This window comes from Pantoea phytostimulans (assembly GCF_046118715.1).
In the GTDB taxonomy this organism is placed as follows: domain Bacteria; phylum Pseudomonadota; class Gammaproteobacteria; order Enterobacterales; family Enterobacteriaceae; genus Pantoea; species Pantoea phytostimulans.
In genome coordinates this window covers 3,396,523-3,511,225 of the sequence record NZ_CP173698.1, presented here as the reverse complement: position 1 = coordinate 3,511,225, position 114,703 = coordinate 3,396,523, and the positions used below count along the sequence as shown (strand labels likewise).

General features: G+C 51.7%; 101 protein-coding genes, 1 tRNA gene and 1 pseudogene (1 of these 103 cut by a window edge). 39 read left to right on the top strand and 64 right to left on the bottom strand.

The genetic code is table 11. The features are described from left to right. Positions 1-277: 277 nt before the first annotated feature. The 3 genes from rpsI to zapE all read right to left on the bottom strand — a co-directional run bounded on the left by rpsI (position 278) and on the right by zapE (position 2,470). Positions 278-670 (bottom strand): 30S ribosomal protein S9, encoded by a 393-nt coding sequence (gene rpsI / locus ACF2G4_RS16385; protein ID WP_215847829.1) that lies wholly within the window; start codon positions 668-670, stop codon positions 278-280. A gap of 15 nt (positions 671-685) precedes the next feature. Next, a complete protein-coding gene (gene rplM, locus ACF2G4_RS16380) occupies positions 686-1,114 on the bottom strand; it encodes a 50S ribosomal protein L13 (protein ID WP_067427471.1) in 429 nt (142 codons plus the stop codon). Positions 1,115-1,342: 228 nt separating this feature from the next. Next, complete coding sequence (gene zapE, locus ACF2G4_RS16375; RefSeq protein WP_243078741.1) at positions 1,343-2,470, bottom strand: cell division protein ZapE; 1,128 nt, start codon at positions 2,468-2,470, stop codon at positions 1,343-1,345. A 177-nt stretch (positions 2,471-2,647) separates the two neighbouring features. On the opposite strand from zapE, the gene zapG reads away from it, so the two are divergent. The 3 genes from zapG to degS all read left to right on the top strand — a co-directional run bounded on the left by zapG (position 2,648) and on the right by degS (position 5,739). Further along, positions 2,648-3,049: a Z-ring associated protein ZapG gene (zapG, locus tag ACF2G4_RS16370; RefSeq protein WP_215847830.1), complete on the top strand. Its 402-nt coding sequence runs from the start codon at positions 2,648-2,650 to the stop codon at positions 3,047-3,049. Between the two features lie 111 nt (positions 3,050-3,160). Continuing rightward, entirely contained in the window at positions 3,161-4,534 is a 1,374-nt protein-coding gene (gene degQ / locus ACF2G4_RS16365; RefSeq protein ID WP_215847831.1) for a serine endoprotease DegQ, read from the top strand. A gap of 143 nt (positions 4,535-4,677) precedes the next feature. Next, positions 4,678-5,739 (top strand): outer membrane-stress sensor serine endopeptidase DegS, encoded by a 1,062-nt coding sequence (degS, locus tag ACF2G4_RS16360; protein ID WP_215847832.1) that lies wholly within the window; start codon positions 4,678-4,680, stop codon positions 5,737-5,739. A gap of 148 nt (positions 5,740-5,887) precedes the next feature. On the opposite strand, the gene epmA is transcribed toward degS, so the two are convergent. Continuing rightward, positions 5,888-6,865 carry an elongation factor P--(R)-beta-lysine ligase gene (gene epmA, locus ACF2G4_RS16355; protein WP_409075158.1) on the bottom strand — a complete coding sequence of 326 codons (978 nt, stop codon included), beginning with the start codon at positions 6,863-6,865 and terminating at the stop codon, positions 5,888-5,890. Between the two features lie 134 nt (positions 6,866-6,999). On the opposite strand from epmA, the gene ACF2G4_RS16350 reads away from it, so the two are divergent. After that, positions 7,000-7,527, top strand: coding sequence for a lipocalin family protein (locus tag ACF2G4_RS16350; RefSeq protein WP_215847834.1), 528 nt, complete (start codon positions 7,000-7,002; stop codon positions 7,525-7,527). A gap of 41 nt (positions 7,528-7,568) precedes the next feature. Here the strand turns inward: ACF2G4_RS16350 and ACF2G4_RS16345 are convergent, their stop codons facing one another. From ACF2G4_RS16345 to efp, 3 genes are all read right to left on the bottom strand, one after another. After that, a complete protein-coding gene (locus ACF2G4_RS16345) occupies positions 7,569-7,703 on the bottom strand; it encodes an entericidin A/B family lipoprotein (RefSeq protein ID WP_215847835.1) in 135 nt (44 codons plus the stop codon). A gap of 104 nt (positions 7,704-7,807) precedes the next feature. Next, positions 7,808-7,939, bottom strand: coding sequence for an entericidin A/B family lipoprotein (locus tag ACF2G4_RS16340; RefSeq protein WP_193405234.1), 132 nt, complete (start codon positions 7,937-7,939; stop codon positions 7,808-7,810). A 54-nt stretch (positions 7,940-7,993) separates the two neighbouring features. Then, entirely contained in the window at positions 7,994-8,560 is a 567-nt protein-coding gene (efp, locus tag ACF2G4_RS16335; RefSeq protein ID WP_215847836.1) for an elongation factor P, read from the bottom strand. Positions 8,561-8,603: 43 nt separating this feature from the next. Here efp and epmB point away from each other — a divergent pair, with 43 nt between their 5' ends. Continuing rightward, complete coding sequence (gene epmB / locus ACF2G4_RS16330; RefSeq protein ID WP_243078742.1) at positions 8,604-9,632, top strand: EF-P beta-lysylation protein EpmB; 1,029 nt, start codon at positions 8,604-8,606, stop codon at positions 9,630-9,632. Positions 9,633-9,687: 55 nt separating this feature from the next. Here the strand turns inward: epmB and ACF2G4_RS16325 are convergent, their stop codons facing one another. The 4 genes from ACF2G4_RS16325 to ACF2G4_RS16310 all read right to left on the bottom strand — a co-directional run bounded on the left by ACF2G4_RS16325 (position 9,688) and on the right by ACF2G4_RS16310 (position 12,934). Further along, positions 9,688-10,041: a DUF4156 domain-containing protein gene (locus ACF2G4_RS16325; RefSeq protein WP_215847837.1), complete on the bottom strand. Its 354-nt coding sequence runs from the start codon at positions 10,039-10,041 to the stop codon at positions 9,688-9,690. Between the two features lie 193 nt (positions 10,042-10,234). Further along, complete coding sequence (groL, locus tag ACF2G4_RS16320; protein WP_243078743.1) at positions 10,235-11,884, bottom strand: chaperonin GroEL; 1,650 nt, start codon at positions 11,882-11,884, stop codon at positions 10,235-10,237. Between the two features lie 49 nt (positions 11,885-11,933). Continuing rightward, positions 11,934-12,227: a co-chaperone GroES gene (locus ACF2G4_RS16315; RefSeq protein WP_052898812.1), complete on the bottom strand. Its 294-nt coding sequence runs from the start codon at positions 12,225-12,227 to the stop codon at positions 11,934-11,936. A 245-nt stretch (positions 12,228-12,472) separates the two neighbouring features. Then, positions 12,473-12,934, bottom strand: coding sequence for an FxsA family protein (locus ACF2G4_RS16310; RefSeq protein ID WP_215848352.1), 462 nt, complete (start codon positions 12,932-12,934; stop codon positions 12,473-12,475). Between the two features lie 343 nt (positions 12,935-13,277). Here ACF2G4_RS16310 and aspA point away from each other — a divergent pair, with 343 nt between their 5' ends. From aspA to ACF2G4_RS16280, 6 genes are all read left to right on the top strand, one after another. Further along, a complete protein-coding gene (aspA, locus tag ACF2G4_RS16305; protein ID WP_243078744.1) occupies positions 13,278-14,714 on the top strand; it encodes an aspartate ammonia-lyase in 1,437 nt (478 codons plus the stop codon). 108 nt (positions 14,715-14,822) lie between these two features. Then, a complete protein-coding gene (locus ACF2G4_RS16300; protein WP_215847838.1) occupies positions 14,823-16,124 on the top strand; it encodes an anaerobic C4-dicarboxylate transporter in 1,302 nt (433 codons plus the stop codon). A 75-nt stretch (positions 16,125-16,199) separates the two neighbouring features. Then, on the top strand, positions 16,200-16,514 hold the full coding sequence (gene cutA, locus ACF2G4_RS16295; RefSeq protein WP_215847839.1) for a divalent cation tolerance protein CutA: 315 nt from the start codon (positions 16,200-16,202) through the stop codon (positions 16,512-16,514). Then, on the top strand, positions 16,490-18,190 hold the full coding sequence (locus ACF2G4_RS16290) for a protein-disulfide reductase DsbD (RefSeq protein ID WP_409075157.1): 1,701 nt from the start codon (positions 16,490-16,492) through the stop codon (positions 18,188-18,190). Before cutA ends, ACF2G4_RS16290 begins: the two co-directional genes overlap by 25 nt. A gap of 64 nt (positions 18,191-18,254) precedes the next feature. Next, positions 18,255-18,833 carry a division control transcriptional repressor DicD gene (gene dicD, locus ACF2G4_RS16285; protein ID WP_215847841.1) on the top strand — a complete coding sequence of 193 codons (579 nt, stop codon included), beginning with the start codon at positions 18,255-18,257 and terminating at the stop codon, positions 18,831-18,833. Between the two features lie 107 nt (positions 18,834-18,940). After that, positions 18,941-19,016: transfer RNA gene (locus tag ACF2G4_RS16280), tRNA-Phe, on the top strand. Positions 19,017-19,312: 296 nt separating this feature from the next. On the opposite strand, the gene ACF2G4_RS16275 is transcribed toward ACF2G4_RS16280, so the two are convergent. From ACF2G4_RS16275 to ACF2G4_RS16265, 3 genes are all read right to left on the bottom strand, one after another. Beyond that, positions 19,313-20,482, bottom strand: coding sequence for a Gfo/Idh/MocA family protein (locus tag ACF2G4_RS16275; protein WP_409075156.1), 1,170 nt, complete (start codon positions 20,480-20,482; stop codon positions 19,313-19,315). A 10-nt stretch (positions 20,483-20,492) separates the two neighbouring features. Beyond that, a complete protein-coding gene (locus ACF2G4_RS16270; RefSeq protein ID WP_409075155.1) occupies positions 20,493-21,416 on the bottom strand; it encodes a TIM barrel protein in 924 nt (307 codons plus the stop codon). A gap of 150 nt (positions 21,417-21,566) precedes the next feature. After that, positions 21,567-22,595: a LacI family DNA-binding transcriptional regulator gene (locus ACF2G4_RS16265; RefSeq protein WP_332626583.1), complete on the bottom strand. Its 1,029-nt coding sequence runs from the start codon at positions 22,593-22,595 to the stop codon at positions 21,567-21,569. 353 nt (positions 22,596-22,948) lie between these two features. On the opposite strand from ACF2G4_RS16265, the gene ACF2G4_RS16260 reads away from it, so the two are divergent. The 4 genes from ACF2G4_RS16260 to ACF2G4_RS16245 all read left to right on the top strand — a co-directional run bounded on the left by ACF2G4_RS16260 (position 22,949) and on the right by ACF2G4_RS16245 (position 26,407). After that, positions 22,949-23,983 (top strand): Gfo/Idh/MocA family protein, encoded by a 1,035-nt coding sequence (locus ACF2G4_RS16260; RefSeq protein ID WP_409075154.1) that lies wholly within the window; start codon positions 22,949-22,951, stop codon positions 23,981-23,983. Between the two features lie 38 nt (positions 23,984-24,021). Next, positions 24,022-24,903 carry a sugar phosphate isomerase/epimerase family protein gene (locus tag ACF2G4_RS16255; RefSeq protein ID WP_215847844.1) on the top strand — a complete coding sequence of 294 codons (882 nt, stop codon included), beginning with the start codon at positions 24,022-24,024 and terminating at the stop codon, positions 24,901-24,903. Positions 24,904-25,238: 335 nt separating this feature from the next. Then, on the top strand, positions 25,239-26,102 hold the full coding sequence (gene yghU, locus ACF2G4_RS16250) for a glutathione-dependent disulfide-bond oxidoreductase (RefSeq protein WP_332626582.1): 864 nt from the start codon (positions 25,239-25,241) through the stop codon (positions 26,100-26,102). An 11-nt stretch (positions 26,103-26,113) separates the two neighbouring features. Further along, entirely contained in the window at positions 26,114-26,407 is a 294-nt protein-coding gene (locus ACF2G4_RS16245) for a DUF1330 domain-containing protein (RefSeq protein ID WP_215847845.1), read from the top strand. Between the two features lie 51 nt (positions 26,408-26,458). On the opposite strand, the gene ACF2G4_RS16240 is transcribed toward ACF2G4_RS16245, so the two are convergent. The 3 genes from ACF2G4_RS16240 to ACF2G4_RS16230 all read right to left on the bottom strand — a co-directional run bounded on the left by ACF2G4_RS16240 (position 26,459) and on the right by ACF2G4_RS16230 (position 29,307). Further along, on the bottom strand, positions 26,459-27,553 hold the full coding sequence (locus ACF2G4_RS16240) for a YncE family protein (RefSeq protein ID WP_332626581.1): 1,095 nt from the start codon (positions 27,551-27,553) through the stop codon (positions 26,459-26,461). Positions 27,554-27,884: 331 nt separating this feature from the next. Beyond that, positions 27,885-28,196, bottom strand: coding sequence for a hypothetical protein (locus ACF2G4_RS16235; RefSeq protein WP_243078752.1), 312 nt, complete (start codon positions 28,194-28,196; stop codon positions 27,885-27,887). A 154-nt stretch (positions 28,197-28,350) separates the two neighbouring features. Beyond that, a complete protein-coding gene (locus ACF2G4_RS16230; RefSeq protein WP_409075153.1) occupies positions 28,351-29,307 on the bottom strand; it encodes a LysR family transcriptional regulator in 957 nt (318 codons plus the stop codon). Positions 29,308-29,392: 85 nt separating this feature from the next. Here ACF2G4_RS16230 and ACF2G4_RS16225 point away from each other — a divergent pair, with 85 nt between their 5' ends. After that, entirely contained in the window at positions 29,393-30,463 is a 1,071-nt protein-coding gene (locus ACF2G4_RS16225; protein ID WP_409075152.1) for a tartrate dehydrogenase, read from the top strand. Positions 30,464-30,478: 15 nt separating this feature from the next. On the opposite strand, the gene ACF2G4_RS16220 is transcribed toward ACF2G4_RS16225, so the two are convergent. The 4 genes from ACF2G4_RS16220 to ACF2G4_RS16205 form a co-directional block, all read right to left on the bottom strand. After that, the gene (locus ACF2G4_RS16220) at positions 30,479-31,810 is read right to left on the bottom strand and encodes a glycoside hydrolase family 28 protein (RefSeq protein WP_409075151.1); all 1,332 of its coding nucleotides are present in this window, start codon (positions 31,808-31,810) and stop codon (positions 30,479-30,481) included. A 124-nt stretch (positions 31,811-31,934) separates the two neighbouring features. Then, positions 31,935-32,750 (bottom strand): carbohydrate ABC transporter permease, encoded by an 816-nt coding sequence (locus ACF2G4_RS16215; RefSeq protein WP_215847847.1) that lies wholly within the window; start codon positions 32,748-32,750, stop codon positions 31,935-31,937. After that, the gene (locus tag ACF2G4_RS16210) at positions 32,750-33,622 is read right to left on the bottom strand and encodes a carbohydrate ABC transporter permease (RefSeq protein ID WP_215847848.1); all 873 of its coding nucleotides are present in this window, start codon (positions 33,620-33,622) and stop codon (positions 32,750-32,752) included. Before ACF2G4_RS16210 ends, ACF2G4_RS16215 begins: the two co-directional genes overlap by 1 nt. 57 nt (positions 33,623-33,679) lie before the next feature. After that, on the bottom strand, positions 33,680-35,017 hold the full coding sequence (locus ACF2G4_RS16205) for an ABC transporter substrate-binding protein (protein WP_243078757.1): 1,338 nt from the start codon (positions 35,015-35,017) through the stop codon (positions 33,680-33,682). A 529-nt stretch (positions 35,018-35,546) separates the two neighbouring features. On the opposite strand from ACF2G4_RS16205, the gene ACF2G4_RS16200 reads away from it, so the two are divergent. Further along, a complete protein-coding gene (locus ACF2G4_RS16200) occupies positions 35,547-36,146 on the top strand; it encodes a GNAT family N-acetyltransferase (protein WP_332626770.1) in 600 nt (199 codons plus the stop codon). Between the two features lie 12 nt (positions 36,147-36,158). Then, the gene (locus ACF2G4_RS16195; RefSeq protein WP_332626567.1) at positions 36,159-37,250 is read left to right on the top strand and encodes a sn-glycerol-3-phosphate ABC transporter ATP-binding protein UgpC; all 1,092 of its coding nucleotides are present in this window, start codon (positions 36,159-36,161) and stop codon (positions 37,248-37,250) included. Between the two features lie 60 nt (positions 37,251-37,310). On the opposite strand, the gene ACF2G4_RS16190 is transcribed toward ACF2G4_RS16195, so the two are convergent. Both ACF2G4_RS16190 and ACF2G4_RS16185 read right to left on the bottom strand, forming a co-directional pair. Then, positions 37,311-38,429: an ROK family protein gene (locus ACF2G4_RS16190; RefSeq protein ID WP_409075150.1), complete on the bottom strand. Its 1,119-nt coding sequence runs from the start codon at positions 38,427-38,429 to the stop codon at positions 37,311-37,313. 12 nt (positions 38,430-38,441) lie between these two features. After that, a complete protein-coding gene (locus ACF2G4_RS16185) occupies positions 38,442-39,308 on the bottom strand; it encodes a BadF/BadG/BcrA/BcrD ATPase family protein (protein ID WP_409075149.1) in 867 nt (288 codons plus the stop codon). Between the two features lie 287 nt (positions 39,309-39,595). On the opposite strand from ACF2G4_RS16185, the gene ACF2G4_RS16180 reads away from it, so the two are divergent. Continuing rightward, positions 39,596-40,744 carry a Gfo/Idh/MocA family protein gene (locus ACF2G4_RS16180; protein ID WP_215847853.1) on the top strand — a complete coding sequence of 383 codons (1,149 nt, stop codon included), beginning with the start codon at positions 39,596-39,598 and terminating at the stop codon, positions 40,742-40,744. A 95-nt stretch (positions 40,745-40,839) separates the two neighbouring features. Here ACF2G4_RS16180 and ACF2G4_RS16175 read toward each other — a convergent pair whose 3' ends face one another. Next, a complete protein-coding gene (locus ACF2G4_RS16175; protein WP_332626562.1) occupies positions 40,840-42,078 on the bottom strand; it encodes an MFS transporter in 1,239 nt (412 codons plus the stop codon). Positions 42,079-42,492: 414 nt separating this feature from the next. Between ACF2G4_RS16175 and ACF2G4_RS16170 the strand changes: the two genes are divergently transcribed. Together ACF2G4_RS16170 and ACF2G4_RS16165 are read left to right on the top strand one after the other, a co-directional pair. Beyond that, positions 42,493-43,101 (top strand): hypothetical protein, encoded by a 609-nt coding sequence (locus ACF2G4_RS16170; protein WP_409075148.1) that lies wholly within the window; start codon positions 42,493-42,495, stop codon positions 43,099-43,101. A gap of 272 nt (positions 43,102-43,373) precedes the next feature. Next, a complete protein-coding gene (locus ACF2G4_RS16165) occupies positions 43,374-45,764 on the top strand; it encodes a glucose/quinate/shikimate family membrane-bound PQQ-dependent dehydrogenase (RefSeq protein ID WP_409075147.1) in 2,391 nt (796 codons plus the stop codon). 219 nt (positions 45,765-45,983) lie between these two features. Here ACF2G4_RS16165 and ACF2G4_RS16160 read toward each other — a convergent pair whose 3' ends face one another. From ACF2G4_RS16160 to ACF2G4_RS16150, 3 genes are all read right to left on the bottom strand, one after another. Further along, positions 45,984-47,186, bottom strand: a complete 1,203-nt coding sequence (locus tag ACF2G4_RS16160) for an MFS transporter (protein WP_409075146.1) — start codon at positions 47,184-47,186, stop codon at positions 45,984-45,986. A gap of 110 nt (positions 47,187-47,296) precedes the next feature. Next, entirely contained in the window at positions 47,297-48,193 is an 897-nt protein-coding gene (locus tag ACF2G4_RS16155; RefSeq protein WP_409075145.1) for a LysR family transcriptional regulator, read from the bottom strand. A 741-nt stretch (positions 48,194-48,934) separates the two neighbouring features. Continuing rightward, complete coding sequence (locus tag ACF2G4_RS16150; RefSeq protein ID WP_215847859.1) at positions 48,935-49,303, bottom strand: helix-turn-helix domain-containing protein; 369 nt, start codon at positions 49,301-49,303, stop codon at positions 48,935-48,937. Positions 49,304-49,548: 245 nt separating this feature from the next. Between ACF2G4_RS16150 and ACF2G4_RS16145 the strand changes: the two genes are divergently transcribed. The 3 genes from ACF2G4_RS16145 (at position 49,549) to ACF2G4_RS16135 (ending at position 52,705) form a co-directional block, all read left to right on the top strand. Beyond that, the gene (locus ACF2G4_RS16145; RefSeq protein ID WP_215847860.1) at positions 49,549-50,208 is read left to right on the top strand and encodes a response regulator; all 660 of its coding nucleotides are present in this window, start codon (positions 49,549-49,551) and stop codon (positions 50,206-50,208) included. Continuing rightward, the gene (locus ACF2G4_RS16140; protein WP_243078764.1) at positions 50,205-51,560 is read left to right on the top strand and encodes a HAMP domain-containing sensor histidine kinase; all 1,356 of its coding nucleotides are present in this window, start codon (positions 50,205-50,207) and stop codon (positions 51,558-51,560) included. The genes ACF2G4_RS16145 and ACF2G4_RS16140 overlap by 4 nt, the downstream gene beginning before the upstream one ends. Before the next feature lie 278 nt (positions 51,561-51,838). Continuing rightward, positions 51,839-52,705, top strand: a complete 867-nt coding sequence (locus ACF2G4_RS16135) for a nucleoside-specific channel-forming protein Tsx (protein ID WP_409075144.1) — start codon at positions 51,839-51,841, stop codon at positions 52,703-52,705. 62 nt (positions 52,706-52,767) lie between these two features. Here the strand turns inward: ACF2G4_RS16135 and yjdN are convergent, their stop codons facing one another. Next, entirely contained in the window at positions 52,768-53,205 is a 438-nt protein-coding gene (yjdN, locus tag ACF2G4_RS16130) for a VOC family metalloprotein YjdN (RefSeq protein ID WP_243078766.1), read from the bottom strand. 75 nt (positions 53,206-53,280) lie between these two features. Beyond that, positions 53,281-53,584, bottom strand: a pseudogene (locus ACF2G4_RS16125) (LysR substrate-binding domain-containing protein); the annotation flags it as partial. 271 nt (positions 53,585-53,855) lie between these two features. Between ACF2G4_RS16125 and ACF2G4_RS16120 the strand changes: the two are divergent. Beyond that, positions 53,856-55,268 carry an MFS transporter gene (locus tag ACF2G4_RS16120; protein ID WP_243078770.1) on the top strand — a complete coding sequence of 471 codons (1,413 nt, stop codon included), beginning with the start codon at positions 53,856-53,858 and terminating at the stop codon, positions 55,266-55,268. Positions 55,269-55,537: 269 nt separating this feature from the next. Here the strand turns inward: ACF2G4_RS16120 and ACF2G4_RS16115 are convergent, their stop codons facing one another. The 3 genes from ACF2G4_RS16115 to ACF2G4_RS16105 are packed head-to-tail and all read right to left on the bottom strand — an operon-like array spanning position 55,538 to position 59,384. After that, positions 55,538-56,848 (bottom strand): cytochrome c, encoded by a 1,311-nt coding sequence (locus tag ACF2G4_RS16115; protein ID WP_332626546.1) that lies wholly within the window; start codon positions 56,846-56,848, stop codon positions 55,538-55,540. An 11-nt stretch (positions 56,849-56,859) separates the two neighbouring features. Beyond that, the gene (locus tag ACF2G4_RS16110) at positions 56,860-58,644 is read right to left on the bottom strand and encodes a GMC family oxidoreductase (protein ID WP_215847865.1); all 1,785 of its coding nucleotides are present in this window, start codon (positions 58,642-58,644) and stop codon (positions 56,860-56,862) included. 2 nt (positions 58,645-58,646) lie between these two features. After that, entirely contained in the window at positions 58,647-59,384 is a 738-nt protein-coding gene (locus ACF2G4_RS16105; RefSeq protein ID WP_243078772.1) for a gluconate 2-dehydrogenase subunit 3 family protein, read from the bottom strand. A 275-nt stretch (positions 59,385-59,659) separates the two neighbouring features. Here ACF2G4_RS16105 and sbmA point away from each other — a divergent pair, with 275 nt between their 5' ends. Then, positions 59,660-60,901: a peptide antibiotic transporter SbmA gene (gene sbmA, locus ACF2G4_RS16100; protein ID WP_243078773.1), complete on the top strand. Its 1,242-nt coding sequence runs from the start codon at positions 59,660-59,662 to the stop codon at positions 60,899-60,901. A 233-nt stretch (positions 60,902-61,134) separates the two neighbouring features. On the opposite strand, the gene ACF2G4_RS16095 is transcribed toward sbmA, so the two are convergent. From ACF2G4_RS16095 to ACF2G4_RS16085, 3 genes are all read right to left on the bottom strand, one after another. Next, the gene (locus tag ACF2G4_RS16095; RefSeq protein ID WP_409075143.1) at positions 61,135-62,187 is read right to left on the bottom strand and encodes a YncE family protein; all 1,053 of its coding nucleotides are present in this window, start codon (positions 62,185-62,187) and stop codon (positions 61,135-61,137) included. 333 nt (positions 62,188-62,520) lie between these two features. Beyond that, complete coding sequence (locus ACF2G4_RS16090) at positions 62,521-62,730, bottom strand: DUF1471 domain-containing protein (protein ID WP_215847867.1); 210 nt, start codon at positions 62,728-62,730, stop codon at positions 62,521-62,523. 215 nt (positions 62,731-62,945) lie between these two features. Beyond that, a complete protein-coding gene (locus ACF2G4_RS16085; RefSeq protein ID WP_215847868.1) occupies positions 62,946-64,133 on the bottom strand; it encodes an MFS transporter in 1,188 nt (395 codons plus the stop codon). 105 nt (positions 64,134-64,238) lie between these two features. Here ACF2G4_RS16085 and ACF2G4_RS16080 point away from each other — a divergent pair, with 105 nt between their 5' ends. Next, positions 64,239-65,204, top strand: coding sequence for an AraC family transcriptional regulator (locus ACF2G4_RS16080; RefSeq protein WP_215847869.1), 966 nt, complete (start codon positions 64,239-64,241; stop codon positions 65,202-65,204). On the opposite strand, the gene ACF2G4_RS16075 is transcribed toward ACF2G4_RS16080, so the two are convergent. The 5 genes from ACF2G4_RS16075 to gltP all read right to left on the bottom strand — a co-directional run bounded on the left by ACF2G4_RS16075 (position 65,201) and on the right by gltP (position 77,717). Beyond that, complete coding sequence (locus ACF2G4_RS16075) at positions 65,201-66,745, bottom strand: PAS domain-containing methyl-accepting chemotaxis protein (protein ID WP_215847870.1); 1,545 nt, start codon at positions 66,743-66,745, stop codon at positions 65,201-65,203. The two genes, ACF2G4_RS16080 and ACF2G4_RS16075, sit on opposite strands and share 4 nt — an antisense overlap. 372 nt (positions 66,746-67,117) lie before the next feature. Beyond that, on the bottom strand, positions 67,118-73,198 hold the full coding sequence (locus ACF2G4_RS16070; protein ID WP_409075142.1) for an autotransporter outer membrane beta-barrel domain-containing protein: 6,081 nt from the start codon (positions 73,196-73,198) through the stop codon (positions 67,118-67,120). A gap of 483 nt (positions 73,199-73,681) precedes the next feature. Next, positions 73,682-75,115 (bottom strand): PTS N-acetylmuramic acid transporter subunit IIBC, encoded by a 1,434-nt coding sequence (murP, locus tag ACF2G4_RS16065; protein WP_409075141.1) that lies wholly within the window; start codon positions 75,113-75,115, stop codon positions 73,682-73,684. Then, a complete protein-coding gene (gene murQ, locus ACF2G4_RS16060; RefSeq protein ID WP_409075140.1) occupies positions 75,115-76,026 on the bottom strand; it encodes an N-acetylmuramic acid 6-phosphate etherase in 912 nt (303 codons plus the stop codon). The genes murP and murQ overlap by 1 nt, the downstream gene beginning before the upstream one ends. A 389-nt stretch (positions 76,027-76,415) precedes the next feature. Continuing rightward, positions 76,416-77,717 (bottom strand): glutamate/aspartate:proton symporter GltP, encoded by a 1,302-nt coding sequence (gene gltP, locus ACF2G4_RS16055; protein WP_332626535.1) that lies wholly within the window; start codon positions 77,715-77,717, stop codon positions 76,416-76,418. 586 nt (positions 77,718-78,303) lie between these two features. Here gltP and acs point away from each other — a divergent pair. The 3 genes from acs (at position 78,304) to actP (ending at position 82,374) form a co-directional block, all read left to right on the top strand. Beyond that, on the top strand, positions 78,304-80,259 hold the full coding sequence (gene acs / locus ACF2G4_RS16050; protein WP_409075139.1) for an acetate--CoA ligase: 1,956 nt from the start codon (positions 78,304-78,306) through the stop codon (positions 80,257-80,259). 133 nt (positions 80,260-80,392) lie between these two features. Beyond that, positions 80,393-80,722: a DUF485 domain-containing protein gene (locus tag ACF2G4_RS16045; protein WP_215848356.1), complete on the top strand. Its 330-nt coding sequence runs from the start codon at positions 80,393-80,395 to the stop codon at positions 80,720-80,722. Beyond that, positions 80,719-82,374, top strand: a complete 1,656-nt coding sequence (gene actP / locus ACF2G4_RS16040; protein WP_409075138.1) for a cation/acetate symporter ActP — start codon at positions 80,719-80,721, stop codon at positions 82,372-82,374. The genes ACF2G4_RS16045 and actP overlap by 4 nt, the downstream gene beginning before the upstream one ends. A gap of 45 nt (positions 82,375-82,419) precedes the next feature. On the opposite strand, the gene ACF2G4_RS16035 is transcribed toward actP, so the two are convergent. From ACF2G4_RS16035 to ACF2G4_RS16020, 4 genes are all read right to left on the bottom strand, one after another. After that, positions 82,420-82,965, bottom strand: coding sequence for a YfaZ family outer membrane protein (locus ACF2G4_RS16035; protein WP_215847876.1), 546 nt, complete (start codon positions 82,963-82,965; stop codon positions 82,420-82,422). 141 nt (positions 82,966-83,106) lie between these two features. Beyond that, the gene (locus ACF2G4_RS16030) at positions 83,107-83,379 is read right to left on the bottom strand and encodes a hypothetical protein (RefSeq protein ID WP_409075137.1); all 273 of its coding nucleotides are present in this window, start codon (positions 83,377-83,379) and stop codon (positions 83,107-83,109) included. A gap of 90 nt (positions 83,380-83,469) precedes the next feature. Continuing rightward, the gene (locus ACF2G4_RS16025) at positions 83,470-84,165 is read right to left on the bottom strand and encodes an LrgB family protein (protein WP_215847878.1); all 696 of its coding nucleotides are present in this window, start codon (positions 84,163-84,165) and stop codon (positions 83,470-83,472) included. Continuing rightward, a complete protein-coding gene (locus ACF2G4_RS16020; protein WP_409075136.1) occupies positions 84,158-84,583 on the bottom strand; it encodes a CidA/LrgA family protein in 426 nt (141 codons plus the stop codon). The genes ACF2G4_RS16025 and ACF2G4_RS16020 overlap by 8 nt, the downstream gene beginning before the upstream one ends. Before the next feature lie 105 nt (positions 84,584-84,688). Here ACF2G4_RS16020 and ACF2G4_RS16015 point away from each other — a divergent pair, with 105 nt between their 5' ends. Further along, positions 84,689-85,591 (top strand): LysR family transcriptional regulator, encoded by a 903-nt coding sequence (locus tag ACF2G4_RS16015; RefSeq protein ID WP_215847880.1) that lies wholly within the window; start codon positions 84,689-84,691, stop codon positions 85,589-85,591. A gap of 138 nt (positions 85,592-85,729) precedes the next feature. Here ACF2G4_RS16015 and ACF2G4_RS16010 read toward each other — a convergent pair whose 3' ends face one another. The 4 genes from ACF2G4_RS16010 to soxR form a co-directional block, all read right to left on the bottom strand. Further along, positions 85,730-87,379: a Na+/H+ antiporter gene (locus tag ACF2G4_RS16010; RefSeq protein WP_243078782.1), complete on the bottom strand. Its 1,650-nt coding sequence runs from the start codon at positions 87,377-87,379 to the stop codon at positions 85,730-85,732. A 150-nt stretch (positions 87,380-87,529) separates the two neighbouring features. After that, on the bottom strand, positions 87,530-88,879 hold the full coding sequence (locus ACF2G4_RS16005) for an NCS2 family permease (protein WP_409075135.1): 1,350 nt from the start codon (positions 88,877-88,879) through the stop codon (positions 87,530-87,532). A gap of 350 nt (positions 88,880-89,229) precedes the next feature. Further along, positions 89,230-89,895 (bottom strand): glutathione S-transferase, encoded by a 666-nt coding sequence (locus tag ACF2G4_RS16000; protein WP_409075134.1) that lies wholly within the window; start codon positions 89,893-89,895, stop codon positions 89,230-89,232. 40 nt (positions 89,896-89,935) lie between these two features. After that, the gene (gene soxR / locus ACF2G4_RS15995; RefSeq protein WP_215847882.1) at positions 89,936-90,421 is read right to left on the bottom strand and encodes a redox-sensitive transcriptional activator SoxR; all 486 of its coding nucleotides are present in this window, start codon (positions 90,419-90,421) and stop codon (positions 89,936-89,938) included. Positions 90,422-90,521: 100 nt separating this feature from the next. Between soxR and soxS the strand changes: the two genes are divergently transcribed. Together soxS and ACF2G4_RS15985 are read left to right on the top strand one after the other, a co-directional pair. After that, the gene (gene soxS, locus ACF2G4_RS15990; RefSeq protein ID WP_215847883.1) at positions 90,522-90,947 is read left to right on the top strand and encodes a superoxide response transcriptional regulator SoxS; all 426 of its coding nucleotides are present in this window, start codon (positions 90,522-90,524) and stop codon (positions 90,945-90,947) included. Positions 90,948-91,228: 281 nt separating this feature from the next. Beyond that, positions 91,229-91,510, top strand: a complete 282-nt coding sequence (locus ACF2G4_RS15985) for a YjcB family protein (RefSeq protein ID WP_215847884.1) — start codon at positions 91,229-91,231, stop codon at positions 91,508-91,510. Between the two features lie 54 nt (positions 91,511-91,564). On the opposite strand, the gene ACF2G4_RS15980 is transcribed toward ACF2G4_RS15985, so the two are convergent. Then, positions 91,565-92,515 carry an ATP-grasp fold amidoligase family protein gene (locus ACF2G4_RS15980; RefSeq protein WP_215847885.1) on the bottom strand — a complete coding sequence of 317 codons (951 nt, stop codon included), beginning with the start codon at positions 92,513-92,515 and terminating at the stop codon, positions 91,565-91,567. 8 nt (positions 92,516-92,523) lie between these two features. Further along, positions 92,524-93,780: a polysaccharide biosynthesis C-terminal domain-containing protein gene (locus tag ACF2G4_RS15975; RefSeq protein WP_215847886.1), complete on the bottom strand. Its 1,257-nt coding sequence runs from the start codon at positions 93,778-93,780 to the stop codon at positions 92,524-92,526. Positions 93,781-94,307: 527 nt separating this feature from the next. Here ACF2G4_RS15975 and ACF2G4_RS15970 point away from each other — a divergent pair. Beyond that, the gene (locus ACF2G4_RS15970) at positions 94,308-94,703 is read left to right on the top strand and encodes a transposase (protein ID WP_215847887.1); all 396 of its coding nucleotides are present in this window, start codon (positions 94,308-94,310) and stop codon (positions 94,701-94,703) included. A 933-nt stretch (positions 94,704-95,636) separates the two neighbouring features. Here ACF2G4_RS15970 and ACF2G4_RS15965 read toward each other — a convergent pair. Further along, positions 95,637-96,596: a DMT family transporter gene (locus tag ACF2G4_RS15965; RefSeq protein ID WP_215847888.1), complete on the bottom strand. Its 960-nt coding sequence runs from the start codon at positions 96,594-96,596 to the stop codon at positions 95,637-95,639. A gap of 78 nt (positions 96,597-96,674) precedes the next feature. Beyond that, positions 96,675-97,502 carry an AraC family transcriptional regulator gene (locus tag ACF2G4_RS15960; protein WP_243078787.1) on the bottom strand — a complete coding sequence of 276 codons (828 nt, stop codon included), beginning with the start codon at positions 97,500-97,502 and terminating at the stop codon, positions 96,675-96,677. A 128-nt stretch (positions 97,503-97,630) separates the two neighbouring features. Here ACF2G4_RS15960 and ACF2G4_RS15955 point away from each other — a divergent pair, with 128 nt between their 5' ends. Further along, positions 97,631-98,152 (top strand): isochorismatase family protein, encoded by a 522-nt coding sequence (locus tag ACF2G4_RS15955; RefSeq protein ID WP_409075133.1) that lies wholly within the window; start codon positions 97,631-97,633, stop codon positions 98,150-98,152. Between the two features lie 74 nt (positions 98,153-98,226). Here ACF2G4_RS15955 and ssb1 read toward each other — a convergent pair whose 3' ends face one another. Beyond that, positions 98,227-98,775 (bottom strand): single-stranded DNA-binding protein SSB1, encoded by a 549-nt coding sequence (gene ssb1, locus ACF2G4_RS15950; RefSeq protein WP_243078789.1) that lies wholly within the window; start codon positions 98,773-98,775, stop codon positions 98,227-98,229. A 224-nt stretch (positions 98,776-98,999) separates the two neighbouring features. Between ssb1 and uvrA the strand changes: the two genes are divergently transcribed. Further along, entirely contained in the window at positions 99,000-101,828 is a 2,829-nt protein-coding gene (uvrA, locus tag ACF2G4_RS15945) for an excinuclease ABC subunit UvrA (RefSeq protein ID WP_332626511.1), read from the top strand. 232 nt (positions 101,829-102,060) lie between these two features. Next, positions 102,061-103,125 (top strand): NAD(P)-dependent alcohol dehydrogenase, encoded by a 1,065-nt coding sequence (locus tag ACF2G4_RS15940; protein ID WP_215847893.1) that lies wholly within the window; start codon positions 102,061-102,063, stop codon positions 103,123-103,125. Positions 103,126-103,188: 63 nt separating this feature from the next. Here ACF2G4_RS15940 and ACF2G4_RS15935 read toward each other — a convergent pair whose 3' ends face one another. The 6 genes from ACF2G4_RS15935 to dnaB form a co-directional block, all read right to left on the bottom strand. Further along, positions 103,189-103,512: an MmcQ/YjbR family DNA-binding protein gene (locus tag ACF2G4_RS15935; protein WP_215847894.1), complete on the bottom strand. Its 324-nt coding sequence runs from the start codon at positions 103,510-103,512 to the stop codon at positions 103,189-103,191. A 2-nt stretch (positions 103,513-103,514) separates the two neighbouring features. Beyond that, entirely contained in the window at positions 103,515-103,931 is a 417-nt protein-coding gene (locus ACF2G4_RS15930) for a secondary thiamine-phosphate synthase enzyme YjbQ (RefSeq protein ID WP_215847895.1), read from the bottom strand. A gap of 290 nt (positions 103,932-104,221) precedes the next feature. Then, positions 104,222-105,415: an amino acid aminotransferase gene (locus ACF2G4_RS15925; protein ID WP_215847896.1), complete on the bottom strand. Its 1,194-nt coding sequence runs from the start codon at positions 105,413-105,415 to the stop codon at positions 104,222-104,224. 60 nt (positions 105,416-105,475) lie between these two features. After that, on the bottom strand, positions 105,476-106,090 hold the full coding sequence (locus ACF2G4_RS15920; protein WP_215847897.1) for a YitT family protein: 615 nt from the start codon (positions 106,088-106,090) through the stop codon (positions 105,476-105,478). A gap of 239 nt (positions 106,091-106,329) precedes the next feature. After that, positions 106,330-106,809, bottom strand: a complete 480-nt coding sequence (locus ACF2G4_RS15915; protein WP_215847898.1) for an Lrp/AsnC family transcriptional regulator — start codon at positions 106,807-106,809, stop codon at positions 106,330-106,332. A gap of 128 nt (positions 106,810-106,937) precedes the next feature. Further along, positions 106,938-108,344, bottom strand: coding sequence for a replicative DNA helicase (gene dnaB / locus ACF2G4_RS15910; RefSeq protein ID WP_215847899.1), 1,407 nt, complete (start codon positions 108,342-108,344; stop codon positions 106,938-106,940). Between the two features lie 95 nt (positions 108,345-108,439). On the opposite strand from dnaB, the gene ACF2G4_RS15905 reads away from it, so the two are divergent. Then, complete coding sequence (locus ACF2G4_RS15905) at positions 108,440-109,423, top strand: quinone oxidoreductase (protein WP_409075132.1); 984 nt, start codon at positions 108,440-108,442, stop codon at positions 109,421-109,423. A gap of 185 nt (positions 109,424-109,608) precedes the next feature. Here ACF2G4_RS15905 and pspG read toward each other — a convergent pair whose 3' ends face one another. The 3 genes from pspG to ACF2G4_RS15890 all read right to left on the bottom strand — a co-directional run bounded on the left by pspG (position 109,609) and on the right by ACF2G4_RS15890 (position 112,402). Beyond that, positions 109,609-109,875: an envelope stress response protein PspG gene (gene pspG / locus ACF2G4_RS15900; RefSeq protein WP_243078791.1), complete on the bottom strand. Its 267-nt coding sequence runs from the start codon at positions 109,873-109,875 to the stop codon at positions 109,609-109,611. A 176-nt stretch (positions 109,876-110,051) separates the two neighbouring features. Next, positions 110,052-111,047 carry a tRNA dihydrouridine(20/20a) synthase DusA gene (gene dusA, locus ACF2G4_RS15895; protein WP_243078792.1) on the bottom strand — a complete coding sequence of 332 codons (996 nt, stop codon included), beginning with the start codon at positions 111,045-111,047 and terminating at the stop codon, positions 110,052-110,054. A 104-nt stretch (positions 111,048-111,151) separates the two neighbouring features. After that, positions 111,152-112,402 (bottom strand): conjugal transfer protein TraF, encoded by a 1,251-nt coding sequence (locus ACF2G4_RS15890; protein WP_409075131.1) that lies wholly within the window; start codon positions 112,400-112,402, stop codon positions 111,152-111,154. A gap of 440 nt (positions 112,403-112,842) precedes the next feature. Between ACF2G4_RS15890 and zur the strand changes: the two genes are divergently transcribed. Next, on the top strand, positions 112,843-113,364 hold the full coding sequence (zur, locus tag ACF2G4_RS15885) for a zinc uptake transcriptional repressor Zur (RefSeq protein ID WP_409075130.1): 522 nt from the start codon (positions 112,843-112,845) through the stop codon (positions 113,362-113,364). A 71-nt stretch (positions 113,365-113,435) separates the two neighbouring features. On the opposite strand, the gene ACF2G4_RS15880 is transcribed toward zur, so the two are convergent. Then, entirely contained in the window at positions 113,436-113,648 is a 213-nt protein-coding gene (locus ACF2G4_RS15880; RefSeq protein ID WP_215847905.1) for a CsbD family protein, read from the bottom strand. 173 nt (positions 113,649-113,821) lie between these two features. Next, on the bottom strand, positions 113,822-114,703 hold the 3' portion of the coding sequence (gene dinF / locus ACF2G4_RS15875; RefSeq protein ID WP_409075129.1) for an MATE family efflux transporter DinF. It continues 441 nt past the right edge of the window; the window shows 882 of its 1,323 coding nt (coding positions 442-1,323); the start codon falls outside the window, past its right edge; its stop codon occupies positions 113,822-113,824.

Genomic DNA, 114,703 nt, shown 5'->3' with positions numbered 1-114,703 from the left:
GACTCACCTGCTTATAGATCTCGCACGCAGCCCGCGTTAGCAGCGTCGACTGACGTCCCGACCGAGGGGAAAGCGCATAACGCGCCGGCTCAGCGGGCGCAAAGTGACACAGAGTTTACCAGATTTTAGGCAGCTTGTGGGCGAGGAATGAATTTTTGAGGGTATTTTGCGAGCAGCGTGGGCGTTTTAGACACTATTTGATGAAAAAAGCCCAAAAATAAAAAACCCGCCGAAGCGGGTTTTTTGAGCCAATTGACGTTGCCGAAGCAACAAACAATTAACGCTTGGAGAACTGTGGACGACGGCGTGCTTTACGCAGACCGACTTTCTTACGTTCAACCTGACGCGCATCACGGGTAACAAAGCCCGCTTTACGCAGTTCAGCACGCAGAGAATCGTCGTATTCCATCAGAGCGCGGGTGATACCATGACGGATCGCACCTGCCTGACCAGAAATACCACCACCTTTAACAGTGATGTACAGATCGAATTTACCAACCATATCAACCAGCTCCAGCGGCTGACGCACAACCATGCGTGCAGTTTCGCGGCCGAAGTATTGCTCCAAAGAGCGTTGGTTAATTACGATGTTACCGCTACCCGGCTTGATGAAGACGCGTGCGGATGAGCTTTTGCGGCGACCAGTGCCGTAGTTTTGAGTTTCAGCCATTGCCTTTAATCCCGATTAAATGTCAAGAACTTGCGGTTGCTGTGCCGCATGGTTGTGCTCGTTGCCTGCGTAAACTTTCAGTTTACGGTACATAGCACGACCCAACGGGCCCTTCGGCAGCATGCCTTTAACCGCGATCTCAATCACACGCTCAGGACGGCGAGCAATCATCTCTTCAAAGGTCGCCTGTTTGATACCACCGATGTGACCAGTGTGGTGATAGTAGATCTTGTCAGAACGCTTGTTGCCGGTTACAGCAACTTTTTCTGCGTTCAGAACAATGATGTAATCACCGGTATCAACGTGCGGAGTGTATTCCGCTTTATGCTTACCACGTAGACGGCTGGCCAGTTCAGTCGCCAGGCGACCCAAAGTTTTGCCAGTTGCGTCAACAACATACCAGTCACGTTGGACGGTTTCTGGTTTAGCTGTAAAAGTTTTCATCGAAAAGCTTACCCAAATTAAGTTACACGTTGGTGAAATCCCAAACGCTTAAGTAAACGATTGAGGCTCACACGACCATTTTGACCAGCAAGCCACCCCTTCGGATAGAGTTACTGGAACACAGAGGATTTGGGAAAAAAATCCTTTGCTGTAACGTGGGGTCGCAAGATTATAGAGAAGTCGATTACAAAAATCGAACCCTATTTCACCATTTCCCCACTTTATTGCTCAAGGCAGATGCTTAAGGCGAAGATATTCCTCGCTCTGCATTTCCTGCAATCGCGACAGGCAACGCTGATACTCAAACTTCAGACGTGAACCTTGGTAGATTTCAAACAGCGAGGCTTCTGCCGCAACCACTAATTTGACATGGCGCTCATAAAATTCATCGACCAGCGCCAGAAAGCGGCGCGCCTGATCTTCGGTTTTATAGATCATCACCGGCACATCATACAGCAACACACTGTGAAAACGGCGCGACAACTCAATGTAGTCATGTTGGCTACGCCCTTCGCCACATAGCGTCAGGAAATCGATAGCTAATACGCCTTCGCTAACGCCCAACGTTGCCATACTGCGATGGTTGATTTCCAGGACCGGCGCCGCTTCCCGTTTGCTGCCCGACAACGCCAGAAACATCTGTTCCATCTCTTTGTGGGTTTGGTCATTCAAGGGGAACTTCCACAAATGCGCAGACGTTAAGGTGCGCAAGCGATAATCGATACCCGCATCCACATTCATCACGTCGCAATGCTTTTTGATCTGCTCAATAGCGGGCAGGAAACGGGCACGTTGCAGGCCATTACGATACAGATTGTCAGGCGGGATGTTAGAGGTGGCAACCAATGCAATGCCGCGCTCAAACAGCGCTTCCATCAACGTACCCAGCAGCATGGCATCGGTAATATCGGAAACAAAAAACTCGTCGAAGCAGAGGATATCGGTTTCAGCTTTGAAACGATCGGCGATGATAAGTAACGGATCGCTCTGGCCTTGCAGGGCCGTTAATTCTTCATGTACCCGCAACATAAATCGGTGGAAGTGCAAACGCAGTTTGCGATCGCCAGGAATAGACTGAAAAAACAAATCCATGACCCAGGTTTTACCGCGCCCCACGCCGCCCCACATATACAGACCTCGTACCGGCGGTTGCACTTCACTTTTCTCTTTACCTATCAGTTTTGACAGGCGGCCAAATAGGCCCTGAGCAGATGGCGCAGCGCTATTCTTACGTGCTATTAATCCTTGCTGGAGCACGTCTAATCGGGTGATAGCGTCGCGTTGGACATCATCGGGCTTAAACTCGCCTTGCGATAACGCTTGCTCATAGCGTGCAAGCGGAGATGAAGTTTGCATTGTTCTCTCACAGTCCCTGAAATTTGTCTTATTCACACAGCAGTTGTCGAAAAAAAGGCCACTCTACACTAAGCGATGCCGCTCCAGAGTTCCACATCCATAAGATTAACGGGTATAGTGACTATTATGGAAAGGTGCAATGCCCTACGGAACAACGGAAATTACACGGGAGTCATTATGACCTGGGAATACGGGCTAATTGGTTTAGTGGTAGGCATTATTGTCGGCGCGGTTGCAATGCGTTTTGGCAACAAAAAATTGCGTGAGCAACGCAGCATGCAGTACGAACTGGAAAAGACCAAAGCGGAGCTTTCGGACTACCGCGAAGAGCTAACCAACCACTTCGCTCAAAGCGCGGAGTTACTGGATAATATGGCGCGCGATTACCGCCAGCTGTATCAACACATGGCAAAAGGCTCCAATGACCTGCTGCCAAATCTGCCAGGCGAGAAAAACCCTTTTGCTTATCAGCTGACTGAAGCGGAAGCCGATAATGATCAAGCGCCTGTTCAGATGCCGCGTGATTATTCGGAAGGTGCTTCCGGCCTGTTGCGTGGCGAACGAGCAGCACGCGATTAATCATTTTGGGGCGCAGCGAGTCTGCGCCCTTTGTTTTTACGAACCCTGGCCTCAAACGACTGTCACACTCTTTTATTCCCCCCCACTTTTTGCAGCGAGAGCGTTGTAGCAATGAAAAAACAAGCACGACTGTTTAGCGCATTAGCCTTGAGTATTGGGATGAGTCTTGCCGCCGCGCCTGGCGCGATGGCGACGCTGCCAGCACAAATCCAAGGTCAGCCGCTTCCAAGCCTGGCCCCGATGCTGGAAAAAGTGTTGCCTGCTGTGGTTAGCGTTCATGTTGAAGGCACTGAATCTGCTGCACAAACGCAGGAGATTCCCGAACCGTTAAAACGTTTCTTTGGCCAGATGCCGGGTGGCAATAATCAGCCGCAGCCGTTTGAAGGACTGGGTTCGGGTGTGATTATTGATGCCGCAAAAGGCTACGTGCTAACGAACAATCACGTGGTGAATGGCGCAGACAAAATCAATGTCCAACTGGGCGATGGCAGCGAATATGACGCCAAGCTGATCGGCCATGATGAGCAGACTGATATTGCACTCATCCAGATCGAAGGCGCAAAAAATCTGACGCAGGTGAAAATTGCCGACTCAGATCAGCTCAAAGTGGGTGATTTTGCCGTGGCCATTGGCAACCCGTTTGGCCTTGGTCAAACCGCAACCTCCGGGATTATTTCTGCGCTGGGCCGTAGCGGCTTAAACCTTGAAGGGCTGGAGAACTTTATCCAAACCGATGCAGCCATTAACCGCGGCAACTCTGGCGGCGCGCTGGTCAATCTCAATGGTGAACTGATCGGTATCAACACCGCTATTTTGGCATCAAGCGGTGGCAATATCGGTATTGGTTTCGCGATTCCAAGCGACATGGCGATGAATCTGGCGCAGCAGCTGATCAAATTCGGTGAAGTGAAGCGCGGCCAGTTAGGCATCAAAGGCACGGAAATGACCGCCGATATGGCGAAAGCATTTAACGTTGATGCACAACGCGGTGCCTTTGTTTCTGAAGTGCTGCCGCAGTCAGCAGCGCAGAAAGCGGGGCTTAAATCTGGGGATATCATCACTTCAGTGAATGATAAACCGATTACCAGCTTCGCTGAATTACGCGTCAAAATTGGCACCACTGCACCGGGCGAACAGGTGAAGTTAGGACTGCTGCGTGAAGGCAAGCCAATTACGGTTAACGTAACGCTTGAGCAAAGCGCGCAGAGTACCGCCAGCGCACAACTGATGTCGCCAGCCTTACAAGGCGCTACGTTGAGCGACGGCCAGACCAAAACCGGTGATAAAGGCGTTAAAGTCGATACCATCGAAAAAGGTACGCCTGCCGAGCAGGTTGGCCTGCAGAAAGAGGATGTGATTGTTGGCGTTAACCGCAATCGCACGCAATCTATCGCAGAAATGCGCAAGGTACTGGAAGGTAAACCGCCAGTACTGGCTCTGAATGTGGTACGTGGCGATGAAAATATCTATCTGCTTTTAAGATAAGCGGCTTTTAAGGTAAGTCGCTTTTAAGACAAACCGGCCTGTCGAGATAGATAAACCCTCTACTGCGGCGGACACAAGCACGTGTGTGTCCGCCGCACTCATGTTATTCTCCCCAGCGATCTCCCCTGGCGTGATTTAACACCATGTTTCTTAAACTTTTGCGTTCGGTTGTGTTGGGCCTGATTGTTGCGGGTATTTTACTTGCGGCCTTGCCTGCACTGCGCATGGGCAGCGAAGCCCTGCACATCCAAGATAACAGCAATGACGAAACACCCTTTAGTTTCAATCAAGGGGTGCGCCGCGCCGTGCCTGCGGTAGTGAATGTTTATAACCGCAGCGCGCACGGTAATAACAATCGTGGCATTACTACGCTGGGTTCTGGCGTAATCATGAACGCAAAAGGCTACATCCTCACCAATAAACACGTTATCAATAACGCGGATCAAATTATTGTCGCGTTACAAGATGGCCGTTTTTTCGAAGCCACCTTGGTAGGTTCCGATGCAATGACCGATTTAGCGGTGCTAAAAATTACCGCTTCCGGCCTGCCGGTAATTCCAATTAATTCGCAACGTATTGCGCACATTGGCGACGTAGTGATGGCGATTGGTAACCCCTACAATCTCGGTCAAACCGTGACCCAAGGCATTATCAGCGCAACCGGCCGCGTGGGCTTGAGTTCATCCGGGCGGCAAAACTTTCTGCAAACGGATGCCTCAATCAACCAAGGTAACTCCGGCGGCGCACTGATTAATTCGCTGGGCGAGTTAATGGGTATCAATACCTTAACGTTCGACAAAAGTAACGATGGTGAAACGCCGGAAGGGATTGGTTTCGCCATTCCCACCGCGTTGGCGTCAAAAATCATGGATAAACTGATCCGCGATGGTCGTGTGATTCGTGGTTATATCGGGATTACAGGCCGTGAATTGCCGCCGCTACATGGTCAGGGCAGTAATCTGGATCGCGTACAAGGCATTATTGTCAGCGTGGTGACGCCAGATGGGCCGGCAGACAAAGGCGGCATTCAGGTCAATGATGTGTTGTTGAGTGTGAATAATAAACCGGCCATTTCCGCACAGGAAACCATGGATCAGGTGGCGGAGATTCGCCCGGGTTCAGTAATAGACGTGCAGGTTTTACGTAACGATCAGAAATTAACGCTGCCGGTGACCATTCAGGAATTCCCAGACAACAGCCAGTAACGTTGTTATCTGTCGCTCCCAATTCAATGATAAGTCAGGGATGACATATCAAATCACCTACATCCTTGTAGGAGCCGCGTTTTTACCTGCCTTTTTCAGTGCGCATCGCATCGGGAACAGCTGCGCACTGCCGCATGAGATAAAGCCTTTAGCAACGATCGACTGGAAAAGCGATCACTTCATTCAGCGACTGCGCTTTCAGAGCCAGCATAATTAATCGATCAACACCCAGTGCAACGCCAGAGCAAGCAGGCATACCATGCGCCAACGCGTCTAACAAATTGGTATCGATAGGATGTTGCGGTAAGCCTCGCGCGGCACGGCGGCGGTTATCTTGTTCGAAGCGCTGACGCTGCTCACGGCTGTCGGTCAGCTCACGGAAACCGTTCGCCAGCTCAATGCCTTTGTAATAAACCTCGAAGCGATCTGCTACACGGTGATCTTCCGTGCTGATTTCTGCTAATGCTGCCTGGCTGGCAGGGAAGTGATAAACAAAGCAGGGTTTATCCTGTCCGATTTTTGGCTCAACGCCCAGCATAAACAGCAGCATCAGCAGCGTATCGCGATCGTCTTCTGCACGCGCTAATTCGCCCTCGCCCAGCTTCTCTGCAACTTCACGCAGTTGCGCTTTATCGGCTGAAAGCGGATCGATTTCAAGATGACGAATAAACGCCTGCTGATAAGAAAGTGATTCAGCGCTGTCGCACTCCAGCACTTGCTGCATCAGGTCGTCAACTTCATTCATCAGCCGGTACATATCATAGTGTGGGCGATACCACTCCAGCATGGTGAATTCTGGATTGTGATGGCGTCCCGCTTCTTCATTACGAAAGCTGCGGCTCATTTGGTAGATCGGACCGCTTCCCGCTGCCAGCAGGCGTTTCATATGATATTCCGGGCTGGTCATCAACCAAAGATCGCGCCCTTGCGCCGCGCCGGGCCCGACAAATCGTGTCTGGAAAGGCACCAGATGGATATCGGTAATCGTGGCTTGGCTCATGGCAGGCGTATCAACTTCTAATACGCCGCGATCGGCAAAGAAACGCCGTATTTCCGCTAAGATAGCGGCGCGTTTCAACAAATTGGCAATGGATGCGCTAGGTTGCCAGCTTGCCGTTTCGCTCATGGTGATGACTCCTGATACAAATAAGGGAGGGAAGTCTACCCGCATTGCCTGCGGCAAACAATCTCATGCCGAAGCGGGAAAAAATATCGGCAGCTCTTCTATACTTAAGCAGTTAAATCACAAAGGAATCGCACATGTCACCATGGAAAACTCTCGTCGCCAGCCTCAGCGCTTTTCTCTCTGTAGCCTGCAGCACCACGCCGCCGAAGAATGTTACCGTTATCGAAAACTTTGATAGTCAGCGTTATCTCGGTAAATGGTATGAGATCGCCAGATTAGATCATCGGTTCGAGCGTGGGCTTGAGCAGGTCACAGCAAACTACAGCCCGCGAGAAGATGGCGGCTTGAAGGTCGTAAACCGCGGCTTTAACGCCCAGAAACAGCGCTGGCAGGAAAGTGTAGGTAAAGCCTACTTTACTGGCGACAAGCAGCGAGCCGCGCTGAAAGTCTCTTTCTTTGGCCCGTTCTATGGCGGATATAACGTTATCGCGCTTGACCCGGAATACCGTTATGCGCTGATATGCGGCCCGAATCGTCACTATTTATGGATTTTGTCTCGAACGCCTCAGCTTGAGCCAGCCGTTAAACAGAAATTGGTTGAGCAGGCGCGTCAGGCGGGTTTCCCGGTAGAGGAATTGATCTGGGTGAAACAAGGTAGCTAAGAAAATCCGGTACGAAACGCGCTGTTTCGCACCGGTTAGAATTACTTCGTGCTGTTTTGAATAGCCTGGCCGCCTGCTTCTACATCTTCACCAACGCCACGCGTGGTATTGCATGCCGAAAGCAATGAAGAGAGCAGCAATACAGAGAAGATTGTGACAATACTTTTCTTTAACATACTAATTTCCTTTTTTTGGTTGCAGTAAAAGTACAGCGATTTAAGCATAGCCGGAATTCAGCGGGTTGCTGCTGTCAGTACCACAAAAGAAAACAGTCGGGAAATTAGTTTGCTGCGCGCGAAATCGCTCCGCCTAAATGGGAAACGTCTTCACCAAAACCGTGGAAAGTGTTGCAGGCGCTCAGCGCAGAGGAGACCAGCAACGCGAATGCGATAAATTTTGCCAGCTTTTTCATTTTCTCAACTCACACAAGAAAAAGGCGCATCGATGGATGCGCCTGATTATGTACTTATTTAACGCGTGACACGTATTCGCCAGAGCGGGTGTCAACTTTAACCACTTCACCTTCTTGAACGAACAATGGCACTTTCACCACTGCGCCAGTAGAAAGCTTAGCTGGCTTGCCGCCGGTACCTGCGGTGTCACCTTTCAGGCCCGGATCGGTTTCGATAACTTCTGCTTCGATAAAGTTCGGCGGCTGAACAGCGATCGGACGACCGTTCCACAGCGTAACGATACATTCAGCATTGTCTTGCAGCCATTTCGCTGCTTCAGCAACGGTCTTCTCTTCAACCTGGAACTGCTCAAAGCTTTCCGGGTGCATGAAGTGATAAAACTCACCGTCGTTGTACAAATAGTTCAGGTTGGTATCCACTACGTCTGCGCCTTCAGCGGAGTCGGTGGATTTGAAAGTTTTCTCAACGCGAGAACCCGTCAGCAGGCGACGCATTTTAACGCGTGCGAATGCCTGACCTTTACCCGGTTTAACGAACTCACTGGATTCGATGGCATATGGCTCGCCTTCGAACATGATTTTAAGACCGGGACGGAAATCGTTGCTAGAATAAGTCGCCATGAAGGCCCTCTACGAAAATTGATACTGGTACTTAGCCAAAAAAATGGCACACATTGTAACCCTAAATACACCTTCCAGAGAAGATTGGTTGCAGCAACTTGCTGATGTTGTCACTGAACCTAATGAATTACTGCAAATTTTAGCCCTGGATCAGCATGCAGAGCTGGCGCAAGGTGCAGATGCACGTCGCCTCTTCGCCCTGCGCGTGCCCCGCGCGTTCATTGCCCGTATGAAAAAAGGCGATGAACAGGATCCGCTGCTGTTGCAGGTACTGACCAGTCGTCAGGAATTCATTGATGCGCCAGGTTATAGCACCGATCCGCTGGATGAACAAAATAACGTTGTGCCCGGTTTACTGCATAAGTATAAAAACCGCGCACTTTTATTGGTAAAAGGCGGCTGCGCAGTCAACTGTCGCTACTGCTTTCGCCGTCATTTTCCCTATCAGGATAACCAAGGCAACAAGCGCAACTGGCAAGCGGCGCTGGAGTATATCGCGGACCACCCGGAACTGGATGAAATCATTTTCTCCGGCGGCGATCCGTTGATGGCAAAAGATCATGAATTGGCATGGCTCATTGCCGAGCTGGAAAAAATTCCGCATCTCAGACGTTTGCGTATTCACAGCCGCTTGCCGGTGGTGATTCCGGCGCGCATCACTGACGTATTATGCCAGCTGCTGGGCGAAACACGGTTACAGGTGCTGCTGGTAACGCACATCAACCATGCGCAGGAAATTGACGATGCGCTGCGTGATGCGATGCACAAGCTGAAGCGCGCAGGCGTCACGCTGCTGAATCAGAGCGTGTTGCTGCGCGGCGTGAATGACAATGCGCAAACGCTGGCAACCTTAAGCAATGCGCTGTTCGACGCCGGTATTCTGCCCTATTACCTGCACGTACTGGACAAAGTACAGGGCGCGGCGCATTTCTTCGTTTCTGATGAAGAAGCGCGTGCGCTGGTGCGCAATCTCTTACCGTTGGTATCGGGGTATTTGGTGCCGAAGCTGGCACGTGAAATCGGTGGCGAGCCGAGCAAAACGCCGCTGGATCTGCAACTCAAGCAGGAATAAAAATGGCCGGAGTCAAATCCGGCCAGTAGAAAAATCTTTTCGCATCAAACGCGGTTTAGCTTTGCGAGCACTTATAGACTTGACCACTCATTTTGCTGTCGAGCGGTGCAAAGGCAGACAAGATATTTTGTGTTGGGCTGGTTGCACCGTAAATAACGTTGCCACCCATTTCTGCTGCGCGATTACGCAAATCATTGGCTGCTCCACGCAGTGCGCTGGTTTCGCCACCCGCACCGGTCAGCCAGTTGCTTTGTGAGCCGGTAAGGTTACCCAGAAGCTGACACTCGTTGCCGGGCTGTTGATCGGTAAATGTTACACGTTGGCCGCCAGAAGAGAGTTGAGTTGAGCTGCTGCAGCCCGCCAGCAGTAACGCGCCAGCCGCCAGTCCGAGCAAGAGGTTAATCCGCATTGTAATCCCCATTTATTATCATCAGAGTCGGGTGGCAGCGTAGCAGAAAAGCGCACTTTTTTTCTGAACATTCATTGCCCTAATCCCGTTAAGCCCAACTATTGCGCCACTACTTATACTATTTTCCATACAAAAAGAAAAACCCCCGACCGTTTCCGATCGAGGGCTTCGTGACTTAAGCAGTCAACGGCAATTACATCATGCCGCCCATACCGCCCATGCCACCCATACCGCCAGCGCCACCACCTAAATCAGGGGTATCGCCTTTAGGCGCATCAGTGATCATACATTCGGTGGTGATCATCAGGCCCGCAACAGAAGCCGCGTACTGCAGAGCAGAACGGGTTACTTTGGTTGGGTCCAGGATACCGAAGTCGATCATGTTGCCATATTCTTCAGTCTGCGCGTTGTAACCGTAGTTACCGTCGCCTGCTTTAACGTTGTTAGCGACGACAGAAGGCTCTTCACCGGCGTTAGAAACGATCTGACGCAGTGGAGATTCCATTGCGCGCAGCGCAACTTTGATACCTACGTTCTGGTCTTCGTTCTGACCACGCAGATCAGCCAGCTGTGCTGCAACGCGAACCAGCGCTACACCACCACCAGCAACCACGCCTTCTTCTACCGCAGCACGGGTTGCATGCAGGGCATCTTCAACGCGCGCTTTCTTCTCTTTCATTTCAACTTCAGTCGCTGCGCCCACTTTCAGTACGGCCACGCCGCCTGCCAGTTTCGCTACGCGCTCCTGCAGTTTTTCTTTGTCGTAGTCAGACGTTGCTTCTTCGATCTGCTGACGAATCTGAGTTACGCGGTTCTGAATGGTCGCTTCTTCACCCACGCCATCGATGATGGTGGTGGTGTCTTTGTTGATCACAACACGTTTTGCCTGACCCAGATCTTCCAGAGCTGTTTTTTCCAGCTCCATGCCGATCTCTTCAGAAATCACGGTACCGCCGGTCAGGATAGCAATATCCTGCAGCATGGCTTTACGACGATCGCCGAAGCCAGGTGCTTTAACCGCAGCCACTTTAACGATGCCGCGCATGGTGTTCACCACCAGCGTTGCCAATGCTTCACCTTCAACATCTTCAGCGATGATCAGCAGTGGTTTGCCTGCTTTCGCAACGGCTTCCAGCACAGGCAGCATTTCGCGGATGTTAGAGATTTTCTTATCAGCCAACAGGATGAACGGGGTTTCCAGCTCAATGGCGCCTGTTTCTGGCTTGTTGATGAAGTACGGAGAGAGGTAACCGCGGTCAAACTGCATACCTTCAACCACGTCCAGCTCGTCTTGCAGACCGGTGCCTTCTTCAACGGTGATAACGCCTTCTTTACCCACTTTTTCCATCGCCTGAGCGATCAGGGTGCCAACGGTTTCATCAGAGTTAGCAGAAATGGTACCAACCTGTGCGATAGCTTTTGAATCAGAGCAAGGAACAGACAGTTCTTTCAGCTTCTCAACTGCAGCGATAACCGCTTTGTCGATGCCGCGCTTCAGATCCATTGGGTTCATGCCCGCAGCCACAGCTTTCAAGCCTTCGTTAACGATAGACTGAGCCAGAACGGTTGCGGTGGTGGTGCCGTCGCCTGCAGCGTCGTTCGCTTTAGAGGCCACTTCTTTCACCATCTGCGCGCCCATGTTTTCGAACTTGTCTTCCAGTTCGATTTCACGTGCGACAGAAACACCATCTTTAGTGATGGTAGGTGCACCAAAAGATTTATCCAGAACTACGTTACGGCCTTTTGGACCCAAGGTAACTTTTACTGCATCTGCCAGTACGTTTACGCCACGCAGCATTTTTACGCGTGCGTCATTACCGAATTTTACGTCTTTAGCTGCCATTTCAAATATCCCTTAAATTCGTTTCGTTCAGTGAATTACGCGTAAAAAATTACGCTTCAACAATTGCCAGAATGTCGCTTTCAGAAATGATTAGCACTTCTTCATTGTCGATTTTTTCCGTTTTCGCGCCGTAACCTTCGCTGAAGATCACTACATCGCCAACTTTCACGTCCAGCGGCTTAACGTCGCCACTTTCAAGGATGCGGCCGTTGCCGACAGCCAGCACTTCACCACGAGTGGATTTAGCGGCTGCAGAACCGGTCAGCACGATGCCGCCAGCTGATTTGGATTCAACTTCTTTACGCTTGACGATAACGCGATCGTGCAATGGACGAATTTTCATTTGATAGCTCTCCTTTGAGAAGTCCAATCATTCATTTTTGGGTTGAACGCCGGTCTGTTTGGCTTCCGGCCTCGTGACCAGAGAAGTAGGGGCGGGCTCTTGTGCTTTCAAGGGGCTGGACAACAATTTTTTTACTTGAATGTGATAACCGACCACTTTTTGACCGATCAATGCGTCTTTGAAGCAGGAATGTGAACGGATAAATAAAAAACGCGACTTTCGTCGCGTTTTATCAGCTGCTTATATTAACGATCCTTGGGATCGTCTTTATGCTCAATGCGATCGCCCTCTTTGCGTTCGAATTCACCATCCATCGTGTAACCGCTGTCTGGGCCTGCTCCCGGCCCACGCCAGACGCGCAGATGCGGCATCAACTTCAATGTCAGGTGTTTTTGCACCGGTGGCAACAGCAGCAGCAAACCGAGGAAGTCGGTGAAAAAACCCGGCAGCAGCAGCAAAAAACCGGCGATAATCAACGAAACGCTTTTGATCATTTCGTTAGCCGGACTTTCATTACGTGCGAGTTTTTCCTGCATCGCCATGAAGTTTTTCATGCCCTGATTTTTCACCAGCGACACACCAATACATGAGGTAAAGATCACCAACAACATGGTGAACAGCACGCCGATGACGTGCGCAACCTGGATGAAGAGGGAAATCTCAATCCAGGCCAATACAAAAAAGATCACTAACGGTAACCAGCGCACCGAATACTCCTGTGAGTTGTGGCTGCCCGGCGTCATGCCAAACAGCAGAAAGCGTTCATCAGAGTGATGATATGAAAAGAGATGGGCTCCCGCCGCCGCGATTTCAACCGATCCTGCCAAATTTTTACTTTGGGGTTAATTTTGTAACCAACTTCACATATCGTTAACCCGGCGACATCGGTAAGGTGATCTGCATTCATGCTTTTTAGATGCATCAGAATATGATCGTGCTCGCCCGTTCGAAGATGGATAAAATGACGGTGCTGACTCTTCAAGACAAAATAAAACAGATCATCTGTGATGGATAGCGGCATTTCAAAGCGGCAACAACAAGAAGGTTACCATGGCGAACAACATTCGTATCGAAGAAGACCTGTTAGGTATGCGCGAGGTTCCGGCGGATGCCTATTATGGCGTTCATACTCTGCGTGCGATTGAAAATTTTTACATTAGCAGCAGCAAAATCAGCGACATTCCCGAATTCGTTCGCGGCATGGTGATGGTAAAAAAAGCCGCTGCAATGGCAAACAAAGAGCTACAAACCATTCCACGCAACATCGCTAACACCATCATTCAGGCCTGTGATGAAGTCTTAAATAATGGTCGCTGCATGGATCAGTTCCCGGTGGATGTTTACCAAGGCGGCGCAGGCACTTCGGTTAACATGAACACCAACGAAGTGCTGGCGAATATCGGGCTGGAGTTGATGGGACATCAGAAAGGTGAATACCAGTATCTGAACCCCAACGATCACGTCAATAAATGCCAGTCGACCAACGACGCTTATCCAACCGGTTTTCGCATTGCGGTTTACAGCTCAATCCTGAAACTGCTCGACGGCATCCATCAGCTCAGCGAAGGCTTTCAGCGCAAATCTGACGAATTCCAAACCATCCTGAAAATGGGGCGTACACAGCTGCAAGATGCGGTGCCAATGACGCTGGGCCAGGAATTCCACGCCTTTAGCGTCCTGCTGAATGAAGAAACCAAAAGCATTCTCCGCACGGCGGAATTGCTGCTAGAAGTTAACCTTGGCGCGACGGCCATCGGCACGCGCCTGAACACGCCAGACGGTTATCAACATTTGGCGGTACAGCGTCTGGCGGAAGTCAGCAACCTGCCGGTTATCCCGGCTGAAGATTTGATTGAGGCGACGTCAGACTGCGGCGCCTACGTCATGGTGCACTCTTCATTGAAGCGTCTGGCGGTGAAGCTTTCCAAAATCTGTAACGATTTGCGCCTGCTCTCTTCAGGTCCGCGTGCCGGGCTGAACGAAATCAACCTGCCAGAATTACAGGCCGGCTCTTCAATCATGCCAGCCAAAGTGAACCCGGTGGTGCCTGAAGTGGTGAACCAGGTTTGCTTCAAGGTCATCGGCAATGACATTACCGTGACGATGGCCTCTGAATCGGGTCAGTTGCAGCTGAACGTAATGGAACCGGTGATTGGTCAGGCGATGTTTGAATCGATCAGCATCCTGACCAATGCCTGTTACAACCTGCTGGAAAAATGCGTTAACGGCATTACCGCCAACCGAGCAGTATGTGAAGCCTATGTCTTCAACTCTATCGGCATCGTGACCTATCTCAACCCCTACATTGGTCATCATAATGGTGACATTGTCGGTAAGATCTGTGCCGAAACCGGTAAGAGCGTGCGTGAAGTGGTGCTGGAGCGCGGTCTGCTGACGGAAAGCGAATTGGACGATATTTTCTCGGTGCAGAACCTGATGTATCCGGTATATAAAGCAAAACGCTATACCGATGAAAGCGAGCAGTAAAACTTAAATTAACTCTTTTCTTAAAGGCACGCCGCGATCAACGCGATGTGCCTTTTTTTTTGCCAAGCTACACGCCATTTTTCGCAGGTCAATTTTTGGAGTGGCAGGATGGTATTCGTTGAGCTGGCAATTGTCTTATTGGCGATCTGGTTAGGTGCACGCCTCGGCGGCATTGGTATTGGTTTCGCCGGCGGTTTAGGTGTACTGGTTCTGACGCTGTTCTGCGGCCTGAAGCCCGGCGTGATCCCCTTCGACGTGATTGAAATCATCATGGCGGTGATCGCCGCGATTGCTGCCATGCAGGTGGCAGGCGGCATGGATTATCTGGTCAGCCTGGCCGAACGCCTGCTGCGACGGCATCCACGCTACGTCACCTTTCTCGCCCCGCTGGTCACCTACGTGATGACCTTGCTGGCAGGAACCGGCCATACCGCTTTCTCAACGCTGCCGGTGATTGCCGAAGTTGCCAAAGAGCAAGGCGTGCGCCCTTCTCGTCCACTTTCCATCGCCGTGGTGGCTTCACAAATTGCGATTACTGCTTCACCTATTTCTGCTGCGGTGGTGTTTTTTGCCACACTGCTGGAACCGCGCGGCGTCAGCTATATTACCCTGCTGGCTATCGCCATTCCGGCAACAATGGTCGGGATTTTCCTTGCCGCGCTGGTGACCAATTTCCTTGGCAAAGAGTTAAAAGATGACGAGGTTTACCAAGCGCGATTAGCCAAAGGTGAAGTGGTGCTGCGCGGCGCGACGCATTTTGTGGCTAAACCCGGCGCGAAAAAATCCGTTTGGCTGTTCTTAATCGCCATTGTTGCGGTGGTGCTGTATGCCACCGCAACCAGTGAAAGTGTCGGGCTAATCGCCAATCCGGTGCTGCCACGTAACGAAGCGATTGTGGTGTTTATGCTTACCATCGCGACCTTGATCTGTTTGACCTGCAAGATCGATACCGGGGAAATTCTCAGCGCCAGCACGTTTAAATCGGGCATGAGCGCCTGTATCTGCGTGATGGGTGTTGCCTGGTTGGGCGACACCTTTGTCAAAGCGCACCTTAGCGATATTCAAACGCTGGCGGGCGATACGCTGCAAACTTACCCGTGGATGCTGGCTTTGGTGCTGTTCTTTGCCGCGACGCTGCTTTATTCACAAGCGGCCACCACCAAAGCGCTAATGCCCGCCGCGCTGCTGCTGGGCGTCTCTCCACTGACCGCAATTGCTTCGTTTGCTGCTGTTTCAGCACTGTTTGTTTTGCCTACCTATCCTACTTTGCTGGCGGCGGTTGAAATGGATGACACCGGATCCACCCGCATTGGCAAGTTTGTCTTTAATCACTCGTTTATCATTCCAGGCGTGCTGGCGATTACGCTGTCGGTTTTGTTCGGCTTTGTCTTTGGTGGATTGGTGTTATAGCGCGGTTACAACCTGTAAACGTTGTTGCCCCTGGAGCGTGCTATCATCGGCGCTCTTTTACTCAGGAGCCGCGCGATGAATGCCGCCATTATCCTTTGCACCGCACCCGATCAAGCTTGTGCTCAACAGCTAGCCAAAGTGGCGTTAGAAGCGAAACTGGCTGCCTGCGTGACCTTGCTGCCTGGCGCAACCTCTTATTACGTCTGGCAAGGCAAGCTCGAGCAGGCCAACGAGGTGCAGATGCTGTTGAAATGCGACAGCGATCATCAGCAAGCGTTAATGGATCTGCTTAAAGGTGCACATCCTTATGATGTGCCCGAACTGCTGGCGTTGCCGGTTCAACATGGAGACAGTGAATACTTGTCATGGCTGCACGCATCTCTCGCCTAATCACGCTATTTTTTGCGCTGTTTATCTGCCTGCAGGCGCAGGCGTCGCTTTTTTCTCCCAACAACAGCAGCCGCTTTGTGCCGGTCGATCAGGCGTTTACTTTTGATTTCAATCAGCAAGGTTCACAACTCCAGCTCAGCTGGAAGGTGAAATCGGGTTATTACCTTTATCGGCAGCAGATTCATGTCACACCGCAAAATGCGCAGATCGCTCCGCTCAATCTCCCGGCTGGCCAGCCGCATGAAGATGAGTTCTACGGCAAAAGCGAAATCTATCCGCAAGATTTGACGATCCCCGTGACGCTGCAACAGGCCGCGAAAGGGGCGACGATCAGCGTTACTTACCAAGGTTGTGCTGCAGCCGGTTTCTGTTATCCACCTGAAACACGCACCGTTCCTTTAAGTGCGGTTGCGGCTAACAGCACGCCGCCTGTCGCCCATGCGCAACCCGCACCCACCGATTCGCTGCCTTTCTCGCCGCTTTGGGCGCTGTTAATTGGCATTGGCGTCGCGTTTACGCCTTGCGTACTGCCGATGTACCCGCTGATTTCGGGCATTATTCTTGGCGGTCAGCGTAACTATTCGTTGGGTCGATTGTTTGCTCTGGCGATGGTTTACGTGCAGGGCATGGCGCTGACTTACACGCTGTTAGGCGTGATCGTGGCGGCGGCGGGATTACGTTTTCAGGCCGCGCTCCAGCATCCTTACGTATTAATCGGTTTATCCGCCCTGTTTATTATTCTGGCCTTGTCGATGTTTGGGCTGTTCTCCTTGCAGCTGCCCTCGACGCTACAAACACGCCTGACACTCTGGAGCAATCGCCAACAAAGCGGCTCGTTAATTGGCGTATTCCTGATGGGCGCACTGGCCGGATTGATCTGCTCGCCCTGTACCACCGCGCCGCTCAGCGCCATTCTTCTCTATATTGCTCAAAGCGGAAATCTCTGGGCCGGCGCAGGCACGTTGTGGCTCTATGCGCTAGGAATGGGGCTACCGCTGGTTGTTGTCACGATGTTTGGCAATAAGCTACTGCCGAAAAGCGGGCCGTGGATGCAAATGGTCAAAGAAGGCTTTGGCTTTGTCATTCTCGCCTTGCCGGTGTTTTTGCTGGAGCGGATTTTAGGTGACATCTGGGGATTACGGCTTTGGAGTTTGCTTGGCGTTGCCTTCTTCGCGTGGGCGTTCAGCGCTAGCCTGCGTGCCCACAGCGGCAAATGGCGTGTGGTGCAAATCATTATGCTCGCCGCCGCGTTGATCAGTGCGCGCCCATTACAAGACTGGGCCTTCAGTAACAACGTGGCGCAACAAAGCGTGGCTCATCTGCCCTTCTCATCGATTGCGTCTGCCTCACAGCTCGACAACGCTTTACAGCAGGCGCAAGGGCGTATCACTATGGTCGACCTGTATGCCGATTGGTGTGTCGCCTGCAAAGAGTTCGAAAAATATACTTTTAGCGACCCCTTAGTTCGCGATCAGCTGAGTAAAGTGCAGTTACTTCAGGCCAACGTTACCGCCAATAGCGCCAGCGATAATGCGCTGTTAAAACGTCTTAATGTATTGGGCTTGCCCACCATTTTGTTCTTTGACGCTACAGGCACAGAAATTCCTGATTCGCGGGTCACCGGCTTCCTCAATGCCGCTGATTTCCGCGCGCATTTGCAGAAACTGGGCCAGTAAACAAAACTGGAGTCAGGACACCGCCCGCGCGTATCAGCGGGTTCGCATACCAGAGGAGAGTCACTTGCAACGTGAACAAATACTCGAGCATGCGTTGAATGTGCTTGAACAGAACGGCCTTGCCGCCACCACATCGCTGCAACAGTTGGCAGGCGAGAGTCAATTTCCGATTGAACAATTGCAGCGTTTTTGGCCCGACCGTGATGCCTTGCTGTACGATGCCCTGCGTTATCATGCTCAGCAAATTGATACCTGGCGCCGACAGATTTTGCTGGATGAGACGCTCAGCCATGAACAGAAGCTGATGGCGCGTTATCAAGTACTCAGCCAACAAGTCAGCATTGGACGCTTTCCTGGTTGCCTGTTTATTGCGGCTTGTAGCTTCTATCCACAACCCGATCAGCCGATACATCAGCTGGCAGAGCAGCAAAAGCGTGCTTCATGGCAATTTACCCACGACATTTTAGTCGCGCTAGCGTTAGATAATCCGTCCATGGTTGCCGATCAGATTGAACTGATACTTGAAGGTTGTCTGAGCAAACTGCTGGTTAAGCGGAATGTGCAGGATGTCACGACAGCGAAAAGCCTGGCCGAAGATGTTTTGGGTATCGCGTTGTGCCGCAAAAATGGCGCATTAGCCTGATATTTCACCGCCTTTGCCTGAAATTCAGGCAATCAGTCACGTTTCCCACGGTTTTTTCATGAAAGCCGTTGACGGGCCGAAGCCTTTACGGTTTAATGCGCCCCGTTGCCCGAATAGCTCAGTCGGTAGAGCAGGGGATTGAAAATCCCCGTGTCCCTGGTTCGATTCCGGGTTCGGGCACCATATTTAAAGAACCCGCCTCTGGCGGGTTTTTGCATTTTTGCGGTCGAACCCGTTCTCGAACCGTTCGATGATCTCGCCACATCCCTGTGGCTCGCCCTACGGGCCATCGCGCAGGCGCGCTGAGCAAAAATGCTCCCGGCATTTTTGTCCGGGTTCGGGCACCCTATTTAAAGAACCCGCCTCTGGCGGGTTTTTGCGTTTTTACGGGTCGAACCCGTTCATCGAACGTTCGATGATCTCGCCACATCCCTGTAGCTCGCCCTGCGGGTCGAACCTATTTTCGACCATTCTTTATGTCAAAAATCTACCCATACCGCGCCGGCATCTGCTGATTTCACGCACTGCTCCACCCAGCGCACGCCCATCAAACCAGCATGGACATCGGGATACCAAAAATCTTGCAGGAAAGCACTGTCGCCACGGTCGGTGGCATCAATGACCTGCGCGAAACGATGATAGAGATTTGACCAGGCTTCAAATAACCCTTCAGGATGCCCCCCACCAATGCGGTCGTCAGCAAGCGCACGCTCATTGAGATACCCCATCCCGCGCTCCATGATGCGCACCGGCTCACCCTGAATCTCATAGCGCAGCTGGTTAGGTTGCTCATCCCACCACTCCAGGCTGGCTTTTGCGCCCACGACGCGGACTTTCTGGCCATGCATCGAACCGGCATTCACCGCTGAAGCCCACATGGTGCCCACCGCGCCGTTATCGTATTCCATCATCACAAAGGCGTTATCTTCCAGCGGCGCACGCGTAGCAACAAAACTTTGCCGTGAACAGAGCAGCCGCTTCACCTGTAAGTTTGGCACCATGGTTTCGGCAATAAACAGCGGATGCGTCGCCAAATCGCCCAGCACGTAACTCGGCCCGACAAAACGCGGATCCACGCGCCATTTCGTGCTCTCACTCTGCAACTCAACCGCTTCATTGTGGAAACCGTGGGCAAATTGCATGTTGATGATGCGGATCTCACCCAACAACCCGGCGGCGATCATCTCACGCGCCTGATGAATCAGTTGATGCCCGGCATAGCCGTAGGTAACGCCGATGATTTTGTTCTTCTCTGCACACAAGCGCTCCAGTTCATCCGCCTCGGCGGTAGTGAAACAGAGCGGCTTTTCACACACCACATGCAGCCCAGCGTTAATGGCAGCGCAGCAAATTGCAAAGTGCGTATTGTTTGGGGTAGCAATCGAGACCACTTCAATGCCATCTTCACGTGCTGCTTCCGCCGCGAACAGCGTTTCATAGTCGGGATAACAGCGCTCCGCCGCCACGCCGAGCGCAACCCCGAAATCTCGGCCACGCTGCGCATCAAGATCAAATGCGCCCGCTAACAGTGAAAAGTTACCATCACGCAACGCTGCCGAGCGGTGAATATAACCAATTTGGCTGGTTCCGCCGCCGCCTACCATGCCCCAGCGTAGTGAACGGCCAATCGCTTTTTTACCATTGATCATACTGTTGCCCCTAAAATCCGACCGACTGGAGATAATGCAGACTGGCGGTCACATCACGCAGGCTGGTATCCGCATTACGCGGATCGCGCTCCTGCTCGATGGTGATCCAACCTTGATAGTTGCGCTCCGCCAGAAAGGCGCGCACCGCAGGATAATCAATCGCCCCTTTGCCAATCGGACACATCACGCCTTCGGCACAAGCGGTAAAGAAATCGAGTCCGCGCGCAATGGCATCACGCCACACCGCATCGTTAATATCCTTAAAATGCAGGTAATCGATACGCTCCCAATAGCGTTGCAGATAGGTAATTGGATCCATGCCGGAGTAGTAAAGATGCCCGGTATCGAGACACAAACCCGCTACCTCGTGAGGAATGTCGTTTACCAGCTGCGCCAGTTCATCCGCATATTCAATGCAGCCACCCGCATGCGGATGAATCACCGGCCTTACGCCATATTCGCGCCAGGCGATGTCACTCAACGTGGTGATGTGCTGCATCATACGCTGCCACTCTTCGGTAGAAAGGCGCGGCGCTTTGTCAGATTGTCCGGCATATTTAGCGCGTTCAGGATTACCAAAGTCGATAATCACCAGATAAGGTGCCGGCGCATTCTTGCCATGGACTTTTTCTGCGGTGGGCACGTTGGAGAGAATGCGACAGATGTTGTGCGTTAACTCCACCATTGCCGGGAAATGAGCTTCACTGACTAAATCGTCAAATATCGTTCCCGCTACCAACGACAACGAAAAGTTGTTCAACTGTTTAGTGAGTTCGGCGGGTTCAGCAGGCAGATAAGCCCACGGGCCCAGTTCAATACTCTTGTATCCAGCCAGAGCCGCTTCGCTCAGGACCTTCTGCCACGGCGGTAAAAAGGGATTTTTGGGATTATCCACGCCCCAACTACAAGGCGCATTGGCAATATGAATCGTCATGATATCTGTCCGTGCTATGAGAGTTGCCGACAGTATCAAACGAAAATTTCATATCAAACAACAATGGAAGTTTCGTTTTTTGATAACGATCGCATTGTTTTGTTTCATTTTTTGATAGTTTACTATCATAGATAAGATAACCGATTAAAACTAAAAGTTTTCTCGCGTCACCACGTCAAATGGCAATGTCACCTGGGAAAAATGCCCACTGTTTTCAGTCTGCGCATTCACACAGGTGTTAATGACCACTTTAGCCATCTCTTCAATACGATGCCTTAGCATCAGCGTAATTGTGCCATCAATCAGCGCCAGTTCATCATCCTGAATCGGGCCGTGACACAGCAGCGTAATCCCTTTCCGTTGGCTTTGTCGTAATGCCCGCACCACGCCTTCGATCCCCCCGCAGGGCGCATAGATCATCACCAAATCATCATGATCTTTTAGCAGTTGCTGAGCGGCCAAATATCCGCCCTCAATCGATTCGTGCGTCTTTAAGGGTTCAAGCACCCGCTGGGTGACGCCCGCTTCACGTAGGTAAGAACGAAAGCTGATTTCGCAACGCTCCTGACAGATGAATCGATGGTCGCCAAGCAACACGCCTACGCAGCCTGGCTTTTTCAGCAAATGCTGTGCCATCCACGCCGCCGTGCGGCCCGCTTTCTGGTTATCAAGGCCAATAAAACCCGCATGACCGCAGGGTGAAAAATCAGAAAACAGCGCGTAAACATGTACGCCCTTGCGCGATACATCCTGAATAGCGTGACGGATTAACGGATGATCCAGCGCAACGATACCGATGACATCAACGCGCTGTGCCAAATTGCGCAGCGACGTTGCTACCGCTTCCACTTCGTTGATGTCATGCCAGCAAAATTCAGCTTCGCTACCCGGCGGCTGGAAAGGTTCCGCCTGTTCACGTAACGCATCACTGAGCGGCTGATAAAAGGAGTATCTTGCCGACAGCAGAATAAAGCCCATGCGCAACGCAATGGCAGCGGCAGGCTGGTTCGGATGTAAAATGCGTGACTGCTCCAGCCGGTAGCCCAGCCGATTTGCCGCCGCTAACACTTTCTGTTCGGTTACGCCGCGTACCGGTGCTCGTCGGTTAAGCACGCGATCCACTGTGGCCACGCCAACTCCTGCTTCATGCGCAATCGCGGTCATGGTGACTTTCGACATCACTCTCTCCAGACATTTTATTCACTCTCATCAACATTTGATAAACGCCGGCGACGATCTTTCCGCCTGTCACGTTGTATCTCGTTTATACCCTGACTTTATTATCCCATTGCGGGCCAATTTCCTATCATAATTTTGATAGGAAACACCTCATAAAGTTGATCCTCTTCGCAAAATGAAACATTCATTTCTTTTTGGATTCATTCCAGAACACGCATTTGCTAAAAAGAGATGAATCTATCGATGTGCGACAGCCAAAGGGTGAAAACGGTGTCGTACGTTCTGAAGTGAAAGGCTGTTGAACGTATCGGCCTGCGAGAGACCCAACGCGAACACCTGTAAATGGAGATGTTATGTTCCCTTCAACGCTGCCTGTTCCACGTTTGCCCGATGCCAAACAGATTCCGGTGCTGCGCTGGGGCATTGTCGGCCCCGGCTGGATCGCCGATCACTTTGCCCATGCGCTGCGCAATCATACCGATCAGCAATTGGTTGCCGTTTCATCACGTAGCCGTGACAAAGCACAGCGCTTTGCCGACAAATGGTCAATTGCCCACGCCTGCGGCGGCATTGATGAATTACTGGCGCGTGACGACGTTGATGCGATCTATATCGCTACGCCGCACAACCATCATTTCCCGGACGGCCTGCGGGTGATTGAAGCGGGCAAAAATGTCTTGATTGAAAAGCCATTGGCGCTAAATGCCGGCCAGGCTAAGCAGCTGAAACAAGCGGCTGCGGCGCGTAACGTCCTGTGTATGGAAGCCATGTGGTGCGATTTCGCGCCTAAATATGATGTCATTCGCCAGTTGCTCGATGATGGCGCCCTCGGCGATGTTCATACCTTGATTGCCGATCATGGCGAATTTTTCACGCCGGATCACCGCATCTTTAACCAAGAGCTGGCAGGCGGCCCAATGCTGGATCTTGGCAGCTATCTGGTGGGCTTCAGCGTATTTGTCGGCGGCGCACCCACCAGCATCGTGGCAAAAGGTCAGGATGCTGCAGGCGGCGTCAATGGACAAACGTCAATGCTCTTTACCCACGCGCAAGGCATGCATTCGGTATTGCATACCACGCTGTTCAGCAATACGCCCGGCACAGCCGTCATTGCGGGTCGCGGTGCCAGCATTGTCATGGATGGCCAGTTTTATGCCCCAGGCCATTTCCGCCTCACGTCCAGTGACGGCAGTCGTACGCTGCATTGGGAAGAACCGAATAACCGTTATGACCAGCTGTGCCATGAAATCAACCATTTTGCCTGGTGCATTGGTCAAAACCGGATTGATTCGCCGCGCCACTCTCTCGACACCGCGATTCTCACCTTGAGCGCGATGGACGAAGTCAGAAAGCAGATCGGCATTGTTTTTAACGAAGAGTTGCTTTAACGAAGAACTGCAACCTTAAACGCCCCCGGAGTAGACAGATGAAAATCGCTTTTGATGTGGATGTGATTAGAGATATGGGCATCACCCGCATGGTTAATCAGGTAGCCGATTGGGGATATAAATACATCGAACAGTCGCCGCATCCGCAGATTAACCCGTTTTATAAGCATCCTAAAGCCAGCCGCGAAATCATGACGGAGTACAAGAACGCCTTGCGCTCGACCGGCCTTGAAATCTCCTCTTTTATTGTGGTGTATCGCTGGTCTGGTCCAGATGAACTGCGTCGTCAGGCGGCGGTGAAAAACTGGAAACGCATGATCGAGATCGCAGTCGAAATGGGCGTTCAGGTAATCAACACCGAATTATCAGGGACGCCAAACGAACCGGAAATCTGTGAAGAGATGTTCTATCGCTCAATGGAAGAGTTGCTGCCGATTATCGAACGTGAAGGCATCCGCGTCGAAATCCAGTCACATCCGTGGGATTTTTGCGAAGAGAACAACGAAACCTCCGATATCGTGAAGTCTTTTCGCAGTGAGAACGTCAAATACGTTTACAGCGTGCCGCACACCTTCTTCTACGACAAAGGCAAAGGCGACGTGAAAAGCATGCTGCAATATGCCGGAGACGATCTTTCGCACGTACTCATCGCCGATACAATGAACCACACCAAACATTGCCGCTACATTGTTAACCCGCCTGGTGTGGATGCCACCATTCACCAACACGTGGGCGTGGGCGAAGGTGAAGTCGACTTCCCAACGCTGTTCCAGACGCTGCGCGATATGGACTTTGCTAACCGCAGCTACAAAGTGGGCGGCGAATCGATCATCGCCTCTTCGCTGTTTGGTTATCCGGAAAAAATGAAAGTGCAGGCAGTTGAAACGCGCGAGCTGATTGAGCGCGAACTGCTGGGTTAAAATAGAGAGATAAACACTAAAAAGGCAGCTCATCCGCTGCCTTTTTGCGTTCAGCAATGCGCCTGACATTGCCAACCAGCCCGCACCGGTAATCCACCCCGCAAAGTCGGTAACTCTTTAGCCTGAACAGGCAACACCCCGCAGGCGGGTATAGAGCCTGCTTTTGCAACGGCTGAAAAAGGGAATCCCCTTTTGTTCCTATGTCGAAGGCAGCGTCGACTTTATGCTTTATCCCAGCCATACATCCATCGCTCACCGCCAGCAGGGTTAAACCGGCTTTTAGCCACCTGCTACACTCGAAAGAAAACTCAATCACAACAAGGCGAACCTTTACCATGTCGGAAAATACGTATCAGCCCGCGAAAGTCTGGACCTGGGATCCCGAAGCCAAAGGCAACGGCGCAAAAACTAACCGCCCTTTCGCTGGCCCTACGCACGAAAAAAGTCTGCCGGTTGGCAAACATCCGCTTCAGCTCTATTCACTGGGCACACCAAACGGCCAGAAAGTCACTATTCTGCTGGAAGAGCTGCTGGCGCTGAACGTCAATGACGCTGAATATGACGCGTGGTTGATTCGCATTGGCGAAGGCGATCAGTTCTCCAGCGGCTTTGTTGATGTTAACCCTAACTCAAAAATTCCCGCGCTCAGCGATCACTCGGCAACGCCACCGATCCGTGTGTTTGAATCGGGCAATATCCTGCTCTATTTGGCAGAAAAATTTGGTCACTTCCTGCCGAAAGATATCGCTAAGCGCACTGAAACGCTGAACTGGTTGTTCTGGCTACAAGGTTCTGCGCCCTATCTTGGCGGCGGCTTGGGTCACTTTTACCATTACGCGCCAGAAAAAATTGAATACGCCATCAACCGCTTCACGTTAGAAGCCAAGCGTCAGCTTGACGTGTTGGATCGCCAGCTTGCCGAGAACCGCTATCTTGCCGGTGACGATTACACTATCGCCGACATCGCCACCTGGCCTTGGTACGGCAATCTTGTGCTTAACGATCTGTACGGTGCTGCTGAATATTTGGATCTTCAATCCTATAAAAACGTGCAGCGTTGGGCGAAAGAGATTGCGCAACGTCCTGCGGTGATTCGTGGCCGCAAAGTGAACCGCGTGATGGGTGAACCTGCCGATCAGCTGCATGAGCGTCATGATGCTGCCGATTTTGATACCAACACCGAAGATAAAAAAGCTTAAGGAGAATTCTGTTGAGCGCTTACGTTGTATTTATTCGTGATGAAACCCTGAATGACGCCGAAATGGCAACCTACGCCGAGAAAGCGGGCAAAGCTCGCGGCGATCATCCCATTAATGCCCTCGCCTTTTACGGCGCGCTGGAAACGCTGGAAGGCCCGGAAGCAGAAGGCGTGGTGGTACTGGAGTTTCCCAGTGTGGAAGCGGCTCACGCATGGTATGACAGCCCGGAATATCAGGCGGCTAAAGAGCATCGCCTGAAAGGTGCCCACTATCGTGTGGTGCTGGTTCAGGGCGTAGAAAAATAAAAAAGGACGCCGCAGCGTCCTTGTCATCAGGCGGCAGCGATGCCGCCTTTTTTATTTCAGTGCGATACGCGCCACGCTGTCAGGACCTTTGGTGCTGTGGTCCTTGTTAAACTCTTGCTTCACAGTAACGTAAAGCGTCTGTCCATCCGGCGACACGAACAGGCTGTTTGGATGGCTGTCGAATGACCAGCTGTTTTTCACCGCGTAAGTGGTGGCATCCAGTTGCAGCACTTTCTTCGATTCACGCTGGCTGATATAGATCTCATTGCGCTTAGCGTTGAATTTAATGCCCAACGAATCACCCAGATCCAGGCGCTTGATCACTTTGCCGCTGCGCTCATCAAACACCAGTGTGTTCTTCGCTTTAGAGTTGTCCGTCACGAACAGACGGCCGGTAGCCGGATCTTCTGCCATGTTCAGGAACAGATACTCTTTGCCATCGCCTGCGGTCAGGCGTTTTTCAATTTTGTGGCTGCGCGGATTGATCACCAGGATTTCGCCGCCGCCGTTCGCTGCGTAAATACGATCAGTAACGGATGAGTAGATGATACCAGTGACCCATTTGCCGGCATTTTTGATGCGGGTTTTCAGCTTCATGGTTTTGGCATCAACTACCCAAATCACACCCGGATCGCCTACCCCGCCGATATAGAGCTGGCCTTCGTGCCAGAAGATTTCACGCGCGCCAAACGGGAAGCCCTTGTCGTTTCTCTCGCTGAACATCAGACGCTTCAGCACTTTGCCGTTTTCTGGATCGATTTTAGAGATGCCACCATCCAGCGAGTTGGTCGCGTACAATGCGCTGCCGTCTGGATCGATCAACATGCCGAAGTTTTTCAGATCGGTATGCGCTTCGCCGGTGGTTTTCAGCGTAGTTGCATCCAGACGATAAATCATGCCGCCGCTGACATCTTTGAAGCCCTGCGCGCTGGCAACGTAAAGCGCGTTTTTCGCTGGCAGATAGGCCATTTCATACAAACCATCGCCCAGCTCGCGCTGTGTCAGGTTGGTATCGGCTGGTGCTTGTGCGGCTGCTACTACCGGTTCTTCGGCTTTTTTCGCAGGCGTCTGGCAAGCAGTCAGGCTAAAAGTCGCGGCAACGGCCAGCGCGAGCGCGGCTTTATGCGAGCTGAACAAAGATTTCATTCTTAACTCCATCAATGGACGAACGGCTCCCGTCAGGCCGCAGCGCGGCGGGAAATATAAAAAGAATGAGAATCATACGCATTAGTAAAAAATATGTAAACGCAACGCGTTAGCCTTACGTGCCTGATCTACCCGGCTTTTCCACAGCGGAACAGCAAAATCACGCACTTGCGAATCCGCATGCGCAGTAGTCAGCGAGAGTGCACAGCAAGGGTCAATATCACGGATGCAGATAAGCAGAAAAATATCGGCGAGGGTTAAAAGGTGAGGAATGATGCGTGGGATAGATACAGCGGGTCACAGGTTATTATGACCCTGTCCAGTGCGTTGTTTAACGTCGCTTACCGCGATCAACAGAGGCTGACCAACTGAAATCGTTGACTTCACTGGCTGCCATTGAAGAGGGTTTCTTTCTGCGGGCCGGTTTTTTGGCGGTGCGTTCGGCTTTCTCTTTTTCGCGTGCCAGCTTAGCGGTCATCACCACTTCGCGTGCTTCTGCGCTGAGCTCTTTCTCTTTTTTGCTGTCCGGCTCTTTGCCTGACTTAGCGCGATATTTTTGCATCAGCGCCTGCAATGCTTCGTCAACTTCAACACGTTCCGCTGTGTTGAACTGATCGATAGAAATCATTTTCTTGTCGTTCATAAGATCCACTCCGTTATGATGCGTGCTCCCAGTGTAGAGGAAAGCGCCACTATTAACGGCTTAATTCGTCGCAGAACACTAAAAAGCTGCAAGCTATGATTACCAACAATCCACTACGTAGAACGTGAGGCGATCGCACCATTGCGCCAGCACCTCATCTAACAGGATGATTCTGCGCCTCCTGCTGTTGTACCTGAAGATCCGCTGTTAGCCTGAGCTGCATAAAATCCACAAATGCATGAATACGCGCCGGAAGCTGGCGCTGCGCCTGCCAGACAGCAAAAATATCGCCATCGGGCGCGTGCCATTCAGGTAGCACATGCAGCAAGTCACCGCGATGGATGCTGTGTTGCGCATCCCACCATGAACGCAGCAAAATCCCATGACCATCCAGCGCCATGCGCATCGCCACTTCGCCATCATTGGTGATCAAGCTTCCGCGTACTTTTTGATTCAGGCTCTGTTCACCCGAGATAAAACGCCACAAGGCAAAATCACTCTCATACTGACGCAGCAAGATGCAGTTGTGTTGGGCGAGTTCACTAATCGATTGCGGTAAACCCTGTTTTTGGGCGTAAGCGGGTGAGCAGCACAACACGCGCGGATTGGTATGCAGTTTACGCGCCACCAGCCGCGAATCGGGCGGTTCGCCGACGCGAATATCCACATCCACCTGCGCATCCAAAAAGTTAAGCGGCTGGCTACTCAGTTGCAGCGACAGTGACAGCTGCGGATGCAGGGTAGCAAATGCCGAGACGCAAGGCGCAACGTAGCGACGTCCAAAGCCGAAAGAGGCGTTGATGTTGAGCGTGCCGCGTAACTGTTCGGTTTCGCCGCTTACTGCTTCTTCCAGCGCCATGAGTTGATCTAACAGCGGACGCGCACCGTCGAAATAACGCCTGCCTTCCACTGTCAGCTCCAGCCGCCGCGTGGTGCGACGCAATAACTGCACGCCTAGCCGTTGTTCAAGCAGGCTAAGACGTTTGCTGACTGCCGCCAGCGATAAACCCAATTCGCGTGCCGCTGCCGTCAAACTGCCCAAACTGGCAATACGAATAAAAAAGGCTAAATCGTCGGTCGATGTACGGGATTCTCTACTTTGATTCAACATTGGCTTAATTTTCAGGCTAATTATTTCCTCAAGATGCACAGTTATACTGTGGCTATAACTCAAACAGCAAATCCAAAGGTACCCTATGTCAGACAAAATCCATCGTATTGCGGTTATTCCCGGAGACGGCATCGGTAAAGAGGTGATGCCAGAAGGCATTCGCGTTATGAACGCGGCGGCAGAGAAATTTAATATTCCGCTGCGCTGGGAATGGTTTGACTACGCCAGCGCCGAGTATTGGCAGCAGCACGGAAAAATGTTGCCGGATGACTGGTTTCCGCATCTCAAAACCTTTGATGCCATCTACTTTGGCGCAGTGGGTTGGCCGGACGTTGTTCCCGATCACGTGTCGTTGTGGGGTTCGCTGTTGCAGTTCCGCCGGGAATTTGATCAATACGTTAACCTGCGTCCTGTGCGCCTGATGCCCGGAGTGAAAGCGCCGTTGGCGAATCGCGAACCGGGTGATATCGACTTTTATGTAGTACGTGAAAATACCGAAGGCGAATATTCCAGCGTAGGCGGCACCATGTTCCCTGGTACCGATCGCGAAGTGGTGATTCAGGAAACGGTGATGACGCGGGTCGGCGTCGATCGCATTCTGAAATTTGCTTACGAACTGGCACAGCGTCGTCCGAAGAAGCATCTCACTTCCGCCACCAAATCGAACGGTATTGCGATCACCATGCCCTATTGGGACAGCCGCGTTGAAGCAATGAGCGAGCATTACCCTGAAGTCAACGTCGACAAGTATCACATCGATATTTTGACCGCTAACTTTGTGCTGCATCCTGACTGGTTTGATGTGGTGGTTGCCAGCAACCTGTTTGGCGACATCCTGTCAGATCTTGGTCCCGCCTGCACCGGCACCATTGGCATTGCGCCTTCCGCCAATATCAACCCTGAAGGCAAATTTCCCAGCCTGTTCGAGCCGGTTCATGGTTCTGCCCCTGACATTGCCGGCAAAGGCGTTGCCAACCCGATTGGACAGATTTGGTGTGGCGCAATGATGCTGGAACACCTTGGCTATAAAGAGGCGGGCGACGCCGTGCTCAACGCGATTGAGCGTACGCTGGCTGCGGGGAAAAACCTGACACGCGACCTTGGTGGCAGCGCCAGCACCGAAGAACTGGGTGCAGCTATCGCCGCCGCGCTCTAAGCTGCTCTGTCACGGTTATTCCGTTAACACCCGCACGCTATCGGGATGCCAGCCTGGCGGTAACGGTGAAGGCCGTTCAATCGCCAGGTTATGCAACTGAAGATTCTCTACACCACGCGCATACAGTCCCGGTAAACCGCCGGGATAACGCTCTACGCCAAATGCTTCACCGGTCTCTGGGTTGAGCTTGTAGGCGTTATCCAGTCCCATGCCTGTCGGTGAATCGGGGTTACAGGGTGGACGCACGTCATAATAGCCTTGCTCAACCTGCGCCACGGTTTGCCTTAACTGAACCTGGGTAATCAACACATCACGGATCCAACCCGGCTGCGCGGCGTGCAGATTGATCGCACCTTCAGCGACGCCGCTGACGTTAGCAAATTGCAGTTGCTCAACGATCCCGGGTTGAATCAGGGGATCGCGCGAGCGCACCGAAACAAACAGCGGATCTGCTTTGCCCCAGTGACACGGCGGTGCGTAATGGCAAGCAAAAGTGAGATTGCTGAACAGCAGACGTCGCATCGCGCCGCCGTCACGCGACAAAATACCAATGCCGCGATTCGAGTCAAAAATAGTGCAGCCGGTCACGGTGACATCTTCAATATCATCCCAGGTTTCGGTGCCAATTTTGAAAGCGCAACTGTAGGAGCGCAGCAAACAGTTCGTGATCATGATTTGCCGCGCGGGACGACGCAGCGATGCCGGTTTGTGGGTAGTTTTAATGCAGATTGCGTCATCGGCTGCGCTTAAATAACTGTTGCTGACGAAGACGGCTTCACAGCTGTCGATATCCAGCGCATCAGTATTTGGCATGGTCATGCTGTTATCGATGGTTAAGTGATCGATATGTACGTGGCGGCAGCTGACTAAATGCACGGTCCACATCGGTGCCTGTACAATGCTGAACGCCTCGAGCGTGACCTGCTCACAGGCTTCAAACACGATAATGCGCGGACGATCGGCTAAGGGCAGACGATAGCCCTGATCGTCGCGTTCCGCAGCAAACCAGGCTTCACCATCACCATCAATGCAGCCTTTGCCACTGATAGTGATGTTGCGGCGGTTCAGCGCGTAGAGCAACACGTTATGTGACTTCTCAGCGCTGCTTTGTGCTTGAATGCCTTGATAATCTGCAACGTCGCGGCTGGCGATTAACACCGCGCCCGCCTCTAAATGCAGCTCGAAATTTGAGGGTAAGGTTAGCGTGCCGCTGCGATAGCGACCTGGTGGAATCGTCAGGCATCCACCGCCAGCGGCCATAACGTGATCGATAGCGCGTTGCAGCACTGCGGTATCGAGGGTTTCACCATCAGCGGCGGGATGAAAATCTGCCAAAGAAAGGGGCATCGTGCGTCTCCCGAAAGGTTAAGGAAGAGGAATTGCAACACGCTTCGGCGCAGCGCACCTTTGTCTGGTCGCCACCGCACCGATTTGGGTGACTTAATGGCTGTTTTGTGCGATGTCTCGCAAATTACTTCACCGCGCCCTCGGTCACGCCGCTGATAAATTTGCGCTGGAAGATCAGGAATACCGCCACCAACGGCAAAATCACAATCATCGCGCCCGCCATCAGCACGGGAATATCGATGGTGTTTTTGTTCTGAAAGAACATCATGCCGATCGGCAGCGTACGCAACTCATCTTTGTTGACCAGAATCAGCGGGATGAGGAACTCATTCCACGTCCAGATAAACAGCAGCAGCGCCAGCGTCGACAGCGTTGGCCAAATGGCCGGCACCAGAATGCCCCACAGAATTTTCACTCGCGATGCACCATCCATAACCGCAGCTTCAACCAGCTCCTTCGGTACCTGCTGAAAGGCGCTGGCAATCATCAACGTGGTAAAGGGCAGCGACAGCGCGATTTGCGGCAGGATCAGCGCCAGATAGGTATTGGTTAGCCCCATCCAACGCAGCTCATGATAGAGCGGAATAATAAAGGCTTCACTCGGCAGCACCATGCCCAACGCCAGCATTGCAGCGATCAGTTTTTTGCCGGGGATTTTTAGCCAGGCAAAACCAAATCCAGCCAAAATGCCCAGCAGAATGCTGCACAGCACGACCGGGATCACCACCAGCACCGAGTTAAAAAAGTAGATGTTAAAATGGCCTTGCTGCCAGGCGGTGACATAATTTTTGAAGTTGATGGAAGCGGGCAGCGTGAACACGCCCTGAAACAGTTCCATCTGCGTTTTGAATGAGGTCATTAATGCCATGATAAAAGGCAGAATGGTCATCAGCGCCACAATCCAGATCAGCGTGCGGGAGATTACCGGTGTGCTGCGCATCAGTAACGCTCCTTTAAAGCCAGATGAATAAGGTAGTTAATGATCAACACAATCATCATGCTAAACACGGCCACCGATGAGGCGTAACCGAAATAGTGCAGATCGAAACCCTGCTTATACATAAAGATATTGGTGACCATGGTTGACGTTCCCGGCCCGCCTTGCGTCATAACATAAACCAGATCGAAGGCTTTTAGGCTGGCGATCACGGTCAACAGCAGTGCAATACGCAGCTCAGGACGTAGGCCTGGCAAGGTGATGCGCATGAATTTTTGCCGACGGGATGATCCATCTAAATCGGCCGCTTCCAACAATGAGGGATCCATACGCTGCAAGCCCGCCATAAACAGCACCAGACAAAAACCAAAGAAATACCAGGTAGCGACCATGCCAACGGCGGGCAGCGCCCAGGTAAAATCACCCAACCACGAGAGGGCTAATTGTGGCAAGCCTATGGCGCGTAACACCTGATCGATGGGGCCAAAAGCCGGATTGTAGAGCCAGCGCCACACCACGCCCAACACCGCCATCGGCATGATATAAGGCAGGAAAAACAGGATACGCAGCACGCTGCGCTCTTTGTTATTGCGGGTGTCGTAGAGAAAGCTGCACAGCAACAAGCCAATGCTGATGGGCAGCAGCGTGTAAAACAGCATTAATACCGCATTGTTGCCCAACGCCACCCAAAATATCGGATCGCTGAACATGCGCATATAGTTGCTGATACCGGTAAAAATCGGCAGCGACGTGCCATCCCATTCGGTAAAACTCACACCCAACGACGCCAGCAGCGGTAATAACAAAAACACCGCATAAACCAGCACCGCCGGCAGAAAATAGAGAAAATTACGCCAACCGCTTTGATTCAACATAACCGTACTCGTGGTCAGAATAACGATCTGGCCCGACGCAGAGCCGGGCCGCTCAGCTTACTTTTTCAGAGTTTGCAGGTAACGCTGATAGTTGTTATCGAAATTGTTCACCATCTGATCGGCAGTTTGACGCCCGCCCAGCAGCAGTTGCACATTCTGATTCAACTCGGCGTTCATGGTTGGCGTAGCCCAGTCCACGTAATGCCCTAAACCATCATGGGCGTTAAGCGTTAACCAAACCTGATAAGCTTCAGCCAACAGCGCATTATCCGCTGGCATTTTGGCCTCTTTGTTGGTGCTGGCGGGCAGGAAGCCCACGCTTAACCAGCGGTTTGCCATGGTGTCTGAAACCATGTAATCGATGAATTTCGCGGCCGCATCTTGCTGCTCTTTGCTTTTAGCCGTGCTGGTAACAGAGAAAGCTAAATCGGTGCCGCCCACCATTAAGGCATGCTGCACGCCCTCGCCCGCTGGCATGGCAGCAAAATGAATATCTTTGTTGTCTTTAAACTGGCCGAGATACCAGGTCCCGCTGATCAGAAAAGCTGACTGTCCATTTTGGAACAGCGTAGCGGCATCATCATGACCAATGCCTTGAAAACCCGGGAAAAGATAGCCTTTCTCATTCCAGCTTTTCATCATATTGGCGGCTTTGACCAGCTTGTCATCTTTAAAGGTGCCGCCCACGTCGTAGATAAGATCATCCAGTTTTTTACGATCGCTGCTTTCAATTTGCGCCTGCCAAATCGTGCTGAGCAGCTGCTGACCCATGTTGCCATCCAGCAAGCCCAGCATCATCGGTGGAACGCCCTGCTCTTTAAGCTTCGCCATCGCGCTTTCCAGCTCAGGCAACGTTTTTGGCACTGCAATGCCCGCTTTATCCAGCAGCGCTTTGTTGTAATAGAGGCCGACCATTTCACCGAGGCTCGCCACGCCATACAGTTTGCCGCTGCCGAAGTCGCCGCTGTCGGACCAACGGTTACGTTTGAGAATGGAATCGGGGAAGCGCGTGGTCCAGCCGTCGCTGCTGGCATAGCTGTCGAGTGGCACCAGCAGTTTATCTTTCACCAGCGAACCCATATCGCCACCGCCTTGATTGACCTGCGCGATCTGCGGGCCGTCTCCGGCCGTTAATGCCAGCTTGAGCGGGATGCGCGTATCTTCAAACGAGTGAACCGAGCGATTGATCACAATGCCAGGATTCTGCTGCGAAAACGCTTTAATGCCCTGATCCACCGCTTCGGTCTGCTGCGGATAGTTGTAGATATCCCATTCATTCAGGGTGACGGCGGGTGCAGCATATGAAACGCTGCTCACCAGCAGGCCCGCCGCTATCAGGCGCGACAGCGCACGCACATTACGGATTCGGAACGAACGAACTGAGGAACTAGACATAATGCTCGGTTTCTCCATCACAGAACGGGCATCCCTTCATTTCACCGTCTGCCAATCCCGCAGACTGAAGCCGCACAGAAATTGCACTCCCACATACTTACTTTAATAAAAAAATAAAGTCAAACAGACGATACGGAGATACGTTGAGTTGTGAACTTGCGCAAATAAACACCATCACGTCGCCCTTACACGTCGTGTGTACTGTTTAACGGCAACACAACCGATGAAAAAGCAACCATCCGCGTCAATTATCAGCATCTTATCTCGTACTTATCACATCAAAATAACCCCATGATAAAACATATGAAAATCCTATCACGCTCACATTTCCGACGTTTAATCGCGCCTTAAATGCGCCACAGACGGCGCAGCATGGGCGTGTCAGCGATCACAGATGTACTCGCCGTTGCGCTATAAACATTGCTTCCGGCCCCACTCCTGTGCGACAAGGTAATTATTCCATCTTGAAAACTAAGTCAGCTTTCATTAACGTAAAAACTGTTCATCTCCTGACCAACGAGAAACGATGATGGCGAATCAACCTGTTATTCGTCCGGCAACCCCAGCGGACTTCCCGGCGCTTTACCGCATCTGCCTGCAAACAGCGAATGCGGGAACCGATGCCAGCGCGCTTTATGCCGATCCTGAGTACCCTGGCCAGCGCTTTGCAGTGCCTTATGCACGCTTCGCGCCTGACTTTGCTTTTGTATTAGAGAGTGAAAGTGAAGTGATGGGCTATGTGGTGGCTGCGCCAGACACACGCGCTTTTGAAGCGCAGTTAGCGGCTGAATGGTGGCCGGTCTTGCAGCAAAAATACCAGCATCGCCAGCCGGTTGCGGCATTCGATAGCAAAATACTCGACAGCATTAACCATCCCGACGCAGCTGCCGAACAACTGGTAAAACACTGGCCCGCGCATCTGCATATCAACCTGTTACCGCCGGTGCAAAAAGGCGGCTGGGGACGCAAATTAATCGAGCATGAACTGGCGGCGCTGCGCGCTGCGGGCGTCAACGGCGTGCATCTTGGCGTGAGCCTGCAAAATGAGCAGGTTTGCGCTTTCTATCAGCGCCTGGGGTTCAGTCACATCGTGCGCAACAACGCCATTTATATGGGCCAGTTACTCTGAGTGAGGTAGTTCATGACCAGCCTGCGCTTGCAGAATGTTAAAAAGTCGTATGAGCACGTTAACGTCATTCATGGCATCGATCTCACGATCAACAGCGGCGAATTTGTGGTCTTTGTCGGCCCTTCAGGCTGTGGTAAATCTACCTTGCTCCGTATGATCGCCGGGTTAGAAGAGATCAGCAGCGGGCAGTTATTGATTGAAGAAAAAGAGATGACGCACCAGCCTGCCACCGAACGCGGAATTGCGATGGTGTTCCAGTCTTACGCGCTCTACCCGAATATGACAGTGCGCGGTAACCTGGCCTATCCGCTTGAGGTGATGAAAAAGCCGAAAGCGGAGATCGCCAAAGCGATTGAACAGACGGCGGCGCGTCTGCATCTGACCGAATTACTTGATCGTCTGCCGCGCGCCTTATCGGGCGGGCAGCGACAGCGTGTGGCTATTGGCCGCGCCATCATTCGTCATCCACGCATCTTCCTGTTTGATGAGCCGCTCTCCAATCTGGATGCTGAGCTACGTTTGCAAATGCGTATTGAAATTGCGCGACTGCATACCTCGCTGGGCAACACCATGATTTACGTGACGCACGATCAGCTGGAAGCGATGACGCTGGCGGATCGCATCGTAGTGCTGCGTCAGGGACGCATTGAGCAAGTCGGCGCACCGCTGACGCTGTACAAAGATCCCGACAACCTGTTTGTCGCCGGGTTTATTGGCTCGCCAAGAATGAACTTTCTGGCGGCTGAAATCAGTGCGGTAGGTGATGGTGAAGTGCAGTTACGCGTGCCGGAGCTGAATATCAGCGATTTGGTGCTAAAAATTACGGCGCCGTGTCGTGAAGGGCAGCAGCTCAAGCTGGGTATTCGTCCCGAACACTTTCAGCCCGTTGAACAAACCGCACCAGCATTGCAGTTTGAAAGCGAGTTGTCCTTTAGCGAGCTGCTCGGCCACACCAACTATCTCTACCTCGATATTGGTCGCGAGCAGATGTTAGTGGTGGAAGAGCGAGAAACGCATCAGCGTGAACTGGGTGCACGGGTGCGGCTGGGCATTTCAGCAGCGCATTGCCTGCTGTTTGATGAACAAGGCCAGCGTCTGCGTTAAACCGCAGCTTGAAAACATGACGTAAAAAGGGCGCCGGGGCGCCCTTTTACCTTCTGAGATTCAGGTGACGGGCTCTTCATCAGCCTCGGCAGCCAGCAGATCAAGCAGCTTATTGATGGCGAAGCCTGCCGCACCCAGCGCCCACATGCGATTTGATTCGGTAAGGAACTGCAATGGCGTCATCTGCGGCGTCAACTTTAAGCGATAGGCCTGAAAACTTTGGGTGATGTGATCAAGCAGAATACGTGATGCCATGTGCGGCTCCATCGCCAGATAAACCACGTCAGGATCGTAAGCCACAGAGAGGTTTGCCAGCGAAATACCCAGTTCGCGCCCCGCTTCTTCTAGCGCCGCTAAAACATCAGGCGTAGGCCGTAGATCTAATGCCTGTAACGTCAGCGCCTCGTCCTGTTCGTCGCGGGCCACACGCTGCAAAATGGCTTTAGATGAGGCAACCTCCTCCAGCAGACGCATCGAGCCATCCCCAAGCAGCGCATTACCAATCTCACCCGCTTTGCCGTGGCGTCCGCGATAAAGCTGACGATTCAAGACAATCCCCGCACCAATCCCTTTGCCATAAGTCGCGATAATCGCGGATTGTGCCGTGCCCAGCTGACCAAACACCAGCGCCGCCATCGCCATCGCGTTAGCGTCGTTTTCAATGAAAACCGGCAGAGAAAAACGCTCTTCTAAAAGCCGTGCGATGGGAACGTTATCCCAGTCCAACACTTTGGAGCGAATACAGAAGCCGTTTTCGGCATCCACCAGCCCCGATAACGCCAGGCCAATGGCTCCAACGCGTTTCCCTTCTACACTGCGCAGGAATTTTGCCAGCGCATCACCGAGTTGGCGTGGCGTCATAGCACCCGACGGCATTTGCTGTTCACCCAGCAGATTGCCGTTGAGGTCGGTCGTAACGATCAGGTTGCGTTCGGCGTTGAGCTGAATTCCAATCACGCTGGCGCGATCGGGATTAAGACCCAGCAGAGTTTTAGGGCGGCCCATGGAGACGCGGCGTAAACCCAGCTCCTGCACCACTTCCTGAGCCAGTAAGCGATTAGTGGCTTGTGATACCGTTGACATGCTGAGTCCGCTGCGCACTTTCAGATCGGATTGACTAATGGGAGCATTTTCAACAATCAGACGCAGGATGCGTGCGGTAACGTTCGGCGCGGTCATAAATCCCTTATGTTATCGATTAACGCGTTGAGCCAGGGTTATAGCACCCGCTAGCGCATCGCATTGCGGGGCCACCAACAGCGCCTGAATGTCTTCAGCAAGCCAGGTTTGAATCGGATCGGCGAGTCCGCCCATCAGCGCTAAGCGCCCGGCGCTCAAGGTGGTTAGGCGGCGCACCATCAAGCCGATATCGTCAGCGGTCTGTTGCAATAACGAACGCGCATGCGCATCACCCGCGTCAGCCGCTGCGAAGACAGGCGGCACAACGCGAGCCCAGTCAGCGGGAACAGCATTACGCGTCCACAGCAGCATGGTTTCCGGGCTGCGATCAAACTGCGCCATCAGGCTGTCGGTAAAATCGGTTTTTGGAATAATGTCTTCGTGGGCCAGCAGCGCCAGTCGCAACGCACGGCGTCCTAACTCGGCACCAGAACCTTGATCGGAAAGCGCAAAACCCCAGCCGCCAAGCAGTGTGAAGTGTTCACCATCCCAGGCGGCGCCCTGGCTGCCGGTGCCGATGATAAATACCGCACCCGGCTCTCCCGCGTGTGCACCCGCACAGGCAATTTCTACATCACTTACTACCTGCAACGCGGCACACGGCGGTTGCCAACTCGCTAGCCGTGCTTTAACCGACGCGACATTCGCACCCGCCAGGCCTGCGACAACGGTGGTTTGTGTCAGCGCCTGCGAAGGTAATCCAGCTTGAGCAATAACCTGGGCAATAAGCTGTTCGGCGCTTTTCAACGCCGCATCATAATCTGACCAAACGTTGGCGGGGCCGCCAATGGCTTCTGCTAACACCGTGCCGTTCGAGGTGAGTCGTGCACGGCATCGTGTACCGCCGCCATCAATGCCAAGGAGATAGTGTGATTGCACGCGCTTCCTCCCGCCTCCACCGTTTTTAGGGTTGTTTCATTAATGACCGAACGATAGGGGAAAAAAACTTAAATCGCAATAACAAATAAATATGGCAAAGAAAAAATACAGATTAATCATTATAAAACAGTATATTATCAAAAATCACCCTTGTACCGCTCGCAGCAAGTTATTGACATTAGTTTTTCTATCGTAATAAGTTGATGGTCAGATTATCAGCAGCTGCGGTGATTCAGCGGCGAGCTTCCACTCTTCAATGTTCAAGAATTTTCCGTCAGGGGTTTAACATGAAAGTAGGCATTATCGGTCTTGGCTTTCGCTTGTCCCATGTAGTGAAAGAGTTCAATAAAGCCGATTCATCATTTTCGGTTGTCGGCTACTGCGATCCAGCCCCCGCCGGGCTACCCAATCTGCACAGTTTTGGCATCGATCCTGGTAAAGCATTTGATTCTATTGAAGCGCTATTGCAGCACGGCGGTTTTGATCTGCTGTTAGTGGGTTCGCCCAATTTCCTCCACCTTGAGCATGTCGGCAAAGCGCTGGCTGCCGGTTTTACCGTGTTTACCGAAAAGCCTGTGGTAATCAATGAAGAACAGACCATGGCGATGGCGAAGCTGGTTAATCAGTATGGCGAGAATAAAATTTTGGTCGGTTTGGTGCTGCGCTATTCGCCGCTGTATCACGATTTGCTGGCGGCGCGCGATGACCGTCGATTAGGTGAAATTACCTCCATTGAAGCGACCGAGCATATCAAGCCTTATCACGGTGCGTTTTTCCAGCGCGACTGGCGTCGTCTGGAGAAATACGCCGGCCCGTATATCCTGGAAAAGTGCTGTCACGATATCGATCTCTACCAAGGCCTCATGGGTGAACGCCCGGTACGCGTAGCCAGCTTTGGTGGACGCAAATCGTTTACGCCGCAACACGCCCCACAAGGTGCGGTGACTGCAGATTCAGAGGTTTATCACGTGAAACCCAGCGGTTGGTCCAGCACCGATGCCGTGTTTGATAGCGATGCCGATATCGTCGATTACCAAACGGCGATCATTGAGTATGCCAGCGGCGCAACGCTGGCTTTTCACGCCAACCTCAACGTTCCGGACGAGTTTCGTCGGTTCTGCGTAATGGGAACGGATGGCATGGCGGAAGGCGACTTTGTACGTAACTATTTCCGCGTACACAATGCCCGAACCGGCGAAAAGGAAGTGGATACCGCTTACAGCGGCAATGCCTACGACGGACACTACGGTGCCGACGCCTTAATGGCTGAAGAGATTGTGAAACACATTAAACAGGGAACGCCACTGAAAGTTTCGGTGGTGGACGCGCTGGAAGCGGGACTCACCGCCATTAAAATCGATGAGGCCCGCAAAACCCGCAGCGTAGTGGATATGACAACAAGCTGGAATACTTTTGACGCCAACCTGGGAAAATAGGCGGCATGTTTTGCCACCCCTGACGCACGCTTTTCTCCGCGCACGTCAGGCTGCAGTTACTGGAATCTCACTCAACCGGCCTTAAGGCCGGTTTTTCATAGCACCGTTTCATTTTCCAGCTTTTGTCGTTTACGCAAATGTGGGAATAACTTCATCCACAATGCCACCACAATCAGCGTACCGATGCCGCCAATCGCAGCGGCGGGCGCAGCACCCAACCAGGCGGCCAATAAGCCCGACTCAAACTCACCCAGCTGGTTAGAGGTGTTAATAAAGATAGCGTTGACGGCGTTGACTCGGCCGCGCATATCGTCTGGCGTATCAAGTTGCACCAGCGATCCGCGAATCACCATGCTGACCATATCGAAGCCGCCGAGCGCCGCTAATGCAATCAACGACAACCAGAGCTGGCTCGAGAGCGCAAATACCAACGTCGCCACGCCGAAACCCGCCACCGATCCAAACATAATCATGCCGACGTTCTTTTCCAGCTTGTTACGGCTCAGCCATAAACCGACTAATAGTGCACCGATGGAAGGCGCACCGCGCAACATGCCTAATCCCCAAGGTCCGGTATGCAGGATATCTTTGGCAAAAATCGGCAGTAGCGCAGTGGCACCGCCCAACAGCACGGCAAACAGATCGAGCGAAATCACACCCAATACATCTTTGCGCTCACGGATAAAGTGAATACCGGCAAACAGGTTTTTCATGTTCATCGGCAGCCGAACTTGCGGTGGACGCTCGTAGCGCAAACGGCTCACCAGAATCAATGAGATTAGATAAAACAAGCCTGAGACGCCATACACCACATCGGGACCCGCAACGTAAAGCAAGCCGCCCAAAGTCGGCCCGACGATGACCGCTGCCTGGCCGCCAACCGCATTAGACGCCATGGCACGCGCTAACATCGACGGTGGCACCAGCGCTGGCAGCATGGATGACATAGCCGGCCACTCCAGAGCTTTCGCTACCGAAATCATAAAGACTAATCCCCACAATGCGGTTTTATCCGCCCAGTGGAACAGCGTTAGCATCACCAGCGCCGCTAATGCCGCGAACTCAATCAGCTGACCACAGAGCACAATTCGGCGGCGATCAAACTGATCGGCTAAATGTCCGGCAGGCAAGGCCAATAATACCGAGGGCAAAAACTGCATGAGTCCAATCATGCCCAACGCTAACGCGCTGTTGGTGAGCGCGTAAATCTGCCAGCTGATCGCCACCGAAAACATCTGAAAACCAAACGACGAGCAGGTTCGAGCCAGCCAGAAAGCCACAAACGCGCGATGTCGCAGCAGCGAATCTTCCGCTGCCGATGCCATAAATCCCATTTTTCCATCCCATTTTTAAGTGGCCTAAAACGGCCTGTCCCGCGTCGTTGCACGGTGTTCTGTGTGGCGCAGCCGCACCTTGTCATGCTTTTACTCAGCTTTAGGGTGCGTGAAAATAGCTTGCCAGGCAACGGCATCCCGTGCGAACGATCGTTGACGTTCATTCACTTACGCGATGTTATTTTGATAATTCAATTAACGTCCTACTTGTTCCGCTTGTTGAATATATTTGTCGTAATTATTGGAAGCCAAGCGGTAATTTCCCGGTTTAATACCAGATATAAATTAAATAACGCAATAAAAAGGGTGATTTGACTTACAAAATTGTTTTATATTTAGCCGCGTTTTTAACGTAAAAATGTTTATATCAATAATTAATATCCAATTAATTTTTATAATTTTTTAATAGAGATAATGGAAAACAGTTTATACAATCCTTATGTTACTGAACAAATTCATCACGTGAATAGTAATGTCGCTGGCATTTGCTATAGCGTGCCTTATCTCCATTCAACCCGTTCAACCCAGGACAATCCAAACATACTTAATACGCGCAACATAATTTCATTACATAACCAACTCGCTAATGAAGCAACATTAATGATTATCCCGTTTGAAGAAATTAGATTACAGGGAATGATTAAGGTGCCTCAGGCTTATTCTCATTTGAAAAACAGCCGCGTTAGGCTTGGTATCAATTATTCCAGTTTAAAAGCGCATTACGCGGCACTGCTTGAATTATCAAACGATTTTAGTTTCTGGCTCTATGACTTTGCACCGCCTGGCGCAGACTGGCGCGTGATGGATTCTTTTCCCCTCTCTGGCATTGTGCTGAATGAAAGTTTCTTTAATGAAAATTATCAAAAATTCACCTTTCCTTTTTTTATGGCGTCATTTCGTGAAAGAGACGCTGAGGTGATTGTCCGCAGTCATGAACCGCGATTATCGGCTGAACAATTGGCGGCGTTGAATATGAGTGGTTGGCAGCAACAGCGCTCTGAAGGTGAACTGCTGGAGATATAACGCTAAATATGGCCTCGTTGTCTTAAGGGCGCATACTCGCGCCCTTACCTCGCATATAACCCCATAAAATGTCGCATTATTCATTACGTTAAGAGCATTAAGCTAAAAAAATCAAACCTCTTAACGATTTTGCTATAACATTTACTTCACAGGGATCTAAAGACTTATTGGAAGAGTCAGATAAGAACACCTTTTCCATCAGTATCTTATAACTGAAAACAGCTTATACGGTTGTTTTCTCATGTTTATGGCAACGAAACGAGGTCGATATTATGGGGAAAAACTCCTCATCTTTTGGCGTAATTCGTCTCCTGACAGTGCTGTTCGCAGTGCTGACGGGTGCGTTTATGTTGATTGGCGGTATTTGGTTAGCCGCCATTGGTGGTTCCTGGTATTACATCATCGGCGGTGCAGCGATGCTGCTTACCGCTTTCCTGATTTGGCGTCGCAACAGTGCCGCGCTGATCGTTTACGCTTTGCTGCTGCTCGCCACATTGGTGTGGGGTGTCTGGGAAGTCGGCACTGACTTCTGGGCGCTGGCACCGCGTACCGACGTATTGGTGATCTTCGGCATTTGGCTGATTCTGCCGTTTGTTTATCGCGGCTTTAACAGCGTCGGCAAAGGTGCGTTAGGCGCAATGGGCGTGGCGTTGGTTGCCAGCGTTCTGGTTCTCGCCTATGCCGTCTTCAACGATCCGCAGGTTATTGAGGGTTCAGTGCCGGCGACTGCCGACAATGCTCCTCAAGCCCAGCCGCTGAGCAACATCGCTGACGCTGACTGGCCAGCTTATGCCCGCGACCAGCAGGGTACGCGTTTTTCTCCGCTGAAGCAGATCAACAATCAAAACGTTAAAGAGCTGCAGGTTGCCTGGCAGTTCCAGACCGGCGATTTGAAAACCGCGAACGATCCGGGTGAAATCACCGATGAAGTCACGCCGATTAAAATCCGCGACACGCTTTATCTCTGTTCCCCGCATCAGATTCTGTTTGCGCTGGATGCAACAACCGGTAAGCAAAAATGGAAATTTGATCCCGGCTTGAAGCCGAACCCAACATTCCAGCATATTACCTGTCGTGGCGTCTCTTACCATGAAGTTCCGGCCGCAGCGGATGCAGCAAACAGCCAGCCTGCGCTGTGCTCGCGTCGTGTCTATCTGCCAGTGAACGATGGTCGTCTGTTTGCGTTGGACGCAGAAACCGGTGAGCGTTGCCCAGCATTCGGCAATAACGGCGAGCTGGATCTGCAGCACAAGCAGCCGGTTACTACGCCGGGCCAGTATGAGCCTACTTCTCCGCCAGTCATCACCGATACCACTATCGTGATGGCAGGTGCCGTAACAGATAACTACTCTACCCGTGAACCTTCAGGTGTTATTCGTGGCTTTGATGTGAACACCGGTAAACTGTTGTGGGTGTTTGATCCAGGCGCGAAAGATCCTAACGCGATTCCGGCTGATGAACACACCTTCACCATGAACTCGCCGAACTCGTGGGCCCCTGCGGTTTACGATCCAAAACTGGATACCGTTTACCTGCCGATGGGCGTTACCACGCCAGATATCTGGGGCGGTAATCGCACGCCAGAGCAGGAGCGTTACGCGAGCAGCGTGCTGGCTCTGAACGCCACTACCGGTAAACTGGTATGGTCGTATCAGACTGTTCACCACGATTTGTGGGATATGGACTTGCCTTCACAGCCAACGCTGGCTGATATCACCGACAAAGATGGCAACACCGTTCCGGTGATTTATGCTCCGGCTAAAACCGGTAACATCTTCGTGTTGGATCGTCGTACGGGTAAGCCAGTGGTTCCTGCGCCAGAAACGCCGGTTCCACAGGGTGCCGCCAAAGGCGATCATGTCTCTGCCACGCAACCGCACTCTGAACTGACCTTCCGTCCTAAACAGAATCTGACAGACAAGGACATGTGGGGCGCGACGATGTATGACCAGCTGGTGTGCCGCGTGATCTTCAAGCGTCTGCGCTATGAAGGTCCGTTCACGCCGCCGTCAGAGCAAGGTACGTTGGTGTTTCCAGGTAACCTCGGCATGTTCGAATGGGGCGGTATTGCGGTCGATCCACATCGTCAGATCGCGATAGCTAACCCAATGGCGCTGCCGTTTGTGTCGAAGCTGATCCCGCGTGGTCCCGGCAACCCAATTGAGCCACCGAAAGGTGCTGAAGGCGGTTCCGGTACAGAAACCGGTATTCAGCCACAGTACGGCGTGCCTTACGGCGTTGAGCTGAATCCGTTCCTTTCTCCGTTCGGTCTGCCGTGTAAGCAACCAGCATGGGGTTACGTTTCTGCTGTTGACCTGAAAACCAACGACGTAGTGTGGAAAAAACGTATCGGTACCGTCCGCGACAGCGCACCGGTTCCATTACCGTTCAAAATGGGCATGCCAATGTTAGGCGGCCCAATCACTACCGCCGGTAAAGTCTTCTTCATTGGTGCAACCGCAGATAACTATCTGCGCGCTTTCAGCACCGATACCGGTGAAATGTTGTGGCAGGCACGTCTGCCAGCAGGCGGCCAGGCAACGCCGATGACCTATGAAGTAAATGGCAAGCAGTATGTTGTCATTGCTGCTGGTGGCCACGGTTCGTTTGGTACCAAGCTGGGTGATTATGTGATTGCCTATGCATTGCCAGACAGCAAGTAATACGCGTTAAGCGAATCACACAAGGCGGACTTCGGTCCGCCTTTTTTTATGGCTAATGCTTTCCGCATGCGGCAGCGCCTCCTTTCCCAAATATGGCAGCGTCTCCTTCCCCAAATACGGCAGCGTCTCCTTCCCCAAATACGGCAGCGTCTCCTTCCCCCGCTTCGCGGGGGAAGGCCGGAATGGGGGACAGCGAGCTCTGAGCGAACGCCAACCCCATTAACCCCGGCTACGCCGCCAGTTCAGCCAGCCACACATTGCCATCACTACACAGGTGGCTAAAAATACCGGCCTCATTCCAAAAGCGCCGCCGACAAATCCACCAAACAGTGGCCCGCTGACCTGGCCGATATACTGCGCCGAAGTCGAATAGCCCAGCATCCGTCCGACCTGCGTTTCCGGCACGTTATGGCGAATAATCGCGGTGATGCAGGGCATTAATCCGCCCAGCGCCATTCCCATCAGGAATCGCAAAACCACTAATTGCCATGCCGCCGTGATAAATGCCTGCGGGATTAATAACAGCGCACACACCAGCAAACCTGCGGTTAATATACGCCAGTGGCCAATACGATCCGCCAGTTTACCCAGCCTCGGTGCAGAGAGAATGCTGCCCAACGCGGCGGCAGACATTACCAAGCCCGCCATGAATGTCACTGCCTGATCACCCTGCACAAACTGACCGATATAAAGAGTAATAATCGGTTCAATCGACATATTGGCGAAAATCAGCAGCATGCCCGAAAGCCACATTAACCGCACCAGCGAACGATTCACAGGCTGTTCCGCTTCGTGCTCTGTCGTGCTGGTTTTTTCTCTCGTTTTTGGTTTAGGGACTTCTTTTAATAAAAAGGTCGTCGCCAGGAAAGCGAGGAAAATCACCGCACCGGTCAGCCAGAAAGTTTGTCGAATGCCAATCAACGGCGGCAGCGCACCGCCCAGCAACGGGCCAACGACGTTACCGGCCATAATCCCTGAAGCCAATATTCCCAATGCCCAGCCGGTCTGCGATTTGGGGGTTTGCGAGGCCACTAAGATGGTCGAGCCAGAGGCATAACCGCCTAATAATCCCGCCAGTAAACGTAGCGCAACCAGTTGCCACGGCGCGGTTGCCATACCAATCAGCGACATCGCCACCGCCATGCCGAGGCTGGCGCGGATCAGCATCAGTTTTCGTCCGTAGCGATCGGCCAGTTTTCCCCAGAGCGGCGCGGTCAGGGCAGCTGTAAAAAACGTGGCGCCATAAGCGATGCCTGACCAACGAGCAATTGCAGCCGGTTCACTTACGCCTAATTGCTGAACATAAAGCGGCAAGAACGGCAACAGCAGTGTCATCGCCACAATGGTGCTGAACGATCCCAATACGCAAACCCATAAGTTGCGCCGCCAGTATTGAAACTCCACAACTGCACTCTGTTCCATAGCAAATTCCCGATAATGATCAGGGAGTCAGGCTACCAATGGTGCATATCAAACAACAGTCGCGGCGTGATATTTACTCTGTAGCCCTTTCTGTTGCTACTGAACAACAATCACGCCGATGCTAATGCGTTAATTAACGTGTCGCAGAGTAAGCTGATGGGCGAAGTCGGCTGTTCGGCATCGCGTAATAGCAGATAGCTTTGCAGACGATCCATTTGCCATTCCGGCAATAGCTGCTGAATTTCTCCCCGCGCCACTGCTTCCTGCGCCATATAGGAAGGCAGATAAGCAATACCGCTACCGGCGAGTGCGGCGTTTAATAGCGCCATGCTGTTGTTAGCACGAAAACGGCTGCGAACTTCCACCACCAGTCGCTGCTTATCTCGGCGAAACGGCAGTGCCGCCGTGTGCGCAGGGCCATGAAACATCAGCAAATCATGGCGTGGCAACATATCAGGATGGCTAATAGCAGGATGCTGCATCAGATAACCTGGCGCGGCGTACAATCCCCAATCGATATCGCTGAGGACGCGAAAATTGCCCTGCTGAGGTGCACGGGCGCGGATAACAATCGCCACATCGACCTGATCGCTGATTTCATCACTGTTGCGATCGGTTAAATCAAGATCAATATTGATATGCAGGTGGCGGCGAAGAAAGCGATTAAGCAGCGGCACAATACATTGGCAGCCATACGTTACCGGTGCTTGCAACCGCACATTGCCTGTAAGTTCCTGATGCATCTGCTGCACGAAGGCATCCGCACGATGCATCTCAGCTAGCATCCGCATGCAGAAAGGATAATAGGCCTGCCCCAGTTCAGTGAGCGCCATTTTGCGGGTGGTGCGTTGTAAAAGTTTGATACCAAGCCGCACTTCCAGCCGGGCAATTTCGCGACTGACGTGAGATTTAGATAATCCCAGTGCGCGTGCCGCCTCGGTGAAACTTTTTAACTCTACGACACGCGCAAACAACAGCATGGCGGTCAGGTTATCACTGTTATCCATTACTCATCCCTGGCTGATCTCTTTCGCATCATTTGAAATAAAAATATCATACGTTACGCTCAGGGCGTTAATTCGCGTTTATCGTGAGTTTATATTTAAATAAATGTCGTTTCACACGCTGAACTAACCAAGAAGGAAAATAAGAGAGTGGAGTCTTAAAGCGGTATTTTTTTGATCTGCTATCGGTAATTATGTCGATAAACCTGCCCAGAAACTAATAACGGACATTAGCGTATAAGGTTTAATTGAAGGCGATAAAAATGGCATTATCAATGCGGCAACAGGCGACGAAACCAGCAGAACCTCACCCGGTTAAAAATGCCAAAAAGTAGGCACAGCGGTGCTTAGGATGGTGCTATCTTCAGTGAAGCCTTCAACAGTGACTTCAACAGTGACTTCAACAGTAATGCCAATGCAGGAGCTCATTCAGAGGGAACCTGCAACCGAGCGAAAATATCCTCATCGCGGAAAAAAACAATAAAACTAACCAATGAGAAACAGCCTTTACTTTATTTTTTCATGCTCGCCGTTCTGTTATTTTCTCTTGCTCTGTCTAATACAAACGAATTTCATCTTGGCTGATATGTCTTACTCTCGTCAGTATCCCGCCTGTTTATTATTATTCGGGTGCATGCCGAATTCGTACACCTGCCAATACCATCATTTGGCCAAAGGCGATCATTCCGACGTTCTCGATCAACAGCGTTTGCAACGTATGCCATGGCAAGAACGTCGGAATTTTCAGCTTGCCATAGCCAGCGGGAATAAAAGACGATCGGGTTCGACGCGTCTTTGACGACGCAGTTGCCCTGGCGTCACCATAAAATAGTTTTTAAAGGTACGCGTATACGCCTGCTGCGTATCGAAACCATAACTCATCGCCACCTGTAAAATGGCTTCATTGCTACTGAGCAAGGTCAACGCAGACTCGGTTAAACGCCGCTGACGAATATATTCAGCCAGTGAGAAACCGGTGTGCTGCCGGAATAATCGTTGCAGGTGCCAACGGGAATAGCCGGAGCGACGTGCTACCTCGTCCAGATGCAAATCGTGTCCTAAATTGCCTTCAATCCACTCCAGCAAACTACGAATAAACTCGCGCTGATTCATGGGGTCCTCCTGATATCGCCTGATGTGCAGTGAACCCACTTTAACGCGTTAAATTTATCCCTTAATTAGCAGAAAATTAGCGCAGAATTAGCATCTGCGCTTTTCGGGCCTTAAACCTGACCTAAAACGTGCTGCGGCCACCTGTCTACCGCGTGAAGGTTAACGGATATAATTCTGCGCTAACTATCCAGCGCTAAACTGCTGCCAGCGCTACACTGCCAGCAACTTTTTAGAGGACATCATCCATGCGTGTGTTGTTAGTCGAAGATGATGAAATGATTGGCGCAAATTTACAGCAGGCGCTGGAAGCAGCGGGCTGGTCAGTTGACTGGGTTCGTGACGGCGTTTTTGCCCATAATGCCTGGGCTGAGGGCGGCTACAGCTGCGTATTGCTCGATCTCGGTTTACCACGTGATGACGGTTTGCAGGTGTTACGCCGGGCGCGCAGCCGTGGCGATGCGACGCCAGTGCTGATTCTCACCGCACGCGATACCGTGGCGCAGCGCGTACAAGGGCTGGACACCGGCGCAGATGATTACCTGCTTAAACCTTTTGATCTGCAAGAAGTGCTGGCAAGAATGCGTGCCATTACCCGACGTCGTCACGGCGCGGCAGATTCGGTGTTAGGCAGCGGCGATGTGCAGCTAGACATGTTGACGCGTGAAGTGATGTACAAAGGCCAGCGCGAGCAGCTTACCGCGCGTGAATATGCGCTTTTGTATGCCTTACTGGAGCGTCCGGGCGCCATTTTGTCTCGTGAGCAGTTGGAAAACCGCATTTACGGCTGGGGCGAAGAGGTCACCAGCAACGCGGTGGATGTGTTGATTCACGGTATGCGCCGCAAATTAGACAACGATGCAATCCGCAATGTGCGCGGGTTAGGCTGGCGAGTACCGGCAATATGAAACCTTTCACTTTTATGCGATCCCTGCGTAATAAATTATTGAGCACGCTGCTGATTATCCATTTATTGATGATTGGCGGCGTGAGCTGGTATTTCTTCAGCTGCTATGGCGACATGATTGGCACTATGAAGGATGATCAGCTCTCTAAAATCGCCGATGCCTGGGCAACCAACAAACAAATTCCTGCGTTAATGCCCCTTATGGTGCCAGCCGACAAGCTGAAAAGCGCGTTTGTGGTTCAGCTCTGGGATGCCGATGGTCAACTGCGCGCCAGCTCCTGGCCAGAGCTGCACGCCCCGCTGCAAGCGAAAAAAGGCTATCACGATGCCGATGTCGGCGGTTGCCATGATTGCGAATGGCGTATTTATACGCGACCCGGCCAACCCGGCAGCGATATCAAAACCATTCAGGTGATGCATAACCTGAGCTATATGAAAGAGTTGATGGTGAAGCGGGCACTCTCAGCGATCGTACCATTGATCCTAATGATGCCGCTTTCGCTGCTGGTGATCTGGTTGGTAGTGCGTAAGATCACCCGCGATCTCCGCGTCGCGTCGCGCCAGATCGCCGCCCAGGAAACACATCATCCCCACAATGTTTCGCCCGATGGCTTACCGGATGAGATCCTGCCGCTGGTTGCGGCTTACAACTCGCTGCTCGATAAACTGCGCGCAGCCTGGTCGGCCCAGCGTCAATTTTTGGAAGATGCTGCTCATGAACTGCGAACGCCTGTCACCGCTGTTACCTTACAGCTAGAAAATTTACGCCAACATATTCAACAGGGTGAAGCCAGCCGCCAGTTTGATCAGCTTGAAGCGGGCGTGACGCGCACACGTCATTTGGTCACACAGTTACTGAATATTTCACGTCAGGAAGATCAAACCGTGGTCGCCAGCATCGAGAATATTGAACTGGACGATCTGCTGAAAGAGAGCATTGAGCAGCTCATGGTTGTGGCAGATAAGCGTGGTATCGACATCGGTTTCAACGGCTCTACCCATTATCGTTTGCAGGCGAGCCGCTCCGAACTACGTAGCCTGTTCGACAACCTGATTGGTAACGCCATGTTACATACGCCAGAAGGCAGTTTGGTGGATGTTTTACTGCATCGCGTTGCGGGACAAACGGTGGTCGATATTGTTGATAACGGGCCGGGTATACCGGAATCGTTTATTGAGCGTGCTTTTGATCGCTTTGCCCGTTCGCCAGATGTGAAAGCTCAAGGCAGCGGTCTGGGTTTATCGATTGTGCGTAGCGTGGCGGAAAAGAACAGCATTCACGTCGCACTTTCCAACTGTTTCAATCCACAAGGCGCCATTTGCGGCTTGCAGGTTCGCGTTACCCTTCCCTGATCTCACCTGTTCAAAACGGAACCTGACAACGTAAACGGTTGCCTGGTTCCGTTCGCTACCCGCTATTAATGTGATCATCATCACATTTCAGCTGAATTATCATGCAACACATTTTGACAAACGTGAGCAAAATCTATTTTCTATCCCCTTGTTGCAGGCACGCTACGCGAGCTTAAAAACGCCTTTGGTTGATTAAAACAATTCACTGCCCATCAAGGGATCGATTTCACTCTGATCGCGCCAGTCGTGCAGCGGTCAAAAGCATGTGGTTAATGATAATGAAATTTAAAACGTTGGTAGCAGGTGCCTTGCTGGCATGTTCCATGAGCGGCGCTGCGCAAGCGGCTGAAAGCGATCCGCAGTATGTTTCTGACTGGTGGCACCAGAGCGTCAACGTGGTGGGCAGCTACCACACGCGTTTCGGACCCCAGTTCAACAACGATGTTTATCTGGAATATGAAGCTTTCGCCAAGAAAGATTGGTTCGATTTTTATGGCTACCTCGACCTGACAAATTTCTTCGGCGTGGGCAACAGCAATGCCAACGGCATTTTTGACCACGGCTCACCGATGTTCATGGAGATCGAACCGCGCTTCTCTATCGACAAACTGACCGGCACCAGCCTGGCGTTTGGTCCATTCAAAGAGTGGTATTTCGCCAATAACTACATCTACGACATGGGTCATAACAGCGATAATCGCCAAAATACCTGGTACATGGGTTTAGGAACCGACATCGATACGCACAGCGATGTTGGCCTTTCATTGAACGTTTATGCGAAATACCAGTGGGAAAACTACGGCGCGGCGAACGAAAATAGCTGGGATGGCTATCGCTTCAAAGTGAAATACTTTGTACCGATCACCACGCTGTGGGGGGGTAATCTGGGTTACGTGGGCTTCACTAACTTCGATTGGGGTTCAGACCTGGCTGAAAAAGGCGGCTCTTCACGTACCAGTAACTCTATCGCCTCTAGCCACATCCTCTCTTTGGGTTACGATCACTGGCATTTCTCTGCCGTGGCGCGTTATTTCCACAATGGCGGACAGTGGGCTGATGGCCGTGAGCTGAACTTTGGTAACGGTGATTTTGAAGTGAAATCTACCGGTTGGGGTTATTACCTGGTTGCAGGTTATAACTTCTAATGCCACAGGCGGCATTCGCCGCCTGCCTCGCTCTTCCCCACTTGGGGAAGAGCGCTTTGCCTTTATTCATGCGGCTTCAAAACATTGATGCGCCATGGAATTCCGAACTTATCGATGAACATACCAAACCCTTTGGCCCAGAATGTTTCCTGCCAAGGCGTTGTGATTTTCCCCCCGGCTGATAACTTTTCAAACCAGGCTTCACCTTGCGCCGTATCGGTTGTCGCCAGGCTGACCGCGTAACCTGCGTGCTCAGAAGCGGGCGGCTGATTAGGGTTGCCGTCACTTAACATCAGCTCCCCTTGCCCGATACGCAAATGCGCATGCATGATTTTTTCAGGGGGTAGCGGCGGCGCTGATTTATCGCCGACCTGCTCGCCCTGCTCCGGCATATCGCCAAAAGTCACCTTATAGAGCAGCTCGCCACCCGTCGCATTCAAGTAAAACTCGATCGCTTCTTCACAACGGCCGTAGAGAAACAGGTAAGGACTCACTTGCATCGTAACCTCCATTGGTGGGTTGGATGGATTTATTCACCACACTCCAAAGTGTAGACGATGAGAGCCGGTCACTTGTCACTGCTGGCAATTTCTACGGAATAACTGCGCCATGTAGCTGCTCATCGGCGTTAGCGCAGCGTCTTTTCCACCAACAAGTTAGAGACGAAATCGCTCTACGCCACCAGGCGGGTGCAGGCCATAAAGGTTTCGCAGGTAACGACAATTTTCGGTGCCATGCCGCGCTCGTCAAACGGATCATGCAGCAAGCGATAATAGCTGCCGTTGGGTGTTGGCATAGTCCAGTTACATTGCTGCAACGCTGCAACGCTGCCAGCGAGCGCGCTTTCTCGAGCGGATGCCCTTTCCGCACGACCACTTTTATCAGCTGGATTGCACTGCTTCTGGTCTGGTACGCGTTAGGTTTACCGATTGGTCCAGGCGTCTATCCACAACTGCATTAATCCCGATTCGCCATGGACGGCGAAAACTGCAACGTACGTTGCTAAATACTCACCAACTTGCCTCTCGGCAACGATCCTCGAATTTATTATCCTGCTATCTCTTCGCTTGCTAACGGTTAATTATTTTTAAATCTAATCAAGACCGCTAGCGAGATTTGCAAACACTGCCACACCGAGGTTTACGTAAAAATGACAACAGCCTGCCCAACAGGGATGGCGCCGACGCACGCTTCGTCGGCACCCAACAACAGCTTAGCGGGACGCATTGATGCGCTGCCTTCCTCCGCCGGTTTGTGGCGTTTCATTTCTTTGCTGGCGCTAGGCGGCTTCTTCGAACTCTACGACCTGTTTGAAACCGGCTACATCAGTTCTGGCTTGCTGGCCACCGGCGTTTTTCATACGGGCAGCGCAGGCGTGTTTGGCTTTTCCGATCAGGCCGCTTTTGCTTCTGCAACGTTTCTGGGTCTGTTTTTTGGCGCAAGCCTGCTGGCGCCCTACGCCGATCGCTTTGGTCGCCGCCTGACGTTTATGTGCGCACTCATGTGGTATGGCCTGTTTTCGCTGCTGATGGCTTTTCAGCAAAGCGCCGAAATGATCATCCTGTTCCGCTTTTTAGTCGGTATTGGTTTGGGCATTGAGCTTGTCACCATCGATACCTACTTGTCGGAATGGGTGCCTACGCATCTGCGTAGCCGCGCCTTCGCGTTTTCATTTTTCATTCAGTTTCTCTCAGTGCCTGCGGTGGCTTTGATGTCGTGGTGGCTGGTGCCGCAAACCATCCTCAGCCTGGAAGGCTGGCGCTGGGTGGTGATTGCAGGCGCGCTCTGTTCACTGGTGATTTGGTTTATTCGCAAAAACCTGCCGGAATCGGCACGCTGGCTGGCGCAACAAGGCCGTCATCAAGAGGCGCATCAGGTGCTCTCGGCAATGGAAAAGCGTTGTGGCATGACGCCGGGCGCAGATTTCCCACCCGATGATGCCGCGGCACAACTGCCGAAAAAAGGGCGTTTCAGCGAGATTTGGGCCCCCGCTTATCGCAAGCGCACCCTGATGCTGGTGGTGATGAATTTCTTCCAGGCAATTGGTTTCTTCGGCTTCGGTAACTGGCTGCCCGCGCTGCTGTCGGGCAAAGGCACCACGGTCACACACAGTTTGCTTTATGCCTTTTTTATCACGCTGGCCTACCCGCTCGGTTCATTGATTTGCAGCCGTTACGCCGATAAGTTTGAAAATAAATGGCAGATTGTGATGTCGTCGCTGATGACGGTAATATTCGGCACGCTGTTCGCCTTCCAGACCAATCCGGTGCTGCTGATTATTTGCGGCTTTTTGATCACCTATTCCAACGCCTGGCTGACATTTAGCTATCACGCTTATCAAACTGAGATCTTCCCGACGCATATTCGCGCCCGTGCGGTTGGCTTTTGCTACTCGTTCAGCCGCTTATCGACAGTGTTCAGCAGCATTTTGATTGGCTTGATTTTGCAGTACGCCGGCACGCAAGGCGTGATCGCCTTTATTGTGCTGAGTATGCTGATGGTGATGTTGTCGGTGGGAATTTATGGCCCGAAAACGCGCGGCATTGATTTAGAGAATATTTAACCTCTGCGCTTGTTTTTCTTAAGTGCGAGGTCGTTTGTCCCCCACCTCGGTCCTCTTGAGTGCGAGGTCGTTTGCCCCCCATCTCGGTCCTCTTGAGTGCGAGGTCGTTTGCCCCCCCACCTCGGTCCTCCCCCATACATGGGGGAGGAAGATGCTGCAATATGCGAGTAGTAAAGCTGCATGGGGCAGCGTCTCCTTCCCCCGCTTCGCGGGGGAAGGCCGGGATGGGGGACAGCGTACTCCGTCTAAAATGCGTACGCCGCCAAAAATCACTTGCCTTCCAGCACCTTGATATCTGCGCTACCAGTGCGATCCTTCACATCTTTACGCTGTTCGGCAACGTCTTTGGCGCTGACCTGTTTGTCGGACTTATTTCCCCAGCTGGTGCGGATAAAGTTCACCACATCCGCGACCTGCTGATCATTCATACGCCAGCCAAATGCAGGCATGGTGATGGTTGATGGCGCACCTTTCACACCCGGCAATTCGCCGCCCACCAGCACGATATGAATCAGCGAGGTTGGATCGTCAGCCAACACCACCGGATTGCCGCGCAACGCAGGATAAAAACGTTGATAACCGCTGCCATCGGTTTTATGACACGCTGCACAACTGTCGACATACAGCGAGGCACCCGCCTGATGATCATCCCCTTTCCACAGCGCTTTCGCCGTTGCCTCATCAACGCTGAACACCGTTTGATGCGGATCTTTCGCACCCAATGATTTCAGATAACGCGCAATCGCCGTGATGTCGTTGTCGCTCAAGTGCTGCAAGCTATGCTCAACCACTTCGGTCATGCCGCCAAAGGCTGCGGTGTGATCGTTACGACCGTAACGCAGGAACTGGCTCAAATCGTCTTCACTCCAGCGGCCTAAACCATCGCGGTTGTCGCCGCGCAGGTTGCTGGCGGTCCAGCCGTCAACCGGTGCGCTGCTGCCAGACAAATAATCATTCCCTTCGTTATTGGTCAGGGCTTTCTCTTGCATAGTGATGCTACGTGGCGTGTGGCATGCGCCGCAGTGGCCTAAGCCTTCAACCAGATAACGTCCTCGTGCCAGCGTGGGATCTTCCTGCTCAGCCGGCTTGAAAGCCTTCACTTCCGGTGCAAACACAGTACGCCAAATCGCCAGCGGCCAACGCATCGAAAGCGGCCAGGGAATATCGCTGTCTTGATTAGCTTGATTAACTGGCGCAACGCCATGCATGAAGTAGGCATACAACGCCTTCATGTCGTCATCATTGACCACTGCATAAGAGGGAAATGGCATCGCCGGATAGAGCGTATCGCCATTTTTCGCCACGCCGTGACGCACCGCTTTTTGGAAGTCGTCGTAGCTGTAATCACCGATCCCAGTCGATTTATCCGGCGTGATATTGGTCGAATAAATAGTGCCGATCGGAGTGACCATCGGTAAGCCACCCGCAAAGGCTTTTCCGTCTTTGCTGGTGTGACACGCCACGCAGTCACCGGCACGCGCCAGATACTCGCCGCGCTTTACCAAATCGCTGTTGCTGTCGTCCGCCAGTGCAGAGAACGTCAACGTGCCCAGAATCAGGGCCAAAATGCCTTTTTTCATCGCCATGTTCCTTATGCCTGCACCAGTGGACCTGGATTTTTCAGGTACTGCTCGCGGATGGCTTTCGCGGACCAATACGTCAGCGCCGCCACCATGCCTGTTGGGTTGTAACCCAGCCCTTGCGGGAAGGCTGACGCGCCAGGTACAAACACATTCGGCACATCCCAGCTTTGCAGATAGCGGTTAACCGCGCTGGTGTTGGGATCTTCACCCATGATCGCCCCGCCATTCATGTGCGTGGTTTGATAAACGGTGGAATCGAAATGGCTGTCAGCGGTTTTCGCGGCGCCCATGATCAGTTTAGGGTTCATCGCTTCCGCAATTTTGTGCATTTTGCTGACCATGAACTGCGCCATCTTGATGTCGTTTTCCTGCCAGTCAAAGGTCATGCGCAGCAGCGGCTGGCCGTGGGCATCTTTGTAGTTAGGATCGAGATCAAGGTAATTGGCACGATAAGATTGGTGCGCGCCGTGGGCATCCATCGATACGTGATGGGTGTAAGTGTCCGCGACGGCGGCTTTCCACTTACTGCCCCAGTTTGGCGTGCCGGTCGGCGTCGGCAGACCCGAAATCGGTTTGGTACCCGCCTGGTTAACCCAGAACGGCGAACCACCGACAAAGCCGTGCGGGCCGTGATCAAAGTTGTCGGCATTAAAGTCATCCACACCTACGCCTGCGCCACCCGCACCAATAAACGGATTGGTGGTGGTGTTTTTGTCGAACAGCGCTTTAAGCGTGGAGATGTTTTGGTACGCGAAGTTGCGACCAACGGTGCCTTCATTGGTAATCGGGTTATAGGGCTTGCCAATGCCCGACAGCAGCATCAGATGCACGTTGTGGAACTGGAACGCAGAAAGAATCACCAAATCCGCCAGCTGCTCAACTTCACGGCCTTGACCATCAACGTACGTCACGCCGGTGGCGCGCTTTTTGTCATCGGTCAGATTAACGCGCAGCACGTAAGCGTTGTTGCGTAATTCAAACTTCGGCTCCTGACGCAGCGCGGGCAGGATGTTGACGTTTGGCGATGCCTTGGAATACATGTAGCACGCATAACCACTGCAGTAGCCGCAGAAATTACACGGGCCCATTTGCGCGCCGTAGGTGTTGGTATAGGGGCCAGAGGTGTTCGCTGAAGGCAAGTCATAAGGATGATAGCCAACCGATTCTGCCGCCTGGGAAAAGAGCTGCGCCGAGTAGGTGCGCTTTTGCGCTGGCAGTGGAAACTTATCTGAGCGATCGGGTGCAAACGGGTTGCCACCGATCTCTTTGCCCACCACTTTACCGTTGATGCTCCAAGGCGTACCGGAGGTGCCAAACACTTTCTCAGCCTTGTCAAAAAAGGGTTCCAGCTCGTCGTAGTTCACGCCGAAATCTTGAATCGTCATGCCTTCAGGAATGAAGTTTTTGCCGTAACGCTCTTCGTAATGACTGCGCATACGCAATTCAGTCGGATCAACACGGAAATGCACGCCAGACCAGTGCAGGCCCGCGCCGCCGGTGCCGGTGCCGGGTAAAAAGGCAGCCAGCTGACGATAAGGCACGGCGGTTTGCGACGCGTTATGGCGAATCGTTACGGTGCTTTTTGACAGATCCTGGAACAGCTTTTTGCGGATGTTATAGGTCAGTTCATCAATGGATTGCGGATACGATCCATCAGGATACGTATCGCGATGCGGACCGCGCTCCAGCGCCAGCACGGTTAACCCGGCTTCGGTCAGCTCTTTCGCCATGATTGCGCCAGCCCAGCCGAACCCAACAATCACCGCGTCTACTTTTTTATTTTCGTTAGCCATGCTTACGTTCTCTCTCCGCGAATCGACACTGACGGGAACGGATATTGTTCGCCGCGCTCTACCCAATCCATAAAGTCGGCGCGAGCGCCTGGGAAGCCAATCAGCTTCCAGCCCACCATGCCTTGATTGCCGCCGTGGATCGGATCGCTGAAGAAGCCTTCGCGGGTGTTTTGAATCAGGAACGCAAAGAAGGTTTTACTTGGCAGTTGTTTGAACTCGGCTTTGCCGCTTTCCATTGCCTGTAACAAGGCGTCTTGCTGGTCGCCAGTCAGCTCAGCGAACACTTTTCCATGCTGCTGTTTGCTATAGTCATCCGCATCGGCGAGGCCCAGCCGATAGATTTGCTGCGGTACCAGCGGCAGCTGATAACCCAGCTCTTTCGGCAAGTCAGGATTGAACGGTCCCTGCATGTACCAGGTTGCACCGGTCGCATAAGGGGTATTCATCTGACGATCGATAAATTCCGGTACGCCCGCTTCCAGTGCGCCGGGACCCCGATCATCGTTGGGGATCAGGCGCGCGACCGCCGCCTTAATAAAAGCGAACTCTTCGGCAGTAAACCAGTTGGGTTGATAATCACGCGCCTGTTGCGGGCCGGTTGAATTTACTTCTGCAGCCTGCGCTGCCATTGGTGTTGTGAATGCACCCATAGTAGCGCCACCCACCGCCATTGCTGGCGCCAGGGTGATGGTCTTCAGCAAAAAATCCCTGCGTGAATGACCCTTTTTTTGTTCTGACATGACATTGCCTCAGTACCGCATACAATGCGGCATGAAAGAGTAATTGATTGCGTTGTAATGGTTTTTATAAGCGGTTTTAGGGTTACAGCTTTATTGTTACCGGTAACAATTGCCGTTAGTGTAACACCGTTAGCCACAAAGATTGAGGGGATGGAAACAAAATCGCACAAATTCATTAACATCCATCGCCACGCATTCATTGTCTGATACATCACATCACTTACAGAGAGCAGCCAAAAACGTTATAACAGTCTGCACACAACAGCGGAGAACCTATGTTTAAGTCCTTTTTCCCCCGGCCAGCGCTGTTTTTTAGCTCAGCAGCGATTTGGAGCTTGCTGGCTATTTTTGCGTGGTTCGGTTTTGCCGATCGTATACCTGCGTTATGGCCAGCTTTTGATGCCGCAATGAAACAGCCTTTACCGACCACGGCAGCACGCTTTATCGCTGCCAGTCAGCTATGGTTTTATGCCTATTACTGGATCATGGTGACCGTTTTCGCGCTGGCCTGGCGGGTGATTGATAATCATCCCTGGCAGCGTTGGTCAGTGTGGGGTTCAGCCCTGATTATCTTTGTGACCTGGTTTGGCGTGCAGGTTGGCGTGGCGATTAACGCCTGGTATGGGCCTTTCTATGACCTGATCCAGAAAGCGCTGACTAAAGCCGGTTCGGTACAAATCAGTGAATTTTATGGTGAAGTCAGAGCATTTTTAGGCATCGCATTGATTGCCGTAGTGATTGGCGTGATGAACTCATTCTTCATTAGTCATTGGGTGTTCCGCTGGCGTACCGCGATGAACAATTACTACATGCACAACTGGCAACGCCTGCGTCATGTCGAAGGCGCCGCTCAGCGTGTACAAGAAGACACCATGCGCTTTGCCACCACGCTGGAAGATTGGGGCGTGAGCTTTATTCAGGCAATTATGACGCTGGTGGCCTTTTTACCGGTGCTGGTCACGCTGTCACATCACGTTAAAGATGTGCCGTTTCTGGGTAACATTCCCTATGCGCTGGTGATCGCCGCGGTGCTGTGGTCAGTGTTTGGTACCGGGCTGTTAGCATTGGTGGGAATTAAACTGCCGGGGCTGGAGTTCCGCAATCAGCGAGTAGAAGCAGCATATCGTAAAGAGCTGGTTTACGGCGAAGATGATGCTTCACGCGCCTCGCCACCCACCGTGCAGGAGCTGTTCAGCCGGGTACGGACTAACTATTTCCGCCTTTACTTTCACTATCTCTATTTCAACATCACCCGCATTCTTTATTTGCAGGTGGATAACGTCTTTGGCTTGTTCCTGCTGTTTCCGTCGATTGTGGCAGGCACCATTACGCTGGGATTGTTAAACCAGATTACCAACGTATTTGATCAGGTGCGTAGCTCGTTCCAGTATCTGATTACGTCGTGGTCAACGCTGGTGGAGTTGATGTCGATCTACAAACGTCTGCGCAGTTTCGAGCAGATTTTGCAGGACATTCCGCATGAAGAGATGATGCGTGAGGCGTCCGAAGAGGTGTAGTTTTGGCTTGGACTGTGGTCTAGTGCGAGGTCGTTTGGCCCCCACCTCGGTCCTCTTGAGTGCGAGGTCGTTTGGCCCCCACCTCAGTCCTCCCCCATACATGGGGGAGGAAGATGCTGCAATATGCGAGTAGTAAAGCTGCATGTGGCAGCGTCTCCTTCCCCCGCTTCGCGGGGGAAGGCCGGGATGGGGGACAGCGCGCAGAGGACAGAGGACGCACGCAGAGATCAGACTTAAAGCGCTATACGCATCACGCTGTCTGGATTTTTCGGTGGCTCTTTACGCGAACCCGGCTGCTTGACGCTAACAAACAGCGCTTTGCCATCGGCTGACAGCGCCAGGCTGTTCGGCAGACCCGGCGTTTTCACCGTACGCTTCACCTTGTAGCTGCTGGCATCAATGATGCTCACTTCGCCCGCTTTACGGTGTGTTACATACAGCTCATCGCGATCGGCATTGAACAGCACCGCCAGCGATTCCGGCACGTCAATCTTATGAATGACTTTTTGATCGCGTAAATCAACGACCAGCACCTGCGACTGTTTTGAATCGCTGAGGAACGCACGCTGACCTTTTGTATCCAGAGCAATATTCAGGAAGAAATGCTCTTTTTCCGCATCAATCTTCTGCTTTTTCTCAATGGCATTGGTACGCGTATTGATAGTGACCAACTCGCCGTCGCTATTGGTGACATAGATTTTTTGCGCGTCAGAATCGACGGCTAAACCGGTGCCCATTTTGCCGGTGTTCGTCACGGTGCTGATCAGTTGCAGCGTTTTACCGTCAACGACCCACACCACGCTTTCAGGGCCTAAACCCGTGACGTAGACGTGATCGGTTTTCGCATCAACGGCCACTTGACGCGGCTGCAGTGGACGCACGCTTTCGCCACGCTTGCGGCTGTCCAGCACCAGCGTGTTCAGCACTTTGCCGCTGCTGGCGTCAACAGAGGTTAACGAGCCATTCACGGTATTGCCGAAGTAAAGAATATTGGTTTGCGGATTAATCGCAGCGCCAAAGGTTTTCAGCTCAGTGTTGATTGATTGCTTCACCGCTAAATCCTGCGGATCAAGACGGAAAACGGTGCCGCCTTTGCCGTCAGCGTTTTGCGCAGTCGCCAGGAATAGTGCGTTATCTTTCTGGCTTACTGCCAGCTCGTAAGCACCTTTACCAATCGGTTGATTCAGATCTTCAGCTTGTGCAGCCAGTAGACCCGAAACAGAAAACAGTGCTGTTGCCAGCAGCAGAGGACGCAGCGCCCATTGCTTAGTCGTTAAAGCTTTCATAACTTCTCCATAGTAAATCCACCGCGAAAAGCAGCGGAAAGAAAGCCCATCATTGCAACCTGATAAATAAAGCAAAAATTCCCGTCATACTTCTCATAGCAGGCACGTTGGCTGCTCTCATTCACGCGAATCACTGATCTCAATATGCTCATCAGGATTTACGGATTTGCCGCCTTCCTACAACGCGAATTATTTAGGGTATAAAAAATGAGAATGAATATTTCTTGAGAATAATAATTATTTCGGTGGGAAAGTGACAGGATTATTATTGCCAGGTACTGGCAGAAACGCCGACAGGACGCCCAAAGGCGTCCTGTCGGCGCAAGAGATAACTTATTTAGTCAATTCAGCGGTCATGTGTACGCCGTTATTGAAGTAAGCTTCAGTCACTTTATAGGAAGCACCAGTTTCCTGAGCCTGTGCAGCGATTTTCGCTTCTGCACCATCCAGCGTAGTGCCGGTAGCGGTCACGGTTTGTGCAAAACCAGCAAAAGGCAGGAGTGAAAGAGTCATTACAGCAGCAAAAGTTTTGATGGTATTCATGGTCAATTCCTTGGTCAATTTTTAAGAAGTTAGGCGTTGTCGCCTTGTTGATAGATATATTAGGTGAGAAGTTGATCAAGAAAAAGCGGAGAGATTTGCTGAACTCATTCAAAATAACTGATTATAAAAAGCACAATTAGCGCAGTAAAGACGCAAAAGGTTAATTCACTATGCCAAATAAAAAAGGCAGCATATATCGCTGCCATAGAAGAAAGTTATCCGTGGTGTCTCACGCGAGTAAAGATGGTGATGGCTGCCAGTAACATCAGCGCGCCGCTGGCGAGGAACACACCGCCTGCGCCTTGTAAATCGAACATCCAGCCGCCAGCCGCAGCACCAAAGGTAATTGCCAGCTGAATGGTTGCCACCAGCAAGCCGCCGCCCGATTCTGCATCATCCGGTACTGCACGAGAAATCCAGGTTGACCAGCCGGTCGGCATCGATCCAAACGCCATGCCCCACAACGCCACGCCTGCGCCGACCATCCAGCTTACATCGCCAAACGTCACTAACAGAAACGCCGTTGCGCTCATTAACAACGCCATGCCGCTTAAGGTTAACGACACGCTGCGCGTCACCAGATAACCCGCCAGCGAAGTACCGAAAAAGTTCGCGACGCCAAAGGCCAACAGCACCAGCGACAGCTGATTCAGATTCAGTAGCGCCACACCCTCAAGGAACGGGCGCAGATAGGTAAAGAAGGCAAAGTGACCGGTGAACATCATGATCACTGCCAGCATTCCCCAGCGCATCACTTTGATTCGCAGCAGATCTAACACGCCGCCGTTGCGCGCTTTGTTCTCTGCAGGCATCGCAGGCAGGGTAAAGAATTGCCACAACAGCGCCACCGCGCCCAACATCGCTGTCAGCAGGAAGATGTTACGCCAGCCGATGAGGCCACCAAGATAGCTGCCTGCCGGCGTGGCGATAATCGTTGCCAGCGAAATCCCGCTGAACACAATCGACAACGCGCGCGGCACCTGATCGCTGGGCACTAGCCGCATAGTAATGGCGGTCGAGAGCGTCCAGAATCCCCCGATCGCCATGCCCAGCAGTACGCGGGCCAGCAGGATCACAGTCAGGTTTTCCGCAAACGCCACCAGCAACGCTGAGGCGATCATTAACAGTGAAAATGTCAGCATGACGACGCGGCGATCAAGGCGGCGCGTGACGCTAGCCGTGATCAAACTGGTAAACAGCGCGACCAACGCGGTAACCGTCACCGTTTGCCCCGCCTGTCCTTCTGAGACGTTTAAACTCGCCGCCATCGGCGTCAACAAGCTGACCGGTAAAAATTCGGCGGTAATTAAGCTAAAAACGCCAAACGCCATAGCAAATACCGCGCCCCACGCGGGACGGGCGGGTGAGGAAACCTCATCAGCCACTTCTGTGCTCAGACTCATGCTGCTTCTCCAGAGGATAAAAAAAGTAAGTGTGAGCATAGAGGGCAGACAAAAGACGATCTATGATGCGTACACCGTGTTTATTGATAATTCGTCTGGAATCGCATGAGCCACTATGAAGATCTGACCAGTGAACTGCTGATGGGAATGCGCCTGTATGGTGTGAATTACCAGCGTATCGAAGTCTCTGCGCCGTTTGGACTGCGCTTTGATAACGCGCCAGGCCGCGCGCAGTTTCACTTTGTCGGGCGCGGTTCGCTGCTGGTGCGCAGCGCTTCCGGCAACATTTTTCAGCTCAACAGCGGCGATGCTCTGCTGGTGCCGCACGGCAAGCCGCACAGTTTGATCTCCAGCGAAGAAGCGTTATGCGAGTCGATTAACAAGCTGGAAAGCAAGCCGATCTGCGACAGCGTTTGTGCGATTGCCGCGCCCGCCGATGCGTGTAAAGACGAACACAGCGTGATTCTGTTTAGCGCCTGTATGGCGTTTGAATTGGGCGGCATGCAGCCGCTGATCAACACCATGCCAGACGTGATGCTGGTCAGCACCCTATTGTCACAATACCCTGAAATCAGCCCAATTTTGGCGGCGATGGAGCGAGAATCACGTACTCGACAGGCGGGTTTCGCCGGTATTTTGTCGCGCCTTGCCGATGTGGTCGCCGCCCTGATTGTGCGTGGCTGGGTAGAGAACGGCTGCGGTCAAAGCAGCGGGTTAGTGCAGGCGATGCGCGATCCGCGGTTGAGTCAGGCGATTGCCGCGATGCACCGTGAACCCGGCGAAAACTGGACAGTAGAACGTTTAGCCCGCGAAGCGGGTTGTTCACGTTCGGTGTTTGCGGAGCGCTTTTTGAATGCAACTAACATGACGCCGCTGCGTTATCTGACTGAACTGCGCATGCGGCTGGCGGTACAGCGTATCGTGAATAATGGCGAAGCCGTGGAAGCCGTCGCCTATCATCTTGGCTACGGCTCGCTGGCGGCGTTTAGCCGCGCATTTAAACGCATTGTGGGACAATCGCCCGGCGCACTGCGTGCGGGTCGAGACAGCACGCAGGCGGTGGCTTCTTAGCGGAACACGCTGATCGCTTCGACCAAACGGTTGGCCTGATGCGTCATGCGCCCCGATGCTTCGGCGCTTTCCTGTACGCGAGCAGCGTTCTGATGCGTAATATCATCAAGATCTTCAACCGCCGTGCTGACTTCGCTGAGGGCGATGGATTGTTCGGCGGTTGCCGCACTGATCTGTGCAATCAGCGACGTCACGTTTTGCACCTGCGAGACGATATCCTGCATGGTTCGACCCGCAGCATCCGCATGATCACTCCCCGACTTCACACGGCTGGCGCTGGTTTCCACCAGCGTTTTGATCTCGCTGGCGGCTTTGGCGCTGCGCTGCGCCAGACTGCGGACTTCACCCGCCACCACAGCAAAACCTTTGCCCTGCTCGCCGGCGCGCGCCGCTTCTACAGCTGCGTTCAGTGCCAGGATATTGGTCTGGAAGGCGATGCCATCGATCACGCTGGTAATGTTGGCGATACGCTTAGAACTGTCGGCGATCTCCCCCATCATCCCCATCATCTCTTTCATCACTTCACCGCCTTTGATCGCGGCACCGCTGGTGTTAGCGGAGAGCGAATTCACTTCGCTGGCGGTTTCGGTGTTGCTCTTCACCGTGGCGGTCATTTCGTTCATGGTGGCGGCGGTTTGCTGCACATTGGCCGCAGCCTGTTCAGTACGTCGACTCAGTTCGTTGTTGCTGCGCGCAATCGCATCGCTGGCGCTCAAGACGTTTATCGCCTGGCCGCTAACGTCATCTACCAGCCAGCGGAACATGAGGCCGAGCTGCCCAATAGCGCGCAGCGTCATGCCCACTTCATCAACGCGATCCATCTGTTCAACTTTATGGCTGGATCCGGTTGCCACGCTTAACGCTTGTTTGCACATGCGTTCGATTGGGCGCGAAATTTGTTGTTCCAGCCATGCACTGGCCAGCAATAGCAGCATCGCCATGCCGCCCGCAAAGCAGCTGAGCTGCAGAGATGTCACGCCGAGTAGCCAGACACTGGCGACGGAAAGCGGCAGCAATGCAAATAAGGTGCTGCGGATGCGCCAGCGCAGCGGCAGGGTTTTCAGGATGGAGCTAAAACCACGCCAGCCACTCCGCACGATCAATCCCTTATGAAAACGGCGTCCTTTGGCCTGACCTTCACGAAATTCGCGGTAGAGCTTTTCGGTCTGGCGCACTTCTTCTGTGCTGGGTTTGGTTCGCACAGACATATAGCCTTGCACTTTGCCTTCGCGTACCACAGGAATGGCGTTGGCGCGCACCCAATAGTGGTCACCGTTTTTACGACGGTTTTTTACCAGCGCGGTCCAGGGTTCCCCCTGTTTCAGCGTTGCCCACATATCAGCAAACGCCTCAGACGGCATATCCGGGTGGCGCACCATGTTGTGCGGCTGACCGTCCACTTCTTCTGGCGAGAATCCACTGGCCTCGATAAACGCGTCGTTGGCGTAGGTGATGTGGCTATTGAGATCGGTGGTCGACATCAATGTCGCATGATCATCAAACACATACTCACGCTGAGATACGGGTTGGTTATTACGCATGGGAAATTCCTTGAGGCAAGCCGGCCAGGTAAAAAGAAAACGATTACGAATTGTTATCTTTTCGGCAAGTCGCCGCAGACTCTTTAGCGTTTCTGATTAATTTTCCCCATGAAAAAAGCCGCTTTGAGGCGGCTTTCACATTTTTTAGGCGCTTGAATCGATTAGAAGGGTTTGAGAGTAAATGAAATCCTTCTTTAAAACGTAGCCAACGCATCTGCAGCCGCGAGAATGACAGAACTGCACGGCTCTACCCGAATAATTCGCGTTGCAGGAAGGCGGCAAGCTGATTCATCGCCGAGAGCTTACTGAAGTAAGCGACGGGTGTGAAACTGCGTAGCCAACGCATCTGCAACGCGAAGAATGAAGGGTAGATTAGAATTGCCAGCGCACGCCAACGTTATACCGCCACCCTTTGGCGCCGTTGCTATCAATCTCTTTGCGGTAATCCGCTTCTGCATACAACGACAGATCTTTTTTCACTGTTGCGGTTCCGCCTGCGCCTAACTCCCACATTTGCCCGACGTGGCCGCTATCGAAACTCCCGCTGAATGAGGGATTATCGACGGCTGAAACCGTGCTTTTTACCGTGCCGCCCCAGCCTTTGTAGTAGTTCGCGCGCAGATAAGGTGTGTATTGGCGATGACTCTCGTCCGTCCAGGTGCGATCCAGGCGTGCACCGAGACGACCCAGAATCTGGTTATCATTGTCGTAACGCACCTTGTTGCCATCTGCGTCAACAAAATCACTCATGTTGAGCTTCATGTACATCAGCTGTGCCTGCGGCTCTAACTCGATATCGTGTGCCAGCTCAAAGGGATAACCGCTCTCTAATGACGCGGTCCAGCCATTCGCTTTTAACGTCGCCACATCTTTCTTACTTGCGACATCGGTTTCACCGCGATGGCGATCAAACGACAACACGCCATCAAGATAGAACCCATTTTGGCGCTGCCAGGTGCCGTAAAAGGCCAGGCTGTCGCTGTCAAAACTGGTGCTGCTGTAACCGTCTGCAGCGTCAGGCCGAATACGCGTGTTACCGCGCGTGTAGGCTAAGCCGCCGCGCAGGCTATCTTTTTCACCATCAAGGCGCAGCAGATTACCGCCCACCTGAACCGCGCTGTAATCGAGGTCAAAATCGTAGCCGTAATCGCGGAAACGCTGGTCACTTTTGTATTTCAGGTTAGAACCGATGTAGCGCAAAAACATCTCGCCGCCATCACCTTCTGAGCGCGTTTGCTCGTGGCGTAGTTCACCCAAACGCTTATGCAGATCGTCAATAATCGCGGCGGTGTAATAAGCCAATCCAACGGGTGCGGAGATATAGGATGGCACCTGCGGCACGACCGCTGGGCGTGATTCCGCTCGGCTACTGCTGATATTTTGGTTAGTTGTGGTATCAAACGGCGTGGTCACTAATGTTGAACAGCTGCTTTCTCCCTCGCAGACGTAGTAATTTGCCAGACGATAATCCCAGTAATTATTGCCCGTTCCACTGACCAGGCGCTGATTCGGATCGCTGCTGCCTGGTGCAAAGCTGTAGAGACGATATTGCCACGGCCCTGCCGCAATGTACCCGCCCGCCAGCGCCAGGCTGTTGCCGCTGGCATTGCCTGCGACCTGCGCCAATGAAATCCCTTCACCGGCATCAATGCCGCCGTTACGGTTGAGATCGGTCAGCATACCGGTGCTTGCCGCATCGAGCTGTACATCCATTAGCGTGGTGCCGCTGGCGTTCCCCTCAACATTGAGATGGTCAGTGAACTGATTGCTCAGCGCCCCGCCTTGGTTGAGACGGGTGAGCAGATTGAGCTGTCCGCCGTTGGAGGCCAGAGAACCCTCGATATCCAACGTATTTCCCGGTGAACCGCCGCCGTTGGTTAAATCGATAACGCCTGCGTTATTCACCACCAGCGAGTTATCACTGCCGCCCGCCAGTGTCGGATGCACATTGTTGCCTGCATACAGTATGGAATCGCTACCGATGTTGATGGTGCTGTGCGCCAGTTGCAGGTTATCGGTCAGAGTCCATTGCGAGCCATAGAAGTTTAGGGTGCTCCAGCTGCTGCCAAGGTTTACCCCTTTGCTGAGATCGTCGGCGCTGAATGAGCCGCCTCGTGCAGCGATATTATTAAAGGTCAGCGTATTGCCGGTGCCGTTTCCGCTGGTGAGATGGTAAGTCGTGCTGAGATCAACACCGCTGACTTCAGCCAGATTGTTGTTATCGCCGCCCATCGTCAGGCTGCCGTTGAGCGTACCGCCGGTCCAGCGGAACGTATCGCTGCCGCCGCCAGGATTGATGTCGCCGATTACGCCGCCTTCGGTCAACAGGATCTCATCGTTGGCGTTGCTGCCCGCCACCGCGACGGTAGAAGGGTTGGCGGTAATGATCGTGCCAAGGTTTTCAAACAGAGTTTGTCCACCGCGCAAATCAACCACCGGTGAAGTCAGGCTATTTGATGTAAAAGTGCCGGTGTTCAGGATACTGCCTGCGGTGCTGGAAACCAGAGCTGAGCCGCCGGCGGTATCATTGATATTAACGTTGGCTGCGGTCATCACTCTGCCCGTGGTATTGGCGCGAATCCCAGTGCCGCCCGCGCCGTTGACGTTAAAGACGTAACCCGAACCCAACGTGAGATCGCCCTGCGTGGTTGAGCCGTCGGCATTGACGATATTTAAACCGGTCCCGCTGCCGTTGACGTTGGTGGTCACGGTTGAAGCGGGATCGAACGGCACGGCGGTTCGTATGCCGTTGCCATCACCTACGTTCACGGTGAGATTACTCAGACTCACGTTACCCAGCTCCGCACGGTTTTCGATGCCGTTGCCGGAGCCGTTAACATTGATGGTGGCGTCGCTGGCGCTGAGTGAAGACGCGCCGCTGTCCAGCAAAATGCCGTGCGCATTGCCATTCGTGGTAATCGCCGTGTCGCTGCCGGTTAAAGCCAGCTGTGCGCCATCACTAATGCGTACCCCCGCCACACCGTTGGCGACAGTGATCACTCCCCCTTTCGCCAGCGTCGATCCCGATCCGCTGACATCCAGCCCGGTTCCGTTTGCCACATTGACCACACCGTTATTGCTGATGGTGCTGCCGCTGCGCGAACGAATGCCGATATTGCTGCTGCCGGTAAGATCAACGTTGCCGTTGTTAACCAGCTCTGCGCCGTTGGTGACGTCGATACCTACCGCATTGCTGCCTGTGCCGTTAACTGAACCGTTGGTCGTGATGAGCGTCGGTGCGGAATCGCCGTTTAACGTGTTGCTGAGATCGGTACGCAGATTGTTAACCAGTACGCCGACGCTGCTGTCGCCGCTTAGCGTGATGGCGCTGCCCGCGTCGAGCGTGGCCTGTGCACCGCCTTCCGCGCGTATTGCGGTGCTGCCATTACCGCTGGCGTTGAACTGGCTGCTGCCGCTGTTCAGTGTGCTGTCGCTGCCAGAAACGATCACGCCGGTGCTGTTGGCGGCGCTGCTGGTTAATGCGCTGCCGTTGCTCAGTGCCAGCGTCGCACCATCATCAATACGATAACCGGTTGAGCCGCTGCTATTGACGTCAAGCACGGTTGCGGCGCTGTTGATGAGAGAACCTGAGCCGGCTGCGTGATAGGCAATTTGCTCGCTGTTGTTAAACACCGGCGTGGAGGCTGATGAGACGTTAACCCGCGCACCACTTACTGCTTCTGCGCCTATCGCGCCAACGCCGTTGAGGTTTACCGCGCCGCTATTGAGATTAGCCACTGCAGCGCTGCCACTGGCACTCACGCCTCGAGTACGGCTGCGGGTGCTGCCACCGTTGACGTTAATCACGCCGCTGTTATTGGCGGTCGTGGTGGTGCCGCTGCTGTTCACCGCGATGCCCGTGCCGCCATCATTGATAGCGATATTGCCGCTGTTGGTGCCGGTTGCGCCGCTTTCAACGCGGATGCCGGTCGAGTTTGCCCCGCTGAAGTTGATATCCCCCGTGTTGGTTAACTGTGCGCGGTTACGGGCCAGATAGCCGGTTAGGCCATTTTGTGAAGCGTTCAGGGTTGCCGCTGAATTCAGGCTGGTGCTGGCGACTGGTGATCCACTGTTGCTGCCCGCGAGTGTGTGTTTTTGCCCATCAACAATCGCGCCAATCGCATTGCTGCCTGTCAGATTCATTCGGGTAGCGGCATCTATTGTGCCCAGTGCACCGCCTTCAATGGTGACGCCGTTCGCGCCGGTGCCGCTGACGTTGATCACCGCATTTTGGGTATTCACGCGGGTGCCGCCGGTTCCACTGCCCATCACAGCGGTTGAACCTGCGCCTGATGCGGTAAGCAACAGATTGCTGCCGTCGAAATCGGCGCCCTGCTCAACGCGGAACAGCGTGGAGTTTTGCGTGGTGACATCAAACGGATTATTGCCCGCCACGTTGATGCGTGCGTTGGGTCCGTAAGCAAAAAAGGCAATTTGATTGCTGCCGTTGGAGAAAGTCGGCACCGCTTGCTGCGCAACTTGTACCGTGGCGTTGCCGCGGGCATGCACCCCAATTGCGCCAATGCCGCTGAGGTTGATCGGGCCATCAACGGTTGACTGCGCCGTGCCAGTGCCTTGCCCTTCTACCCATACGCCGTAATTGCGTGTTCCGCTGGCAGGATCGGCGCCGCCCGCCACGTTAATGGTTCCGGTAGAGCTGGCGCTGGCGGTGTTGCCGTTGGTTGCCAACACTTTCAGGCCGGTGCCGTTAACACCATTCAGGTTGATGGTGCCATCGTTAACAATATTGCCACTGCTGTTGATAGCCGCTATGCCGATGTTTTCACGCGGAACCGTTGCTGCTGCGCCGTTCACGTTAATCGTGCCGGTATTCATCAAGGTGGCGTTGTTGGCATTGGTTGCAGACATGCCCGCGCCGTTCTGTACCCGTGAACCGAGAGTGATATTGCCTGCGTTAATCGCGGTGCCGTTCGCCACCAGCGCGATACCGCTGGTCAGGCCGCTCTGGTTCATTGCGGTGTCGGCCACCGCTTCACCGGTGCTGTTTTGTGGCCCACGACCAATATAGATATTACCGCTAGCGGTATTGGTAAACGTGGCGCTGGGATCGGTCAGTAACACGCCAGACGTGGTACCGCGCGCGCTGGAACCGTTAACGCCAACATTAATATTGCCGCTGTTATTGGCCGTGGCGTTATCTGCCAGCGTGATGCCCGCTACGCCATATTGAGAATTGCTGCCGGTGGTCGCCAGATTAAGTATTCCATTGTTATCAAAAGTGCTGCCGCTCTGCACCGCTACCCCGTTTGCGCCATAACCGGTCGAGCCAATACCGGTGCCATCTTGCCGATTGAGAAAACCGCCGTTAATAACACCATTATTGGTGCCTTTGCTGTTATCGGTTAACACCAGCGCCGTACCGTTGTTAGTCACGGCTCCCCGGCTGGCGAGTTTGCCATCGATCACCGCTTCTGCGCCGTTGGCCGCTCTTATTGCTCCACCTGTTGCGCCCACCACTTCCAGCGTTTTTCCTGCCGCCAGATTTACTCGCGCGTTAGCCCCATCAGCATTGATCACAATGCGTTGCCCAATACTCTGCGTAACTTCATCCGGTGGCGTGGCGCTGACGTTGTAAACGATATTGGCGTTAGTGAATGTCACCGCCTTGTTGAATTCAGCCTGATAGCGTGTTTTATCAAGGTTGCCCGCTTTCAGCTGGTCAATCAGCCAGTTGTTGTAGACCTGCAATTGGCTGGCATTGGTGACGGTGAAGCTGGCGCTGCTGCCATTCAGAGTGGTAACACTGAATGCGCCGTTGTATGTGGCTAAATTCTGTACCTGATAGCTGCTGGTCGCACTCGCGCCATTCGGCGTGGCGGCGCTACCAAAAAAGCTGATGCGGTTATTACTGTTCCAGTTCACCGTGCTGTTGGCACCCACATCAAACAGTTGTGTCTGTTTAGCTGCCATCGACCAGCTATTCGTGCCAGCGCTGCTGGCAGCATTCGCCTGGCCGATATTCACGTTCAGCGTACCGCCAGTCACATCCGCGATGCGTGCATTGATATATTGCTCGCCCAGGACATTTTGTACGTCGGGAACAGGGGTGGTGCCGGTAACTGGCGCTAAAGCCGTTAGGCTGGCAGGGTTATAGACCTGAAAAGTCGTATTTGAACCGGTGGCCGCATCGGGGATCGTAATCGCGAAATTTTGCGGGCCGGGATCAAGACGATCTTGATTGAGATATTGCGATCCCTGTGTGATGACAACCTGCCCTAGCGTGGTAGTAACGGCACCGTCTGTTCCCGCCGTGAAAGCTTGATTGCCGCTCAGCGTTTCTGTGCCGCTGTTCACCACCAGCTTGCCAACCTGATTATCATTTACCTGCGGCGTATAAGCGCCCAGCGTAGCCGCCTGAACAGACACAACTGGCGTAAACAGCAGTTGTGCTGCCATCATCCCTAAAGCAATCGGGTTTAATTTCAACCTCATTTTTATCTCCAAAAAAGGCGTGCAGGAATCACCTTGCCAGGCAAGGTTTAAAAAGGGTGAACATGATAAAATTGCAGGAATTAACGCTTCCCAGATTGCTGGAAAAAACTCGGTATCAGTTACAATTTATTATTTCATGCAGCCGCGCATTACTGGACAAAATGAAGCATTCAAGGCTGAAAATATTATGAATTGATATATAGACGTAATTGCTACGTATTACAAAAGCGTAGCGGCAGAATATTCAGAGATTAGTTGTGAAGTAACCAGAAAAAAAGTGTTGAATCAAAACAGCCTATAACCCCTCTCTTTATATTGACATTAAACTTTAGCGCTTATAATACCTTAATGTTTTTTTTACAGCTTACTTACGATTGACCCTGATTTGCCGCTGCGCTTCCTGGTAAATTTATTTTAACCAGACGGCGTAAGTGGGACTTGGATCACTTTCCGCCGTCTGGGTTACAGCATGACTTGGCCCGGTTAGCTGAGATCAACATCACGTGTGCCAAACCACCAGGTCAGTAAAAATCCGCCGATCCAGGCCACGATTAAACCCACCAAATACACCGCCATGCCCGCAAAAATACCCTGACTGGAGGTCATTAACGGCAAAGTGACTAAACCTGAAGGCCCAAATACCGTGTTCATCCCCACCGGTAAGCCCAGCCATGCCACCAAACCAATGAAAAAACCGCCCAATGCTCCGCCTCCACATGCGGTGATAAAGGGTTTCAAACGTGGCAGAGTTACCCCATAAATTAGCGGTTCGCCAACACCTAACAGACCCGGCACAATTGCCCCTTTGATTTGAGCCCGCAGCAGTGCGCCCTTTTCCGCTTTACACCAGAGTGCCAGCGAAGCGCCAACCTGGCCTGCGCCCGCCATCGCTAATATAGGGAACAGCGAATTGAAGCCTTGCGTTTCCATCAGGGCAAAATAGACCGGAATAAAGCCCTGATGAATACCGAACATTACCGCAATCAAAAATAGCCCAGCGAGCAGCGCACAACCGAACGGATTGTTATTTAAATGGATGAATAACCACGACATCCCTTTAAATAATTCACCCCCGATCGGCATAATTAACAGATAGGTGATGGCGCCGGTAATGATCAAGGTGAAAAGTGATGTGAGAATCATATCCAGATTATCGGGAATGATTTTTCGCAACTGTTTTTCAACCCACGCACCGAATATTGTCGCCAGTAAAACGCCAATAATATTGCCGCGGGGATCAATGCTCAGCCCATAGAATGTTTCCATTCCACTGAAATAACCCACCTTGGCGTCAGGGTGATAACCCAGAATAAACAGCGAGGCGATAATCGCACCATTGACGCCCGTGCCGCCGAAAGCCTTCTGCGCGTTGTACCCAATCAGGATGCTAAGAAAAGTAAACAGCCCTTTGCCGAACACTTTCATGTACGCCACGGTATGCAGCAACCCAGGGGCATGATCGCCAGGCGCGGTAAGATGAAAGCTTTGCTCAATCAGCGTGGCGAAACCCAATAATAAGCCTGCACCGATAAACCCTGGAATCAACGGCGTAAAGATAGTGGCGAAACGTGATAAAAACTGGTGCAACCCGCTGGTTTGTTTCGTCTTGTATTGCTGTTTATGCTGCGCTGCCACGGCTTTTAGATCGGATCCAGCGTCACTGTTTATCAACAGTGCTTGCATCATTTCAGCCGCGGTCTGCGCTTTCCCCGGACCCAGGACAATCTGCAGCTGCGCATCGCTGTCAATCACACCCAGCACGCCCGGCAGCGTTTTTAATTTACCGATGTCGACCAGTTCGGCATGGTTGAGTGTCAAACGCAGACGCGTCATGCAGTTGCCGCACACCACGACGTTTTCTGCACCGCCCACGGCCTGCAAGATGTCACGTAACAGCGCATCGGTGATTTTCGCCATCAGCGTGCTCCTGCGTCATACAGCGCCTGGCGAATAAAGCCCTGATGTTTAGCGAGCAAGGACTTTGCCTCATCAGCGTTTAATCCACCCAACACCATCACAATGGCGGTTTTACAATGGCCCGCACACGCCTTCAGCGCTGCGCTGGCGGTGGCTTCATCGCAATCGGTCGCCTGCATCACGATATTGACCTGACGCTGTACCAGCTTCTGGTTAGTCGCTTCAACATCGACCATCAAGTTGCCATACACTTTGCCGCTGCGGATCATCGCGCCCGTGGTGAGCATATTCAGCACTAACTTTTGCGCTGTACCTGCTTTCATTCGTGACGATCCCGTGACCACTTCCGGCCCCACCACCGGCGTTAAGGCGATGCGGGCAATCTGCGCCATTGCGCTGTTGGGATTACAGGTGAGCGCAGCGGTGGTCGCGCCCAAACCGTTGGCATAGTCAAGCGCGCCGATCACGTAAGGCGTGCGCCCGCTGGCGGCGATGCCGACTAAGACATCGTCACGGCTGAAGTTGATATCGACTAAATCCTGTGCGCCCTGCTCACGATTATCTTCTGCGTTTTCAACCGCCTGTAAAATTGCAGTGTGCCCACCCGCAATTAACCCCATAACCTGGCTGCGCGGCGTGCCGAAGGTAGGGGGACATTCGCTGGCATCCAATATGCCTAAACGTCCAGAGGTGCCCGCGCCACAATAGATCAAGCGCCCGCCCGCCTTAAACGCCGCGCAAATTGCATCAACCACCTCGGCAATTTGCGGCACAATCGCTTCAACCGCCAGCGCGACTTTTTTGTCTTCGTCATTAATGACACGCAGCATCGCTTCAGTAGAGAGTTCATCAATATTTTGACTGGCTGGATTACGGCCTTCGGTAATCATCTGGCTAAGATCGAGGTTCATGACAGGCTCCGTTTAGGAATAATTTATTCGCTTAATGTTTTATCATAACGAATGATTAATTCATCGAGTGAGATCAATTTTTTATTGATGCTGTGGCAAGGGTAAAAAAAGGTGGTGAAGTCTGGGGTGCGGCAACCTTTAGATCGGCCCGCCGTAACGGGGAAGGTTTTTACTGTGCAGTTTCGAAGTGAACGTGCGGCGACTTAGCGCTGAAGGCGACCCACCTAAATTTCTGACCAGCGAGCGAAGACTCACCTTAACGTCTTTGGGGTATTTCGTAATCAGGCTTCCCGGTAAAAAACAGCTTACCCGCGTGTTTCTTACCGGGAAACATCCAAATAAAAAGGGGCTCAATTTCCGTTGAGCCCCTTTCATAGAGAAAGCAGTGATTAGATTGCGGTCTGTGTCCGCAGCTTTAATTCATATTCTGCTGCCTGTTTCGCATCGAACTGGTCTTCCCAGCGCGCGATAACCAGCACCGCCAGCGCATTACCGATCACGTTCAAGGCGGTACGTGCCATGTCCATGATGCGGTCAACACCCGCAATAAAGGCCAAACCTTCCAGCGGGATACCGACACTGCCCAGCGTAGCCAGCAGCACCACAAACGACACGCCCGGTACGCCCGCAATGCCTTTTGAGGTCACCATCAGCGTCAGCACCAGGATAATCTCGTCGGTCAGCGACAGGTCGATACCGTAAAGCTGGGCGATAAAGATGGCAGCAATACTCTGATAAAGCGTTGAACCATCCAGGTTAAATGAGTAACCGGTAGGCACAACAAAGCTGGTGATAGCTTTCGGCGCGCCGTAGGCTTCCATCTTTTGCATGATACGCGGCAGCACGGTTTCAGAGCTTGACGTCGAATAAGCAAGAATCAGCTCATCCTTCAGAATGCGCATCAGCGTGGTAATACGCAGCTTGCAGAAACGCGCAACCGACCCCAGCACCACAAAGGCAAAGAACAGAATCGCGGCGTAAACCAGCAACACCAGTTTTGCCAGCGGCCAGAGTGAAGCAAAGCCGAAGTTAGCAATAGTGACCGCGATCAACGCAAACACGCCAACCGGCGCATAACGCATGATCATGTGCGTCACTTTGAACATGGTTTCAGAGATACCACGGAACACATTCACCAACGGATCGCGTTGTTCTGACGGCAGCGCAGATAAGCCCATGCCGAATAACACTGAGAAGAAGATGATAGGCAGCATGTCGCCTTTCACCAACGAGGCAAAAATGTTCTGAGGGATCAGCGACAGAATAGTGGCAACCAGGCTGTGTGGGCCGTTCTGCACCGCTTCGGTGGTGGCTTCGTATTTGGAAATATCTACTGTGACCAACGTTGACATATCAATGCCGCTGCCGGGCTGGAATACGTTAGCCAGCGTGATACCGACCACAATCGCAAGGGTGGTGATCACTTCAAAATAGAGGATAGTTTTGACGCCAATGCGTCCCAATTTTTTCGCATCACCGACGCCAGCAATGCCGACCACCAGCGATGAAATCACAATGGGCACCACAATCATCTTGATCAGATGAATGAAGATATCGCCCGCCGGGCTGAGAATATTGGTGATTAACCATTCACGATCTTCTGGCTGATTATGCAACACGGTGCCAACCACGATGCCAAGCACAAGCGCAATCAGAATCTGCCAGGCAAGGGTGATTTTAAAACCTTTCATAACGCGTAATTTCCTCAGTCAAAACCCGTTTTTCTCTAACTGCGAAGGTGCAGAAGACAATACACACAGGGAAGTGAGCAAAAAGCCCGGTAAATTAGAGGGTGTTTGTAGACAGCGCCTCGCACAGAAATGCGATGATTCCCATACCCATTTTCAGACGCGGTCTGAGTTGATACCTGTAGAACAGGGGCGAGATAAGTACCATTTTCACTGAGGTAAATGCAACCCTTGGCGACTTCGTTTAAATCTTCACCACCAAAGCAGCATAATGTGCTGATTGCATACTAAAACCCTAACCTGCTGTTATGAAAAGTATTAGTTAGATGAATTTACGCATAGCTATGCAGGAATGGCTAAAAAGGCGTCGGGTTCGTTTGCTGTATTTTTAAACAGAGAAAGACACAAACATTTGCAACTTTATTCCCTATTTTGCGCAAGGACTTAGGCTTAATAGAGAGGGGAAATGCGTTAGCAGTCGCTTAAAGATTAACGCGTGATCTATGGCGCAAAAAAGAAACAAAGCTTCAGGCTGGGCTTCACTTAACCTTTGATTGACATATCATTAACATCTTCAAGGAGATCCGCCATGAGCCAAATACATAAACATCCTGTTCCTGAAAATATTGCAGCAAACGCGCTGATCACAGCCGAACAGTATCAAACGATGTATCAGCAATCTGTTGACGATCCTGACGCTTTTTGGGGCGAGCAAGGCAAAATCCTCGATTGGATCAAGCCCTACAGCCAGGTGAAAAATACCTCCTTTGCGCCAGGCAATATTTCTATTCGCTGGTACGAAGATGGCACGCTCAATCTGGCGGCAAATTGCCTTGATCGACATTTAGAAACGCGCGGCGATCATCCCGCGATTATTTGGGAAGGCGACGACGCCAGCGAGAGTAAAACCATCGCCTTTCGTCAGCTTCATGCCGACGTTTGTCGCTTTGCCAATGTACTGGAATTGCTTGGCGTACAAAAAGGCGATGTGGTGGCAATTTACATGCCGATGGTGCCGGAAGCCGCAGTTGCGATGCTCGCCTGCGCGCGTATTGGCGCGGTACATTCGGTTATTTTTGGCGGCTTCTCTCCTGAGGCTGTAGCGGGTCGCGTGGTGGATTCAAACGCCAAACTGGTCATCACTGCCGATGAAGGTATTCGTGCCGGACGCAGCATTCCACTGAAAAAGAACGTTGATGATGCGCTGAAAAATCCCAATGTGACCAGCATCAACAATGTGGTGGTGTTTCAACGCACCGGTAAAGAGATTGATTGGCAAGAGGGCCGCGATGTGTGGTGGCACGACCTGATGAAGGATGCCAGTCACAACCATTCCGCCGCCGAGATGCAGGCCGAAGATCCGCTGTTTATCCTTTATACCTCCGGTTCAACCGGGAAACCCAAAGGCGTGCTGCACACCACCGGCGGTTATCTGGTGTATGCCGCTACCACCTTTAAATTTGTCTTCGATTACCATCTGGACGACGTCTACTGGTGTACTGCTGACGTCGGCTGGATCACCGGTCACAGCTATTTGCTCTACGGCCCGCTGGCATGTGGTGCCACCACGCTGATGTTTGAAGGCGTACCGAACTGGCCAACGCCAAGCCGTATGGCGGAAGTGGTCGATAAGCACAAAGTCACGCTGCTTTATACCGCGCCGACGGCGATCCGTGCGCTGATGGCAGAAGGCGATAAAGCGATTGAAGGCACCGATCGCAGCAGCCTGCGTATCATGGGATCGGTCGGTGAACCGATCAATCCCGAAGCCTGGGAATGGTATTACAAGAAAATTGGCGACAGCCGCTGTCCGATTGTTGATACCTGGTGGCAGACCGAAACCGGCGGATTTATGATTACTCCGCTGCCGGGCGCCACCGAACTGAAAGCCGGTTCGGCGACCAAGCCGTTTTTCGGCGTTCAGCCTGCGCTGGTCGATAACGAGGGCAATCCACAGCAAGGCGCAAGTGAAGGCAATTTGGTGATTACAGATTCGTGGCCTGGCCAGGCGCGCACGCTGTTTGGCGATCACGAGCGCTTCGAACAAACTTACTTTTCGACCTTTAAAAACGTCTATTTCAGCGGTGACGGCGCACGACGTGATGAAGATGGCTATTACTGGATCACTGGCCGCGTGGACGACGTGCTCAACGTTTCGGGCCACCGTTTGGGGACAGCGGAGATTGAATCGGCGCTGGTTTCTCATCCTAAAATTGCCGAAGCCGCGGTGGTGGGCATTGCGCACAGCATCAAAGGCCAGGCGATTTATGCCTATATTACACTGAACCACGGCGAAGAGCCCTCGCCAGAACTCTACACCGAAGTACGAAACTGGGTGCGGAAAGAGATTGGCCCCATCGCTACACCAGACGTGTTGCACTGGACTGACTCTCTACCAAAAACCCGCTCCGGCAAAATCATGCGTCGCATTCTGCGTAAGATCGCGGCGGGCGATACCAGCAATCTTGGGGATACCTCAACACTGGCCGATCCGGGCGTAGTGGAAAAATTACTCGAGGAAAAACAGTCCATCAAAATGCCGTAAGTTATCCGGCGGGAAGCCTCATGCTTCCTGCCCTTCCATCCCTACGTAGTGTGTTTCTGTAGTCACATAACAATATGCCCTATTAGCACGATTGTGTGAGGTTCACGCCTGCAAATCCTCTGGAGAAACTGTGATGAATGACGCCCTTTCAAGTCAGGATGCAATCTATCAACAGATCGAACGTAATCCTCGCTTTCATGAGCTGGTTCGCAAGCGCCAGGCTTTCGCTACGCTGCTTTCGCTGATCATGCTGGTGCTTTACGTCGGCTTTATCTTGCTGATCGCTTTCGCCCCCGCCTGGCTCGGTACACCGCTTCATGAAGGCACCAATGTGACACGCGGTATTCCGATTGGCGTGGGTTTGATTGTGGTGTCGTTCGTGCTGACCGGCATTTATGTCTGGCGCGCCAATGGCGAATTTGATCGTCTAACTAAGCAGATCCTCAGTGAGGTAAAATCATGACGCGTTTCTCTCTGTGGATAGTGGCGCTGCTGTTGCCCTTCTCTGCGCTGGCTGCTGACGCTATTACCGGCGCGGTACAAAAGCAGTCGACGAATTATCAGGCGATTATCATGTTTGTGGTGTTCGTCGCCTTTACGCTCGGTATCACATATTGGGCGTCGAAACGTACCCGCTCTCGCAGCGATTATTACACGGCGGGCGGTAATATTACCGGCTTCCAAAACGGCCTGGCGATGGCGGGTGACTTTATGTCTGCAGCCTCGTTTTTGGGCATTTCTGCACTGGTTTATACCTCTGGTTATGACGGGTTGATTTATTCACTCGGTTTCCTGGTGGGATGGCCGATGATCCTGTTCCTGATTGCGGAGCGTTTGCGTAATTTAGGCCGCTATACCTTTGCGGATGTCGCCTCGTATCGTTTGAAACAGAAACCCATTCGTACCCTATCAGCCTGCGGATCGCTGGTGGTGGTCGCGCTCTATTTGATTGCGCAGATGGTGGGTGCAGGCAAACTGATTCAGCTGCTGTTTGGACTGGATTACCACGTTGCCGTGGTGCTGGTAGGTATTTTGATGGTGATGTATGTGCTGTTTGGCGGCATGCTCGCCACCACGTGGGTACAGATTATCAAAGCGGTGCTGCTGCTGTTTGGCGCCTCGTTCATGGCCATAATGGTGATGAAAACGGTGGGTTTCAGCTTCAATGCGCTGTTTACCGAAGCGATGGCGGTGCACCCGAAAGGCATTGCGATCATGCAGCCTGGCGGGTTGGTCAAAGATCCTATTTCTGCGCTATCGCTGGGGCTTGGGCTGATGTTTGGTACGGCTGGATTACCGCATATCCTGATGCGTTTCTTCACCGTGGCAGACGCCAAAGAGGCACGTAAAAGCGTGTTTTGGGCCACCGGTTTCATGGGCTATTTCTACTTCCTGACCTTTATTATCGGCTTCGGTGCCATTTTACTGGTCGGCGCAAACCCTGCCTTCAAAGATGCCAGCGGCGCGCTGATTGGCGGCACCAATATGGCGGCGGTTCATCTTGCCAATGCCGTTGGCGGCAGCACTTTCCTTGGTTTTATCTCTGCCGTGGCTTTCGCGACCATCTTAGCGGTAGTGGCGGGCCTGACACTGGCGGGCGCTTCTGCGGTATCGCACGATCTTTACGCCAGCGTGTACCGTAAAGGCCAGGCGAGCGAGCGGGATGAACTGCGGGTGTCAAAAATTACCGTGCTGGTGCTTGGCGTCGTGGCGATTGGGTTAGGGATTCTGTTTGAGAATCAGAACATCGCGTTCATGGTTGGCCTGGCATTCTCGATTGCCGCCAGCTGTAATTTCCCGATTATTTTGCTTTCAATGTACTGGTCTAAGCTGACCACACGAGGTGCGATGGTCGGTGGCTGGCTGGGTTTGATTACTGCAGTGGTGCTGATGATCCTTGGGCCAACAGTTTGGGTCACCGTTTTGGGCCACGCGAAACCGATTTATCCGTATGAATATCCGGCGCTGTTTTCGATGCTGATCGCCTTTGTCGGGACATGGTTGTTCTCAATTACCGATCACTCCGCACAGGGTGCAGAAGAACGCAGCCGCTTTCGGGCGCAGTTCATTCGTTCGCAAACAGGCACAGGGATTGAGCAAGGTAAAGCGCACTAAAAAAAAGCGGCTACCCAAGGTAGCCGCTTTCTCATTTCAGCAGGATCAGAAACGCAGTGAAGCGCCCACATAGGGACCGTCGACCAGCACGTTATCTTTACGTCCGCCTTTGTTGTTCAGCTCAATGTACTGATAGCCGACACGCAGATTCAACAGTGAAATTGGCGTGAAGCTTAGGCCGCCCCCGGCTTCCTGATAGCTGTCGAGGTGATCGGTGAAGCCTTCTGGCGCGTAATAATATTCGCCATATAAGCCCCACATGGTGTTGAAGTTGTAAGCTGCACCCGCACCCAGCGCCAGCGCAAAACCGTCTTTTCCATCTTCAGGATGGGTGAAGATCGCCTTTGCGGTCGGCGCTAAACGCAGCGGGCCCACATCTACGTTGTAACCCAAGCCTGCACCGTAAGTGCTGCCATCGTGATCGCTACGCAGCCAGTTACCTTTTAAAAACAGGCCTGGTGACGTTGTGCCCAGACCTACGTTCAGGTTGGTGTTGTGTTCGCCGACATCAACGCTGCCTTCGATTGCCTGTGCCGCACCGCTCAATAAAACGAGGCCCAATGCGCTCCCAGTAACAAGTTGCTTAAACATGATTCCACTCCATGAAAGGACAATTAATTCGGCGCAAAGGTTAACAGCCTGAAATGTGGAGACAACTAAATTTGGAAAGCTTTACGTAAACAGACATGTCGTTAGGTTGGCGACAGCGGATTACTCGCTGCCGCCCTTTGCTCAGAAACGCCACGCAGTGCCGATGAACGCGCCACCAATGAAGCGACGATCTTGCTGCCCAACATTGGCGTCGGTCGAAAGAGCGCGATAACCCGCAGAGAGGCTTAATGAGGGTAGCGCATAATAATGGATAGCGGCTTCAAACGGGTACGCAGTGTGATCGCTTTCAAGATTCACGCCTATCCAGCTATTGCCACCGCTCACACTGAGTTCGGCTGCATCCACATCGCATGCTGCCAAAAGCAGGCCGGCGACGACTATAAATTTCATCATTGTGTTCTTCCTTGTGTGTTTAAAAACAGCACGCACTTTAAGGAAAGAACAAGAGGTGGAATATAAGCACTGGCTTGAAAAAGTCTTAACTCAGATCGCCCACATTACATGGCCGATCAACGGCGCGGCTATCACGGTTAGCACACCTGAAAGCATCATCACCAGGCTGGAAACCACGCCTTCTTGCTGGCCTAACTGATAGGCGCGAGCCGTGCCAGCACCATGTGAAGCCGCACCGAAACCGGCACCTTTTGCCACGCCCTGTTTGATGGCAATTCGCAAGAATAAAACGTCGCCTACCGCCATGCCAAAAACGCCGGTGATCACCACAAACAGCGCCACTAAATCGGGTTGACCCCCAATGGGCCCAGCCGCGGCTAAAGCAAATGGCGTGGTGATAGAACGCACCGCCAGGCTGCGCTGAATAGATTCCGGCAGCGTCAACAGACGCGCCAGCCAGACTGAGCTGCACACCGCGACCAGGGTTGCGGTGAAAACGCCAGCACTTAATGACATCCAATGCCGTTTGATGATCGCCATGTTTTCATATACCGGCACGGCAAACGCCAGCGTGGCGGGCCCCAGCAACCACAGCAGCCAGTGACTTTCGGCAATGTAATCTTGCCAGCTAATGTGCGTCACCATCAGCAAGGCCACCAGCACCAGCGGTGTCATCACCAGCGGCATTAACAACAAGGTGCGCCAGCGGCGGTAGAGATGTTTATTGAGGTAATAGATCAATAAGGTAATGACCACACACAGCAGGCTGAGCAATAAATCACGCATTATTGCCCTGCTTACACGCTGCGCGCGCCACTTCATAGCGATAAACGCGATCCACTACTAAGGCTGTCGAGGCCAGGACCAACAGCGTACTGATAGCAATCACCAGAAAAATGCGCCAGCCTTCAACACGTAGCAAATCGCCGTAGTTCACCACCGCGACCACCGCAGGAATAAAGAACAACAGCATTTCCGCCAACAGCCAGTTTGAACCCGCCTTCACCCAACCCAGCGGCACGATGCGTGTCACGATTAAAACCAACATCAGCAGCATGCCGACGATATTGGCAGGCAACGGCAAATGCAGCCAATTGACCAGACGATCGCAGCCTACAAACACGCTGATATAGAGCACCAGCTGCAGTGGCAATCCAAGTCGTTGCAGCATGCCCATTCTTCGCGGACTGATTGCTAACGCCATTTTTTTCTTCTCCCCCGTCAATTCAAGGTGCTCAGTATAAATCCCAGACAGAAGGTGAAAAAAATGAATTAATATTATTAAAATCATGCCAAAAAGGAATAGCTCATGGATGTCCGCGCGTTGCGTTACTTTACCGAAGTGGTTCGCCAGCAAAGTTTTACGCGCGCCGCGCAGAAACTGTATGTGACGCAGCCAACTATCAGCAAAATGTTGCGTCAACTTGAGGAAGAGCTGGGCTGTACGTTGATATTACGCGATGGTCGCCGCTTGCATCTCACCGACAGTGGGCAGGCGGTTTATCAGCGTGGCCTAGCGATTTTGCAGGAGTTTCATCAGCTAGAGGCGGAAATCGGCGACATTAATCAGTTGAAAACCGGTGAGCTACGATTGGGCATTCCTCCCATGGTGGGTATGCAGATAGCCGGTTCAATTTCCGCTTTTCGCCGTCGTTATCCTGGCGTAGCACTAAAAATTTCTGAGTTCGGTGGCTTAACCGTTCAGCAGGCCGTGCTGGCGGGCAGTTTAGATATCGCGCTTACCGCGCTACCCGTGGAGGCAGATTTACCTCTTAATACGCTGCCGCTGATGCATCATCCCCTTTGCGTGCTCCTGCCGCGCCGCGCCGAGTGGCTCAATCGCAGCCATATTGGTTTGTCCGAATTGGCAGAACACCCTTTACTGATTTTTAATGAAGAGTTTTCGCTTAATCGCCAGTTAATGCAGGCGTTTCAACGTCTCGGCATTACGCCAACGATCGCAGTGAGAAGCGGACAATGGGATTTTCTGGCTGCAATGGTACAGGCCGAAATGGGAGTAGCAATTTTGCCGGAGCCGATCTGCCAAAGGCTGGATAAGCAGTCGCTGCTATGGCTGCCGCTGGAATCAGAACTGAAGTGGAGCTTAGGGCTGATTTGGCGTGAGGGCAGCTATTTGTCTCGCAGTGCGCAAGCATGGATTGATTGCTGTCATGAACATTGGCCCGATGACGCTCCACGTCTTTCAGTGTGACCCGCCATCATTCACGCTACTGTTGCGTTGGCTTCACTTTTTCCCCGGTCACTTACCTGAGTAAGCTTCCGAGGATAAACACGCTTGCCGCCTTCCTGCAGCATGAATGATGCGGGTTATTTCATTCTCGTAAAAAACTTATTCTTCTTTCTCAATCAGTAACGCTTCCAGCAAATCGAGATCGTGCAGCAGTTTCTGCATGGTTTCGTTGGAAATCTGTTGAGTAGCACGCAAATGATAGACCTCGGCGCGTTCAGCACGCAGCGCTGTCAGACGGAATCGACGCTCCAGATTCTCGGCGAACAGCGCGTGATCGATATCATTTTTACCTTCTGCACGACGACGCAAGTTGCCAATCACGCGCAAGCTGACCTCTTTCAGCAGTTCAGGATCGATGTTCTCGGTGGTCTCATTTTCCAAACGAGACTCCATCTTCTGTAGGCTCTCAATGGCCACGCTGGCCATGACCGCGCGGGCATTTTGCAACTCACGGCGATGACTGGATTTATCGATACCATCATAGCCACGCAGCAGAATAGGCAGAATGACCACGCCAATCAGCAGCGAGAACAGAATCACACCGGTGGCGATAAACACCAGTTCATAACGGGCTGGGAACGGGTCGCCATTGCTGAGAAACAGCGGAATAGATAACACACCCGCCAGCGTAATGGCACCACGTACACCCGCGAATGAAGCAATCAGCAGCTCTTTAAACGAGTAGTTGGAGAACTCCAGCGGCTTTTTCTTCAACAGGCGCTTACTGAAGCGCTGCATGATCCATAACCAGCCGAAGCGCACCACCATCAACGAGACATAGACCAACCCGATATCTGCAAACAGCATCCACAGCTCGACATTAGGATCGGCGTTAGCCTGGTCGATGGAGGTTTGCAGAATGTCGGGCAACTGCAGGCCAAGCATCAGGAATACCATGCCGTTAAAGACGAATTCCAGCATCTGCCAGACGCTGTTAGCACGTAAGCGCATCGCCAAAGGAGCCTGACGGATGATGCCAGAGCGCGTAATGGTCATACCCGCAGCAACCGCAGCCAGGATGCCAGACACACCTAAATGTTCAGCAATCAGGTAAGAGGCGAACGGCAGCAGCAGCAGCAGAACCGTTTGTGTAGCCGGATCATCACCACTCCAGCGGCTCAGCAGGCGCAGCGATTTTCCGTAGAGCCAGCAGATTGCAACACCGGCAACCAAACCGCCTACCGCAACCTTGAGGAACTCAACGCTGGCACCGCCCCAGGTAAAGACCATTGTGCCCATGGCGACGGCAACAGCAAATTTGAGCGACACCAGACCGGATGCGTCGTTCATCAACGCTTCGCCCTGCACAATCGACATGATTTTTTTCGGGATACGCCCTTCACCGACAATACCTGAAAGTGCAACGGCATCGGTTGGTGACAGCACCGCCGCCAACGCGAAGGCGGGAATCAGTGGAATGCCGGGAACCAGCCAGTAAATCAGGTAGCCAATTCCCACCACGGTAATCAGAACCAGCACCAACGCTAATCCAATAATTTCTCGACCGTGATGCAGGAACTCGCTAATCGGTGTTTTCCATCCATCAGCAAACAGCAGCGGCGGAATGAACAGCACTAAAAACAGTTCTGGATCGAAGTCAACATGCAGGCCAAACGTTGGCCAGGCAAGCAGCGCACCGGCCGCGATCTGCACTAATGGCAGCGGTATTTGAAAAGGGAGAATGCGAGCAGCAACGCCAGAAAGCGAGACCACCAGCGTCATAATGAGAATAGTAAAAAAGATTTCCATGCTTTCCTTAAGCGCCTTAAAGTCTCTCAAGCAATGTCGTAAGCGCTAAAGTGTAAAACAAACCCAAGGTTGCTGGGATTACTACACGTGCGACAAGGGGTAAAAAAAGAGAATAATCTCGGACGCGCCCCTGCGCGCCCACTTCTACAGTCAGATCGCCCAGCCACCAGCGTAAAAAGCCACCAAGGCTACCGCAATCACCACGGTTCCTGTATTCAATTTACGCCATTCGCCAGCAAAAATGCGTCCGACTACCAGCGCAGCAAAACCGAGCATGATGCCGGTGACGATGTTGCAGGTCAGCACAATAATGACTGCCGTCAGCAGGCCAGACATCGCATCGACAAAATCAGTAAAGTCGATTTTGGCGACGTTACTCAGCATCAGCAGGCCAACGTACATCAGCGCAGGCGCTGTGGCATACGCCGGGACTAAGTATGCCAGCGGCGACATAAACAGAATCACCATGAACAGCAAACCTACCACAATTGCCGTCAGACCGGTTTTACCGCCTGCAGCCGTGCCCGCCGCAGACTCAATATAAACCGCCGCTGGCGATGCGCCGACTAAGCCAGCAAACAGACTGCTGACCGAGTCGGTGGTTAAAGCGCGACCGCCGTTGATGATCTGCCCGTCTTTATCGAGCAGATTCGCCTGGCCAGCCACTGCGCGGATGGTGCCGGTGGCATCAAATACCGCTGTCATCACCAACGCTAACACGCTAGGTAACACGACTGGCTGCAAGGCGCCCATGATATCGAGGCTAAACACCAGCGATTGACCGTTGGCATCAGCCAGGCTCGGCAGCGCAAACAAACCTTGATAACTTACCGCGGGATCGAAAATGAGCCCTAATACCGAAATGGCAATAATGGTCAGCAAAATGCCGCCCGGCACCTTACGCTTTTCAAGACCAATAATCGCACCCAATCCCAACAGTGACATCATGACCGGGAAAGAGTTGAAATGACCCAGCGCTACCGGCAAACCCGGAGCCGGGTTTTTTACCACTAAACCTACGCCATCCGCCGCGATCAGCAGCAAAAACAGCCCGATGCCGACGCCGGTACCGTGCGCAACGCCCATCGGGAGATTGCGCAAAATCCATGAACGGATACCGGTCACGGAAATCAGCGTAAACAATACGCCCATCAGGAATACCGCACCGAGCGCGACCGGCACGCTGATTTGCTGCCCCAGCACCAGACTAAAGGCGGTAAAGGCGGTTAACGAAATGGCGCAGCCAATCGCCATCGGCAGGTTAGCCCACAAGCCCATAATGATGGAGCCAAAGCTGGCAACCAGACAGGTCGCGACGAACACAGCGGTTGGCGAGAAGCCCGCTTTGCCCAGCATACCTGGCACGACAATCACCGAATAAACCATGGCTAAAAACGTGGTTAGCCCCGCCAGAATTTCCTGGCGAACGCTGCTGCCACGAACAGAAATTGAGAACCAGGCGTCCAGTTTTCCACTGGCCGGTCGTGATTCGTTTGACATAATTGAGCCTCAAAGAGTTTTTGTTGTGTAGATCGCTCTGCGACCGCCGCCCTGAAATCCCTGGGTAAGTTGTTTGCGCCAAACAGCGTCAAACAGAAGGCAAACGTTTACCTTGCCGCAGATAAGTGACCCTTCAAAGATGGGCAAATAAAAAGGCAAACGATTATCCGGCGTTTGCTGGCACATTTTCAACTGCTTGATGGTCATTAATCAGGATAAAGATTTCACTGGATCGCGTATGACGTAGACTTGCTCTGTTGCGTAACACGCGTTTCGCTTTGAAGTTGCAGGATTTTATGAAGAGGATAAGAGGTTGCGCAACGGCAAGCATTACGCAACAAAAAAAGGATTCAGCCTTGCAGGTTAATGTCGCCGCCCTGCTGAATGGCGCGTTGCCAGGCGGCGCGCTGTTTCACCGTTTCCAGCCACTTTTGCGTCGCGGGCATCTGCTGCAAACCGGCACGCTGATTCAGTGCCAAAAGCGGGAAACTCATTTGAATATCCGCGATGCTGAAACGCTTGCCTGCAAACCACGGATGCGCGACGAGATGGTTTTCAATCATTTGCATGTGCGGCTTCAGCTGTTTATCAAGAAAGGCTTTTTGTACGCCTTTACCAAACATGCCGCCAATCGGCCGCAATAGCCAAGGCACCGGCGCTTGCCCGAGTCGAGCAAAAATCAATTTCATTACCAGCAATGGCATCAATGAACCTTCGGCATAGTGCAGCCAGTAACGAGATTGCAGCGCCTCTTCCTCATCAGTGAGTTTCAGTCGATATTCGGCATCATATTTATTTTCGAGATATTCGAGGATGGCACCCGATTCGGCAACCACGCGATTTTCGTCAGTAATGATTGGCGATTTACCCAAAGGGTGAATTTTTTTCAGCGCCTCAGGCGCAAGCATGGTGGATTCGCGCTGATAGCGTTTGATCTGATAAGGCATTTCCAGCTCTTCGAGCAGCCATAACACGCGATGCGAGCGCGAATGCTCAAGATGGTGAACGGTGATCATCGTGATTCCCTGTTAGGTGATTATCAGCCAAGTATAGACATCACTCCCGCCCTGACAGTTTGTCATCCTGCTCGGGATCAAGCAGTACCGCCCCCGAACCTTGCTCTCCCAACCGATCGCCTGGATTGCGTAGTGGGCAGTCACGCATCGAAAGACAACCGCAGCCGATGCAACCATCCAGATCGTTGCGTAAGCGGGTCAATGTTTCGATACGTTTATCCAGTTCCTCACGCCAGTGTTGCGTCAGTGCATCCCATTCGTGGGTCGACATACGTTTATTAGCAGGGATATGTTCGAGACTGTCGCTCACCGTCGCCAGAGGAATACCAATGCGCTGGGCAATCTTGATTATCGCCACACGTCGCAGCACGTCTCGGCTATAACGGCGCTGGTTGCCGCCGTTGCGTGTGCTGAAGATAAGCCCTTTGTTTTCATAAAAATGCAGCGCAGAAACAGCAACGCCGCTGCGTCGTGCGACTTCGCCCGGCGTCAAAACCGGTTTTGGGTAGTTGCGATCTTTTTTCATTTGGACCTTTACCTCAAGTTAACTTGAGGAATTATACTCGCTTCCCATCAGAACAACGAATTCCTATACCGCATTGAATTATCACCAGAAGGATGAGGCTATGATGCAAGAAGAGATCATTCACTCCCTGACACACTGGATTGACCAAAATCTGGACAAGAGTTTGTCTATTGATGAAGTCGCAGCAAAATCAGGTTATTCGAAATGGCATCTGCAGCGTATGTTCCGTACCGTGACGAAACAAACGCTGGGTGGATATATTCGTGAACGTCGCCTGACCTTAGCGGCTGAAGCGTTGAGCCTGACGCAACGTCCCGTATTTGATATCGCGATGCAATATGGCTACGACTCACAGCAAACTTTTTCACGCGTATTCCGTCGTCAGTTTTCACAAACGCCAACCGCTTATCGCCACACCATGCGTCGTCAGGCCATTCAGCGCCCTCGCCTGCTGAGCTTTGATTGCAGCGAAAGCATGGCCAGCTTTACCCAACGAACCACGGGCGAATGCTGTCCCGTTAGCTAAATTTGATTTCGCCTTCAGTGCGCCCCAAGCGGGCGCGCCTTCTTAATTGTTTTTCCTCACCTTTTCTTCCCCGCCACTTTCTGCTCAAACTTCAATCAAATTTTTTGTACCATACCAGTTGCAAATTTTGTTCAAAATATAAAATCGAGTGATATAATGTGAGCCAAGTCACATTATGACCTTGGGTTGACGACGGAAAAGCACGACCTGACACGCTTTTTCGCCGCCGGTGATGTCCGCAGATTGTCAGGAATAATCACTGATCTATTGAGGTTGAGCCGATGGCTACGTTAACCACCAGTCTTATCGTTATGCGTTGGGAATTACTTAGCGCCGTTATGATGTTTTTTGCCAGCACCTTGAAAACCAAACTTCGTCAGGATAGCCATCACGTTATGGCATTCATGTGTGGCGGCATCGGTTTGGGCATGACCTGCTGGTTTGTCACCGGTTTAATGGGCATTACACTCACTATGGAGAGTGTGCACAATTTCATGTCCATCTCTAAGGATGTGTTTATCCAGGTGATGAGCCAAGCGCCTGCTGAATGGCCAATGCCTTAAAATTTTCCAATAAAAAACCCCGCTAAGCGGGGTTTTTTATATTGCTGTGTATTCTTAAATTTTCTTCAACATGGCAGGGATATTAACATCCTGCACTGTGACGCCCGGTCTCTGCGTTCCGCGACGATCTTGAATCCACATGTCTCCCATCATTTGATTGAGTCCACGATCTAACCCTGTCACCAAACCTGCGCCTGGTGTAAACGTCAATTCACCAAAATAAATACGCTCTTCATGGATATACCAGTCAACACGCACATAGTCGAAATCACTGGCCAGCTTTTTGCTCATATCGAGCGCATGTTGCAGTGACGGCATGATGTTAGTGACATCCAGCCCGGTATCACGGATCTTGTGAAACGCCTCATTAAGGTTATTCACATAGAAATTCATGGATAACAGCGGCTGACAACGGTTGTAGATGACTTGCAGCACATATTCAAACTTGCCATCACGCTTGTTGAACATATGAAACTTGTAATCAATCGGCGCACTTTTTCCATCACCGATGTATTGCTCCACCAAAATACGGGGCTTGATGTAGCGATAATGGATTTCACGCGCTTCATTAGCAAAATCCGTTTTCAGCCAGCGATAGCAATCATGGATGATTTGCTGCTTACGCAACGCGTCCGGTTCTTCCAACAGAATTTCTACCATGTTAGACGCGTGGTTCGGTTTAATCACCGTTCCTTTCCAACAAGGCAAACTATTCAGCGTGGTCGGATCGGTGGTTTCGTGTACCAACGGGATCAGGTATTCGTTGCCAATCTTCTCGGCAATGAATTCGCGCACGCTAAACTTATCTGACAAGCGACCATAATTTTGGTAATCGCCGTAGATAAATTTGCGGTACAGCACCTTTTCGTTAAACACTTTAGGCTGACGAAGATTGGGCAGTTTTCTGAACTTATGGAAGTAGTAGATGCGATCCTGATAGGACCAAGGCATCTTCTTGATGAAATACTGCACACTTCTTCTGAGTTCTTCTTTCAACTTGAGCATATCGGACCTCATTTGTAGGTTTTGTAATTGAGTGAGGAAACTTGAATCTTTTGAATGACGCCGTTTTTGAAGAAGTAATTCATTACGGTAAGGGACAACAGTTCTGAAAGGAAAACGCTCCACGCGGCCCCCATGACGCCGTAGTCCTGGATTAGCCACCAGGAAAGCGGCACACTGATGACCATCAAACAAATGATTTTCCTCAGCAAATAGTTAAACCCACCTTCTTTTACCATGTAGCGATACGCTACAGTCCCCATTGCCGAAAAGCTGGTTGCAATCGACAGCAACGTAATGAGGCTTCCTGATTGTGTGTATTCTTTACCGTATAAAGCGATGATGATCTGCTCACCGAACAACGCAATGATCAGCAACATCAACAATGAAACACCCACGACATACCCGTGTAGCCGTGCAGCTAATTTTATCGCTGCATCGCCGCGCTCCCTGAAGATCTCGCTAAAGCAGGAAGTAATCAGCGCGACGGGGATAAAAATCCACGAAGCGGCAATTGTGTTGGCGGCAGCGAACAAGCCAAGATCACGTGCTGAAACAATCCCTGCCAGAAACATCTGCGCCGTTCTAACCTGCACAGAAATAAAGATGCTGGAGATGGCTAACGGCAAGCCGGCGTACATTAAGTAACGCAAATAAGCAGCGCGCTTTTCACGCGGCGGCATGAGATCCTGGTGTTCGCGATAAAAGTTGTAGCGTTTGATGAAATACGGCACCAACGTCACCGCCACAATAGAAAGCGTGAGCCACAGTGGATTCAGACGCTGCCAGGCAATGATGAAACTGATAGTAAAACTCAGCACCATGCCAATGGCGTTAGCGATGGTATTTAACCGTGAGGCAAGCCGCGCATTGTTATAAACGCTGAACGTGTCTTGAGTGACAAAAACCGATGCCACGAATGAGGCCAGTGCAAATGCCAGGAAATTTTCCTGCATGTTGTACCAGACCCAAATCAGCACAGGTATTGAGGTGAGCAACAATAAAACCATTCGCATGGTGCGCGCGATCGTCATCAGGCGTAAGCCTTTTGACGCATTTTTACTCACACGTTTAAAAAGAATGGTTTCGGTGCCAAATATTGCAATGGTTTGCACCATGGCAAATAAAGAGGTTGAGAAGGCCATTTGACCAAACACCGTTGGGCCAAACGATTTAGCCACGTAAGAAGTCACAAATATGACGCCAAACACAGAGATGAGCTTCTCAGACATCATCCAGGCGGCATTAGACATTACGCTCAATTTCATCGACTCTTCCTTAATATTACTGACCTACAACCTCTTCGGTACAACATCCCTGTAACGAATTAATAAGCGCTCAGTGGGCCTGGCGAAAATTAAAGGCTTCAAACCAAACTGGTCCGAAAAAATGAGAATCAAAGTACGATTCAGAGAATGAATTCAGGATTATTCTTATTATATTTGGCGCGAATAACTTGAGATGGAAACGATTTCAAGCTGAAATGAGCGCAGTTTTGTAGAGTCATAACCTGCGTATTAATCAAGGCGGTTATGCTAAATATCCAATGTACGTAGAATTTTTTCGTATTTAGGATGTGAAGAATCTATATCAAAAACCCTTCTCCAGGAAGGCGTCCTAACCCGATCAGAATAAAATAAGATTTATCCCATGATGATATTTATTCTAAATATCTTAATTTAACCTTCGCAATTCAATTCGAGCACTTTAATACTGCATTAATAGAAAAATTACAGTGCCAGGATTTATTAAAGTCATTCTCATCCATTAATCGATAAGAAAGGTAAGCGCATTTATGAGAAAGTCACGATATAGCGAAGATCAAATCACAAATGCCATTAAAGCTTCTGAATCAGGTGTAAAAGTCAGGGAGATTTGTGAGGAGCTTGGCATCTCCGAAGCAACCTTTTATAGCTGGAAGAAGAAGTTTTCTGGGCTATCTTCGGAAGAAGGTAGAAAAATCAAAGAGCTGGAAGAGAAATTGCAAAATCTTTCCCGCGAACTGCAAACGCTGAATTCAGATAAGGAGATGCTCCAGAGCGTATTGAAGAACTTCTTTACGACCAATGAAAAACGTCAAGCAGTCAACTTCTTACAAGATACCTTTGACATCGGGACGCGCCGTAGCTGCCGCTTACTGGATATTAGCCGCAGTGTTTATCATTACCCGTCAGGGACTGAAAACCGTTAATTCCAATGCTACCGCTTTTCCTGGACTTAAAGCTGAGATTTGTTCTTACCAGAAGAGATGAAGATCATTTAACAGGACATTTGTAGCTACTCTTTCCGCACCATTGATTCCTAATGAATGGATTTGCGGCTAAGCTTCTTTTTTTGCGGTAAAATTGATTCGCAACAGCAAAAAGTCTCGCTTTCTACGCTACTTCCCCCTAGCCCAGTCTCATTTCGGTGAGATTGGTGCTTCTTAATTATTAGGTTAATCCTGCTAACCAACGGAACTGAATACAGACAATTCTGTTAAGCCAGTTTAAACAAGTTTAATAAAATCGATTCTTATCTCTCAGTTTAGAGTGGATCTAAGCCTTTTTCTATTGAATAAATTTCAACCATCACTAGTGGATAAACCAAAAACTTTCTCCAGGAATAATCCAGGATAAATAGTTTATAGATACTTACCACTTTAATGATCAGCATAGGGTTTATCTGTTTAAAATAGTGTTCAAAGGTACTAAATATTAATCTTTTAAAATAAGCGAAACGGCAACTGAACCCGACGTTTTTCCAATTCACTGAAGTAAAAACTGGTTTATCTCGCTGTTTTATCAGGGCCAACAGCCAATAAAAACGCAGAGGCTGGCCATAAATATGCACAAACAGGGCTAATTCACTGACTTAAATGGCTAGTTTTTCCACAACCAATGATTTAAAGAATAGCCGGAATGGACTTTAAAAGTCTGAAACCGGTTAACAGAGCGTTTTTCATCCCTCTCAAACAGGCTTATTTTGGCTATTGAAGGTTGAACGGAGACGATAGAAACAGAGAAAGAAACGGTAATTAAGGAAGAAAGCGGATAATAGGGGCTAAAAAGCAGTACGGCAAATTCTTAAAATGCTTCAAAATCAGTGAGTCGCGCTGACCCTCAACACTGTCAGCGCGAGTACGTTAGACATCGACTTTAGACACCTGCGATTCAGGCTTAATTCGCATTGCCCAAATTACACCGGCAATCAAACAAGCAATACCGACTGTGGTTAAGAGTGGCGGCCAGCTTTGATGCCAAAGAAATGTCCACAACAAACCAAACAGGATTTCGAAAACGATCAAGGGGCCCATGAGCACGGTTGGAAGGCGCTGGCTTGCAGCGTTCCAGCATAAGGTGCCCAACCAAGAGCACAACAGGCCAATCGTCAGCATTAATGGAACGAAAACCTCAGGGTGCGGGCCCAATGGCAGTTCAAACTCTGGGCGTTGCCAGGCAAGCTGAACACTCACCAACGCATACATGATCAACGCCAACGGCAAGGTGACTAAGCCTTGCGCGGTTGCCCAAGTCGATGGTCTCAGCTGGGGATGCGTACGCATCCAACGGGCATTGCGCAGCGGATACCATGTCCAGCATCCCACCGCCATTATTGCCAAGGCGATGCCAGTCAGATAGCGGCTTAATTCAAAATCTACGCTCTTTGTCCGCAGTTCCGCCACGTTCACACAGAGCAATCCCACTGCCATGATAATGAGTGCGGGGATCAGTCGACGCCAGGAGAGCCGTCCTTCAAGGTGCCCGTAACGCCAGTTTGCTGTCACCGCGATGACGACCGGCAACGTGCCGATAATCATGGTTGAAACGGGCGCGCCGGTGCGTTGGATCGCATTGGCGAGAAACGCATAATAAAGAAGGTTTCCTATCAGCGAGAGTTTCAGCGCTTCTCGCCAGTCGGCAGGTAGCAGTTTGCGCAGGCGCTGACGATCGTGCCATGCCAACGGAAGCGCAATCAGGCCAAAGGCGACATAGCGCCCGGCTGACTGAAGCGTGCCAGGATAATCGGGCACCAGCAGCGGGCCAACAAAGATTAACCCCCACATCAACCCTGCTGCGAGGGCAAACAATACGCCAGCAAACATCTTTTTCTTCCTTTATAGAGAAACCGGCGCAGTGTGGCGAAATAGCGGAAAGATTGCTTGTAGCAGATTGCGGTGATGCTAGCGACGCATCACTTGTTTTTGATAACGACCTGGCGTAATGCCATAACGTTGAGCAAAAGCACGTGTCAGATGTGCCTGATCGGTAAGTCCCACCGTTGCCGCCACGCTGGCCGCTGATTCACCGCGCGCAAGCAATTGTTTGGCCTCATATAAACGATACGCCATCAACATTTGCTGTGGCGTGACATGAAAGTGGTCACGAAAAGCACGCAAAAAATGCCACGGCGACAGTGATGCCAGCGCGGCTAACGATTCAAGCCGTACCGGCTCTGCAAGATTTGCGCGTAAATAGTCACGAACATGATCAAAGCGGTGCTGCGCCTCTGGTTTTTGCTGAGCAGACATGCGGGCCAGCGGCCGCATCAGGCGAAATAATTCCGACAACAAGCTTTGCCGCGCCAATGCTGAATCCGCTTGCCATAGCGCAGTCAGGATTTGCGACAGCGGCTGCGCCAGGCGCAGGTCTGTAAGCATGGCCTCATTAAACCACCAGCCGCGATCGCCGGTTAATTCATCCATCAGTTGCGGCTGAATGTAGATCATCTGATAGCGCCAGCCTTCATCACAAGCTGATTCGCCAGTATGAAGTTCGTCAGGGTTCATCATCACCAACGAGTTTTCCGGCGCCGTGTATTGTGTTCCGCGATAGCGAAAGCGCTGTGCACCCGACTCAATAGTACCGATACCGAAGGCTTCATGGGTATGCGGTTCAAATGCATAGCGGGAGATGTGTGCCTGATAAAGTTCTACGCCCGGCAGCTCAGACAACTGCTGAAACTGCGCGCAATCTTTTTCACAGGGAAAAATGGCTGGAACGCCTTCCACGACACACCTCTTGGTTACATTGAGTTTGTTTTACTAGCATGCATGTGAACGATGCTGAAATGCAAAAGTTTGCCAATGTCATCTCGCCAGGTAACACTGCTTCGCTGATGCATAAACGGAGTTTTAACATGGCACAGCGTGTTGTAATGGTAGTCGATATGCAAAACGGCGTTTTTGAAACGCCCCGCTTTGATCAGGACGGTCGCGTCGCACGCATTAACCGCCTTATTCAACAATCCGACCTAACAATTTTTATCCAACACCGCGAAGGCAGTATGAAAGAAGGCGCGACTTCTTTTGATTTGCTGCCAGAACTGCATCAGCCTGCTCACGCACATTTCGTGACCAAAACGGCCTGCGACAGCTTTTGGCAAACGTCTCTAACCCAACGGTTAAATGAACTGTCTGTGAAAGCGTTCGTTATTTGTGGTTGCGCGACCGATTACTGCGTCGATACCACGATTAAAGTCGGTGCCAGCCTTGGCTATCGCATTACCGTGGCGGCTGATGCGCATACCACGGCCGATCGTACTTTTGTCAGCGCAGAACAACTGATTAATCAACACAACGAGGTGTGGGCAGCGCTTTCACTGCCTGGCAATGTGCCGCGTGTGCTGAGCTGTGATGCCATTTTGACAGAATGGTCATAGTTGAAAAAAGTTTATAAAAGAAAAGGCCCAGCGAGCTGGGCCTTTTCTTTTGGTTTAACGCGAGTCCGCAAAAATCAGAACGGGATGTCGTCGTCAAAATCCATTGGAGGTTCATTATTGTTGCTTGCAGGTGCGCTCTGCTGCTGCGGACGAGATTGCGCGCCGCCGCTGAACTGATTACCGCCGCCCTGTGGCTGCTGCGGTTGGCCCCAACCGTTGTTGTTGTTGCTTTGTCCGCCGCCAGCAGGTGCTGCTCCGCCAGCGCTGCCGCCTTGACGTCCACCCAACATTTGCATGGTGCCGCCTACGTTAACCACAACTTCAGTAGTGTAACGTTCCTGGCCGCCCTGATCCTGCCATTTACGCGTACGCAGTTGGCCTTCGATATAGACCTGAGAACCCTTACGCAGGTATTCACCGGCTACTTCGGCCAACTTGCCAAACAGCACGACGCGGTGCCATTCGGTGATCTCTTTATTTTCACCGGTTTGTTTGTCGCGCCAGCTTTCCGACGTGGCCAGCGTAATGTTGGCGACAGCGCCACCATTTGGCATGTAACGCACTTCCGGATCCTGACCCAGATTCCCGACAAGAATCACTTTGTTAACGCCACGACTGGCCATGTTGCTGTCTCCCGATGAGTTAATGCTAAAAGTCTAAACGATCAATTCTAACACGTCCTGAATAGTGTTCCCACTTTAGAGCGGGGTTCCAATTTTGAACACTTAGCCACCAAAAGGCAAAGACTACTGGATATTTATTCAGTCTATTTTTTGTGCCATAATAATGCGTTTATTCTGGTCGTGTCGGCATGGCACGGCGAGTGCTGCTAATCCGGGAAAGGTGAATGGATAAGATCGAAGTTCGTGGTGCTCGCACCCATAATTTGAAAAACATCAACCTGACCATTCCGCGTGACAAGCTCATTGTGGTAACCGGCCTTTCGGGTTCCGGTAAATCCTCTTTGGCTTTTGACACGCTGTATGCGGAAGGTCAACGCCGCTATGTAGAGTCGCTCTCTGCCTATGCGCGCCAGTTTCTTTCTTTAATGGAGAAGCCAGACGTCGATCATATCGAAGGTCTGTCGCCCGCTATCTCCATCGAGCAGAAATCGACTTCACACAACCCGCGCTCGACGGTCGGCACCATCACCGAAATACATGATTACCTGCGCTTGCTGTTTGCACGCGTGGGTGAACCGCGCTGCCCAGATCATGACGTCACGCTCGCGGCGCAAACTGTGAGCCAAATGGTCGATCAAGTCTTAGCGCAACCTGAAGGTCGCCGCTTGATGCTGTTGGCTCCGGTCGTGAAAGATCGTAAAGGTGAACATACCAAGACGCTGGAAAGCCTGGCGACACAAGGTTATATCCGCGCGCGTATTGACGGCGAAGTCTGCGATCTTTCCGATCCGCCTAAGCTTGAGCTTCAGAAAAAACACACCATTGAAGTGGTCATTGATCGCTTCAAAGTGCGTGAGGATCTTTCAACTCGCCTGGCAGAATCGTTTGAAACCGCGTTAGGAATGTCTGGCGGCACGGCGATTGTTGCCGACATGGACGACAGCGCAGCGGAAGAACTGCTGTTCTCAGCGAACTTTGCCTGCCCGATTTGCGGTTACAGCATGAGTGAGCTGGAACCACGCTTGTTCTCTTTTAATAACCCAGCCGGTGCCTGTCCAACGTGTGATGGCTTGGGCGTACAGCAATATTTTGATCCCGATCGTGTGGTGCAAAACAATGAACTGTCGCTGGCTGGCGGTGCAATTCGTGGCTGGGATCGTCGCAACTTTTACTATTTCCAGATGCTGCGCTCACTGGCTGAGCATCTCGATTTCGACATCGAAGCGCCATTTGGCAGCCTGAAAGAGAACGTGCAGCAAGTGATTCTGTACGGCTCAGGTAAAGAGAGTATCGAATTCAAGTACATCAACGATCGCGGTGACACGTCTGTACGTCGCCATCCGTTTGAAGGCGTACTGAACAATATGGAACGTCGCTATAAAGAGACCGAATCTTCAGCGGTACGTGAAGAGTTGGCGAAGTTTATCAGCAACCGCGCCTGCGCCAGTTGCGAAGGCACGCGTCTGCGCCGTGAAGCGCGTCACGTCTATCTTGAAAACACCACATTACCCACGATCTCTGATATGAGCATCGGTCATGCGATGTCGTTTTTTGAGAACCTTAAGCTAAGCGGGCAACGCGCTCAAATTGCTGAAAAAGTGTTGAAAGAGATCGGCGATCGCCTGAGCTTCCTGGTGAATGTCGGGCTCAATTATCTCTCTATGTCGCGTTCCGCAGAGACGTTATCCGGCGGTGAAGCACAGCGTATTCGTCTGGCTAGCCAGATCGGTGCGGGCCTGGTTGGCGTTATGTATGTGTTGGATGAGCCGTCAATTGGTTTGCATCAGCGCGATAACGAACGTCTGCTCGGCACCTTGATTCATCTGCGCGATCTGGGTAATACCGTGATTGTGGTTGAGCATGATGAAGATGCTATTCGCGCCGCTGACCATGTGATCGACATCGGTCCAGGCGCAGGCGTGCATGGCGGTGAGATTGTTGCCGAAGGCACCGTTGATGAAATCATGGCAGAAGAGGCGTCATTAACCGGTCAGTTCCTGAGCGGAAAACGTGAAATTGCTGTGCCGCAAGAACGGGTGAAAGGCGATCCAACCAAAGTATTGAAAGTCACTGGCGCACGCGGTAACAACCTGAAGGATGTGACGCTAACGCTACCGGTTGGCCTGTTTACCTGTATCACCGGCGTGTCCGGTTCCGGTAAATCAACGCTGATCAACGATACGCTGTTTCCGATTGCTCAGCGCGCGCTTAACGGTGCGACCATTGCCGAACCCGCAGCGTATCGCGAGGTTCACGGGCTAGAGCATTTCGATAAAGTTATCGATATCGATCAAAGCCCCATTGGTCGTACACCACGTTCTAACCCGGCGACTTATACCGGCATCTTTACGCCGGTACGTGAATTGTTTGCTGGCGTTCCCGAATCGCGTTCGCGCGGCTATAACCCGGGACGTTTTAGCTTCAACGTGCGGGGCGGCCGCTGTGAAGCCTGTCAGGGCGATGGCGTTATCAAGGTAGAAATGCACTTTCTGCCCGACATTTACGTGCCCTGCGACCAGTGCAAAGGTAAACGCTATAACCGCGAAACGCTGGAAGTTAAGTACAAAGGCAAAAGCATCCATGAAGTGCTGGAGATGACCATTGAAGAAGCGCGTGAGTTCTTTGATGCCGTTCCGGCGCTGGCGCGTAAGCTACAAACGCTGATGGATGTTGGCCTGTCGTACATCCGTCTTGGACAGTCCGCAACGACGCTTTCAGGCGGTGAAGCACAGCGTGTGAAACTGGCGCGTGAGTTGTCAAAACGCGGCACCGGCCAAACGCTCTATATTCTGGATGAGCCAACCACCGGCCTGCACTTTGCCGATATTCAGCAGTTGCTGGAAGTGCTGCATCAGCTGCGTGACCAGGGCAATACCATTGTGGTGATTGAACACAATCTTGACGTGGTCAAAACCGCTGACTGGATTGTCGATCTGGGGCCAGAAGGCGGCAGCGGCGGCGGTGAAATATTGGTTGCTGGCACACCGGAGACGGTGGCGGAGTGCGAGAAATCGCATACCGCCCGCTTCCTCAAGCCATTATTGAAGAAGTAAATCTTTCAGGCCCGCCTCGTGCGGGCCTTGTTTTTAGTCCTGCACAATTGCCCAGAGAAATGCAGAATCAGGCAAGATTCAAACATGTATAGGCATATACGCTTTCAGCATCCCTGACTATCCTTAAGCGTTCCTCTTTGGCACGCCTTTCGCGTCGCCCTATTTGCAGCTGTTCTGCCCTGCTGCACTTATCTAAAAATCATCACGACACATCGACGAAACTGGAGACACCATGAATATCACGCATGCGTATGCTGCTCAGGATGCTAAATCCAAACTCGCACCGTTCGATTTTAAACCGCGCGAACTCCGCGCACATGATGTGCAACTCGACGTTTTGTACTGTGGCGTTTGCCACTCAGACCTTCATCAGGCTCGTAACGAATGGCGAAACACTATTTTCCCTGTGGTGCCAGGTCATGAAATTGTGGGTCGCGTCACCGCTGTGGGTGCAGATACTCAGAAATACAAAGTGGGTGATTTGGTTGGCGTGGGTTGTATGGTTGATTCCTGCCGCAGCTGTCCAAGCTGTCAGGAAGGCCTGGAACAATATTGTGAAAACGGTTTTGTCGGCACCTATAACGGTGAAGACCGCGAAACCGGCGCGATCACTTACGGTGGCTACTCAACCTCAATGGTCGTAGATGAAGGCTTTGTGCTGCGTATTCCAGAAAACCTGGAACTGGCGGGCGTTGCGCCGCTGCTGTGCGCGGGCATCACCACCTATTCGCCGTTGCGCCACTGGAATGTTGGCCCAGGTAAAAAAGTAGGTATCGTGGGTTTGGGTGGTTTAGGCCACATGGGCGTGAAAATTGCGCACGCGATGGGCGCACATGTTGTGCTGTTCACCACTTCGCCGTCAAAAATCGAAGATGGTAAACGTCTGGGCGCTGACGAAGTCGTGGTCTCAAAAGACGCGGATCAAATGGCGCAGCACACCAACAGCTTCGACTTTATTCTCAATACCGTTGCGGCTCAGCACGATCTGAACCCTTTCATCGCTTTACTGAAGCGCGACGGCAACATGACGCTGGTTGGCGCACCGGAACACGATCACCCTGCTCCACAAGTATTTAACCTGATTTTTAAACGTCGCAGCATTGCAGGCTCACTGATTGGTGGTATCGCTGAAACGCAAGAGATGCTGGATTTCTGTGGCAAGCATGGCATTACCTCAGACATTGAACTGATTGCCATTAATCAGATTAATGAAGCCTATGAGCGCATGTTAAAGAGTGATGTGAAGTATCGTTTTGTTATTGATATCAAAACATTACGTGAAGAAACTGCTGCTTAAGCCTTACGCCGCTGAACCATCAGGTCCTCGTCTGTATTACTGGCGAGGACCGCTGTTTTACTTTTACTTTGCTGTTCCCGCCTGCTGATAAGAAGCATCAACCAGATAGTAGATCTGCGAGTCCTTCAACGAGCCATCCAGAAAGAGTGTGTTCCAGTGCGACTTATTAAGATGTTCGCTGGGGAAAACATCTTTGTGTTCTTCACGCATTAAGTCTGCCAGGGCAGGTGTCGATTTCAGTGACACCGCAGGACGCCCTTCGACATCGTGAACCATGGCAAACAGCATGCCATCGCATTTAATTTGCGTTGCTTTCCAGTCACTGTGTACGCTCTGTTCTGCGCCAGGTTTGCTCATGCAATAGGTCAATAACTCCGAAGTATTCATCCTCATTCCCCTTGTAAAGTGGCGACGATTCGCCTCGCACCGCCATGTATGCGGTGTTCTCCCAGCCAAATACCTTGCCAGGTTCCCAGTACCAGCTTTCCTCGCTGAACGGGCAACAGCAACGAAACACCTAACGTCGATGATTTAATATGCGCAGGCATGTCATCGCGACCTTCATAATCATGCTGATAAGGCGCATCTTCTGGGACGTGGCGCATGAAATGTTGTTCCATATCGCTACGCACCGTGGGATCGCAATTTTCATTTAGCGTTAACGATGCCGAGGTATGCTGCAACAGCAAATGCAGTAGACCGGTTTTGATTTCAGCCAGCGCAGGCAGCTGATCGACAATCTCTTCAGTGACTAAATGAAACCCGCGTTGTCTGGCGTTCAGCGTTAAGGTTTGTTGATACCACATGCTTTTTCCCTAAATCGGTTACACCTTTTAAGTGTGCAGCATGTCGCGAAAAGGTAAACCCTGCAGGGAAATTAAATAAAAGATCCGGGACGTGAGAGAACAGTCGAAGGTGCGGGCATTGTTTCGAGATGGGTACGCGGCTCGCGCAAACAGCGGCTGTTGAAAACGCTAAACCTGATATTAACACGCACTCAGGTCCCCATAAGAGCGGTCTCCTTTATCGTGACGGCTAAAAAAACGGTAAAAAAAACCGCCGAACGACGCCGACGGTTTGTTTCTTTTCGTAAGTTTTACATCACCGCAGCAAATGCTTCAGCCACCTGATGTACGTTTTTACTGTTCAGGCCAGCAACACACATACGGCCACTTCCTACCAGATAAATGCCAAACTCTTCACGTAAACGATCAACCTGCTCGGCGCTTAAACCGGTATAGCTAAACATGCCGCGTTGCTTCAGCAAATAATCGAAGTTTTGACCCGGCAAAGCGGTGCTTAATACCTGCACCAGTGCTTTACGCATGTCCAGAATACGCAAGCGCATCGCTTCCACTTCTGCTAACCAGCTGGCTTTTAAGGCAGCGTCATTCAGCACGCGCGCAACAATCTGTGCGCCGAAGTTCGGTGGGCTTGAGTAGTTACGACGCACAGTCGCTTTCAGCTGACCCAGTACGCGGCTTGATTCTTCAGCACTTTCGCAGACGATAGACAATCCGCCTACACGCTCGCCATACAGTGAGAAGATTTTAGAGAACGAGTTGCTGACTAACGCTGGCAAACCTGCCGCCGCAATTTTGCGGATAGCGTAAGCATCTTCTTCCATGCCTGCGCCGAAGCCCTGATAAGCGATATCAAGGAATGGAATCAGCTCCTGCGCCTTCAACACTTCAGTGGTTTGATCCCATTGTGCGTTGGTCAGATCAGCGCCGGTTGGGTTATGACAGCATGGATGCAGTAACACGATACTTTGCTTAGGCAGCGTTTTCAGTTTTTCAATAAAGGCTTCAAAACGTACGCCGTTAGTTTCAGCGTCGTACCATGGATAAGTATTTACCTCAAAACCTGCACCATTGAAGATAGCAACATGGTTTTCCCAGGTTGGATCGCTCACCCAGACATTGGATTGCGGAAAATAGCGCTTGAGGAAATCAGCACCGACTTTCAGTGCGCCCGATCCGCCCAGCGTTTGGATGGAGGTTACACGGCCTGCTTTTAGCATTGGGTGTTCAGCACCAAACAGCAGCGGTGCAATCGCGTTACGGTAAGGATTCAAGCCTTCCATCGGCAGGTAGAGCGAAGCCTGCTGCGGCTCAGCATGCAGCTGTTCTTCCGCTGCGGCAACGGCCTGCAACTGAGGAATAATGCCGTGCTCGTCGTAATAGAGCCCAATGCTGAGGTTAACTTTATGTTCGCGAGGATCCTGTTTAAAGGCTTCCATCAGCGACAGAATCGGGTCGCCGGCATAGGCATCAACGTTTTGAAACACGGTGCAGATCTCCATGATTGGTCTTGTTAAGCAGGGAATGTAAGCAGATCACTTGTCTCATTAAACCATGTAGCGTCCAGGACGATGGTTCATAGCGATAATCAGATTAAGAATTACCGCGCCTGCTATCGAGGCGAGCAATATTGGCATGCTGACCACGAACAGCGACGCCAGCACCACACAGGTGTCGACTGCCATTTGCAGTTTACCGGCACGGATACCAAAACGATCCTGCAGCCAGAGCGCCAGAATATTGATGCCGCCGAGGCTGGCTTTATGACGAAACAACACTATAAACCCAATCCCCATGATTACGTTACCGAACAATGTCGCATAAAACGGATCGAGGTTGGAAAAGTGAACGAACAGCGGATGAAGGTGAGTGAAGAGTGAAACTAACCCCACAGCGCAAAACGTTTTAAGCGTAAATTCCCAGCCCATGCGGCGCACAGCCAACCAGTAAAATGGCAGGTTGATCAGAAAAAATGCGCTACCAAATGACAGCGGGGAGATATAGCTGATCAGGAAAGCGATGCCGGCGGTGCTGCCGGTTAAGGCGCCCGCTTGCTTCAGCATAATGACGCCAAACGACACCATTAATGTGCCCATCACTATCGCCAGCGCATCTTCTATACGGGAATGGGGAATACGGGAAGGTTGAACAACGTTATCCATGGGTGTTTTCTCATTGCAAATGATGCGGTTCAAATGCAAAAAACGCACCATACCGACAACGTTTTTCTGCTGTCGGCAGGTGCCAGCGATTATCCCATTGATATCTAAGGCGCTTTATTGCAGGTTTTTGTGCATGAATATCAATTAAACCGTCAAATCATGCACAAATTCTTTTTTGGTGCGCGTTTTTTGCATTAATTACCAACATTCTGCACCAAAACCGCACATCACGCACTGTTTTAGCGCGCGGTATGCTCAGGAATCATCATTAATCCATTCTCTTTTAACCGGCCCAGTACTACCGATGTTTTAACGTGTGAAACGCTTTGATGTCCGGCGACTAACTGGCTGATTAGTGCCCCCAGCGAGGGCAGATCAGAGACGGCTACTTTCAACAGATAATCGGCATCGCCCGTGGTTTTATACGCATCAACAATTGCATCTTCCTGCTCCACCATACGGTGAAAGCTCTCTACATATTCTGCCGTATGGTTAATCAGGCGAACTTCTATCAATCCCACCATACCAAGACCAATCGCGTCGGGCGAGAGCCGCGCATGATAGCCAAGAATCAAATTGGCCTGTTCGAGATTAATACGGCGGCGGGAACATTGAGACGCAGAAAGACCCACCAAGTCACTCAATTCCTGATTAGTCAGTCGGCCATTAGCTTGCAATAAAGTCAGTATTTTAAGGTCGTAATCGTCTACATGCGTCATTCTGATTCCAGAGCGTTATAAGCGTCGCTTTGTTACAGATAACCCGATCACTGGTGAGGTTGTCCAACACTATTTTCTGATGACAGGCTTGACATGCACAGAACGTGCATGTCAGCACAAAGAAAGGCTTATTCGTCGTCGTATTGCGGGCCTGCGTAGTTATCGAAACGCGACCATTGTCCATTAAAGGTCAAACGGACCGTGCCGATTGGGCCGTTACGCTGTTTACCCAAAATGATCTCAGCAATCCCTTTGAGGTCGCTGTTTTCGTGATAAACCTCATCGCGATAGATAAACATAATTAAGTCCGCATCCTGCTCGATCGATCCTGACTCACGCAAATCCGAGTTGACCGGGCGTTTATCGGCACGCTGCTCCAGCGAGCGGTTAAGCTGCGAAAGCGCCACCACCGGCACGTTTAACTCTTTGGCCAACGCCTTAAGGGAGCGCGAAATCTCAGCAATTTCCAGCGTACGGTTGTCAGACAGTGACGGCACGCGCATCAGCTGAAGATAGTCGATCATGATCATGCTCAACCCGCCATTTTCACGAAAGATACGGCGCGCGCGTGAACGGACTTCTGTTGGCGTTAGCCCGGAAGAATCATCGATATACATGTTCTTCTTCTCCAGCAAAATGCCCATGGTGCCGGAGATACGCGCCCAATCCTCATCGTCGAGTTGGCCGGTACGAATACGGGTTTGATCCACGCGTGAAAGCGACGCCAGCATACGCATCATGATCTGCTCGCTGGGCATCTCCAGACTGAAAATCAGCACTGGTTTATCATGCAGCATCGCGGCGTTTTCACACAGGTTCATGGCGAACGTGGTTTTACCCATCGATGGACGGGCCGCGACAATAATCAGATCCGATCCCTGCAAGCCTGCGGTCTTTTTGTTGAGATCCTGATAACCGGTATCGACACCGGTAACGCCGTCGTGTGGTGTTTGATATAGCGATTCGATACGCGAGACGGTCGATTCAAGGATTTGCTCGATGTTTTTCGGGCCATCATCCTTGTTGGCGCGCGCTTCAGCAATTTTGAAGACGTTGGATTCCGCAAAATCCAGCAGCTCTTCGCTGTTTCTGCCTTGCGGATCGTAACCCGCATCCGCAATTTGATTGGCGACCGAAATCATTTCGCGAACAATGGCACGTTCACGCACGATATCGGCGTAAGCACCAATGTTTGCTGCACTTGGCGTGTTTTTCGCTAATTCGGCTAAATACGCAAAGCCGCCTGCCATTTCCAGTTCGCCACGGGTTTCCAGCGATTCTGAAAGGGTGATCAGGTCAATGGGTTGGCTCTCTTCCAGCAAACGCTGCATTTCTGAAAAAATCAGACGATGCGAACGGTTGAAGAAATCGTTGGCGACGACACGCTCTGAAACGTTATCCCAGCGTTCGTTGTCCAGCATTAACCCACCGAGCACCGATTGCTCCGCTTCCAGCGAATGCGGGGGCATTTTCACGCCAGCCAGCTGACGATCATGCGTTTCGTTCGATTTGTTGGTGGGTTTATTTCCTGCCATAGTGAATGCAATACCGATCTTCTGTGGGGACGCGCCAGTATACCTTGTTGTCGCGCGCGCCTCACCCTCATGATGAAACAATCACAGGAGTAAGAATGGCAAAGCGTATTCAATTCAATGCACACGGCGGCCCTGACGTTCTGCAGTGGATCGACTTTGAACCTGCCGATCCCGCTGAGAATGAAATACAGGTTGAGAACAAAGCCATCGGCATTAACTACATTGATACCTACGTGCGCAGTGGACTCTATCCAGTAGGCAATTTCCCGTCAGGTTTAGGTACCGAAGCGGCCGGCGTAGTAAAGCGCATCGGTAAAAATGTGACTCGCTTTACGCCTGGCGATCGCGTGGTTTATTGTCAGGCGGCATTAGGCGCATACAGCGAACTGCATAACGTGGCGGAAGATCGATTGATGTTGCTTCCCGATGCAATCAGCTTTGAGCAAGGCGCAGCCAGCTTTTTAAAGGGCTTAACCGTGCAATATCTCCTTCGTCAAACCTACAAAGTTAAACCTGACGAAATTTTCCTGTTTCACGCTGCCGCAGGCGGTGTTGGCCTGATTGCCTGCCAGTGGGCAAAAGCGTTAGGTGCCCATTTGATTGGCACTGTGGGTTCAGCAGATAAAGCGCAGTTGGCTAAAAATTCCGGTGCATGGGCCACAATTAATTATCGCGAAGAAAATATTGCACAACGCGTAAGTGAGTTAACCGAGGGTAAAAAAGTTGCCGTGGCTTATGACTCGGTAGGTAAAGATACCTGGGAAGCCTCTTTAGATTCACTGCGTCGACAGGGTTTATTAGTGAGTTTTGGTAATTCGTCTGGTCCAGTGACCGGAATCGACTTGGGTATTTTGAACAAGAAAGGGTCGCTGTTTGTTACCCGACCTTCGCTGTTTGGCTACATCACTAATCGTGAAGAGCTGGAAATTGCCAGTGCTGAGCTGTTCTCGCTCTTAGCCAGCGGGGCCATAAAAGTTGATGTGCCGGAGCAGCAAAAATTTGCGCTTAAAGATGCCAGCCAGGCACATAAAACCCTGCAAAGTCGAGCGACTCACGGTTCAAGCCTTTTGATTCCTTAAATGCAAAAAGGGCTTCTCTTAGGAAGCCCTTTTTGTCTTTTTTATCGTTCGCGCTGGTGTAGGGACAGCGGCGATGAATGCGTTTTGACTCAACGAGAGTAATCCTGACAGAAAACATAAGTAAAAAATATGTTTAATTGCCGAATTGTTCTAAGCAATTTCTGAGTCTGTGATCGCACCCGCATTTAGCGCCAACTATTACGATCTAACCGATTGATTTTGCGTTTAAGCCTGGCAAGAGAATGCGACTCTTTGTTAGCAAAAAAGGTACGGTATAGCCATACCGACGCCACCGCTAACACTAGCCACGGCAACAGTTTGATAACAAGAGCAAACAACCCACCGACAAACATCACCATGGTTGCAACCACCAATGCGGCAATAACGCCAAGCAATGAAACACCGGTTACTAGCAGCATCAGGAAGAACCCTAATACAAATAAAATTTCCATGTTAGCGCCTCTTTAATAAGCTAATACTGAGCTATTACAAGAAATGTGCCAACGTGTAATTGCCTGAATTATAAGAAAAGAGCGGCATAACTGAATTTCAGCATTAGCGAGAATCATCAATTTTTGGCGTAAAAAAAACCAGCCTTTGCAGGCTGGCTTCGTTAAGCTTCGTTAATTTAGGCTTCTTGAGGAATTTTGTCCGCCACCAACGTTAATGCGGCTTCCAGCACGCGTACATCCGCGCCAGGTTTATGCGCATTTTCACTTAAATAACGACGCCACTGACGCGCGCCCGGGATACCCTGAAACAGGCCCAGCATATGACGCGTCACATGGCCGAGGTAAGTGCCTTTGCTCAACTCTGCTTCAATATAAGGATACATCGAGCGCACAACCGCCACTGGATCGACAACAGACGTTTCACGATTAAATAATTCACGATCAACCTGCGTCAGAATACCCGGGTTTTGATAAGCCTCGCGGCCCATCATCACACCATCCAGATGTTGTAGATGCAGTTTCGCTTCTTCCAACGTTTTAACGCCACCATTAACTGCCAACGTTAGATGCGGAAAGTCACGTTTGAGCTGATAAACACGTGGATAATCCAGCGGTGGAATTTCACGGTTTTCTTTTGGGCTTAAGCCGGAAAGCCAGGCTTTACGCGCATGGATAATAAAGGTATCGCATCCACCACGCTCTGCTACTGTGCCAACAAAATGGGTCAGGAATTCATAGCTATCCTGCTCATCAATCCCGATTCGGGTTTTTACCGTTACCGGTATGCTGACGACATCCCGCATGGCTTTGATGGCGTCCGCCACTAAATCGGCTTCTGCCATCAGGCATGCACCGAAGCGACCATTTTGTACGCGGTCAGATGGACAGCCTACGTTCAGGTTAATTTCATCGTAACCGCGCTCTTCTGCCAGCTTAGCGCACTGCGCCAATGCCGTGGGATCGCTACCGCCAAGCTGTAGCGCAACCGGATGCTCCTCTTCACTATACGCAAGGTAATCACCTTTACCGTGAATGATTGCGCCCGTGGTAACCATTTCGGTATAGAGCAGCGTGTCGCCGGTGAGCTGGCGATGAAAATAGCGACAGTGACGATCGGTCCAGTCGAGCATAGGTGCAATGGAAAAACGTTGCGAAGAGAAGGTATCGGTCATGAAGCGCAGAGAATCCGGTGGTTATGAGTGATGATATTCTGTGCAAGAATACCACAAGGGTGGGCGACATTGCATCGCCCACCCTTTTCTATCCGTGCAGATCGTTAGAAATTGAACCCGAGCTGCATCATTGCGCCCCAGGTATTATTGGCACCTGCTGTACCTGCAAGATCTACATGCACCGCGTTATTAAATGGCGATAAGCCGAAACCGGCGGTAATAACGTTTTCATCATTAGAACGCATATCTGCTCGATAGCCGGCACGCAGCTGCAACCAGTCTAACACCCGATATTCACCACCGACCGCAGCATATTGATTACTGCCCTCTGATTTGAAGCGCTTGGTTTCAGTTAAATCTACATCGCCGGTTAAGGTAAATGGACCTTTATCCCAGGCAAGTCCTGTGGTTACCAGCGGGCGAATTTGGTAAGTATCGCGGTAGCCGTTGACCTCTTTTGTATCAAGATCGCGTGAAATCAGGTTTTGTCCAGTCAAGCCAAAGGTCCAGTTTTCAGCAAAGGTTGTGGCTAAGCCTGCATCAACGTTGAAGCCGGTATCAGAGCTACGATAACGTGAACTGTTGATATCGCTTTTGTCGTAGTTGTAGAGACTATCGGTGTAGTTATAAAGCCAGGTTTTCTGAATCTTAGGTGTAACCCCGATTGAAACGGGTTGGCCGGCAATCGTGAACTCATGCGCCACGGAAATACCGTAATCGGTAATCAACGCCGCCAGGCCATTGGCGCTGGAACGCAAATTGTCCTCATCGCCAGGCACTGGGATGACGGAACCATTGGCAACACCTTGTAAGTAATCAATATCACTCTGCGCTACGTTAGCCTGCACATGGACAGTTCCGTAGGCTTTGGTTATGAAAGCGAAAGGCAGGGTTTCATCAGGAATGGTCACGGCGACAGCCACACCCGCACGGCCATCCGCTTTGTTGCCCTTTAAATCGCTCAGTTGATTTGCTACATCACCCGTTGCCGCCCGTAATTCAGGGTAGCCACGTAAATAGTCGGCAAAAGTCAGATTATTAATAACGTCCTGATAGCGATCAACGGTATCGGAAATATCATCGACTTTGTCGATTAGCTTGTCGTTATCAGTGATTTGCACACCCGCTGAAGGGAAAATAATACTGACTTTATCTTCAGGTTTGGCGCGCGTCATCAACGCCGGGTTTGCCAGCACGGCAGAGCCATAGGTTGATGAAGCGACGCCGGTTCCACCCATGGCATCATTGCGTGCGTCATACCATGTCCCTGCCGCCATGGCGGAAGAAGAAATAAACAGTGCACTTAACATCACCGGGTAAGCCAGCGCTGAGCGCTGAACGAATTTTTTCACCATCTGCCTGTCATCACCTGTAAAAAGTGCCGTCGAATCATTCAACGACTGAATAGGTTGTTAGCGCTATTGTGAACGTCAGCTAACACGTTATTGCTGTGAATTCGAAGGAAACAGTGTCTCAATTCAACGGATTGGATGTTTTTGTATCAGATTAGCGTTGTTATTGTTCAAGTTAGTGCAAAAAGAACGGTGCAAGACCAGCCATTCCTTAAATACTTTTGAACATTAATACTTAACTCAGTGAGATGCAAAGCGAAATGGCGGAAAAATCCTCAACCTGTTGAAATAGGTTGGATCTATTTAAGCGAGGCTTCCGCACTTAACCGAAATTTTGACGCGTAGAAAGTGACGTAAATGCCTGTTTTTCACGCCCGGTGCAACGCCTGCGTGAACAAAATTTGTGTGATAAAATAACATCACTTATTTAGCGGAGAATTTTCATGTCGACGATGACGTCAGAGCAAATTATGTCCCAGGCGGAAAAACTGTGCCTGCAGCGCGGTGTTCGTCTGACTACGCAGCGTGCAGAAGTATTACGTTTGATGGCTGAGCTGCCAGGTTCAATCAGCGCCTACGATTTGCTGGATCAGCTACGCGTAAGTGAGCCGCAGGCTAAACCTCCTACCGTATATCGCGCGTTGGATTTTTTGCTTGAGCAGGGTTTTATTCATCGTGTTGAATCCAACAACAGCTACGTGATGTGCCACCATTTTGATGCACCTGCGCATACGTCTGTGATGCTGGTATGCGATCGCTGTGCGGCGGTTATTGAAAAACATGCACAGGGCGTAGAAAACATCATTGGTTCGCTGGCCACGGATGCACATTTCGCTCTACGTCATAGCGTCATTGAGGCGCACGGTTTATGTGAGAAATGCGTTGCGGTTGAAGCTTGTACACACCATGAAAGCTGTGAACACGATCATCAGGTTGACGTGAAAAAGCGTGGGAAGAAGGGATAGTTGGCACATCCTTGTGCCTGTCCGGTATGAGCGTACCGGTGGGTAGGAGCATCGTCCTTAAACTGTCTTAATTACCAGCGATAATCTTTGTTATGGCCTTCCCAGTCTGTGACTTCTTTCTCCGCCTCATCCTTAGCGTAGCCATAACGTTCCTGGATTTTACCAACAAGCTGATCGCGTTTACCTTCAACAACTTGCATATCGTCGTCTGTCAGCTTGCCCCATTTTTCTTTGATTTTGCCTTTGAACTGCTTCCAGTTACCACTCGCTTCGTCGTGATTCATAGCAGACCTCCGGTCATCCTTCAGGTTTCAACTTATATCTCGCCATGCAAGATAATATCGATATAAAGCGCTACTCATGTGCGCTATTGAAAGTTAATTATAGTAGAGGATTTTAGATCTGCTGGAACATTACAGAATATTCTGTAGAGCGCGGTTCTGTACCACGCCCTATTTTAAGCGGTAAACCAGCTGTTGTTTTGCCAGTGACGCCGCCATATCCACCATAACGACAGGCCGCGCAAGGCAAGAAACACCATGACTGCCAGCCATAAAGCGTGGTTACCCAACCACGGTAAAGTCAGTAAGGTAATGAAATAGCCTAACGCCGCAATCGCCATACTGTTACGCATTTCACGACCCCGCGTTGCACCAATGAACATTCCGTCTAGCAAATAACACCAAACGCCGACTATCGGCATAATGATTTGCCAGATTAGATAGCGATCTGCCATTTGCCGTAGTGCGTCGATTGAAGTGAGCATAGAAACGATATACGTGCCAAACAGGATGTAAATCAATGAGAAGAAAAGTGCGACCAGGAAAGCTTGCCGACAGGCGGCGCGCCAGACACGCAGCAATTTAGTGCCATCTTTAGCACCATGCGCTTCGCCTGCAAAGGCTTCTACGGCGTAGGCGAATCCGTCAAGCGCATAAGCGGTGAATGTGATGAACATCAGCAATACCGCATTGACTGCGACGACATTGGGCCCGATACGGGCACCTAACAGGGTCAGCGAGGCAAAACAGAGTTGCAGCATGAGCGAACGCAGCATGATATCGCGGTTAAGTCGTAACAGTCGGCGCATATCTCCGCGCCAACTCTGTTTGAGCAACGCCATATTGATACCCCGCAGTTTCAACACGCGCCATACCATGGCTAATCCCACCGCCAGGGTGACATATTCTGCCAATGCGGTTGCGGTTGCCGCCCCAGCGACCCCCCAATGCAAATCAAGCACCAGCCACAGGTCGAGCAAAATATTGACCAGATTGCCCACTACCAGCAGGATCACCGGCGCTCGCGCATATTGCACACCCAGCAACCAGCCCAGGAT

What these genes read in the sequence shown, in the direction of transcription:
- soxR (WP_215847882.1), bottom strand. Translation starts at nt 90,421, where the DNA reads ATGAAAAAAGATCGCAACTACCCAAAACCGGTTTTGACGCCGGGCGAA.
- degQ (WP_215847831.1), top strand. Translation starts at nt 3,161, where the DNA reads ATGAAAAAACAAGCACGACTGTTTAGCGCATTAGCCTTGAGTATTGGG.
- ACF2G4_RS16180 (WP_215847853.1), top strand. Translation starts at nt 39,596, where the DNA reads ATGAAAGTAGGCATTATCGGTCTTGGCTTTCGCTTGTCCCATGTAGTG.
- soxS (WP_215847883.1), top strand. Translation starts at nt 90,522, where the DNA reads ATGATGCAAGAAGAGATCATTCACTCCCTGACACACTGGATTGACCAA.
- murQ (WP_409075140.1), bottom strand. Translation starts at nt 76,026, where the DNA reads ATGAACCTCGATCTTAGCCAGATGATTACCGAAGGCCGTAATCCAGCC.
- ACF2G4_RS16115 (WP_332626546.1), bottom strand. Translation starts at nt 56,848, where the DNA reads ATGAAAAAAGGCATTTTGGCCCTGATTCTGGGCACGTTGACGTTCTCT.
- ACF2G4_RS16085 (WP_215847868.1), bottom strand. Translation starts at nt 64,133, where the DNA reads ATGAGTCTGAGCACAGAAGTGGCTGATGAGGTTTCCTCACCCGCCCGT.
- ACF2G4_RS16155 (WP_409075145.1), bottom strand. Translation starts at nt 48,193, where the DNA reads ATGGATAACAGTGATAACCTGACCGCCATGCTGTTGTTTGCGCGTGTC.
- ACF2G4_RS16255 (WP_215847844.1), top strand. Translation starts at nt 24,022, where the DNA reads ATGAAAATCGCTTTTGATGTGGATGTGATTAGAGATATGGGCATCACC.
- ACF2G4_RS15905 (WP_409075132.1), top strand. Translation starts at nt 108,440, where the DNA reads ATGGCAAAGCGTATTCAATTCAATGCACACGGCGGCCCTGACGTTCTG.
- ACF2G4_RS16225 (WP_409075152.1), top strand. Translation starts at nt 29,393, where the DNA reads ATGTCAGACAAAATCCATCGTATTGCGGTTATTCCCGGAGACGGCATC.
- ACF2G4_RS16020 (WP_409075136.1), bottom strand. Translation starts at nt 84,583, where the DNA reads ATGGCGTTAGCAATCAGTCCGCGAAGAATGGGCATGCTGCAACGACTT.
- ACF2G4_RS16110 (WP_215847865.1), bottom strand. Translation starts at nt 58,644, where the DNA reads ATGGCTAACGAAAATAAAAAAGTAGACGCGGTGATTGTTGGGTTCGGC.
- ACF2G4_RS16190 (WP_409075150.1), bottom strand. Translation starts at nt 38,429, where the DNA reads ATGACCGCGCCGAACGTTACCGCACGCATCCTGCGTCTGATTGTTGAA.
- ACF2G4_RS16265 (WP_332626583.1), bottom strand. Translation starts at nt 22,595, where the DNA reads ATGTCGAAAGTCACCATGACCGCGATTGCGCATGAAGCAGGAGTTGGC.
- ACF2G4_RS16230 (WP_409075153.1), bottom strand. Translation starts at nt 29,307, where the DNA reads ATGTTGAATCAAAGTAGAGAATCCCGTACATCGACCGACGATTTAGCC.
- ACF2G4_RS16270 (WP_409075155.1), bottom strand. Translation starts at nt 21,416, where the DNA reads ATGACGATTCATATTGCCAATGCGCCTTGTAGTTGGGGCGTGGATAAT.
- ACF2G4_RS16120 (WP_243078770.1), top strand. Translation starts at nt 53,856, where the DNA reads ATGACAACAGCCTGCCCAACAGGGATGGCGCCGACGCACGCTTCGTCG.
- ACF2G4_RS16210 (WP_215847848.1), bottom strand. Translation starts at nt 33,622, where the DNA reads ATGTTGAATCAAAGCGGTTGGCGTAATTTTCTCTATTTTCTGCCGGCG.
- ACF2G4_RS16160 (WP_409075146.1), bottom strand. Translation starts at nt 47,186, where the DNA reads ATGGAACAGAGTGCAGTTGTGGAGTTTCAATACTGGCGGCGCAACTTA.
- ACF2G4_RS16030 (WP_409075137.1), bottom strand. Translation starts at nt 83,379, where the DNA reads ATGATGAAATTTATAGTCGTCGCCGGCCTGCTTTTGGCAGCATGCGAT.
- ACF2G4_RS15970 (WP_215847887.1), top strand. Translation starts at nt 94,308, where the DNA reads ATGAGAAAGTCACGATATAGCGAAGATCAAATCACAAATGCCATTAAA.
- groL (WP_243078743.1), bottom strand. Translation starts at nt 11,884, where the DNA reads ATGGCAGCTAAAGACGTAAAATTCGGTAATGACGCACGCGTAAAAATG.
- ACF2G4_RS15985 (WP_215847884.1), top strand. Translation starts at nt 91,229, where the DNA reads ATGGCTACGTTAACCACCAGTCTTATCGTTATGCGTTGGGAATTACTT.
- ACF2G4_RS15940 (WP_215847893.1), top strand. Translation starts at nt 102,061, where the DNA reads ATGAATATCACGCATGCGTATGCTGCTCAGGATGCTAAATCCAAACTC.
- ACF2G4_RS16195 (WP_332626567.1), top strand. Translation starts at nt 36,159, where the DNA reads ATGACCAGCCTGCGCTTGCAGAATGTTAAAAAGTCGTATGAGCACGTT.
- rplM (WP_067427471.1), bottom strand. Translation starts at nt 1,114, where the DNA reads ATGAAAACTTTTACAGCTAAACCAGAAACCGTCCAACGTGACTGGTAT.
- actP (WP_409075138.1), top strand. Translation starts at nt 80,719, where the DNA reads ATGACGCGTTTCTCTCTGTGGATAGTGGCGCTGCTGTTGCCCTTCTCT.
- ACF2G4_RS16170 (WP_409075148.1), top strand. Translation starts at nt 42,493, where the DNA reads ATGGAAAACAGTTTATACAATCCTTATGTTACTGAACAAATTCATCAC.
- ACF2G4_RS16240 (WP_332626581.1), bottom strand. Translation starts at nt 27,553, where the DNA reads ATGAAATCTTTGTTCAGCTCGCATAAAGCCGCGCTCGCGCTGGCCGTT.
- efp (WP_215847836.1), bottom strand. Translation starts at nt 8,560, where the DNA reads ATGGCGACTTATTCTAGCAACGATTTCCGTCCCGGTCTTAAAATCATG.
- ACF2G4_RS16315 (WP_052898812.1), bottom strand. Translation starts at nt 12,227, where the DNA reads ATGAAAATTCGTCCATTGCACGATCGCGTTATCGTCAAGCGTAAAGAA.
- pspG (WP_243078791.1), bottom strand. Translation starts at nt 109,875, where the DNA reads ATGGAAATTTTATTTGTATTAGGGTTCTTCCTGATGCTGCTAGTAACC.
- ACF2G4_RS15975 (WP_215847886.1), bottom strand. Translation starts at nt 93,780, where the DNA reads ATGAAATTGAGCGTAATGTCTAATGCCGCCTGGATGATGTCTGAGAAG.
- ACF2G4_RS16140 (WP_243078764.1), top strand. Translation starts at nt 50,205, where the DNA reads ATGAAACCTTTCACTTTTATGCGATCCCTGCGTAATAAATTATTGAGC.
- ACF2G4_RS16345 (WP_215847835.1), bottom strand. Translation starts at nt 7,703, where the DNA reads ATGTTAAAGAAAAGTATTGTCACAATCTTCTCTGTATTGCTGCTCTCT.
- ACF2G4_RS15955 (WP_409075133.1), top strand. Translation starts at nt 97,631, where the DNA reads ATGGCACAGCGTGTTGTAATGGTAGTCGATATGCAAAACGGCGTTTTT.
- cutA (WP_215847839.1), top strand. Translation starts at nt 16,200, where the DNA reads ATGAATGCCGCCATTATCCTTTGCACCGCACCCGATCAAGCTTGTGCT.
- ACF2G4_RS16260 (WP_409075154.1), top strand. Translation starts at nt 22,949, where the DNA reads ATGTTCCCTTCAACGCTGCCTGTTCCACGTTTGCCCGATGCCAAACAG.
- uvrA (WP_332626511.1), top strand. Translation starts at nt 99,000, where the DNA reads ATGGATAAGATCGAAGTTCGTGGTGCTCGCACCCATAATTTGAAAAAC.
- ACF2G4_RS16150 (WP_215847859.1), bottom strand. Translation starts at nt 49,303, where the DNA reads ATGAATCAGCGCGAGTTTATTCGTAGTTTGCTGGAGTGGATTGAAGGC.
- ACF2G4_RS16035 (WP_215847876.1), bottom strand. Translation starts at nt 82,965, where the DNA reads ATGTTTAAGCAACTTGTTACTGGGAGCGCATTGGGCCTCGTTTTATTG.
- yjdN (WP_243078766.1), bottom strand. Translation starts at nt 53,205, where the DNA reads ATGCAAGTGAGTCCTTACCTGTTTCTCTACGGCCGTTGTGAAGAAGCG.
- ACF2G4_RS15890 (WP_409075131.1), bottom strand. Translation starts at nt 112,402, where the DNA reads ATGGTGAAAAAATTCGTTCAGCGCTCAGCGCTGGCTTACCCGGTGATG.
- zapG (WP_215847830.1), top strand. Translation starts at nt 2,648, where the DNA reads ATGACCTGGGAATACGGGCTAATTGGTTTAGTGGTAGGCATTATTGTC.
- epmA (WP_409075158.1), bottom strand. Translation starts at nt 6,865, where the DNA reads ATGAGCGAAACGGCAAGCTGGCAACCTAGCGCATCCATTGCCAATTTG.
- ACF2G4_RS16010 (WP_243078782.1), bottom strand. Translation starts at nt 87,379, where the DNA reads ATGGAAATCTTTTTTACTATTCTCATTATGACGCTGGTGGTCTCGCTT.
- gltP (WP_332626535.1), bottom strand. Translation starts at nt 77,717, where the DNA reads ATGAAAGGTTTTAAAATCACCCTTGCCTGGCAGATTCTGATTGCGCTT.
- ACF2G4_RS15935 (WP_215847894.1), bottom strand. Translation starts at nt 103,512, where the DNA reads ATGAATACTTCGGAGTTATTGACCTATTGCATGAGCAAACCTGGCGCA.
- ACF2G4_RS16005 (WP_409075135.1), bottom strand. Translation starts at nt 88,879, where the DNA reads ATGTCAAACGAATCACGACCGGCCAGTGGAAAACTGGACGCCTGGTTC.
- sbmA (WP_243078773.1), top strand. Translation starts at nt 59,660, where the DNA reads ATGTTTAAGTCCTTTTTCCCCCGGCCAGCGCTGTTTTTTAGCTCAGCA.
- ACF2G4_RS15915 (WP_215847898.1), bottom strand. Translation starts at nt 106,809, where the DNA reads ATGACGCATGTAGACGATTACGACCTTAAAATACTGACTTTATTGCAA.
- ACF2G4_RS16145 (WP_215847860.1), top strand. Translation starts at nt 49,549, where the DNA reads ATGCGTGTGTTGTTAGTCGAAGATGATGAAATGATTGGCGCAAATTTA.
- ACF2G4_RS16200 (WP_332626770.1), top strand. Translation starts at nt 35,547, where the DNA reads ATGGCGAATCAACCTGTTATTCGTCCGGCAACCCCAGCGGACTTCCCG.
- ACF2G4_RS16090 (WP_215847867.1), bottom strand. Translation starts at nt 62,730, where the DNA reads ATGAATACCATCAAAACTTTTGCTGCTGTAATGACTCTTTCACTCCTG.
- ACF2G4_RS16275 (WP_409075156.1), bottom strand. Translation starts at nt 20,482, where the DNA reads ATGATCAATGGTAAAAAAGCGATTGGCCGTTCACTACGCTGGGGCATG.
- ACF2G4_RS15965 (WP_215847888.1), bottom strand. Translation starts at nt 96,596, where the DNA reads ATGTTTGCTGGCGTATTGTTTGCCCTCGCAGCAGGGTTGATGTGGGGG.
- ACF2G4_RS16235 (WP_243078752.1), bottom strand. Translation starts at nt 28,196, where the DNA reads ATGAACGACAAGAAAATGATTTCTATCGATCAGTTCAACACAGCGGAA.
- ACF2G4_RS16025 (WP_215847878.1), bottom strand. Translation starts at nt 84,165, where the DNA reads ATGCGTGATTTATTGCTCAGCCTGCTGTGTGTGGTCATTACCTTATTG.
- ACF2G4_RS15930 (WP_215847895.1), bottom strand. Translation starts at nt 103,931, where the DNA reads ATGTGGTATCAACAAACCTTAACGCTGAACGCCAGACAACGCGGGTTT.
- ACF2G4_RS16135 (WP_409075144.1), top strand. Translation starts at nt 51,839, where the DNA reads ATGAAATTTAAAACGTTGGTAGCAGGTGCCTTGCTGGCATGTTCCATG.
- zur (WP_409075130.1), top strand. Translation starts at nt 112,843, where the DNA reads ATGTCGACGATGACGTCAGAGCAAATTATGTCCCAGGCGGAAAAACTG.
- ACF2G4_RS15920 (WP_215847897.1), bottom strand. Translation starts at nt 106,090, where the DNA reads ATGGATAACGTTGTTCAACCTTCCCGTATTCCCCATTCCCGTATAGAA.
- ACF2G4_RS16075 (WP_215847870.1), bottom strand. Translation starts at nt 66,745, where the DNA reads ATGCGTAATAACCAACCCGTATCTCAGCGTGAGTATGTGTTTGATGAT.
- yghU (WP_332626582.1), top strand. Translation starts at nt 25,239, where the DNA reads ATGTCGGAAAATACGTATCAGCCCGCGAAAGTCTGGACCTGGGATCCC.
- ACF2G4_RS16095 (WP_409075143.1), bottom strand. Translation starts at nt 62,187, where the DNA reads ATGAAAGCTTTAACGACTAAGCAATGGGCGCTGCGTCCTCTGCTGCTG.
- ACF2G4_RS16220 (WP_409075151.1), bottom strand. Translation starts at nt 31,810, where the DNA reads ATGCCCCTTTCTTTGGCAGATTTTCATCCCGCCGCTGATGGTGAAACC.
- rpsI (WP_215847829.1), bottom strand. Translation starts at nt 670, where the DNA reads ATGGCTGAAACTCAAAACTACGGCACTGGTCGCCGCAAAAGCTCATCC.
- ACF2G4_RS16165 (WP_409075147.1), top strand. Translation starts at nt 43,374, where the DNA reads ATGGGGAAAAACTCCTCATCTTTTGGCGTAATTCGTCTCCTGACAGTG.
- ACF2G4_RS16015 (WP_215847880.1), top strand. Translation starts at nt 84,689, where the DNA reads ATGGATGTCCGCGCGTTGCGTTACTTTACCGAAGTGGTTCGCCAGCAA.
- acs (WP_409075139.1), top strand. Translation starts at nt 78,304, where the DNA reads ATGAGCCAAATACATAAACATCCTGTTCCTGAAAATATTGCAGCAAAC.
- dnaB (WP_215847899.1), bottom strand. Translation starts at nt 108,344, where the DNA reads ATGGCAGGAAATAAACCCACCAACAAATCGAACGAAACGCATGATCGT.
- ACF2G4_RS16300 (WP_215847838.1), top strand. Translation starts at nt 14,823, where the DNA reads ATGGTATTCGTTGAGCTGGCAATTGTCTTATTGGCGATCTGGTTAGGT.
- ACF2G4_RS16070 (WP_409075142.1), bottom strand. Translation starts at nt 73,198, where the DNA reads ATGAGGTTGAAATTAAACCCGATTGCTTTAGGGATGATGGCAGCACAA.
- ACF2G4_RS16215 (WP_215847847.1), bottom strand. Translation starts at nt 32,750, where the DNA reads ATGCGCAGCACACCGGTAATCTCCCGCACGCTGATCTGGATTGTGGCG.
- dusA (WP_243078792.1), bottom strand. Translation starts at nt 111,047, where the DNA reads ATGACCGATACCTTCTCTTCGCAACGTTTTTCCATTGCACCTATGCTC.
- ACF2G4_RS16350 (WP_215847834.1), top strand. Translation starts at nt 7,000, where the DNA reads ATGTCACCATGGAAAACTCTCGTCGCCAGCCTCAGCGCTTTTCTCTCT.
- ACF2G4_RS16340 (WP_193405234.1), bottom strand. Translation starts at nt 7,939, where the DNA reads ATGAAAAAGCTGGCAAAATTTATCGCATTCGCGTTGCTGGTCTCCTCT.
- degS (WP_215847832.1), top strand. Translation starts at nt 4,678, where the DNA reads ATGTTTCTTAAACTTTTGCGTTCGGTTGTGTTGGGCCTGATTGTTGCG.
- ACF2G4_RS16045 (WP_215848356.1), top strand. Translation starts at nt 80,393, where the DNA reads ATGAATGACGCCCTTTCAAGTCAGGATGCAATCTATCAACAGATCGAA.
- ACF2G4_RS15880 (WP_215847905.1), bottom strand. Translation starts at nt 113,648, where the DNA reads ATGAATCACGACGAAGCGAGTGGTAACTGGAAGCAGTTCAAAGGCAAA.
- ACF2G4_RS16205 (WP_243078757.1), bottom strand. Translation starts at nt 35,017, where the DNA reads ATGTCTAGTTCCTCAGTTCGTTCGTTCCGAATCCGTAATGTGCGTGCG.
- ACF2G4_RS16290 (WP_409075157.1), top strand. Translation starts at nt 16,490, where the DNA reads ATGGCTGCACGCATCTCTCGCCTAATCACGCTATTTTTTGCGCTGTTT.
- zapE (WP_243078741.1), bottom strand. Translation starts at nt 2,470, where the DNA reads ATGCAAACTTCATCTCCGCTTGCACGCTATGAGCAAGCGTTATCGCAA.
- ACF2G4_RS16175 (WP_332626562.1), bottom strand. Translation starts at nt 42,078, where the DNA reads ATGGGATTTATGGCATCGGCAGCGGAAGATTCGCTGCTGCGACATCGC.
- ACF2G4_RS16000 (WP_409075134.1), bottom strand. Translation starts at nt 89,895, where the DNA reads ATGATCACCGTTCACCATCTTGAGCATTCGCGCTCGCATCGCGTGTTA.
- murP (WP_409075141.1), bottom strand. Translation starts at nt 75,115, where the DNA reads ATGGCGAAAATCACCGATGCGCTGTTACGTGACATCTTGCAGGCCGTG.
- ACF2G4_RS15980 (WP_215847885.1), bottom strand. Translation starts at nt 92,515, where the DNA reads ATGCTCAAGTTGAAAGAAGAACTCAGAAGAAGTGTGCAGTATTTCATC.
- ssb1 (WP_243078789.1), bottom strand. Translation starts at nt 98,775, where the DNA reads ATGGCCAGTCGTGGCGTTAACAAAGTGATTCTTGTCGGGAATCTGGGT.
- ACF2G4_RS16080 (WP_215847869.1), top strand. Translation starts at nt 64,239, where the DNA reads ATGAGCCACTATGAAGATCTGACCAGTGAACTGCTGATGGGAATGCGC.
- ACF2G4_RS16325 (WP_215847837.1), bottom strand. Translation starts at nt 10,041, where the DNA reads ATGCGGATTAACCTCTTGCTCGGACTGGCGGCTGGCGCGTTACTGCTG.
- aspA (WP_243078744.1), top strand. Translation starts at nt 13,278, where the DNA reads ATGGCGAACAACATTCGTATCGAAGAAGACCTGTTAGGTATGCGCGAG.
- epmB (WP_243078742.1), top strand. Translation starts at nt 8,604, where the DNA reads ATGGCACACATTGTAACCCTAAATACACCTTCCAGAGAAGATTGGTTG.
- ACF2G4_RS16105 (WP_243078772.1), bottom strand. Translation starts at nt 59,384, where the DNA reads ATGTCAGAACAAAAAAAGGGTCATTCACGCAGGGATTTTTTGCTGAAG.